This is a genomic window from Pseudomonas sp. AM14(2022) (genome assembly GCF_036346455.1).
GTDB classification, from domain to species: Bacteria; Pseudomonadota; Gammaproteobacteria; order Pseudomonadales; family Pseudomonadaceae; genus Aquipseudomonas; species Aquipseudomonas putida_A.
The window spans coordinates 683,981-780,464 of sequence record NZ_JAOTNY010000001.1; the positions used below are offsets into that span (position 1 = coordinate 683,981).

The window sequence follows — 96,484 nt, forward strand, 5'->3', positions numbered from 1 at the left end:
ACATTGTCCTTTTTGCTGGATACTGACATCGAAAAATGGCTCTGATCCATGCTGGGCAGGGTTTGGTGTCTAATTGAACCTCAACCGCCAACGTACCACAGCCGGTTAACTGTGCTCTTGGGCAGTTCTAATTGCCGGCAAACCTCCGCTTGAGAAAGGCCTGCCGCCTTGAGATCGCGCACCGCTTTGAGTCTTTCTGCGGCAGCGATTCTCTGGGGCGTAGTGAGCTTTTGGGGTTCGGCAGGTAGCTGCTCATCAAGAACACCGAGCTGCATGAGTTCTTTCATTGTGTCATTCAGAACTGAGCGCGCGGTCTTGCCTTCATCGGCTGCGGCCACCAGTGTGAGAAAGGAGAGTGGCATTAGGCCTAGCGCTTTAGCTAAGTCGGCACTGAGATCGACTGTAGCCGATGTCGTCGATGCTTCCAAGCGGCTTATGTGTGCTTGGTCGGTCTGATGCTGGAGGTCTGCTTGCGACAACCCATGTCGAACCCTCAGCCACTGTAGCGTTGCCGCATATGCCTTCCGCAAAGACATCCAGTGCACCTCTCCACAAAAGGAGACGGTATGCCCCGTTTGATGAGTTCCACACAAATGTATATAGTCATTGCGATGGGACTACAGGTGCGCCATCTTTGCGATCTGTACGTGCGCAGAGCCCTATTTTCTTTGTCGCCAACAGGATCATCAATTTATGACTAATTCCTCTGAGCACGAGCTGCTGCGGGAAGGGGAAATCTCCTCTGCTGGCACGTCGCTGTCTCCTGCAGAAGTGGAAGTATTGGTCGCGGGGCGCTTCGGTCGTAAGCCTTTTTGCACCGTCGAGGACTGGGTCATCTTCCACGTCGACGAGTCCCCAGAGTCGCTCGCGAAAGTACGAGCTACTGGTCTGGAACCGATGTTCATGTATGCCCATTGCGTCATCCATGACGGTCATGGCCGGTTTCCGCCAGGGGGCTGGGTGCGCTCGACCCTGTGTAAATCGTTCGACGGTGTTTGCCTGTTCGAGACGCGAAACACGGTGTACGTGCTCGTGGGAAAAGGGCGCGAGATGACTGCCTCGCTGAAGACAATATTTGGCTTATGTTAATCGCAGGCGCACTTCGCGGGCCTGCTCAACAAGAGATACACGATGTTCAGGATTAGCATGCAAGACCAGGCCGGCCCGGTGGGTATGTTCGGGGATGGTCTCGCTCACTTTCACGCCATGTCGCGATCCTTGGTTACCCATTGGTATCACGTGAGCCTCAAGCGCCGGCATGAGGGGCGATTCGTAGCTTATGAAGAGATGCTGAACGATGAGCCTCGCTTGGTGGAGCTGCTGGTCTCCCAAGACGAGAGCATGGTCATTCAAGATGTCCAGGTCGTTACCCCGGCATGGATGAACAAAGGGTCAGGCTGGAAGATGGAAAAGCTGAAATCGCTTTCCATGGGGTTCAACCAGGCAGAAGTGCCAATCTGTGTTCTGCAGGTCGAGAGTGGTGATGTGTACGTTAATACCCATCAGCGCGACCTCGATGTCGATGCCTTGGTTGGGGTCAGGGAGCTATATCGGCGCAGTGCTGCAACCACCGGCGTAGCCTCAGCGTCGGAGGCTCTGTAGCTATGGACGACATCAATACCGTCGCAGTCGATTTACATGAAAAGCGCTACTCGGACTTCGACCTTCTTCGCATCGCCAAAGCAGTGAATCAAGACTACGACGGGCTGGTCACGGCCTACCTGGTGAATGTCCATATTCATGCGTGCAGTGCTGTTGGTGTGGTGTTCGGTCACATTTGCCCTGGGCCGTACCAACGATTTGCAGATGGTCGGCTGATTCGGACATCCGACATTCAGTCCGTAACGAAGGAAGACAGGTTTTGGGTGATCAATACGGTCAACTCGAAGTACGTCATTGCGACGTTCAGGCGGGACGTCGGACGGCGTAGCTTGCGTGAGTTCATGCGCATAGCGGGAGACAGGTATCTGCCAACGCCGGATCGCCTCCAGTAGTCGTTGATCGTTTTGGGCTTGCCCCTCTTCAGGGACTGGTGTCGTGAACCAACCCCGGAAAAGCCGGGTTTATGCCTTGGCGGGGTTGCTTTCAACCCCTGATCAGTCTGGACACTATAGATCAGCAGCCCGACCTCTTTGGGCGACCCTAAACGGCTGTAAAGCCTCAGCCGCACCTATATCCAGTGACGGACATTTTAAAAGGGTAAGTCTTCATCACTGAGGGGCAAGTGCGCTATTGGCGGTTTTGGCGTCAAAGCTTTATGAATGCCCTCAAGCCGACCTAGCATCTCGTCGAAGGTAATTACCAAGACATCCTTGAGGCTGTTCCGGTACTGCTCGAAGGCTCGCTGCTCACCAATCTTTGATGGGGTACGGCCAATGATGACAATGGCCGCCACGGCATGTGCGTGGACACGGTCATCGAGATCCTCGCTCAGACCGAGAATGTTCTTCTGCAGAACGCTTCGCTGGCTAATGACCTGGGCCACGGATCCACCGAGTTCGTAAGATGGTACGTAGGTCTTGCGGTAGGCTTTTCCGAGTAGGTCGTGCTGAGGGTGTTTGATCTCGATCAGAGCAAGGTTTCCGGTGGCCTTCGCAGCCATCAGGAAGTCGGAATACTGGCCCCCTTGACCTCTGATGTCCTTACCGCCTACATAGGGCTGTTCTGCAATCATCTTGACGGGATAACCGAACGCCATGTCGAGTACGAAAGAGTGCTCACGCAAGAAGCGTTGCCACTTGTTCTCGGCGGCGTTGCTTTCCAGCATTTTCCGATACACCTCAATGAGTTCGCCGAGCGTTATGAGCTCGATCTCAGACTTCAGCTGATAAAGGGTTTTCGGTGAAGATTTCGCCAACGCGGAGACGCTTTGCTGGGCAAGCATGACTGCCTGCTTTTGATCTTTGGGTGATAGACGAGGTGTCACCGTCCCCAGCGCTACAAGATTTGCAAGCAGATCTGGCGGGAGCTTGCGTTCACGTGGAGGATAAAGCTCGGGGGCCGCTTTGTGCAGGAGCCCCGTGTAGCAAACAAGTTTTTTGTCGGCAGCGGTTTCTCGCTGATGCCGTTGAGTTAGCCGATCCAGGCTTCGCTCCATTTTCTCAAGCTGAGCAACACCTAAACAGAATTGATTGCCCTCGATTTTCGCATCAAAATTCCCTGGCCCACCATGCAGAAACAGTGTGTCGATCCCCTCCAGATCATTTAAAGCCTGGACGATATATCGGTACTCGTAGTGGAAGCCGAGACCGTAGCGCCAGTCTTTGGTGAGCCCTACAGGGAGAAGTCCTAGTAAATCCTCAAGCTCATCCTGATTGTTAGGATGTGGATATTCTTGGAAGACAGGGCGAGTAACCACTATCGACTGGATGTTGTTGTACTTGGGCTTACCGTACTCAGAGTGTTCCGAGCGGGCGTTGATAGGATAAATGGTCAAATACTCGGAGGTGACCATCAATAGGAGATGCCAGCCTGACCCATTGTCCGGCAGGGGTACATCGCTGTAGAAAACGAGTGTGGGGCGATAGTAGTCATTTTCGTCGTATTCGCCCGACTCCAGTGCTTCGAGTTCTCCCTCGCTCAACCCTCTCGCTTCACCATTGTCGAAACGAAGGAATGGGCCGCCATCCGCGCGCTGTTGCATGGCGTACTGTGAGGGGCGCATGGATGGCATGTGCTTTCGTCCTTGATCGAGATATGGTTTCTACTTGCCCACGCACTGGCGGGCCGAGTGCGAGTCTAGCGAGCCGCTAGTGTTTTGGAGAAGGGATTGATGAGAGCTTGTCTGGAGAGAGCGGTATAACACTGGGAAGGCTGCAAGTCGTTTATATTTTAACTGAACATGCCAGCGATAATCCTGGCGTCGAGCAAGGCGTGGTGAGGCAACTCTTCACCCTCGCTGGTTGGAGCAAGCGTCGTCGCATCGGTAGGAAAATTGCGAACGATTCTGGGCCATCGTCCGTCCTCATATACCAGGTCGCAAAAAAGCTCCCAATCGTACTGAGGGGCATCCGTGACGATCTCGACCTCATTTTTGAACAACGTCAGAAACTTGAGCAGAGACAACCTAGCTTCAGCTGTGGGTAGCGAGTAGCTCCCTCCCCACAGCTGCGGAAGGACGACTTGTACGACGAAATCGCTACAGTCTTCTTCTCGCCATGTGTCGAGCAATTCCACGTAGAATTCGCGCCCATCCTCAGCCACCAATGCGAGTGAGATCAGCTTCGCTTCTGCTGATAGCCGGGTAAACTCGCAATCAAGAAAGAGCCTCATGTTAGAACTCCGCAATGGCTAGGGCTCGCCTGGATATGGCGCAGGAAGGTCAGCTATGGGAAATGGCCCTCGAGCATCTTGGCTCAGACGGACTCCTCCAAGCGGTCATCGAAATGTGGAGCCGCGCCGCGCCTCCGCCCAGACCATTGGTTGAGCACCTGTCCATCAATCAGGTGAGTCAGGACGTCTTGAGCATACTGAAAATTGCCCAGCAGCGGGTAGGTGCCATCGTGCCAGGTCGAACGCCTGATGCAGGCACAGTCACGCTGTACGCACGTCACGCTAGCAACTTAGTTGATGGGCTCATTACACTGCTGCCAAAGGTGAAGCTTTCGCAAGCCTTACGAGGCTCTTGTCTTGAAATCGAACTGGGGATTTGACGTCCGCGCAGGCTCCTCGAACACCAGTCAGCAACAATTTTATTAAAACTTGCCCAGCGAAATGCGTCCCTGTGAGATGTTCTATGAACTCTGATTTAACTGAAGAAGAAATGCGTCGCGCCCTTTTTGGTACGCCTCAGCCAGAGGAGCAAGTTTCTACTCCGCTAGTGCAGGAGCCTGTGCCAGAGATCGTTTTAACAAAGCCAGCAGAGGCTCCAATAGCCAAGAAGAAAGCGGCGAAAGCCTTTACGCCAAGGCTCAAGGTTACGCTACGCGTCGGAAACGAATTCGAAGGGAAGATGCATGAGTTTATCCACGAGGCCGACACGTTGAGCTTGTTGCTTGCTGAGCAGGAGGCTGTAAAGGCTGCTAGGAAAAAGTACAAGTACGTGGAAGTGGAATCCGTTAAATCGATGTAGCAAACGCCTCAAGTTTAGGTCGGACAAGTGCAATGTATTTTCAGATCGTCCGCCGACAAGTCACCGTAGAACCCGAGGGGTAGAAGGTTAAAACTTTCTGAAGCGACTGTTCTTTGGTAGTTGAAAACCACCAAACCCGAACAGCCATGATTTTTTAATGATCAGTGGCTGTCTAAAAAATGGCACAGGAGGGCTTCTTGGGGCGCTAGTCGGCGGTATCTCGGCCCACTTCACCCCCACCAAGTGGTGGTTGACGCTACGCTTTTCGCCAAACCAATGCAGGAATTACCCGGATGTAAATTAGCTCGCTGACCAATTCAATCAGCGTTTGGGTGATTACTGCTGCCGCAGCTAGCCCTCTGATTTCTTCGGGTAGAGCAAGTGCCAAGGGCAGAACCACCAACGAGTTCCGTGTCGAGCTACTGAACGCTACTGATCTTGCAGTGATGGCCGGCAATTTGAATGCTCGCGCAACCAGCGCACCAACCAATGGTGCCAAGAGCATGAAACCAATGTAGACAGGAATGACGGGCAGCAGCTTGTCCATGTCTCTGACCACCGCTGAAATCTGAGAGCCGATCACTACGACTAATACAGCCGCCATAGCCGGTACAGGCATCCAAGCCCAAGCATTGTTCCAACCCTCAACGACGCGTGACCTTTTTGCACCGGCAGCTGTTGCTACCGCCAAGACCAAGGGCAAAGCGATCAGCACTACGAAGGCCTCAACAAATGGGCCGACAGATATAACCACTGCCGAGTCATTACCCAGCATGAAGGCCAGATACAGGGGCAGTAGAACAAGCTGTAGCAAGAGTAGTAATGGCGTTGCCGCCAGAGTCAGTTTGGAGTCGCCCTTACCGATATGGGTAAACACCACCACATAGTCGATACAAGGCGTCAGCAAGACCAACAGCGCACCCACCAGAATCGCGGGGTGATCCGTTAGGCCCATGGTCAACGCCCAAACCAACAGGGGGATGGCGACGAAGTTGGCTGTGAGCAGCGCCGTCATGAAACGCTTGTTTGCGAGCCCTTCACGGAGATCCAGGAATGGGATCTGTAGAAACATGGCGTACATCAGCACAGCGATGGCTGGTGTCACCAACGCACCTAACGCTTGAGAAGCATTAGGTGCGAGCAGACCTCCGATAGCAGCGACAATGACCGCGACGAAGTAGACGGGAATCTGGTTCTTCTCTAGCTGTTCTCTGTCCACGAAATGCCCTTAAACGCGTGAAATCAATTTTCGATTCAGCAGGGTAATATCTGTAGCCACTACAGGTTCAAGAAAATGCTTGGGGAATTCGCATGTCAGGAATCGGGGCGTTGTCTAAATCAACGGGTTGCCACATTGAAACGATTCGCTACTACGAGAAAATAGGCCTTTTACCTCCGGCCCTGCGGTCGACCGGCAGGCACCGAATCTACACAGAGAGGCATCGTTCAAGACTCGTCTTCATCCGTCAGAATCGTGAGTTGGGCTTTCCACTCGACGATATACGAGAACTCATCGCGCTCGCAGCAGATGCTGATCGTCCGTGTGCTGACGCACTGTCGGTGGTCAGGAAGCATTTGGCAGAAGTAGAGTTGAAAGTAGCCAAACTCCAGCAGATTCGAATTGAGCTGCTTTCCATGGCAGGTGCTTGTGAGTCAACCTGCCTGGGCTCAAACACCTCTGATTGCACTATTGTCGAGTCCTTGTTCGAACCCGCAGCAGGGACACGTTCCAGATGCTGCTCGTGATCAAGGAGTTACAGCTGTTCGACATCAAAACAAGCGGTCACATCAGAAACGGCATGGAACGTTGTCAAATCACCTTCAATTAACCCGTCGCTTGAGCGCTCGTGGGAGCTGCGCTGCGAAGCCCGAAAAGGATATTGATGCCGATTGCTCAGATGCGGTAGGCTCAGGTTAGGAGATGGCATTCCTCCTTAAACCGCCTTGTGCTGATGATGCCTACGTGAACCCTAGACAGGGTGCGTAGGTGTATCCGCTCCCTGTCCCAATCTAGGACAGGATTATGTTCCTACTATCCCAGTCGCCACTTCCTTGCTTTGCTTACCTGCTAACTGTTTGGCCTAGGTCTGACGAGGTGAGCCCGCCATGCTGAAATCACTTGTAGTTATCGCTGTTGGCGCCTCACTTGGTGCCTGGTTGCGCTGGCTCCTGGGCATGAAGCTAAACGCTCTGTTCCCTACGATTCCCCCAGGCACAGTGGTTGCAAACATGGTTGGGGGCTACATCATCGGCCTAGCTATCGCGTTTTTAGCCGCATCCCCCACCCTGAGTCCTGAGTGGCGTCTGCTGATCATCACGGGTTTCTGTGGCGGGCTTACGACCTTTTCTACGTTTTCGGCAGAAACAGTTGCCCTGATCCAGGAAGGCAGGCTGCTGTGGGCGCTCGGCTCAATTTCATTACACGTCGTTGGCTCGCTGACGATGACGGCTGCCGGGCTTCTGTCCTATCAAATGATCGGTATGCGCTGAGGAGATGAAAATGAAAGGTTTTTTGGTGATCTTCTTTACCCAACAGAACCGTCGTTATCAGGGAAAGATGCTCGGCGACTGGATCGTAGATTTGGCGAAAGAAATGGGACTACGTGGTGCGACCCTATCTACGGGTATCGAGGGTTTTGGGCATACCGGTCGGCTGCACTCCTCTCATTTTTTTGAACTGGCGGATCAGCCTACCGAGATTCGCATGGCTATCACCGAGGATGAATCTGAACGGTTGTTCCAGCGATTGGAGCTTGAGGAAATCTCGGTGTTTTACATAAAGACTCCAATTGAAATGGGCTTCGTCGGCAAAAAAACCACTTAACCCGGCATCCTTTTATCAGGCACGCCTCAGGATATCTGCCAGTGCTTACTGCCCCTGTAACATGATTTTACATTTTGAGCGGAGCTAGCTAAGATCGACGGATTGGAGATGGCATTCCTCCATTAACCAACCGCTGCGCCCGTAGCAGCTGATGATGCCTACAGAAACCTGATCAAACCAGGTCTGTAGGCGTTCGCGCTCAGAATCCCCTTTTTGGTCAGGCCCACTTACTTTTTTGTGGCTGGCCAAATGTCTAAATTTCGACGACCTGAACAACTCGACTTACTGCCCTATATAGCGAAATGGCTTGCGCTTGCAGGTCTTGTAGCCTTGTTGGCAGGTTCTGCTTCTGCGTTATTCCTCCTATCTTTGGATCATGCCACCCAGTGGCGAGAAGCCCATCCCTGGGTGATCTGGCTCCTGCCAGTGGCTGGCTTTGCTGTGGGACTTGCATATCACTTGATAGGCAAACCCGTTGATGCCGGAAACAACCTGATCATCGATGAAATCCATGATCCTAAGAAGATCGTGCCTTTGCGCATGGTGCCGATGGTGCTAATCGGAACCGTGGTTTCCCATCTCTTCGGTGCATCTGTGGGACGTGAGGGTACGGCTGTGCAAATGGGCGGTGCTCTTGCCGATCAACTGACGCGTATCTTCAGGCTACGCCGCGAAGATCGTCGGGTGATTCTCATGGCCGGTATCAGTGCTGGCTTTGCGTCCGTCTTCGGCACACCTCTCGCGGGAGCTTTGTTCGGACTTGAAGTATTGGCCATTGGACGTATGCGTTACGACGCGCTGTTCCCTTGTGTGGTTGCCGCAATCGTTGCTGACCAGGTGGGGCAAGCCTGGGGAGTGGTTCACACGCATTACGTCATTGGCGAAGTGGTTCCGGTGCAGCTGTGGAGCGTCATGGCTGTGGTGGCAGCTGGGATTGTCTTTGGTCTTACCGGCCTGCTATTCGCGACAGCGACCCACAAGCTCGGAGCCTTCGTTAAGCGGCTTATCACCTATTCACCATTAAGACCCTTCGCCGGCGGCCTGCTGATCGCAGTCGCGGTGTGGGCGCTCGGTAGTAACCATTACATCGACGTTGATAAGTACATCGGGCTAGGCATTCCGAGCATCGTCCAATCCTTTCAAATGCCAATGGCCCCTTGGGATTGGCTTGGAAAGATGGTGTTCACCGTTGTCTCCTTGGGCACTGGATTCAAAGGCGGTGAAGTGACACCGCTGTTTTACATCGGTGCCACCTTGGGGAATGCGCTGGCTCCCCTCTTGCACCTTCCCTTCGGCATGCTGGCTGGTATCGGCTTTGTCGCCGTCTTTGCCGGTGCAGCTAATACGCCACTGGCAACCATCGTTATGGCCATGGAGCTCTTCGGGCCCGAAATTGCTCCGCTTGCAGCCATTGCCTGTATCGCAAGTTACCTCGTATCCGGACACACCGGGATCTATCACGCCCAGCGCGTCGGCCACAGCAAGCATCACCGTCCTCTTCCGGAGGAAATCCGGCTCTCTGATATCAAGCAATTTCATGCTCAAAGTGAATCCGCCAGCGAGCGGAAAGTGACTCTTGTGGGGGAAGAGAAATGATTGAACATCACCAAGATCGCCTGACAGCTTTGCAGCTCTATTTTCCTGGTGCTAGTAGGGCTCGAGTGACTAATTTCTGGCATCACCTGAGTGCGCCCGCGCTTGCCCAGCATCTACTTAAAGTGGCCCAAAAAGCCAAGATTGAGCAGGTCATGCTCAAACCGATTTCTGCAGGCTATTTGCCGGGCCATCGCATTTCCCATCATCACCCGGAGCTTGGTGATATGCGTCATCCCCAGTGTCTGGAATTGCTGGATACAGAGGGCAAGCTGCGCACGTTCCTGCGCGACCACGCTGACGAGTTGCGCAAGGTACGAGCAGTTCTTCTCTTATGCGAATTACCGCTCAGTGAGGCCTTGTAATTCAGTTCGAAGAAACAGTTCGCAAATGAAGAGGCATGGGCGACCAGGCGTTGGTCGCTCTCGCCACATTAGAGGATGTTGCCATGAACGGCTTTCAACTGACGTTTTTCACTGAACAGAGTACCAACTACCAGCACCTTCCACTGGGGGAGTGGCTGGTCGACTTCGCCAAGCGACAAGGTGTTCTGGGAGCAACGCTGGTGAGCGGTACGGAGGGGCTAGATCATTTGGGGCATTTGCATACGGCGCATTTCCTCAGCGGTGCCGATCATCCCGTCACGGTGACTATATCCACTGATGAAATTGGGTGCGACAGGTTGCTGGAGGCATTGGCCAAGGAGTCGTTTTCACTGAGCTATATCAAATTGCCCATCGAATACGGTCGAGTGGGCCAGGCGAAAAACTAAAAAATCCCGTTTTGGGCAACCAACAAAAAAGGATGAGCGCCATGTATCGAGTTTATAACCTCCGTCCACAGCCAGCTCCTGCTAACTGGGCCCGTGACAATAGGCACCTCATCGTGGGTCTGGTTTTTTGGTCACTTTTTCTGGCGGGCATTGCGGGTAGCCAGCGCGTATCGAGCGATGGCTGGTACGTCGTATCCCAGCTTGAGGGCGCGTTGGTGACGATGCGTATGCCCAGTGAGAAATCCTGCAAGGCCGATGTGGCTCAGACCTGTGTACCTGGCTACGAGCTGAGAGCACAGCAACGTTGAACGTTACGAGCACGACGGTGGTGGGCAATCCAAAAATGAGCTTGCGAATTGGAGCTCACCGACGTCGGCTCATCAAAACCACTTTAGAGAAATGGGAGACCACATGAGCGCAGTGATGCCAAGCATCGTATTTGGGCTTGTGATGGGCAGGTTTTTTACAGGATCCGTCTATGAATTCGCCGCGCTTTTCGTCGTAAGCGTTGGAGTGTCGTTGCTGACCTTTTATCTGCTAATTCAAAGACGGGCCAGGCTACAAGCCCAGACTGCGTACTGCTGCTCTGTGATGGTTGCCTCCAACCAAATGCTGGAGCTTTTCCAGATGGCAAAGGGAGGGCAGTTCATGCCCTTGGTTGGGGAGATTCCTGAACTAATTATTGGAGGTTTCTTGGTTCCCGCAATTGCGGTGGCGACAGTCCAGCTGTTCAGGATACTCAGCGAGAGCTGACGTTCGACCCAGAGACCTCTCAACGTATTCGCATGGTTAATGACGTTCCCGAATCGTTCCTTGGAGAAGATCAATGAAAACGCAAATCCAGGCTATTCATGCTCGTGAAATTCTCGACTCACGCGGTAATCCAACCGTAGAAGTCGACGTCACATTGGAATCCGGAGCTCGGGGTCGGGCATCGGTTCCATCCGGTGCGTCTACAGGCGTTCACGAAGCAGTCGAGTTGCGTGACCAAGATATCCAGCGGTATGCCGGCAAAGGAGTGTTGAAGGCCGTAAGCAATGTGAATACCGAGATACTTGAGTCCCTGATAGGCCAGGATGCAACTGATCAGGAACAGGTAGATCATCTGATGATTAAGCTGGATGGAACCGCTGATAAATCCAGGCTCGGAGGAAACGCTATCTTGGGCGTCAGCCTGGCCGTTGCCAGGGCAGCCGCTTCTGCCATGAACCTGCCGTTGTTCCAGTACCTTGGCGGCGACCAGGCCGCAAGAATGCCCGTGCCGATGTTCAATATCCTCAATGGCGGAGTGCATGCCAATTGGCAAGGGCCTGACTTTCAGGAATTCATGATTGCACCTACAGGCGCAGGCTGCTTCAAGGAAGCCTTACGATGGGGAGCAGAGGTTTATCACGAACTGAAATCGGTACTCAAGGACGCGGGCTACTCCACTGCAGTTGGAGATGAGGGCGGCTTTGCGCCGGCACTCAAGAAAAACTCAGATGCTATCGAGCTGATCATTAAGGCGATTGAAAGGGCCGGCTACACACCTGGTTCTCAGATTGAGATCGCTATCGATCCAGCATCAAGCGGTTTCTTTGAAAACGGCCTTTACCATTTGCGCTCGGAAAATCGCAAGGTCGATGCCCAAGAGCTGATTAGCCTCTATTCCTCATGGGTCGACAAGTACCCGATTGCGGTACTGGAAGATGGACTCGCGGAAGATGATTGGTCGGGGTGGAAGCTATTGAATGCGGCGCTGGGTGACCGGATAGAGCTGGTGGGAGATGACCTGTTTGTCACCAACGTCGAACGGATTCAGCGAGGAATTACCGAAAAGGTTGCCAACGCTGTACTGATTAAACCCAATCAAATCGGAACTCTGACAGAGACCAAAGCCGCCATTGAAATGGCATACGGGGCAAATTGGGGAGCAATGGTTTCTCATCGAAGTGGGGAGACCGTGGACAGCTTCATCGCTGATCTGACAGTCGCCATGGGCACTGGCCATCTCAAGACAGGTGCTCCATGCCGGGGGGAGCGGGTCGAGAAATACAATCAGTTTCTGCGAATAGAAGAGCACCTGGGAAGCCGTGCCATTTATGCAGGACATGATGCATTTGTGCGGTGATACCCACCGATTTGAGGCCAAGCAGATTGAAACGAGAGAGACGTAATGACCCCGTCCGAGAGGCTAGTCGAATGGAACAAGAGATGGAGAATCCAGAGCGGAATTGTCATTTGTCGAAAGTGCGCCGCGCAGCAGCCCGAGACGTTGAGTAATCAACCTTTCGCCCATGGCTTTGGCTGTGCGGAGGTCAGCTCGCAATTTTCGCAACCTTGGGCTGACTTGGATGCGATTAGAAGGTTATCCGTCCTATAGCCGGTAAATCTGTTGGTTGGTTAGCGTAAAAAATCGAATCACGTGTATCCGTTGGCAAAAAAGTCAGCGGCCTTTGCCTTTCATAGTCGCTTGGAGATATGAGCATGAGCTACACGGACATTCCAGCTGGTAACGCGATTCCCGATGACTTCTTCACTGTTATCGAGATTCCTGCAAACCACTCGCCGATCAAGTACGAGGTGGACAAGCCAAGCGGACAGATCTTCGTTGACCGCTTCCTCAGCACGCCGATGTTCTACCCGGCCAACTACGGGTTCATTCCAAACACGCTGAGCGATGACGGCGATCCTCTTGACGTTTTGGTGATTTGTCCTTACCCGGTATCACCTGGCGTTGTCATTCGTAGTCGCCCGGTTGGTGTGATGTACATGACGGACGAAGCTGGAGCGGATGCCAAGGTCATCGCTGTGCCTCATGACAAACTCAGCTCTATGTACAACGACGTCAAGGAGTGCTCAGACCTCCCTGCATTACTGCTCGCGCAGATCCAACACTTCTTCGAAAACTACAAGGCATTGGAGCCGGGTAAGTGGGTGAAGATGGGCCGTTGGGGGAGCGCAGATGAAGCGCGGGAAGAGATTCGCAAGTCAGTAGCTGCGTATACCCCCACATAGGTCTTACGCCAGATTGAATACGTTAGCCGGGAGTAGGTACTGAGGGGCAAGTGACTTGTGATTGGCCTCTCAGTCGTTCGGAACATCAAATGTCCTGGGGAACACACGCATGGAAAAATGGATGGCTTATGCCTTCATCTCAATGTTTTTTGCCGGGTTCACGTCTGTGATCGCCAAGATGGGCCTCGCAGGTATCTCAGGCGAGCTTGGTCTGACAATCCGTACCTTGTTCGTGTGTGCTTTTGTACTCTTATTCGCGGCATGGGCCGTTCCGACGCAAGAAGTGGCCAACATCACGAGCCGGAATCTGTCTTGGCTTGGCTTGTCTGGAGTGACCACTGCCTTGTCGTGGATCTTTTACTACAAGGCTCTGAAGGTAGGGGATGTCGCCACGGTGGCACTGATAGATAAAGGTAGCGTGGTCGTTGCCATGCTGCTCGCCGGTCTGGTGCTTCGAGAGGTCATCACGTTGCGCATGATCGCCGGTGCAGGCCTGATCGTGGTCGGTCTGCTGGTCATTGCCAAGAAACCCTGACTAGATTCTCAGGCATTCAACGTTTTGAACCAATAGGCACGAAAATGGCATTCACTTCTTAGAGCATCTTTGGATGCTTGCGGTTCGCCAGACAGACCAGGACATAATTTCAGTAAGGATGGTTTTTGTGGGATGGATTTTTTTGTTGCTCGCCGGTGTTTGTGAGATTTTCTATGCAGCCGCGATGCCGCGAACTGACGCGTTTACTCGATTGTGGCCAAGCATCTTTTGTGCAGTGTTCATTTGCCTAAGCATGTATCTGTTGTCACTGGCCACGCGCACTATTCCTGTCGGTACGGCCTACGCGGTGTGGGTTGGGATCGGTGCGCTGGGTACAGCTGTCTATGGGATTACCATACTGGGCGAAGATCGCAGTGCAATGCGAATCTTCTGCTTCTTTCTCATTTTGGCCGGGATTGTCGGGCTGAAATTTCTCGCCGCAGAGAATCACTAAATTGAATCAGGGATGACCCTATGGCTTTGAAAATTCGTACGGCAGTGGCATCAGATGCAGAAGCCATCCAGCGCATTTATGCCCCCATAGTTTCGAACACGGCGATCTCATTCGAAGAGACCCCGCCAACCGTTGAGGAGATTGCTCAGCGGATAGCGACGACACTCCAGACATATCCCTACCTTGTGGCTGAAGAAAGTGGTGAGATCAAGGGATATGCATACGCAAGCCAGCATCGCGTACGTGCAGCCTACCGATGGGCTGTTGACGTGACGGTGTACATAGCTGAATCAGCTCGCCGCCAGGGTGTTGGCCGCGAACTCTACGAGACTCTACTTCCAATACTTGAGAAACAGCGGTTTCGCGCCGCTTACGCTGGAATCGCGCAGCCCAATGAAGGCAGCGTGAGACTGCATGAGTCGCTGGGATTCGTGCACATAGGCACATATCCGGAGGTAGGCTTCAAGCTTGGAAATTGGCACGACGTCGGCTACTGGCGACTCGGGCTCTGCCAAGCGACTCCTCCGTCGGAGCCGATTCTCTTCCCTGAGCTTGCAGTCACACCACAGTAGGTGTACTCGTTTTGCCTCGCGAGCGATCAGACTTCGCTTTTGAGATAGCTTTGCACTTGCTTGACTACATCTCGAGCGGTGCGGGTTACTCCGATCAATGTCGCAGAGGCGAGCCCCGTCCAATCGCCGTAACCCACCAGCCACAGATTGGGTGAAGCAACACTCCGGTTTTCGTTCACAGCCACTTTGCCATCCTGGCCTACAATGCCCAGGCTGTTCAGGTGGTCGAGCGCTGGAGAAAACCCAGTGCACCAGATGACGACATCCACCGCTGTTTCGTCTCCTGATGACCAGACAACGCCTGTTGAAGTGAAGTGCGTGAATGGCCGTACAGCGCTCAATACACCACGTTCACGAGCGTCCTTCACCGATGGCACCATTACGATGTCGCCCAGCCCCCCAGCGGGTTGTTCAGGCTCCACACCTTCCTGTTGCGCCTTCAATCGAGCAGTAGCTCGTTCGAACAGGGCACGCCCATCAACCTCATCAGGTAGAAACTTTGGAGCCTCTTGAGTCACCCAGGTTGCCTGAGCCACTTTAGAAACCTCGGCGTAAATCTGGGCTCCCGAGTTGCCACCACCCACGACAAGGACGGTTTTCCCCTCAAACTCATCCGGCCCAACGTAATGAGCGGAATGAAGCTGCTGCCCTACGAACAACTCCTGTCCGGGATAGCTCGGAGTAAATGGGCGGCTCCAGGTGCCTGTTGCACTGATAACCGCTTTGGCATCCCAGTTTCTATCCCCGGAGACAACCCGTAATCCTTCTTCGATTTTCTCGACACGGGTCACCCTGGTGGATCGGATGATGGGGAAGTCATATCGACGCTCGTACAGAGTCAGATAGTCGATAACATCATCACGGTGAGGTGTTTCTTCTGATACGGCAGGCATCGGCCAGCCTGCAATCGAGCTCCATGCCGATGGAGAGAAGAGTCGCAACGAATCCCAGCCATGCCGCCAGGCTCCTCCTGGTGCCGACTCCGCATCGAGCAGCACGTAAGACAAGCCTGACCGCTTCAAAAAATAGGCGACTGTCAGCGCGGATTGACCACCGCCAATGACCACAACATCAAGTTTCGAATTCTGACTCACCAGCATCCTCCAGGCTCAATCGCGGCACCTCACCGTCGTCGTATCAGACTCTGCGACCGTGCTCATCAATGACCACTTGGCCGTCCTCTTTGACGAAACTCCCACGCTGCTCTTGCGGTAACAAATCGAGCACAGCTTCTGACGGACGACACAAACGCGTCCCCAAAGGCGTCACGACGATGGGGCGATTGATCAGGATAGGGTGAGCCATCATGGCATCGATGAGCTGTTCGTTCGTCAGTGATGCATCGCCCAATCCTAGCTCTTCGTACGGAGTGCCTTTGATACGCAAAAGAGCCCGCACCCCGATACCCATATCCTCAATGAGTCTGACAAGTGTGGTGCGATCAGGCGGGTTCTTCAGGTACTCGATAACCGTCGGTTCTTCCCCGCTGTTACGGATCAACTCCAAGGTGTTGCGAGAGGTGCCGCATTCGGGGTTGTGATAGATCGTGATCTGGCTCATATCGCTTCCTCGTGCTGACGTTAGATGGAACGCTGGTTGACGCGCTTGGAAAGCTCTTCGGCGGACTCTTTACGCTCGGAGTACCGATCAACCAAATAATCCTGGCGATCCCGCAGCAGCAGGGTGAACTTCATCAGTTCTTCCATCACGTCCACGAGTCGGTCGTAGTACGAGGACGGCTTCATACGACCTGCCTCGTCGAACTCGGTAAATGCCTTGGCCACCGAAGATTGGTTTGGGATGGTGAACATCCGCATCCATCGGCCCAGTACGCGCAGCTGATTGACCACGTTGAAAGATTGCGAGCCACCGCAGACCTGCATCACTGCAAGGGTCTTCCCTTGCGTAGGTCGTACAGCACCTATCGCCAGCGGAACCCAGTCAATTTGGGCTTTGAATACTGCGCTCATGGAGCCGTGACGCTCAGGGGAGCACCACACCTGTCCCTCAGACCATTGCATCAACTCGCGCAGCTCAGCGACCTTTGGATGTGTATCGGGAGCGTCATCCGGAAGCGGCAGACCCGATGGGTCAAAGATCTTGGTTTCAGCACCAAACTCATTCAGCAGGCGTGCCGCCTCTTGCGTGACTAACCGGCTGAATGAGCGCTCTCGCGTTGATCCATACAGCAGAAGAATGCGAGGTTTATGGAGCGAAGGCGTACGAGGCGATAGTTGCTCCAGCGAAGGAATGTCGATCAGGTCGGCGTGTACGTTCGGCAATGTGTCTTGCATAAAAACTCCTACGGCGGCGCCAGGTTGGGCACCGCCTCGGTTGATCTTTAAAGCGAACCGATGCGATTCAGTTCAGCTTTCAACTGTTCAGCGCTGATGGTCTTCAGTGGCAGCGCAAGAAATGCGCTCACGCGCTCGTGAATTTTGGCGAGTGTGGTTTCAAACGCTGCGGTGATCTCGGCTTCCGACCCGCTAGCGTCAGACGGGTCGGCCAGACCCCAATGCGCCTTCAAAGCTGGCCCAAAGAAGATTGGGCATGCCTCACCCGCAGCCCGGTCACAGACAGTGATCACGATGTCGGGAGGCGAGCCTTCAAAAGCATCCGAAGCCTTGCTGCTCAAACCCGCCGTGGAGATACCCGCCGCCTCGAGCGTTTGCAATGCCCGTTGATTCACCCGGCCACTGGGAAAGCTTCCTGAGCTGACTGCTTCTACACCCTCGGGCGCCAAGTGGTTGAAAAGCGCCTCGGACAGAATGCTGCGGCAGCTGTTGTGGGTGCACATGAACAAGACTTTCATCAGACGATTCCTTGATTCAGAAACTGAGGCGCAGTGCCAGGGCGGACAATGTGGCGACGAGGATGGGTACGGTCAGCACGATCCCAGTCTTGAAGTAGTAACCCCAACTGATCGTTATATTTTTCCGGGCGAGCACGTGCAGCCACAACAGAGTTGCCAAGCTCCCAATTGGAGTGATCTTCGGGCCCAAATCGCAGCCGATGATGTTGGCGTAAACCATCGCTTGCTGGACTACACCATCGACTTCAGCGGCATGAATGGATAAGGCGCCTACCAGAACGGTGGGCATGTTGTTCATGATCGAAGACAGCAACGCTGTTAGCAGCCCTGTACCAAGGGACGCGCCCCAAACGCCATAACCAGCGAACACGTTCAGGATCTGCGCGATGTGATCGGTCAGGCCGGCGTTCTTCAGGCCATAAACAACCAGATACATACCCAAAGAAAAAATCACCACCTGCCATGGCGCCTCTTTGAGCACCTTGCTCGTGTTGATGGCGTGACCACGAGCCGCGATGACATAAAGAATGAATGCACAGACCGCTGCAATGGCGCTGATTGGCACCCCCAATGGCTCAATGACAAAGAAGCCAATCAGGAGTAGTGCCAGCACCCACCAGCCGGCTACAAAAGTGGCCCGGTCGTGGATTGCCTCGTCCGGATTGTCCAGTTGGTTGAGGTCATAGGTCTTTGGTAAATCTTTGCGGAAAAACCACAGCAGCATGGCTAATGTCGCCGCCACGCTGACGATGTTTACCGGCACCATGATCGAAGCATATTCGTTGAAGCCGATATCGAAATAGTCGGCAGAAACGATGTTGACCAGATTGGAAACCACCAGCGGTAAGCTCGCCGTATCGGCGATAAAACCGGCTGCCATAACGAATGCCAACGTAGCAGCAGGAGAAAAACGCAACGCCAGCAACATCGCGATCACAATGGGTGTGAGGATCAATGCTGCTCCGTCATTGGCGAACAGGGCCGACACCGCTGCGCCCAGCAGGACAATAAATGCGAACAGCTTGCGGGTGCTCCCGCCTCCCCATCGGGCCACATGCAGCGCAGCCCACTTGAAAAAACCAGCTTCATCAAGCAGCAAACTAATGATGATAACCGCAATGAACGTCCCGGTAGCATTCCAGACGATGCGCCAGACCTCGGGTATGTCTGCAAGAGTAACGACGCCTGCCAGCAACGCCACGATGGCACCCAACGTGGCACTCCAACCAACTCCGAGCCCCTTGGGCTGCCAGATAACGAGCACGATGGTGGCGATAAATATCAATACGGCAATCAGCATTTCGTTAATCCGGTTGGGCGTGAATCAGCTGCACACGGCCTGGTTGATCGGACGTTCGTTCATACCGCACAGGCGTTTAGTCTCGGTTTCCAGCCATTGCTGATTGGCGTCTACGACTTCTTTCAAAACCGCAGTTACCCACGCAGGCAAATCGGGATTCAGGCGGTAGTACACCCACTGACCCTGGCGACGATCCATCAGCAAGCCTGCTGAACGAAGCAGCGCCAAGTGACGAGAAATTTTGGGCTGATTCATCTCAAGAGCGGCTGTCAGCTCGCAGACACATAACTCGCCTTCACTCACGACGAGCAGCGAAATTTTTGCTCGGGTGTCATCCGACAGGCACTTGAATAAAGTGGTGGGGTTCATGGGTTCTGTCATAGATCCTCCAGGTGTTTGGTCTTGACCAAAACGAAGAGCTTGATGCGCTCGTGGATGTCGTGGAGCGTATGGCGAAATGCGCCAGGATCATCGCTGGTTACTGGGTCAGGAAAATCCCAGGCAATGACTTCACCTGCGCTGGGCATTGGTAGGCATTCGCTTGCGGATTTATCACAAAGAGTGATTACGTAATCAAATCGATCAGCTTGAAACTCGCTGATGGACTTGCTGCGCAGGCCCGTTGCATCGACTCCAACCGCCTCCAATGCTTGAGTCGTGCGCAGATCAACCTCAGACGGTTCAGATCCTGCGCTGAAGGCCTCGAAGCGCGGGTCGGTGTGCCGCAGCAAAGCCTCTGCAAGCAGGGAGCGGGCTGAGTTGGCAACGCACACGAAAAGCACTTTGATAGCAGGGCTCATGGTGGAACTCGATACATATGGAAAATCGAATATACGCTTTGGCGAATATTCGGTAAAGCGAATATGATGTCTGCTGTTTCGGCATGGCCCTAACGCTCCATGCGTGTCGGCATAAAGGAGATGAGAGGATGGAGGGCAATATGATGATCCAGGCAAAGGAAATAGCCGGAGGACAGTGGCAGCGCTTTCGCGATGCGCTGAAATCTGCTGATCTTCCAGCAGACGACATTGATCTTCCAGGCCGAACCTTTTTTGAGTTCACACTGGACAGTGAGACGGTCGCATGGGGAGGATTCGAAACCCATGGTACGGACGGGTTGTTGCGTTCTCTGGTCGTAGTGTCGACATACAGATCGAAGGGGGTCGGTATCGCGGTGCTTCAGGTCATTGAAGCGATAGCTGCCGAGCAGGGAATCGCTCGATTTCATTTGCTGACAACAACTGCTTCAGGATTTTTTGAGCAGCAGGGCTATGCAGTAAATCAACGAGGCTCAGCGCCACCTCTGATTTCTCAGACGGAGCAGTTCAGGGGGCTTTGCCCTGGCTCGGCTTGCTACATGTGCAAGGCATTATCTGCGAATGCACGAAAGTAGCTGATCACCTTGGTGATGGCTTTTAGCCTCGATGCCAGCTAGATTTGGAACTTTCTACGATCAAGGATGGATATGAAAAAGCTCATCGCAGTAATGGGGATCTGTGTCGCACTTGGCGGTTGCGCTACGTCCCACTACACCGCAGGGCGAGACTTTCCGTCGGCCAGTGTAGCGAGCATCACCAAAGGCAAAACGACGACTACTGAGTTGAAGTCCCTGTTTGGTGAGCCCTATGCCAAGAGTGCTGTCAGCGAGACTGACGAAAAGTGGATCTACACCTACACCAATGGCTCAGCCCATGCCCAAAGCTACGTGGTCACCATGAAGGTGACGACTACGGGCACCCAGAAAACTCTCGACGTCTTGATCCGAAATGACGTGGTCATCAACTACACGTTCAGCGAAGGCCCCGCTCCAGGCACTACCACTGCGACGAACTGAGACTGCCACCTGCAATAGGCCATCTAATGATCTCAGTCAGTTGGATGGAGCGCGCAAGTCAGAGGAGGTAATCGATAAACCAGGAGAAGCCTCATTTGCCGATGGATTCAGGTATGAGTCGATCACCTAGCGCGTTGAGACAGGTCACTCCCTTTCGCGAGTAACCTGCGATTCATCGCGGTTGACTATTTCTTCCTAGGCTTTCCCGCGTCATCACGCTTATCGCGGACTTGGCCATCTTGATTCCGAGAGCGAGGCTGGACGCCACCTCCCGGCTTCGGAACTGTTACGTTTGGATTCAAAGGTCGTCTATCGGTCATACTGTCTCCTTGGTTACCCACACGGTGAACGATGGCTCAACCATGAACATTTCTTGTGTCGCAGGCATCTCGAAAATCCACAGCGCCGTTGCTGAGCGTAGACCACGAGCACGGCGAGAGAAGAGGTTGTGTTCAAAATTGCTGCCGTCGAATGAGCGATGCTAAAACTCATCGCTTGGCGGGCAGTGGAGCGCTCTGACCACTACAAGAAAGCTTCAGGCCCTTATCACGAGCAAGCTGTTTAGCTTGGGATTTGAAGATGTTTAGCGGAGAAAAATCAGACATGGCAAAGGTTCCTAAATCAACGACGCTTAGGTGTCCGATTGCCTGTTCACCGGGCAGCGTCTGGTTAGGGACATGCCGATGTAAAACTGAAGGGTGTCACAGATGGGCTATTGCTTCGCGAAACAGGCGCCAGGCGACCATCACCGCCTAGCCTGATCATAGGTCAGAGGAAATAGCCCCGCAATACCCCGCTGACGGATAAAACCAAACCAGAGCTAAGGAAGAAATGACGCCACTGGATTGTCACTTTTAAACGCTGAGGGTGGCTGTTCTATAGAGAACAGGACATGCGAAAGGAGTGTATTTCAAAATATTTCAAGGAAGAAACGTCGTATCCCGCGATTTAGAAGGGCTGGGCATACATACAGGGGCGAAATGGATCCAACCACTGATTTGCGCACAAGTTATCCACAGGCTTGTTACCTTGCAATGTCATTTTGACCCCATTATCTTGTAGGTCATCTCTACAACAGCACTACATGTTGTGTTTTTGGCGAGAGGCTTAGGTTTCAGTGAACACAGCGGGTATGCGTGCGAAGTTTGGACGCCGAGCACACATACCCGCCAATCCCTGAGCCAATGCGGACACTGGTGGGACGCGCATTAGAGAAAAACCGACTTTGGATGTCAACCATTCAGCTCGGCTTTCCGCTCAAGGGTTGCTCCTGCCTACTCGATTTTTTCTAGATACAGGAGCACCTAATCGTGCCGAAAAATCCTAAACAAACATCGTCTCCTGTGGCCAGCCTGGCCTCCAAAATCCTGCGTAGTGATAGCTCCTCGGCCATCCAGAAGGAATTGGCAGGTTCGGCCATGGCTCAAGCTTCGACCGGCAAGCAAACCGGTGCCGATATGGAGACTAAAGCCAGTCATGTCCTCGATAGCAACAAGTACAACGCCACCACCAAGACCCTAGCGGCCTCGGTACTTGCCCAATCGAACAAAGAGCGGGGTGAGTAAAAATGGCTCAGTATTTCGTGAACCGCAATGCACAGACCAATGGTGACCACGAGGTGCATACCAGTACGTGCATCTATTTGCCGGCACTCCATAACCGCCTTGATCTTGGCTATCACACCACCTGTGTGACCGCTGTTCGCCAGGCTCGCAACACCTACCGGCAATCGAACGGATGCCGGACGTGCTCCTCGGTATGTCATACCCAGTAGTTTTTAAAGTCTCATCGGGCGCGGGCAGCTTTGCTGCTGCCCCTCGTTAAAGTTGATTGGATTCCCGGCATTAAGTCTATTGAAGGTCGCTTTTGATGATTCACGATCATGAATACAGCCTATTGGGCGGGGTTAATCGAGCTTTGATTGGCAGGTATCTGACACTACTAGCAAGCGCGATTTCCGGCATTGCGGTTTTTTTGCTGCTATCAGCTGAAGATTTGGCTAAAAAGTATAATCTGCCTGTAAATCTTCCACCGACAGCCCTGTCGCTAATTGGCGCAGGTATAGTCTTTGCCTTGCTATACGCTTTATTCAATAAGACGGTTTGGAAATGGCGTTGGGCAGTCAAATATCTAAAAGTCCCTGACCTGTCGGGAGAGTGGCACTGCACTGGAACGACACTGGACATCGGAGGAAATCCGATTCGCAGTTGGGAAGCAGATGTATATATCTGTCAAACCTGGGACAAGATCAGAGTGCGCTTGAAGACTCACCAATCGGGCTCAAACAGTATCACTGCGGCCTTGGTTCACGATGAGGCTGACGGATACCGCCTTCTTTATAACTATCAGAATGATCCTAATCCCGGCGAGCCTGAGCTTCGAGGACACGTTGGCAGTGCAAATCTATTATTTACCAAGTTATTAGATAGCGCACAGGGTGACTATTTTAACGGTTACGGTCGGCCCACCTATGGGCGAATAGAGCTGAGGAGAAAGAATGAGCACGTCAATTAATGATCGAATTAACCGTCTACGCTCTAGACGCTCAGGGCTAGATAGATCCTCTGTAATCGCAATGGATGCGAAGGATTTCATCGTAAACCGAAGCCTCACAAAAGAAGCGTGGGAACATAGGGTTAAAGACAAGCCGAATACAACTTTTGCTTTAGGAGCGATGCAGGAGGTAGATCCTACCTACACCCGCATCAGCATCGAAACCGCAGAACGGGTTAGCAACCAGTTGTCGAAGAGGACAAGCGGTAATCTCGAATTTGAGCTACAGGGATCAGTACCACTGAATGTCCATATTCGAGGGGTCAGTGATGTTGATCTTTTAGCAATAGAAGCTGACTTTCATACCTATGATGCGCGTGGGTACATGAGTACATCGGGTCAGTACCGCTCACCGACCTCACGCACTTCAGTTGGGGTGTTAACCGCTCGCAGGGGCGAAATTAGTAAAGCTCTTCGTGATGCGTTTCCCGCTGCGACGATTGACACTTCTGGCTCTAAGGCCATCAAATTGCAAGGAGGGTCATTAGCACGTCCAGTAGACGTCGTGCCCTCCCACTGGCATGACACCATCACTTACCAAGCCTCTGGTCAGAAACATGACCGCGCTGTCACTATCCTAGATTCGCATAAAAGTACCACGATTGAAAACTGGCCTTTCCTGCACATCAAAAAGGTACGAGAACGATGTGAAACCACGGGTGGTGGACTCCGCAAATCAATAAGGTTATGTAAAAACATAAAGGCAGAGCTCGAGGCAGAGGGAAAACCTGTAACAATCTCAAGCTTTGATATTGCCTCAATAATGTACCATGCCAACATGCATAGCCTCTCCGCTGGTGCCTACTACGAATTAGCGATATTGGCCGAGACCCAAAGATATCTGGATTACTTATGGAACAACAAGGAAGAAGCGAGGCGACTGATAGTGCCAGATGGATCTCGCTTTATATTTAACACGGAAGACAAGTTTAACGGCTTGCTGCATCTCTCCGTGGCCATGGACAGCCTCCTTCGGGAGGTCGCTAAAGAGCAAAGCTTCCTGCTGAGCTTATCCGAGAAGCCTATGCTGGATGCCAGCAGGGTAGCTGTGACCAACGCGGTGATTTTCTAAAGGCAGTCATTGGATAATTTTAGAAAACGCTTTAAACCTGCTTGAGGAGTTTTTAGCACCGCTTTTGACGGTGTTAGGCCTTTCTACGGAAGGTGCCAACACTCGCTGGAATACTACATGTCCCACTTTCGCCGTTCACAGATTTCAGTAGTGAAGGAGCTTCAATCTTACTATTGACTGAAGTTGAGACTCGCACCTTGAGTATGAATATAAACATATAGGTAGGGGGCAATTGGCTGCCGTATACCCTAACCAGGATTACTTGCTCGATGGAAGGCTGACAGGTGAGCGTTTTGACTCCTAGACGCGGGTGGTATGCACACAACTTGATGTCTTGATGATGTGGATTCTGATAAAGGGGAGCGATCAGAATAGATAGCTCGGCAGGAACAGAGGCGTATCTCAGCTTTCAGTGGCGCTGCGTAGCCCCCTTCAATGTGACAAAGATGCAGGCCTTTTTGGCGCCTTTGGGAAAACCCAGAAGCCGTCGAGGTACTTGCGGGTCATGTCGTTCATCGCCAGGTTGCGCCCCAGGTTGCCGATGATCAGACCGGCCACCACCATCGCAATCGGCGCCGAGACGTGCAGCTCGGTGGCCATCGCCGAACCGCCGATCACCAGCGCCAGGGTCAGCATCACCGTGATCTGATGCTGCTGGACGCTCTTGATCATCCGGTACACCCCATAACCGATCAGCCCGCCGAACAGCACACCGCCAATGGCTTCGTGCACGAACAGCATGGCCGTGGCGCTGAGGGTCGGCGTCTCACCCAGTTGGGCGATGCCCAGCAGCACGGTGAACACCACAACGGCAGTGCCGTCGTTGAACAGCGACTCGCCGACGATGGTGGTTTTCAGCGGCTTGGAGGCATTGGCGGTACGCAGTACGCCGAGCACTGCGATCGGGTCTGTAGGCGAAATCAGCGCGCCGAACAGCAGGCAGTAGAGGAAGCTCACGTGCCAGCCGAACAGGGCAAAGATGTAAAAAGCGAGGCTGCCGATCACGACGGTGGCAATCAGCACGCCGAAAGTGGCCAACAGGCCGATGGGCCAGCGGTAGCTGCGCAGGTCGTTGAGGTTGACGTGCAGGGCGCCAGCGAACAGCAGGAACGACAGCATCCAGTTCATCAGCAGATCGCCGAAGTCAATCTGGCCGATCAGTTGCTGCACGCGTTCTTCGAGGCCGGGATAGCCGAGCACGCTCAGGCCTTGCAGCAACAGGGAGAACATCAGCGCGGTGACCATCACGCCGATAGTCGGCGGCAGGCCGATGAAGCGGTAATTGACGAAGGTGAGAAGGGTGGTGAGGCAGATAAAAGCGGCGACAAGTTCTAGCATCCGGGCTCCATTGGATGGGGGTGGAAAGACAGCGCCCCGATTCTTCGGTGCAAAGGTTGGATGGGCTGTTTCGGGGTGGGGACACAATCATGCCCCCTCGGTTGGTCAGCCGCAGACATTGGTGTAGGGTCAACAAAAAAATCAAGGAGTGGGACGTGGCGGCGACAGTTCTGGTGTTAATGGCGGCGCTGTTGCATGCGACGTGGAATACCCTGATCAAGTTCAGTGCCGAACGGCTGCTGGTGGTGGCGTGCATGGACACGGTGGCGCTGCTGTTTGTGGCGCTGGTGTCACCCTTTATCAGCTTGCCGCCGCTGGACATCTGGCCGTGGATTCTGGCTTCCGCGGCGTTCGAGTTGCTGTATCGCTATCTGCTGATTCAAGCCTATCGGGTCGGCGACCTCGGGTTGGTCTATCCGCTGATGCGCGGCTTGTCGCCGCTGGTGGTGCTGGCGCTGACCCTGATCTTCGCCGGCGAAGTGCTCACTGCGCAGCAGATCTTCGGGATCATGCTGATTCCACTGGGCATGGCCTGCCTGCTTTGGCAGGGCGGCGGTGGCAAACATCTCCCTTGGTCGATGCTACCGGTGGTGGCGCTGATCGGCTTGTGCATCGGTTGCTACACCTACATCGATGGTCAGGCCTTGCGGCGCTGGTCGCATCCACTGGATTACCTGGTCTGGGTCACGCTGTTCAGCGCCTGGCCGTTTCCGTTGCTGGCGTGGGTGGCGAAACGCCCGGCGTTTATGGTGTTCTGGCGCGAGCAATGGAAGCTGGGCCTGGCGGTCGGGTTCTGCGTGTTGTTCAGCTACGCTCTGGTGCTGTGGGCGATGCAGTTGGGCTCGATTGCCGAAGCGGCGGCATTGCGTGAGATCAGCGTGATTCTGGTGGTGCTGTTCGGCATGCGGTACTTGAAAGAACCTTTCGGCAGGCCGCGGCTCTTAGCCTGTGGGCTGGTGCTGATCGGCATGCTGGTGATGAAGTTCTGACCGCCCGCCATTTCCAACACTCGAAAAAAGGACGGCGTTATGACGGTGGCTCTGTGGTGTGTATTGATCGCGATTTTCCTGCCGTATGTGTGCACGATCGTGGCCAAGGTCTCAGGCGGTTTCAGGCTCAGTGACAATCATGATCCTCGGGATTTTCTCGATAGCGTGGGCGGCGTCGCCCGACGGGCGCATGCGGCGCAGTTGAACAGCTTCGAGGTGATGCCGGCATTTGCTGCCGCAGTGATTGTTGCGCATCTGGTGGGCACGGCGCAGCTGGTGACGGTGAATGTGCTGGCGGTGCTGTTTATCACCAGTCGCCTGCTGTACATCATCTGCTACCTGGCGGATTGGGCGATCTTGCGGTCGCTGGTGTGGTTTGTCGGGATGGGGCTGATTGCTGCGTTCTTCTTTGTGTCGGTCTGAATCTCGGGTGTTGCTGCCGGCCTCTTCGCGAGCAAGCCCGCTCCCACAGGTATCAATGGCGAGCACAAATCCTGTGTACACCAAAGAACCCTGTGGGAGCGGGCTTGCTCGCGAAGGGCGATAGCTTAGGCGCCGAGGCGCTCAAGGTTTGTCCTTCACCGTATCGGCGACTTGAGGCACTTGCGGCAACGCCACACCTTTAGGCCAGAGCATCCAGATCTGTCCCTGCTGTTTCATGTCCCCGGCCAGTTGCCCGGCAGCATCGCCGGTGCCCCAGAACAGATCCGCACGCACCTCGCCGGCAATCGCGCCACCGGTGTCCTGCGCCGCGACCGGGCGAACCAAAGCGCTGCCGTCCGGGCGGGTGGTCGACAGCCACAGCAGGCTGCCCAACGGAATCACCTTGCGATCCACCGCTGCGCTGTAGCCGGCGGTCAGCGGCACATTGAGCGAGCCGCGTGGGCCTTCGTTGCTGTCCGGGTTGCGGGTGAAGAACACGTAGCTCGGGTTGCTGCCCAGCAGTTCCGGGATGCGCGACGGATTGGCCTTGGCCCAGTTGCTGATCGCGCTCATGGTCACGTCTTCTTTCTTCAGCTCGCCTTGCTCGACCAGCCAGCGCCCGATCGGCCGGTACGGATGGCCGTTCTGGTCGGCGTAGGCGATGCGCAGTTGTTTGCCGTCCGGTGTCTGAATCCGCCCGGAACCCTGAATCTGCAAAAACTGCAGGTTCATCGGATCGGTCAGGTACGCCACTACCGGCGCTTTGACGCCTTTGGATTCGATGGTCGCCGCGTCGTCGTAAGGCTTCAGTACCCGGCCTTCGAGACGGCCACGCAGGCGCTTGCCCTTCAGTTCCGGGTAAATGCTGTCCAGCGAGACGATGATCATGTCTTCCGGCACGCCGTACACCGGCACATTCGCCACGTCGGTGGGTGTCAGGCTGCCGGGGTAGACCGGTTCGTAGTAACCGGTGATCAGACCGTTGGGGTTGTCATGCTCGGCGCGCAGTCCGAACACGTCGAGGTTCTGCTTGAGGAACGCGCGAATCTCGTTGGCGCTTTGCGGCACGTTGGCGGCTGCCGCGCAGGTGCCGCCCCAGACCGGATCAGCCTTGAGTCGGGTGCAGGCGCTGCGCCATGAACCGAAACCGGCGACCAGATCGCTGTCGGACACCGCCGGCAAGGCTTCCCAAGTGGCGCTGGAATAAGTGGCCAAGGCATGGGTTTTCGGTTTGGCAGTGTCGCCACCGGTGCAGCCGGCAAGGATTGCCAGCAGTGGCAGGGTTGCGATCAGTGGGTGACGCCAGGCCTTGAAACGGCTGTTCATGGAGTGATTCCTGTGCCGGTTGCCCAAGTGCTCCATGCGCTCCGGCAACCCGTATTTTTAATAGGGCTATTGGTGTTTGTCGGCGACGCGAGGATACTGGCCGCCGAATTCCGTGACCTGAAGCCACCATGACTCTTAAAAGAATTTCTGTTGTATTGCTGGCCTGTCTGACCTTGTCCGCCTGTGGCGGCGTCGATCCGAATTCTCCGCTGGGGCAACGCAAGGCGATCTTCAAACAGATGCTCAAGACCGGCGAAGACCTGGGTGGCATGTTGCGCGGACGCATTCCGTTCGACGGGCCGAAATTCGCCGAAGGCGCGGTGAAGCTTGATGCGTTGTCGCATGAACCGTGGAAGCATTTCCCGCAGGTGCGTGAAGAAGATCACACCAGCGCCAAGGACGATGTCTGGCTGCGTCAGGCCCGCTTTCAGGAATTGGCCCGTAACCTTGAGGCGGCCACCGGTGAACTGGTGATCGCCAGCAAGGTTCAGCCGTACAAGGCCAGTAACCTCGGGCCAGCGGTGCAGAAAGTTGAGGATGCCTGCAGCGCTTGCCATAAAGAGTTTCGCGATCATTGATTTCTGTTGTTTGAGCTGACGCCTTCGCGAGCAAGCCCGCTCCCACACTGGATCTGTGTCGTTCACAAATCAAATGTGGGAGCGGGCTTGCTCGCGAAGAGGGCATCAAATTCCCCGCATTAACGGTTACTTGTCGATCTGGTCCAGCGCGTCCTGCAGTTCTTTGCGCGACTCGGCGAGCTTATCCTTGCGCTTGTTGATCTTCTCCGGATCGCCTTTCTTCATCGCCTTGTCGAGATCCGCCTGACGCTTGCTCACTTCGTGCTTGGCTTCCAGCACCTTGTTTTCGCGTTCTTTCTTCAGGCCAGCATCGGTGCAGTTCTTCGTCACTTCATCCAGAGCGGTTTGCAGACCGGCCTGCTGATCGGTGTTGCCCCGGGATTTCGCCTGCTCGAGCTGATTGATGATGCCCTGCTTCTTCGCGGCGCAACCGGTCAGGCCCGGTGCATCTTCGTCAGCCATCACAGGCGCGGCCAGAACGCCACAGAGAGTCAGCAAGGCAAGCGGTGCAAGAAATTTCATAAAAGCTCCATGTGCAAAGGCAGTCGGGTCGGGGGCACTGCGCTGTTTGAGCGTCTGACGGCCCTTGGGTTCCCGGCTGCCGGGGGATTGCGTGATCAGAAACCGTCGATTCCGGCGGCGCGTAATGTGTCACTCAGGGCCAGCACCTGCGGGTCGCGGAAGAATGCGCTCAATTGCGCCGCGCGGCCCGGGCCGATTCCGGCTTCTGCCTGCCATTGTTCGGTGTCGCGTTGTGCCAGCGCCTGCCACGAGTCGGCCAGTTGTGCCTGCCCCGTCGGCGGTAAACCCAATGCTTTGAGCCACTGGGTGAACGGCCGTTGGCGGGCGCTGTGAAAACTGTTGATCAGACGTGTGCTGCTGCGTTCGCCGAAGCCGGCAATGTTAGCAAGCTCTGGCTCGTCGAGGGTCAACCAATCCAGCAGGTTGTTCAGGCGGCCTGTTTCCAGAAGTTTCTCCCAGGTGCCGCGCCCGACATTCTGCAGCGCCAGCCCCTGCTTGCCACTGAGCCAGGTCAGGCGCGCGAGAAACTGGCTTTCGCAACCGGGTGTCGGTTGCCAGCAGCTCAAGGCGTGGAAGTCGCGCGTGTCGGGAATGTCGAGGGCGGCCCGTTCGGTGGTGCGCAACACCACACTGTCGAGTCGTGGAATCGTCAACCCGGCCAGGCTGATTGCCACTTGATCGCCGGGGCGGATATCCAGCGCCTGCCAGCGCTTGAGTGAACCGGCACTGACGCGTCTGATCTCGCGGTCATCGAGCATCACCGGCGACAACTCCAATACCGGGGTGATGCGTCCGCTGCGGCCGACTTTGAAATTCACTTTGCGCACCTCGGCCAGCGCTCGGGAAAACGGGTATTTCCAGGCGACGGCCCAGTAGGGCGCGCTCGCCTGCCAGCGCTCAGCCGGTGGGCGCTGGCTCTGGCGCAAGACAATGCCGTCGGTGGCGAAGGGCAGGGGCGATCGATACCAGTGCTCACGCCACTGCTGCGCCTCTTCAAGGTTGGCGATGGCCTGACTGAATGGCGCCGTCGTGGCGAAACCCAATGTCTCCAACGTCGACATTCTTTCGGGCAGACTCGCCGGCCCCTGCGGCCAGTCCCAGACGAACAAACCGATCCCGGACGCCTGTTCTGCGCTCAAGATTTTACGGCTCATCAGCCCGGCAACGGTGGCGCGGGCGTTGACGCTGCCGGCGCTGGCTTGCACATGCTGATTCAGGCGCCAATAGAGCTCGCCCTGCACCAGCAGGTCCAGCGGTTGGGTCAGTTGTTGCGGAATGGCAGCGATCTTTTGCGCCGACGCTGTCCAGTCCTGACCGCTGATCCCGTCGCCGCGACTGATCGCCTGCTGCAACAGGCCGCGACGGTAAATCAGCGTGACCGCCACACCATCGACCTTGGGTTGTACCCAGACATCCTGCCGATCCTTTAACCATGCTTGAACGGCGGCGGCTTGGTGAAGCTTGTCCAGACCGGTGTGGGCGATTGGATGCGCGACGGAGCCAGTCGCGCTGCGCGACGGTTCGGGCGCTGGGGGCTGCTGGAAGCACTGGCGCCATTCGATGAGCCGCAGGCGCGATTGATCGTAGAGCTCGTCGGCAATCAGCGAGCGGCCTTGGCGGTGGTAGGCGTCGTCCCATTGGTCGATCTGTTTTTGCAGGGCGGAGATTTCAACTTGCGCTTTGCCGAATGGCCAGTCGGGGCAGGCTGCATGGGCGATCAGAGGGGTGAAACTCAGCAAAAGAACTGAAAACAGGCGCAGCGTGACAAGCATTTTGAGCGTCCTTGCTCAGGGGGAATGCTTTAAGGCTAGGCGAGGATTCAGAGAGGCACCGGGTGGGTGTTTTGCATCGTGTTTCCGTGCCCATACAGGGGGCGCATGGGCCGGCCTCTTCGCGGGCAAGCCCGCTCCCACAGGGCTCTTTATTGATATTGGAAGGGTATTTCAGGCATGAAAAAGCCCCGCACGGCGTGAACCGTGCGGGGCTTTTTTTGCAGCCGGGGAGGGCTTACAGACCAGCAGCGGAACGCAGAGCGTCGGCGCGGTCGGTTTTTTCCCAGGTGAAGGTGGAGAAGGTGTCTTCGCCAACAGTCTTGGTCTGCGGAGCACGACCGAAGTGGCCGTAGGCTGCAGTTTCCTGGTACATCGGGTGCAGCAGATCCAGCATGGTGGTGATTGCGTATGGACGCAGGTCGAACACTTCACGCACCAGTTTGATGATCTTGTCATCGCTGATCTTGCCGGTACCGAAGGTGTTCAGCGAGATCGAAGTCGGCTGAGCGACACCGATGGCGTAGGACACCTGAATCTCGCAACGCTCGGCCAGGCCGGCAGCGACGATGTTCTTGGCAACATAACGGCCAGCGTAGGCAGCCGAACGGTCAACCTTCGATGGATCTTTACCGGAGAACGCGCCACCGCCGTGACGGGCCATGCCGCCGTAGCTGTCGACGATGATCTTGCGACCGGTCAGACCGCAGTCACCTACCGGGCCGCCAATGATGAACTGGCCGGTCGGGTTGATGTGGAACTGGGTGTCTTTGCTCAGCAGTTCTGCAGGCAGCACGTGCTTGACGATCAGCTCCATCACGCCTTCGCGCAGGTCTTTGTAGGACACTTCAGGGTTGTGCTGGGTCGACAGAACAACGGCGTCGATACCGACCACCTTGCCGCCTTCGTAACGGCAAGTCACTTGCGACTTGGCGTCCGGACGCAGCCACGGCAGCAGACCCGATTTGCGGGCTTCGGCCTGGCGCTGTACCAACTGGTGCGAGAAAGTGATCGGCGCTGGCATCAGCACGTCGGTTTCGTTGCTGGCGTAGCCGAACATCAGGCCCTGGTCGCCGGCGCCCTGATCTTCAGGCTTGGCACGGTCAACACCCTGGTTGATGTCAGGGGACTGCTTGCCGATGATGTTCATCACGCCGCAGGTCGCGCCGTCGAAGCCGACTTCGGAACTGGTGTAGCCGATGTCGCAGATCACGTCACGAACGATCTGCTCCAGGTCAACCCAGGCGCTGGTGGTCACTTCACCGGCAACGATGGCAACGCCGGTCTTGACCAGAGTTTCCACGGCCACACGTGCGTGTTTGTCCTGGGCAATAATGGCGTCCAGCACCGCATCGGAAATCTGGTCGGCGATTTTGTCCGGATGTCCTTCAGACACGGACTCGGAGGTGAAGAGGGAGTATTCGCTCATCTCGATGTTTTCCTGAATTTACCGATGGTGAGTGTCGCCAGCCGGTCGCTGAAAGTGGCGAACCTGGATCTGGAAACCATTACGTAAGCCTACATAGAGGCTTTCCCCGGGAACGAGTCCCGCAGCGGTGGCCCAACGGGCCAAATCGTCCTGTTCAAACCCCAACCACAGATCACCGCAGGCCTCCCTGGCCCAACTCTGGTTGTGGCTACATAACTCTGTCACGAGCAGGCTACCGCCCGGTTGCAGCAGGCCGGCCATGTGCTTGAGCGCTTCGGCCGGCGCGGCGAAATGGTGCAACACCATGTTCAGTACCACGCAATCGGCCTGAAGGCTGGTGCCATTCAATGCATCGGCCAATTGCAGGCTGACGTTAGCCAGCCGTTCACGTTCACATACCTGACGCGCCAGTTCGAGCATCGCCGGGCTGTTGTCCAGCGCGGTTACGGTGCCGAAGCGGCGGGCCAGTTCCGGCAGGAAAGCACCATCGCCGGGGCCGACTTCAATGGCCGTGGCAGCACCATTGAAGTTCAGTTTGTCGAGCAGGGCCAGCACACTGTCACGGTACTGCGGCAGGCCTGCGATCAAGTCTTGCTGGGCGCGGAATTTCTCCGCAACCCGGGTGAAGAAGTCCTGACTGGCGGCTTCGCGTTGTCCGTGGACCTGGGCGATGCGCGTCTGCACGTCGTCCGGCAGCGCCAGATTGTCGACTTCTTCTAACAATGCGGCGTGCAACTTGCCGCCCAGCAATTCGGTGTGGGGCAGGGCGCGGCGATAGAAAATCGCGTTACCTTCACGGCGTGTCGCCACCAGATCGGCCTGGGCCAGCACTTTTAGGTGGTGGCTCATGCCGGACTGACCGATGCCGAAAATCTGCGCCAGCTCCAGTACGCCGAACGAGTCGTTGGCCAGCGCGCGCAATACATTCAGGCGCAGTGGGTCGCCACCGGCCTTGCACAGGGCCGCCAGCTCGTCGCAGTCGTCATGGCGAATGGAAGGCACGCGTAAGTTCATGGGGCAGCAGTCTAGTGACGGTGGGAAATCGCCGCAAGGGCAATATCAAAAAGTTTTGATATTGCTCGATAGATGGCACTTCTCCCTGGCTGGTTAACTCTACAAACGAACAGCGGAAAGGTTTCACCAGACGAAACCGCCGTCCAGCACGGGAAAAACGCCCTCGGATGACTATCTGTCATTGCCCCGAGGCGCTCCGGTGAGGGAAAATGCCCTCCTTTTTTCCGTTTCAATCTATTCACACCCAGGAGATCAGCGATGCCTAGCCGTCGTGAGCGTGCCAACGCCATTCGTGCCCTCAGCATGGATGCCGTGCAAAAAGCCAACAGCGGCCATCCCGGTGCCCCTATGGGTATGGCAGATATCGCCGAAGTACTTTGGCGCGACTACCTCAAGCACAACCCGAGCAACCCGTCGTTCGCCGACCGTGACCGCTTCGTGCTGTCCAACGGCCACGGCTCGATGTTGATCTACTCGCTGCTGCACCTGACCGGTTACGACCTGTCGATCGACGACCTCAAGCAGTTCCGTCAACTGCACAGCCGCACCCCGGGTCACCCGGAATTCGGTTACACCCCGGGCGTCGAGACCACCACCGGCCCGCTGGGTCAGGGTCTGGCCAATGCCGTCGGTTTCGCCCTGGCGGAAAAAGTCCTGGGCGCGCAGTTCAACCGTCCTGGCCACAACATCGTTGATCACCACACCTACGTGTTCCTCGGTGATGGCTGCATGATGGAAGGCATTTCCCACGAAGTCGCTTCCCTGGCCGGTACGCTGGGCCTGGGCAAGCTGATCGCCTTCTACGATGACAACGGCATCTCCATCGACGGTGAAGTCGAAGGCTGGTTCACCGATGACACCCCGAAGCGTTTCGAATCCTACAATTGGCAGGTGATCCGCAACGTCGACGGTCACGATCCGGAAGAGATCAAGACCGCCATCGAAACCGCGCGCAAGAGCCCGCTGCCGACCCTGATCTGCTGCAAGACCACCATCGGTTTCGGTTCGCCGAACAAGCAGGGCAAGGAAGACTGCCACGGCGCCCCACTGGGTGACGCGGAAATCGCTCTGACCCGTCAGGCGCTGAACTGGAACCACGGCCCGTTCGAAATCCCTGCAGACATTTATGCCGAGTGGGATGCCAAGGAAAAAGGTCGCGCTGCCGAAGCCGAGTGGGATCAGCGTTTCGCTGCTTACTCCGCGGCGTTCCCGACCGAAGCCAACGAGCTGATCCGTCGTCTGAGCGGCGAACTGCCGGCTGACTTCGCGGAAAAAGCCTCGGCCTACATTGCTGAAGTGGCGGCCAAAGGCGAAACCATCGCCAGCCGTAAAGCCAGCCAGAACACCCTGAACGCGTTCGGCCCGCTGCTGCCGGAACTGCTCGGCGGTTCGGCTGACCTGGCCGGTTCCAACCTGACCCTGTGGAAAGGTTGCAAAGGCGTCAGCGCTGAAGACGCCAGCGGCAACTACATGTACTACGGCGTGCGCGAATTCGGCATGACCGCGATCATGAACGGCGTGTCCCTGCACGGTGGCCTGGTGCCTTACGGCGCGACCTTCCTGATGTTCATGGAATATGCGCGCAACGCGGTGCGCATGTCGGCGCTGATGAAGAAGCGTGTGATCCACGTCTACACCCACGACTCCATCGGTCTGGGCGAAGACGGCCCGACGCACCAGCCGATCGAGCAACTGACCAGCCTGCGGACCACGCCGAACCTCGACACCTGGCGTCCAGCCGATGCCGTTGAATCGGCAGTGGCCTGGAAAAATGCGCTGGAGCGTAAGGACGGCCCTTCGGCGCTGATCTTCTCGCGTCAGAACCTGCAGCACCAGGAACGCGATGCCGACCAGATCGCCGACATCAGCCGCGGTGGCTACGTGTTGAAGGACTGCGCAGGCGAGCCTGAGCTGATCCTGATTTCCACCGGTTCGGAAGTCGGTCTGGCCGTTCAGGCCTACGACAAGCTGACCGAGCAAGGCCGCAAGGTGCGCGTGGTTTCCATGCCTTGCACCAGCGTGTTCGATGCGCAGGACGCCGGCTACAAGCAATCGGTTCTGCCGCTGCAGGTCAGCGCACGTATTGCGATCGAAGCGGCTCACGCCGACTTCTGGTTCAAGTACGTGGGTCTGGAAGGTCGCGTGATCGGCATGACCACTTACGGCGAATCGGCTCCGGCTTCGGCACTGTTCGAAGAGTTCGGCTTCACCCTGGACAACATCCTGGGTCAGGCTGAAGAGCTGCTGGAAGACTGATCCAGAAGTTGCGTCGTCTGGACTGACGCCTTCGCGAGCAAGCCCGCTCCCACAGGGGGATTTGTTGTGTGACACAAACAGTGTGCACAACCCTGATCCAATGTGGGAGCGGGCTTGCTCGCGAAATCGTTGGTTCAGACACCACTGCAATAACGGAATCAAACGGTAATCGAGAACCCCATGCCTCAACCGCGTCCCTACAAAGTTGCACTCAACGGCTACGGCCGGATTGGTCGTTGCGTCTTGCGTGCGTTGTTCGAGCGTGGCGAGAAGGCCGGGTTTGAAATTGTCGCGATCAACGATCTGGCGGACATGGCCAGCATCGAATACCTGACACGCTTCGACTCCACCCACGGCCGCTTTCCCGGCGAAGTGCGAGTAGAAGGCGATTGTCTGCATATTAATGGCGACTGCGTGAAGGTCCTGCGCAGTGCCACCCCCGAAGGCATCGACTGGGCGGCGCTGGGCGTCGACCTGGTGCTGGAGTGCTCCGGCGCCTACCACACCCGCGAAGACGGCCAGCGTTTCCTCGACGCCGGCGCGCCACGCGTGCTGTTCTCGCAACCGATGGCCAGCGAGGCGGATGTCGACGCCACCATCGTCTTCGGCGTCAATCAGGATTGCCTGACTGGCGATGAACTGCTGGTGTCCAACGCCTCCTGTACCACCAACTGCGGCGTGCCGCTGTTGCGTCTGCTGGACAAGGCGATCGGCCTGGATTACGTGTCGATCACCACGATTCACTCGGCGATGAACGATCAGCCGGTGATCGACGCCTATCACCACGAAGACCTGCGCCGCACTCGTTCGGCGTTCCAGTCGGTGATCCCGGTGTCCACTGGTCTGGCACGTGGCATCGAGCGTCTGCTGCCGGAACTTGCCGGGCGAATTCAGGCCAAAGCCGTACGCGTGCCGACGGTCAACGTGTCCTGTCTCGACATCACGATGCAGACCGCCACCGCGACCGATGCCAACGAGATCAACCGGATCCTGCGCGAAGCCGCCACCAACGGCCCGCTCAAAGGTCTGCTGGCCTACACCGAGTTGCCGCACGCCAGCTGTGATTTCAACCATGACCCACATTCGGCCATCGTCGATGCCAGTCAGACCCGTGTTTCCGGCCCCAAACTGGTGAACATCCTGGCCTGGTTCGACAACGAATGGGGTTTTGCCAACCGAATGCTGGACGTTGCAGACCACTATCTGCAAACAGCGATTTCAAAAAAACCTGCTCTCTAAGAACAGTTACTCAGGAAGTGCGACCCATGACCGTGTTGAAGATGTCCGACCTCGATCTGCAAGGTAAGCGCGTATTGATTCGCGAAGACCTCAACGTCCCAGTCAAGGACGGTGTTGTCACCAGCGATGCGCGTATCCTGGCTTCGCTGCCGACCATCAAGCTGGCTCTGGAAAAAGGTGCGGCGGTGATGGTGTGCTCACACCTGGGCCGTCCGACCGAAGGCGAGTTCTCCGCCGAGAACAGCCTCAAGCCAGTCGCTGACTACCTGAGCAAGGCCCTGGGCCGCGACGTGCCGCTGGTGGCCGATTACCTGGGCGGCGTTGACGTCAAGGCCGGCGACATCGTGCTGTTCGAAAACGTGCGCTTCAACAAGGGCGAGAAAAAGAACGCTGACGAGCTGGCCCAGCAATACGCCGCCCTGTGCGACGTGTTCGTGATGGACGCCTTCGGCACCGCGCACCGCGCAGAGGGTTCGACCCACGGCGTGGCCAAGTTCGCCAAAGTCGCCACTGCCGGCCCGTTGCTGGCCGCTGAGCTGGACGCACTGGGCAAGGCGCTGGGCGCACCGGCCAAGCCAATGGCTGCGATCGTTGCCGGCTCCAAGGTGTCGACCAAACTCGACGTACTCAACAGCCTGAGCCAGATCTGCGATCAACTGATCGTCGGTGGCGGCATCGCCAACACTTTCCTCGCCGCTGCCGGTCACCCGGTCGGCAAGTCGCTGTACGAGCCGGACCTGCTGGACACCGCGCGTGCCATCGCCGCCAAGGTCAGTGTGCCGCTGCCGGTGGACGTGGTGGTTGCCAAGGAATTCGCTGAAAGCGCCGAAGCCACCGTCAAGCTGATTGCTGACGTTGCCGCTGACGACATGATTCTGGACATCGGCCCGCAAACCGCGGCCAACTTCGCCGAACTGCTGAAATCGTCGAAAACCATTCTGTGGAACGGCCCGGTCGGCGTGTTCGAGTTCGACCAGTTCGGCAACGGCACCAAAGTGCTGGCCCAGGCCATCGCTGACAGCGCCGCGTTCTCCATTGCCGGCGGTGGCGACACCCTGGCGGCCATCGATAAATATGGCGTGGCCGAGCAAATCTCCTACATTTCCACCGGTGGCGGCGCGTTCCTCGAATTCGTCGAAGGCAAGGTGCTTCCGGCCGTTGAAGTCCTGGAAAGCCGGGCCAAGGCCTGAGGCCGCCCGTTTGGCCAGGCAAAGGAGTGTTCAGATGGTCAAGTCGTTAGCGCTGTTGTTGCTGACCGGTACGCTGGCGGCCTGCGGGAGTAACCCGAAGGCCGAGGCCACGCCTGCACCGGATGCGGCACAGAAAGGCTGCTATCAGGCCGACTGGCAGGCCGAAACCAACCCGGTGCTGAACAAGCGCTCGGGGCCGGACGGTCTGGACAAATACGAGACGCAAACCCCGGCCAAGGAACATGGTTGTCCTTGACCGGTCTGACTCTTTAACTCAGGGCTGGCGGCGTTGGCTGCCAGTCGAGGAACACGGATGAAAGGCTTGATCGCCATTGCGGCGTTGGCATTGTTGGGCGGTTGCGCGCAGATGAACCTGTTTCAGTCGTCCGCGCCTGCGGACAGCTGGACCACCTGGACCTGCGACAGCCAGGCCAAAGTGCTGTGGCGCTACGCCGATGCCGGCCAGAAGGAAGTCGATGTACGGCTGGGCGGCGGTGACCAGGTCTATCGCCTGAAAGAAGAGCCGGGCGCCTCGGGCGTGCTGTACAGCGACGGCATGCTGGCGTTTCACGTCAAGGGTGACGAAGGCCTGGTGTACTGGGTCGCCACCAATGACCTGATTGGCCGCGGCTGCAAGGCCGAGTAAGACGATTGAATTGATTCACATAGATCCAAAATGTGGGAGCGGGCTTGCTCGCGAAGGCGGTGGATCAGCTTGCATCAATGTTGAATGTAAATCCGCATTCGCGAGCAAGTCGAATCGTCGCACCGCCGCTCCCACAGGGTTCTCTGTTGTTCACAAGATTTTGGTAACACCGAATCACCAGACCGGGCTTCGACCCCCGATCTGCAATCACTTGAATAGCCGCCGCCGCTCCGGCAGGCTGGCACGATTAATGACCCTCAACCGGGAGAGACACACACAATGGCACTTATCAGCATGCGCCAGATGCTGGACCACGCAGCCGAGTTCGGCTACGGCGTTCCAGCCTTCAACGTCAACAACCTTGAGCAGATGCGCGCCATCATGGAAGCCGCTGACAAGACTGACTCCCCGGTGATCGTCCAGGCTTCGGCCGGCGCTCGCAAATACGCCGGCGCGCCATTCCTGCGTCACCTGATCCTGGCCGCGATCGAAGAATTCCCGCACATCCCGGTGTGCATGCACCAGGACCACGGCACCAGCCCTGACGTCTGCCAGCGCTCCATCCAGCTGGGCTTCAGCTCGGTGATGATGGACGGCTCCCTGGGCGAAGACGGCAAGACTCCGACCGACTACGAATACAACGTCCGCGTTACCCAACAAACCGTCGCCATGGCTCACGCCTGCGGCGTTTCGGTTGAAGGCGAGCTGGGCTGCCTGGGTTCGCTGGAAACCGGCATGGCCGGTGAAGAAGACGGCATCGGCGCCGAAGGCGTTCTGGATCACAGCCAGATGCTGACCGACCCGGAAGAAGCCGCTGACTTCGTCAAGAAGACCCAGGTCGATGCCTTGGCCATCGCCATCGGCACCAGCCACGGCGCCTACAAGTTCACCAAGCCACCTACCGGTGACGTGCTGGCGATCGACCGCATCAAGGAAATCCACAAGCGCATCCCGAACACTCACCTGGTGATGCACGGTTCCTCGTCGGTTCCACAAGAGTGGCTGGCGATCATCAACCAGTACGGCGGCGACATCAAAGAAACCTACGGCGTACCGGTTGAAGAAATCGTCGAAGGCATCAAATACGGCGTACGCAAGGTCAACATCGACACCGACCTGCGCCTGGCATCCACTGGTGCAATGCGTCGCCTGATGGCCACCAACCCGAGCGAATTCGACCCACGTAAATTCTTCGGCGCAACCGTGACGGCGATGCGTGATGTATGTATCGCTCGTTATGAAGCGTTCGGTACTGCCGGTAATGCTTCGAAGATCAAGCCGATCTCGTTGGAAGCGATGTTCCAGCGTTATCTGAAGGGTGAGTTGAACGCCAAGGTGAACTAAGTCCGGGCGTTGAGCTGCTGTTATGAGAAACCCGCCGAGAGGCGGGTTTTTTGTGGTCGATGATTTTTTGCGTAATCCCTCTATCCAAAGGTTCGGGAAAATGGTGCTGCTGACTGCTCAATGGCAGTAATCACATGAGCTGCTTGCTCCCGATACTGGGAGTAGCGCTTAAGTACTGTTTCTACTGCGTTGAGCAAGTTCTGAATGCGCTCCCTCGGCCGCTCGATCTCACAGGTGTGTGCGAACTCCAGGAGTCCTTGCCGTGAGGCAAACATTGACTTGTTTCCGACCAGATCCAGCGCTAGAACATCTTCCGGGATATAGGCGGTGGTGTTGACGATGTCGTACGCCGGAGAGAGGTGCGCATCACGTTTTGTCGGGTCGGAATAGAGCAAGCCGAAGTTTTTCAAATGAGCGTCGCCATTCCCGACAATGCAACTTAGGGCGACGCTATCGAAGAGCTGATCAAGAGAGCTGCGCAGATTTTTTGCCGGGCAGAACAGACGAATCGCCTTGGCGATAGCTGCATAACTCTTGCTGTACTTCTGGCTTGCCGATAACCCCATCAATACCGCCATGTCTTCAAACCCGAGCGGGTTGAGCTGATCGTCGCGGTCAAAGCGACGCATGACAAACAGCTGGGCATTATCGGAAAGGTAAAACGGTGGAACGGGAATGCCAGCTTCTTTGGCAATGGACATGCAAATGAACTCGTTGATCGCCAGGCCGGGAAATTCGTCGCGGCCACTTTTGATGATCAGATCCGAGGTCTTCGATGTCACTCGTGGCTGGGCGGTTTCTTGTCGTTCAGGCACCAATACCTTGGGTTGAACGCCAGAAATCCCTGCTCGCAGGATGTAGCGGTCAAGCATGTCAGCGAAGATATCTTCGGTACCATCCCAAGTCAGAATTTCTTCAAGTTTTTCGCCTGGAAAATGGTGCTCCTCCAACAGGGCGTCTACTGTTTCAGATCGTACCTGAACCCGGCCAATGGGCGAGGTGCTGCCGGTCAGTGCCAGCAACAACATCGGGTCGACATTCACAGTCTTCGCCAAGCGATTGCGTAGTTGTTCCAGCACGTAGCCTTCTGGCAGGTTCATCTGAAAAACAGGGTGAAGCTCGAGCCGTCGGAATTCTTCATGCCTGACTGGCATCGACAAGCTGATGGCCATCTCGGGTAACGCATCTTCGTGATAACGGAAGGTGTAGTTCCCGGTATCGCTGAAAAGCCTGCCGCTAGCCCCTTCAGGTGTACTCACTTTGAGCGAGGTCATTTTCATTCAAACAAGTCCCCTAGCTCTTCAAGTGTCGGCATTGCTGCTGGAATGACAGCGAGTTCACAATCCAGAGCACCTAACACTCGCGCATAGGCGACGATCCCGACGGACAGGGTGCCTTTCTCTACGGCGATGACTTTGTGGCGCGTCAGGCTCGCAAGTTCGGCAAGCTGTGCTTGCGTCAGGCCGCGGCTCAGGCGTCTTTCGCGAATCTGGGTGCCTAGTCGGCTGATTAACAAGGTGTGATCCATGTTCTATTACCGCTACATTTGTCGTTGAATGTAGCGTATACGGGACATTTTATCCATGTGGGTTATTTGTCGCCCCCACCGGGTGGGGCACGGTTCCCTTTGGTTGCTATCTGAATAGCCAAGCGCTCATCCACCAATCGACGGCGACATTAAAGAAACCTACGGCGTACCGGTTGAAGAAATCGTCGAAGACATCAAGTACGGCGTGCGCAAGGTCAACATCGACACCGACCTGCGCCTGGCATCCACTGGCGCAATGCGTCGCCTGATGGCCACCAACCCGAGCGAATTCGACCCATGTAAATTCTTCGGTGTGACCGTGACGGCGATGCGTGATGTGTGTATCGCTCGTTATGAAGCGTTCGGTACTGCCGGTAATGCTTCGAAGATCAAGCCGATTTCGTTGGAAGCGATGTTCCAGCGTTATCTGAAGGGTGAGTTGAACGCCAAGGTGAACTAAGCCAGGGCGTTTGATCGCGTAAATGAAAAACCCGCCGAGTGGCGGGTTTTTTTGTGTGAGTTTGTCATTGTGAACAAATTAACGGCTGGCGGTTAAAAATGTCGTTAAAAAAGATTTTTAAATCTTCTCTCGATAAGCCCGATATGTGTGACATTTTCCCCGCACGTGATGTGGTCGAATGCATAGTTATTTTTGAGAGAAAAATAAATTTCGTTAACGACTGCATAAATTGTTTTGCTTATTTCGAAATCGTATAAAGAACTGTCATTTCTGACAGGTGATTTAAAATTTATTGCAGCCTATCGTCTCAATGCAATCAGAGAGGAAGTAACGATAAATATATTTATCCCTCCCTTTACTGATTTTGTTCCTTCTATGTAATGGAGAGATTGATATGTCAAGCATTGATGTCCGTGAGAAATTTAAAAAGCATGAGCTCAGTGGCGAGGTCAGCTGTATCTTGTATGGCAAGGATGGCGAAAGTGGCGAAGATAAAGCTGAGTATAAATCTACCCATCTTTATGGAGATTACTCTGACAACGTTTATGTGCATGCAAGTAGCCATACTGAACATCGTTCAGAAGATATTTGGTTTTTATTCTCCAAGGATCTTATTCCAGGTACATATCACTTTTATCCCAACCTCCCCAATGTAGTTGATTTTGTATGCGACGCGCGATATGCCCCTGCGTGGAGGCCTCAATCTGGATTATTCGTACTGGAAAAAAATAGCTCTGGAGTTGTTAAAGGAGAGTTTAGGTTTCATGAGGAGCCAGGGAATAAGGGGTTCGCAGTTTCGGATGGTAAGTTTTTTATAAATTTCCCTGCTTCTGTTTCGTAGGAAAGGGCGGGAAAGGAGAGCCAGGTGTCTAGTCCTGAAATAGGTTTAAACCGTTTCAAGACTAGACACCCCTTTGATCTCATCACGTAGTTGATCCCCTGTGGGAGCGGGCTTGCTCGCGAATACGGTGGGTCAGCAACATTAATGTTGAATGACGGTCCGCATTCGCGAGCAAGCCCGCTCCCACAGGATTTTGGGTAGGTCTTGAGGCCGCCGATATCACTTGTTGTGATCAATATCCAGCTTGGTAAACGTCACCTGCCCACCTTCACTGGTATACCCGGTGTTGTCCTGCACATACACCCCGGCCTTGAAGTACAGCGGCTTGTTGCGCCACGTCGCGCTGATTTGTGAATCCCACTGATAACCCGCTGCGCTCACGCCCAGTGCACCGCCGGGGCTGAGGTGGATCAGGTAGTTGAATTCGCGGTCGAGTTTGATGCCGGTGGCGAGGGTGATGACGCGGCTTTCGTCGTCATCGGGGTGCATGCGTACTTTGATGACGAGGTTGCCGGTTTCGGTCTTGGTCTTGTACTGGTATTCGAGTTTGACCATCGGCTTTTGGCTTTCATACGCGTGGATCTGGCCGATGACGATTTTGCCGGAGCTGGGCACCTTGTTCACCGCGAGGGTTGCGCGCAAGGTGTTGTCGGCGTCCGGGTAATACCAGTTGCGCAGGGTGCCGTTGCTGAAGGTTTCGCGCAGTTCGGTGCGCGGGTAGATGGCGTTTTCGGTTTTTGACCCGGTCACCGGTGACCAGAAAAACAGGGTGCCGGTGTCGGAATGGAAGTACTGATCCTTGAAGCCATTCACCAGTTTGGAGGTTTCGACGGTGTACGGCGGACTGCCGACGGGAACGCTGAGGTTCCAGGTTGCGAGATCGATCATGTCGGTTCTTCCACTCAATTCATCCTGAACGCGAGTGCCAGAAGCTCTAGCCCGCGCCTTTTCGGGCGGCAGTTATAAGCGTAGAGGAGTTTTTTGTTAACGCCCGTTTGGCAGATGATTGGCGTCAACATCCTGTCGAAATGCCATCTGTGCCGGTTTTCGGGGGCTGCAGGGGTGACCGTTAGTCGGTAAGTCGCCGCTTTGGCTAAATGATGGCGGCGTGACAGCTTCTGCTTTCACAGATCCGCGACTAGAGTGATGGCTCAGTAACTGTACGGTTTTCCCAAGAACCGGCCGATAGTCCGACAAGAGATGTCCCGACAAGAGAAGCAGCATGGAATGCGCGCAACCCCAGCCAGGTGAAGGCAGCTCTGTCCTTTTGATCGTTGATGATTACCCTGAAAACCTGATCAGCATGCGCGCGTTGCTGCAGCGTCAGGATTGGCACGTCATGACCGCCGCCTCCGGCTTCGAGGCGCTCAATTTGCTGCTTGAACACGACGTCGATCTGGTGCTGCTGGATGTGCAGATGCCAGGCATGGACGGTTTTGAAGTCGCGCGGCTGATGCGCGGCAGCCAGCGCACACGCCTCACACCGATCATTTTCCTTACCGCCAACGAACAGTCCCAGGACGCCGTGATCAAGGGCTACGCCAGTGGCGCGGTGGATTACCTGTTCAAGCCGTTCGATCCGCAGATCCTCAAACCGAAAGTCCAGGCGTTGCTCGAACACCAGCGCAACCGCCGCGCCTTGCAGCGCCTGAGTCATGATCTGGAGGTCGCGCGGGCCTTTAATGCCTCGGTGCTGGATAACGCGGCGGAAGGAATATTGGTGCTCGGCGAGGACGGCTTGATCCGCTTCGCCAACCCGGCGATTTCGCGGCTGCTGAATGCGCCGGTGAAAGAGCTGGAGGGCAAGGAATTTCTCGATTATCTGCAGAAACCGCACATCCCGTTGTGGGCTGATTCCGAGCTGTTGGCCGGCTATAAACGCGGTGAGACCTTGCGTCTGCACGATGCGTTGTTACGCACGGCGCCGGGGCAGCAGGTGCCGGTGGCGTTGTCATGCGCGCCGTTGCCGCCCGAGCAGCGGGCGATGGTGGTGACGGTGCTGGACATGTCAGTGGTGCGTCACCTGCATCAGCAGCTGGAATTTCAAGCGGTCACCGATCCGTTGACCGGTCTGCTCAATCGCCGGGGCTTTTATCAGACGGTGGAAAACCTGCTGCTGCGCGGTGAACGCAGCGACAGCAGTTGGGTGCTGCTGTATCTGGATCTCGATGGCTTTAAACGGGTCAACGATTCCCTTGGCCACGATGCCGGCGACCGGGTGCTGCGCTGGGTCTCCGAGCAGTTGAAGGCGTGCTTAAGGCCGTTCGATATTCTCGCGCGCATGGGCGGTGACGAGTTCACGGCGTTGCTCGATCTGGAGTTCCCCGAGCAGGCGGCGAAGATTGCCGAGAAGCTCATCGAACGGGTGTCGATCTGTCAGCAGATCGAAGGGCTGGACATCGCCCTCGGCGCGAGCATCGGCATCGCCACCTACCCGGACTGCGGCTCGAACCTCGACGGCCTGCTGCGCGCCTCCGACATTGCCATGTACGAAGCCAAGCGCGCCGGGCGTCAGCAGTATCGTTTTTACGATCACGAAATGAACGGCCGCGCCCGCTCTCGGCTGATGCTTGAAGAGAGCGTGCGCAACGCCATCGAGAACCGTGATTTCAATCTGGTGTATCAGCCGCAAGTGGCGATCGACAGCGGGCAGATCCGCGGTTTCGAGGCGCTGCTGCGCTGGCAGCATCCGAGCGTTGGCGATGTGCCGCCGGGGCTGTTCCTGCCGTTGCTGGAAGAGGCACGGCTGATCAGCCGGCTCGGCAGCTGGATCTATCATCGCGGCGCCGGCCAGCGCAAAGCTTGGGAAACCCTGTTTGCCGAAGACCTGGTGCTCGGTGTGAGTTTGAGCAACACCCAGTTCGGTCTGCCGAACCTGGTCACCGAATTGCGTCAGGTGCTTGAGCGGCACGCGCTGGAGCCACGGCAACTGGAGGTGGAAATCACCGAAGACGCGCTGATGCACAACCCCGACGAGACCCGCAAACAGCTGCGCCTGCTGCGCAATCTCGGGGTGCGGGTGGCGCTGGATGATTTTGGTTCGGGGCCGTGTTCGCTGGCGCATCTGCGTGATCTGGAGCTGGACACGCTCAAGCTTGATCGACACCTGATTGCGCGGCTGCCGGATTCGACGCGCGACGCGGCGCTGGTCAGCAACGTGATCAATCTGTGTAAACAGTACGGCTTGCTGGTGATCGCCGAAGGTGTGGAAACCATCGAACAGTATCAATGGCTGCAAGCGCATGGCTGCGAATACGTGCAGGGTTTCCTGGTGGCGCGTCCGCTGACCTCCGAAGACGCCGCCAGCTTCGCCGAGCCCTTCGACTGGAGCGCGCTGCCGGTTTGAATTCGTTACACTGGCGCTCTTTTCGAACCGTATTGCCGTGCCCATGACTGCGTTGAAATACCTCCAGGCCTATCCCGCGCAATTGCAGGATCAGGTGCGCCAACTGATCGCCGAACAGCGTCTGGGTGACTACCTGAGCCAACGCTATCCGGGGCGTCACGATGTGCAGAGCGACAAGGCGCTGTACAGCTACGCGCTGGACCTGAAGCAGGAATATCTACGCAACGCACCGGCCATCGACAAGGTGCTGTTCGACAACCGCCTCGACCTGACGCACCGTGCGCTGGGCCTGCACACCACGGTCTCAAGGGTGCAGGGCGGCAAGCTCAAGGCCAAGAAAGAGATTCGCATCGCCTCGTTGTTCAAGGAGGCGGCCCCCGAGTTCCTTAAGATGATCGTCGTGCACGAACTGGCGCACTTCAAGGAATCGGATCACAACAAGGCCTTCTACAAATTGTGCGAACACATGCTGCCGGGGTATCACCAGGTCGAGTTCGATCTGCGGGTATACCTGACGTGGCGGGATCTGCAATAGCCGCAACAAGGAGCGGGTAGATGGACGTCAGCAAGACCAAAAGCAGCTTTTACCGGCGCCTGTACGTGGCCTACCTGATCGACAGCGGCCTGGCCCCAAGCGTCCCGGCGCTGACCGAAGTGACCGGCATGCCCCGGCGCACGGCGCAGGACACGATCGCCGCGCTGGCGGATCTGGATATCATCTGTGAATTCGAGCAGGAAGAGGGCGCGCGCAATCATGCCGGGCGCTATCGGATTCGCGAGTGGGGGGCGATTGATCGCGGTTGGATCGAGCGTAATCTGCGGCAGATCAAGGCTGTGCTGGAGTATCCCTGAGTTTTGCAGTGTTTGAGCTGACGCCTTCGCGAGCAAGCCCGCTCCCACAGTAGACCGAGTTCCTCCAGATGGAATGCGATCAAAATGTGGGAGCGGGCTTGCTCGCGAAGGGGCCCTCAAGGACGACGCATGCCTATGTGCGGAATGTCATCCTCCAGATACTCCTCACCCGCCACCACAAACCCGTACCTGCCGTAATACCCCTGCAAATGCGCCTGCGCCGACAGATAGATCGGCACCTGCGGCCAATGCTTCCCGGCCTGTTTCAGCGCGTGTTCCATCATCACATGCCCCAGCCCTTTGCCGCGGCCCTGCGGCGCGATGATCACGCGGCCAATCACCACGTCACCGCTCTGGGACTCGGGATCAAGCAGGCGCAGATAGGCCATCAACTGATCATCTTCCCAACCCATGAGGTGATGGGTGTCGCCGCCCAGATCCTGGCCGTCGAGGTCCGGGTAGGCGCATTTCTGTTCGACCACGAACACTTCCGAGCGTAGTTTCAGCAGTGCGTACAACTCTTCTTTGCCCAGATCACTGTGATGCTTGCAGACCCACTCGATTGTCATCTTCCGACTCCTTGAACTCCGTCGCCCGATACTAAGCGCACAGGCCCTGGATGTCTGTATGGCGGAACAGTCTGTGACAAAGGTCAAAATGCCATCATTCCTTTCTCGCGATAGCGGCTGCTTTGTGTAATCTGCTGGAAAGCGCTGTGCACTGGCTTCAATGAGCTACTGTTAGGGCCTGGGTTTCGCCGGTAAGGGGCCTTGGGGTTTTGACTGAAAACACGCTGGGCAGCCCGCCCGCTAAGGATTTTCAAGCATGCCGCGACTGCATCGAGCCTTTGCTTTGATCGGATTGCTCTTGCTGGCCCAAGCCGCCTCAGCGGAGAAGTTGCGACTGGTGTTTGATATCTGGCCGCCCTTTACCGATGACACGCTGGTCAACGGTGGTCTGGCCACCGACATCGTCAGCACCGCGCTGGCGCGGGCCGGTTATGCCAGCGACTATGAACAGGTACCTTGGGCGCGGGCACTGCTGGGGGTGGGCGAAGGACGATACGACGTGCTGGTCAACGCCTGGTACAACGACGAACGGACCAAAATCGGCCAGTTCTCTGGCGAATACCTGCTCAACCGCATCCGCTTTCTCAAGCGCAAGGACACGCCGCTGGAGTACGGCAGCCTGGAACAACTGCACACCTACCCGGTGGCGGTGGTGCGCGGTTATGCCTACTCGCAGGCGTTCGATGCCGATACCGCGCTGGAGAAAGTCCCTGTGCATAACTTCGCCATGGCCGTGCGCATGCTGGCGGCGGATCGGGTCAAGCTGACCCTGGAAGATGAATACGTCGCGCGCTATTACCTGGCCCGCGAATCAGCCAAAGTGCGCAACGCCGTGGAGTTTCTGCCCAAGCCGCTGAGCGAGAACAGCCTGCATATTCTGGTGAGTCTGAAGAATCCGCAGCATGAGCAGATTGTGGCCGGGTTTGACAAGGCGATTGCGGCGATGAAGGCGGATGGAAGTTATGACAAGTTGCTGAGGCAGCATGGGATGTAGAAGCTGATCCGGAATTTGTTAAGTGGCTGATGGCCCTATCGCGAGCAGGCTCACTCCTACAGTTTGAAATGCGTTCCCTTGTAGGAGTGAGCCTGCTCGCGATGGCGTCTGATCAGCCGCCGCTGACCTCACTGGTGTCCTTGATCAGGTGCGCCGCCAACGTCCGCAGCGGCCCCAACTGCCGGCATATCAGCGCCAGTTGAGTCTGCACCAGTCGCTGACCTTCATCGATCTCGTCGGGCATCTGCTCCAGCTCATTGGCCAGCGCTTCTTCTTCGTCACTCTGAATCGCCACCGGTTGCTTGTTCGCCAGGCCCTGGGCGATGTCGTCGATGCTCGCGGCCAGTTTCACTCCGGCGCCGTCGATCAGCTGTTCACGCACGTCTGCCGGTAGCTGCGTTTCGCGATGCGCGCCCAACCCGGAGAGGTAGCTGAGCAGGGTGTGCGACAGCACCAGAAAACGGAAACCGACGTCCGCTTCCTTACGGAAATGCCCCGGCTCCATGAGCATGTTCGCCAGCGTTGTCGACAGCGCCGCATCGGCGTTATGTGCGTTGCGTCGGGCCAGGCGATAGGCGAGGTCGTCGCTCTTGCCGGCGGCGTATTGCTGCATGATCTGGCGCAGGTAGATGCTGTTGCAGGTCAGGGTGTTGGCCAGCACCTTGTTCAGGCGTCGGCCCTGCCAGTCCGGCAGGAACAGGAACACCGTCAGGCCGGCGATCAGGCTGCCGAGCAGGGTATCGAACAGGCGCGGCAGGAACAGCCCGTAGCCATCGCCGATCTGGTTGAAGCAGAACAGCACCATGATGGTGATGGCGGCGGTCGCCAGGGTGTAGCGCGTGGTGCGGTTGGTAAAGAACACCACCCCGGCGGCGATGGCGAAGCACGACTGCACCAGCGGGTTGGGGAACAGATCGAACAGCGCCCAGGCCACGGTCAGGCCGATGGCGGTGCCGAGAATCCGCTGCCCGAGTTTGCGCCGGGTCGCGCCGTAGTTCGGTTGGCAGACGAACAGGGTGGTAAGGATGATCCAGTAGCCCTGCGACGGGTGAATTAGGTGCACCATGCCGTAGCCGATACTCAGCGCCAGCGGCAGGCGCAGGGCGTGACGGAACAGCAAGGACGTCGGTGTCAGCTGGGTGCGCAGACGAATCCACACGTCCTTGAGGTTGCGTGGCGAGCGATCGAGCAGGCTGCTGTCGGTGGCGTCCGCCAGGGCGTCGGGGTTGCTGGCGTCGCTGAGCAAGCGGTCGAGGGTGCCGAGGTTGGCGGCCAGTGCGCGCAGCGAACGCAGGAGGCCGCGCCACGCCGGATTGCTCTGGATGCGCAGGTGTTCAAGGGAGGCATCGAGGTCAGTCAGTGCTTCGGCAAAACTGGCGTCGTAGACGAACGGCTGGCGCATCTGGATCGATTCGGCCAATGCGCGGCAGGCCTTGCCCTGCTGGCGCAACAAACGCTGGCAGCGGAACAGCACGTCGCTGTGGAAGAACGCATCGGCCAGCGCGTTGTACGGATAGTGCGAAGAGCTGGCGCGTTCGTGGATGTCCTGGGCGAGGAAATACAGCTTCAGATAACGGCTGACTTTCGAGCCCGGGCGGCCGTTGCCGACCCGGTGCAGAATGATTTCCTTGGCACTGTTCAGCGCCGCTACCACTCGACCGTTCTGCTGCGCCAGTTCCAGTCGCCGGCCTTCGACGTCCAGTTGGCGGATCGGCTCGAACAGCGAGGCTTTCAGCTTCAGATAGAAACCCAGTTCACGGAACAGCCGCGCCAGACTCTGCTGCACCGGCTGGTTGGAAAACATCGCTTGCCACAGCACCGACAGCAGGCCGTACCACGCGGCCCCCGCCACCAGCAGCATCGGCTCGTGCCAGAAATCGGTGACCGCGCCGCCGCGCTGATCCACGCCGATCATGGTGTAGACCGACAGAATCAACGTCGCCGAGGCGATCGCCCCGTAACGCTCGCCGAGCGCGCCGAGCATGGTCAGGCCGAAGCTGGCCAAGGCCAGGGCGATGGCGAACACGATGGGGTAGGGGAAGAGCAGCTCCACCGACAGCGCGGCGATACTGAAACACACCAGTGTCACTGCCAGTGCGTTGAGGCGGCCCTGCCAGCTGTCGTCGGTCTCGGCCAGGGCGCTGGCGATAATCCCCAGGAACAACGGGATCAACAGGCCCATTTCATCCTGATACCAACACAGCGCCATGCTGCCGGTCAGGGCGATGAACACCCGCACGCTGTAGCTGAATTTATCCAGCGCCCACAGGCGCCGCAAAGACTGACGAAACGAGGTCGAGGACATGAAGTGCGAAGGCCTTCCGAGGCGATGCCGCTAAATTGAGCCAGTAATGACGCCGACGCAATGGCGCCGATCACATCTGACAGCAAAAAGTGTTCCTTGATCGCCCGTTCCCCCCCCTGTAGGAGCTGCCGCAGGCTGCGATCTTTTGATTCTGTTTTTTAAGATCAAGATCAAAAGATCGCAGCCTGCGGCAGCTCCTACAGGGGAGTGTTGTTTCGATCAGACGTACTGCGCGGCGGCGTAGCCGGAAGCCCAGGCCCACTGGAAGTTGAACCCCCCCAGATGCCCGGTGACGTCGAGCACTTCGCCGACAAAATACAGGCCAGGGCTTTTCAGCGATTCCATGGTCTTGGACGACACTTCGCGAGTATCGACGCCACCCAGCGTGACCTCGGCGGTGCGGTAGCCTTCGGTGCCGGCCGGGACGACTTTCCAGCTGCCGAGCTTGTCGGCGATCTGCGCCATTTCGGCGTGGGTGTATTGCTTCATCGGTTTGGACACGAACCAGTTGTCCGCCAGCAGGTTGGCCATCTTCTTGGTGAAGATCTCGCCGAGCAGGGTTTTCAGTTCACTGTTCGGGCGTTCGGCCACTTGCTGTTGCAGCCATGCCGCGGTGTCGTGATCCGGCAGCAGGTTGATCTCCACGGTGTCGCCCGGCTCCCAGAACGACGAGATCTGCAGAATCGCCGGGCCGCTGAGGCCACGGTGAGTGAACAGAATGTTCTCGCGAAAGCTCTGGTCGTTGCAGCTGACCAGGCAATCCACCGAGGTCCCGGACAGCTCGGTACACAGTTCCTTGAGCTGGTCGGTGATGGTGAACGGCACCAGTCCGGCGCGGGTCGGCAGCAGTTCATGACCGAATTGCTTGGCGACCTGATAACCGAAGCCGGTGGCACCCAGCGTCGGGATCGACAACCCGCCGGTGGCGATCACCAGCGATTGGCACTGAACCTGGCCGAGGGTGGTGTCGAGCAGGTAACCGCTTTCGAGCTTCTCGATGGTCTGGATCGAGGTGTCGAGGTGCAGCTCGACACCGACCTGATCGCACTCTTCGAGCAGCATGCCGAGGATGTCGCTGGATTTGTTATCGCAGAACAGCTGACCGAGTTTCTTCTCGTGATACGGCACGCCGTGCTTGGCGACCATCCCGATGAAGTCCCACTGGGTGTAGCGTGCCAGAGCCGATTTGCAGAAATGCGGGTTACCCGAGAGGAAATTGGCGGGTTCGGTGTACATGTTGGTGAAATTGCAGCGGCCACCACCGGACATCAGGATTTTCTTGCCGGCCTTGTTCGCATGATCGAGCAGCAACACCTGACGCCCACGCCCGGCGGCGGTCAGTGCACACATCAACCCTGCGGCGCCAGCGCCAATGATCACGACTTCGGTAGAGCGCAAAACGGTGTCCTCTTGGTAGGTCGCTACAAAACAAACTGTGGGAGCGGGCTTGCTCGCGAAAGCGGTGTGTTAGTTGACACATAAGTCGCCTGATACACCGCATTCGCGAGCAAGCCCGCTCCCACAGGGGGATCTCCTTTGCTTGGAAGATCGCTTACAAAACCCGCACGCGCAGCGAACGGCCCTTGATCTTGCCGTTGTTCAAGCGCTGCAGTGCCTGCATGACCACGGTGCGTTCAACGGCCACATACGACTGGAAGTCGAAGATCGCGATCTTGCCGACCTGAGTGCCGGGGATGCCGGCGTCACCAGTCAGTGCGCCGAGGATGTCGCCCGGACGCACTTTGTCTTTACGCCCGCCGGCGATGCACAGGGTGCTCATCGGTGGCTGCAGCGGGGCGCCGCCCTGGGACTTGAGGTTATCGACCTGATCCCAGTTCAGCGGAGCTTTCTGCAACTGTTCGATGGCTTGCGCGCGATGCGCTTCGGACGGCGCAACGAGGCTGACCGCAATGCCTTTCTCGCCGGCACGACCGGTACGGCCGACGCGGTGAATGTGGATTTCCGAGTCGCGGGCCAGCTCGACGTTGATCACCATGTCCAGCGCATCGATGTCCAGACCACGGGCGGCGACGTCGGTGGCGACCAGTACCGACGTACTGCGGTTGGCGAACATCGCCAGTACCTGATCGCGGTCACGCTGTTCCAGATCGCCGTGCAGGCCGACGGCGGAAATGCCTTTGGAGGTCAGGTGGTCAACGGTTTCCTGCACTTGCTGCTTGGTGAAGCAGAACGCCACGCAGGAGGCCGGGCGGAAGTGGTGCAGGACTTTGGTCACTGCGCTCATGCGCTCTTCCGGGGAAATCTCGTAGAAGCGCTGCTCGATCTGCGTGTCGTCGTGGAACGCTTCGGCTTTCACCGTTTGCGGATCGCGCATGAATTTCGACGCCAGTTGCTTGATGCCCACCGGGTACGTGGCGGAGAACAGCAGGGTCTGACGGCGTGCCGGGGTCTTTTCGATGATGTCTTCGATGGCGTCGTAAAAGCCCATGTCGAGCATGCGGTCGGCTTCGTCGAGGATCAGCGTGTTCAGACCGTCGAGCACCAGCGAACCCTTGCGCAGGTGCTGCTGGATACGCCCCGGGGTGCCGACGATGATGTGCGCGCCGTGCTCCAGCGAAGCGATCTGCGGGCCGAACGATACGCCGCCGCACAAGGTCAGGACCTTGATGTTGTCTTCGGCACGGGCCAGACGGCGGACTTCCTTGGCGACCTGGTCGGCCAGCTCACGGGTCGGGCAGATCACCAGCGCCTGGCAACCGAAGTAACGCGGGTTGATCGGGTTGAGCAGGCCGATGCCGAACGCGGCGGTCTTGCCGCTGCCGGTCTTGGCCTGGGCGATCAGGTCCATCCCCTTTAGGATCACCGGCAAGCTCTGCGCCTGGATCGGCGTCATCTGGGCATAACCGAGGGATTCGAGGTTAGCCAGCATGGCGGCGGACAGCGGCAGAGTATTAAAAGCGGTGGCGATGGTGGTCACGGGACTGGCCTGCAAAACAAAATGTCGCGCAGTGTAGCAGCCCCGTGCCACTTTCCTCGAAAGTTCTGGACGAACAGTGCCTGAAACCTATGGGAAGGGATTCAACTGTGGCGAGGGAGCAAGCTCCCTCGCCACAAAAGCATTCACTGTTTGTTCAGTGTTCAATGTGCTCATCCGGATGTTCATCCGGGCGTTTGACCCGGCGACCGTCCTCTTTCGACAGTTGCGAGAAGATCGTCGCTGCCAGCATCGCCATGATTCCGACCGTGACAAACGTCAGCTGGAACGCGCCCAGTACGGTCTCGACGCCATCGTTGCCGATCTCCGCCGTGAAGCCACCAAGCAACGCACCGGCACAGGCCACGCCCAGACTCAACGACAATTGCGCCACCACCGACAGCAAGCTGTTGCCGCTGCTGGCGCTGGCGTCGTCGAGGTCGATCAGCGTTACGGTGTTCATCGCGGTGAATTGCAGCGAGTTGATCGCGCCAAGAACCGCCAGCAGGCACAGCAGCAGCCAGTATGGTGTCTGCTCGCTGACCAGGCCCATGCTCGCCAGCATGATCCCCAGCGCCAGAGTGTTGCCGGTGAGCACAATGCGATAGCCGAGGCGTTCGATCAGCGGCCGCGCCATCCACTTGGCAAACATCGCCGCAGCCGCTAGCGGCAGCATGCTCATCCCGGCTTGCGATGGCGAATAACCCAGCGCCACCTGCAGCAGCAACGGCACCAGAAACGGCAGGGCGCCGCTGCCCAGGCGGGCGAACAGGTTGCCGATGATCCCCACCGCGAAGGTTCGCGTCTTGAACAACGACGGGGCGAACAGCGGATTCTCGATACGCCCGGCGCGCAGCCAGTACGCCGCCAGACAGGCCAGACCGCCGAACAGCAGCAACATCACCCGCAGATGCGGCAAGTGCAATTCGCCCAGACCTTCCATGGCGATGGTGATCAGGATCATCGCCGCGCCAAACAGCAGGAAACCGAGGCTATCGAAGCGCGTGCGTTCAGTACCGCGCAGGTCGGGAATGAATTTCCACACCGCGTAGCAGCCGAGAACACCGACCGGCAGGTTGATCAGAAAGATCCAGTGCCACGTCAGGTATTGCACCATCCAGCCGCCCATGGTCGGGCCGATCAGCGGGCCGAGCAGGCCGGGAATGGTGATGAAGCCCATGATCCGCACCAGCTCCGAACGCGGATAGGCGCGCAGCACCACCAGCCGTCCGACCGGCAACATCAATGCACCGCCCAGACCCTGGATCACCCGCGCGCCGACCAACATGCTCAGGCTGCTCGATAACGCGCAGAGCAGCGAGCCGAAACTGAACAGCAGGATCGCGCCGAAGAAAATCTTCTTGGTGCCGAAGCGGTCGGCGATCCAGCCCGAAGCCGGAATCAGCAAGGCCACGGTGAGCATGTAGGCGATGACCACGCCTTGCATGCGCAAAGGGTCTTCGGCCAGATCCCGGGCCATGGCCGGCAGGGCGGTGTTGAGGATAGTCCCGTCGAGGGATTGCATGAAGAACGCAATGGCGACGACCCACGGCAACCAGCGGGCGGTGATGGCGTCGAGAGGCGGGCGAGTGGGCATGGAACCTCTTGTGGTTGGGCGTTGATGCGCAGGCTTTTGGTGGGAGCGGGCTTGCTCGCGAATGCATTGTGTCATTCAACATTTATTGTGGCTGACACACCGCTTTCGCGAGCAAGCCCGCTCCCACATGGGATCACCAGTGTTTTGGAGATCCTGGTATTACAGGGTCAAGGTCAGTCGGCTCACCAGCGCCCCCGGCAGCAGTGCCGACGACGTATTGCGCTGGCTATACGTGCTCGCCGACAGCAGCAACTCACGCTCGGCGGTCAATGCTTCCAGCTGCGAACCCAGCAGACTGTAAGCGCTGTCGTCGAAACGCATGGTGCTGACCGGCGCCTGAATCTCGCCGTTCTCGACCCAGAAAGTTGCGAAGCGAGTCATGCCGGTCAGGCGCGCCGCCGGTTGATCCGAGTAGTTCAGGTACCAGAGGTTGCTGATGTACAGCCCGGTGCCCAACTGCTTGAGGATCTCTGCCTGTGACAGATCACCGGCGGCCATGTTCAGTGCACTCGGCATTTCACCTCCGCCGGCGCCGTTGGCGGTCAGGCCGTATTCGGCGGCACTGCGCGAACCGACCAGTTGATCGCCAGCCTTGCCTTCGACGATCAGCCGCAGATCGCTGCGCGGATAACCCTCGCCGGAGAACGCCGGGCTCAACGAACCGCTGACTTGCTCATCCAGTGAGACCAGCGGACTGAACGTCTGATCGCCAACATACAGCTTCTGCAGCGGGCTGCTTTTGCTGGCAATCGACTGCGCGGAGAAACCGCCCCAGCTGAGCATGCCCATGATTTCTTCCAGCGCGGCCGGCGCCAGGTAGGCGCGGTATTGCCCCGGTGCGAGGGTGCGTAACGGTCGACCGAGGAACGCCAGTTGCTCGCGGGCCTGCTGGAAGCGGCGGGTGAAGCCTTCGCTGCTCCACTCGTGCCCGGCGTAGCTGGCTTTCACCGCTTCGCCATTGTCGTGGAACAGGCTGAAGTCGAAGTTGAAGCTGTTGGCCTGATGCCAGCCGAACGCCCCCGAGGAACTGGCGAAACCGCGGCTGATTGGGCCGGCAGCATAGAAGCCGACCAGATCCAGACCTTCAGCAGCGCTGCAGATTTCCTCGACCACCTGCTCGGTGTCCGGCAGCGGATGTTCCTGCACGTTGTTGCTCTGCCAGCCGTTGTGGTTGAGCAGCAGGTACGGATCCTGTGGCAGCAGCGGCAGGGTTTCGCGCAGTTGTTGCAGGCCTTCGGCGAGGCGTTGCAGATCGGCTTCCTGATCACCGGACAGGGTGATGTGCAGATCGGCGTGACGGCCGTCGTTGATCAGCTTCAGCCCGACGTCGGCTTGCTGCACCTGACCGGCCTGACGCACCTTGGCGTGATTGAAACGCACGAATGCCGAGGATTCGGCGGCGTAACTGAGGGTGAATTGTTCCGGCTCGCGTACGCTGTCGCGCAGCCAATTGACCATGACCTTGAAGGCGTCGGACTGACTCTTCGAAATGCTCATCAGGCGTCTCCCCCAAACACATCAACGTTGCTGAATACGCAGGCCGGTGAAGCGTGGCCGACGCGGATCACCTGGTTCGGCTCGCCCTTGCCGCAGTTTGGCGTGCCCAGCACCATTCGGGTGCCGGCATTGCCGACCGCGCGCAGACTCTTCCAGAAGTGCGCGGAAATGCCCCGGTAGTTCGGATTTTTCACCACACCCTTGAGTTCACCGTTCTCGATCAACTGACCCCACTCGCAACCGAACTGGAATTTGTTACGTGCATCGTCAATCGACCACGAACGGTTGGTGCTCATCAGAATGCCGTGCTCGATACCGCTGATCAGTTGCGTCAGCGACTGATCGCCCGGCTCGATGTTGAGGTTGGCCATGCGGTCGATCGGCGGCCGGTTCCAGCCGCAGGCGCGGCTGTTGGCAACGCCGTCGAGACCGGCGCGGAACTGCGACAGCGCGCCACCCAGTGGCCGCAACAGCAAGCCTTCGCGAATCAGGAATTGTTTGCTGGCCTTGGTCCCGTCGTCATCGTGGCCGTAGCTGGCCAGCTCTTCGGGAATGTCCGGGTCGAAGGTCACGTTGAGCAGCTTCGAGCCGTATTGCAGGCTGCCGAAGTCGCTGGTTTTGACGAAGCTGGTGCCGGCGTAATTGCGCTCGTCACCGAGGATGCGGTCGAGCTCCAGCGGGTGACCGATGGACTCGTGAATCTGCAGCATCATCTGGTCAGGCATCAGCAATAGATCGCGCGGGCCTTGCGGGGTGTTCGGCGCGAGCAGCAGTTGCAGGGCCTGATCGGCCACCTTCGGGCCGGCGCCGACCAGGCCGCAACGGCTGATCACGTCGGCGCCACCCTGTTGGCCGAAGTTCTCGCGGCCGAGGGAACGGGTCTGGCTGTCGTTGCCGTCGTAGGCGGTGACGTCGAGGCCTGGATAGACGAAGCGCTGGGCCTGGCGCAATTCGGCGCCGGCGCTGCTCAGGTAGATCTGCTCGACGTGGGTGATGCCGATGCTCGCTTCCCAGTTCACCAGGCGCTCATCCTTTGGCACCGAGGCGGATTCCGCGCCGAGCAGCTCAAAGCATTCGCTCAGGGACGGGAAGGGTTGCTCGAGATTGGGCGAAAAGTAATCAGCGCGGTCGCTCGATACAGGCTGTTCGCGCAGGTCGAGCAAGGCGTGCGGCTTCAGTCGCCGGGCCTGCTGTTCGGCGCGCTCAAGGGCGGCTTGCAGGCCTTGCTGCGACACGTCGTTGGTCGCCGCATAGGCTTCAACGCCGTTGACGCGCACGGTGAGCATCGCGCCTTCGTCGCGGCTCAGGCTTGGCGGCTCGGCGACGTTCTTGCGCACCGACAGGTACTGGCCGGACTCGCGTACATACCGCAGGGAAAAAAACTCGGCGCCCGTGCGCAAGGCAGCGAAGCGCTGCTTGAGCTGGGGGTGAAAATCGAACATTCGGGAACCTCCTTGTTATGGAGTTGCGGGGTGAAGCGATTCGGCGGGGAGGGGTGAAACGATTGCGCGAGGTCTAGAGTAGGCCTGCGTGGGGGTAGGATCAAGTGAAGAGGGGGTGTAGGAGGATTTACTGTGCAGCAGGGGGGAGGGGTATTGAATTGCAGGGCCTCATCGCGAGCAGGCTCACTCCTACAGTTAATCTCCAGTGTCCACATAATGTGTGGTCGCTGGAGATCCTTGTAGGAGTGAGCCTGCTCGCGATTAGCCGTGACGCGGTATTACGTCTTACTGAGCAACAGGCGTGATATCCCGCATCGGCTTGCCCTTCACCGGCGCACCGCCAGCCACGTAGTAGGCAGCATTGCTACGCGGCAGTGGCTTGCGGCCACGGATCTTGTCGGCGATTTTCTCGGCGATCATGATCGTCGGCGCGTTGAGGTTACCGGTGGTGATGATCGGCATGATCGAGGCATCGACCACACGCAGGCTCTGCATGCCGTGCACGCGACCTTCGCCATCCACAACCGCCATCTCGTCGGTGCCCATCTTGCACGAGCAGGACGGGTGGAACGCGGTTTCGGCGTGCTCGCGGATGAACTTGTCCAGCTGCTCATCGGTTTGCACGTCGATGCCCGGGCTGATTTCGCGGCCACGGAAGGCGTCCAGCGCAGGCTGTTGCATGATTTCGCGGGTCAGGCGGATGCCGTCACGGAATTCCTGCCAGTCCTGCTCGGTGGCCATGTAGTTGAACAGGATGCTCGGGTGCTGGCGCGGATCCTTGGACTTCAACTGGATGCGGCCACGGCTCGGCGAACGCATGGAACCCATGTGCGCCTGGAAGCCGTGCTCTTTCACACCGTTGCTGCCGTTGTAGTTAATCGCTACCGGCAGGAAGTGGTACTGGATGTTCGGCCACTCGAATTCCGGACGCGAACGGATGAAACCGCCGGCTTCGAACTGGTTGCTGGCGCCGATGCCGGTGCCGTTGAACAGCCACTCGGCACCGATGGCCGGCTGGTTGTACCAGAGCAGCGACGGGTACAGCGAGACCGGTTGGGTGCAGGCGTATTGCAGGTACAGCTCAAGGTGATCCTGCAGGTTTTCACCGACGCCCGGCAGGTCGTGGACCACCGGGATGTCGAGGCTTTCCAGCAGTTTTGCCGGGCCGACACCGGAGCGCTGCAGAATCTGCGGCGAAGCGATGGCGCCGGAGCACAGCAGGACTTCCTTGCGTGCCTTGGCTTCAACACGTTCTTCCGCCGAACCGACCAGGTAACGCACGCCGACCGCACGCTTGCCTTCGAACAGAATCTTGTCGGTCAGGGCGTGGGTGACGATGGTCAGGGTCGAGCGCTTTTTCGCGACGTCGAGGTAGCCACGGGCGGTGGAAGCACGACGGCCGTTCGGCGTCACGGTGCGATCCATCGGGCCGAAGCCTTCCTGCTGGTAGCCGTTCAAGTCTTCGGTGCGCGGGTAACCGGCCTGCACGCCGGCTTCAACCATGGCGTGGAACAGCGGGTTGTTGCCCGCCTTCGGCGTGGTCACGCTGACCGGGCCGTCGCCACCGTGGTAGTCGTTCGGGCCGATGTCGCGGGTTTCCGCTTTACGGAAGTACGGCAGGCAGTCGAGGTAGGTCCAGTCTTCCAGGCCTGGCAGCTTCGCCCAGCCGTCGTAGTCCATCGCGTTGCCACGGATGTAGCACATGCCGTTGATCAGCGAGGAGCCGCCGAGGCCTTTGCCGCGACCGCACTCCATCCGACGACCGTCCATGTGTGGCTCCGGATCGGTTTCATACGCCCAGTTGTAGCGACGACCTTGCAGCGGGAATGCCAATGCAGCCGGCATTTGCGTGCGGAAGTCGAAACGGTAGTCCGGGCCGCCTGCTTCGAGCAGCAGCACGGTGACGCCTTCGTCTTCAGTCAGACGGGTCGCCAGGGTGTTACCGGCCGAGCCGGCACCGATGATGATGTAATCGAATTCTTGGGACATTGAATGCACCCTCTTTAGATGTGGTCAGGCTGCCGAGTGGCCACTTTCTGTGGCGAGGGAGCTTGCTCCCGCTCGACTGCGAAGCAGTCGCAGAACCTGCGACCGAGCTCTGTCTGGATGAGCGCGGTGTCTGCAGTTGGGGCCGCTGCGCAGCCCAGCGGGAGCAAGCTCCCTCGCCACAAGGGCCCCAACTTCAGAGTTGCGTCAGATCAGAACACCGAGACGTAATCGCCCAGCTCGACCTGTACCGATTTGATGCGTGTGTAGTTGGTCAGCGAGCTGATGCCGTTTTCACGGCCCACGCCCGACTGCTTGTAACCGCCAACCGGCATCTTCGCGTCGGACTCGCCCCAGGCGTTGATCCAGCAGATACCGGCTTCCAGTTGATGAATCACGCGGTGCGCGCGGTTCAGGTCTTTGGTGACGATACCGGCGGCCAGGCCGAAGTCGGTGTCGTTGGCGCGGCGGATCACTTCTTCTTCGGTCTCGTAGGAAAGGATCGCCATCACCGGGCCAAAGATTTCTTCACGGACGATGGTCATCTCGTCGGTGCAGTCGGTGAACACGGTCGGTGCAACGAAGGCGCCTTTGGCGAATTCGCCGTCGGTCAGACGCTCGCCGCCGCACAGCACGCGGGCACCTTCTTCTTTACCCTTGGCGATGTAGCCCAGCACGCTTTCCATGTGGGCGAAGCTGACCAGCGGGCCGAAGTTGGTGTTTTCGTCTTCCGGGTTGCCGATGCGGATGCGCGCGACGCGCTCGACAATCTTGGCTTCGAACGCGGCTTTCAGGTGGCTCGGTACGAATACGCGAGTGCCGTTGGTGCAGACCTGACCGGAGCTGTAGAAGTTGGCCATCATCGCGGTGTCGGCGGCACGATCGAGGTCGGCGTCGTCGCAGATGATCAGCGGCGACTTGCCGCCCAGTTCCATGGTCACGTCTTTCAGCGACGAAGCCGAAGCGCTGGCCATGACTTTCTTGCCGGTGTCGGTGCCGCCGGTGAAGGAGACTTTCTCGATGCGCGGGTGCTCGGTCAGCCAGGTGCCGACTTCACGGCCGCTGCCGGTCAGTACGTTGAACACGCCGTTTGGCAGGCCGGCTTCGGTGTAGATCTCGGCCAGTTTCAGGGTGGTCAGCGAGGTGACTTCGCTTGGCTTGAAGATCATTGCGTTACCGGCGGCCAGGGCCGGTGCGGATTTCCACAGCGCGATCTGGATCGGGTAGTTCCACGCGCCGATACCGGCGACCACGCCCAGTGGCTCGCGACGGGTGTAGACGAAGGAAGTGTCGCGCAGCGGAATCTGCTCGCCTTCGATCGCCGGCACCAGGCCTGCGTAGTATTCCAGCACGTCGGCGCCGGTGACGATGTCGACGTATTTGGTTTCGGAGAAGGCTTTGCCGGTGTCCAGGGTTTCCAGAGCAGCCAGCTCATCGTTGCGCTCGCGCAGGATGTCGACGGCGCGACGCAGGATGCGCGAACGCTCCATGGCGGTCATCGCGGCCCAGATTTTCTGGCCCTTTTCAGCGCTGACCACAGCACGCTCGACGTCTTCCTTGGTCGCACGTTGCACTTGGGCGAGAACTTCACCGTTCGCCGGGTTGATGGCTTCGAAAGTGGCATCGCTGCCAGCGTCGGAGTACGCGCCATCGATGTAGAGTTTTTGCAGTTCGAAACGGGCCATAGTGTCCTCGCAAGTGCATTAGTGGTTGGCGTCGACCACCGCGCTGAAACTGCGGTGGCGGTTCAGGTACCGAGCGTTTTCTGTGTGCTCTGGCTCACCTGCTTGGCCAATTGGAAATCCATGTATTCGTACGCGATCTGTTGCGCCTGCGCCGTGTCGAAAGCGTCTCCCGACAGCGCGCCGCGCAACCACAAGCCGTCGATCAACGCTGCCAGTCCACGCGCGGCGCTGCGCGCATCTTCGAGCGGCAACACACGGCGGAACTCGCAGCACAGGTTGGAATACAGACGGTGATCGTTGATCCGCTGCAACCTGTGCAAAGACGGCTGGTGCATGCTGGTGGCCCAGAAGGCCAGCCAGGTTTTCATTGCCGGGCCATTGACCTGGCTGGCGTCGAAGTTGCCTTCGATGATCACCTGCAGATGCGCCCGTGGGCTGCTGTCTGCCAGCGCCTGTCGGCGCGCGGTGACGTTCTCGCTGAGGACATTCATCAGATACCGCATCGTGGCGGCAATCAGGCCGTTCTTGTCCTGAAAGTAGTGACTGATGATGCCATTCGAGACACCGGCCAAACGGGCGATCAGCGCAATGCTGGCGTCCCCCATACCGACCTGATCGACCGCCTGCAACGTGGCTTCGATCAGTTGTTGGCGGCGGATGGGTTGCATACCGACCTTGGGCATCTTGCACATCTCCTTAGGCCTTCCGACGGGCGATAAACGCCTATCGGATTGAGGGCCAGTCTATTTTGTTTTGATTGAACGTTCAATCAACAAAGAATAAGATCTGCGACAAATCGTCGCTGCCTACAGATTTTTTCTGCTTGTAAATGGCGATAAAACGACATCCGAAAATGCTTGAAACCTGCGTGGGGCATGGCGCGGTTCGCTGTTCGATGGACGTGTTGAATGGGCAAGACGCTCGGGGCCAGGTTTCGGATGAACGTCCGCACAGCTTTGGCCACGAAAGCGATTCGCAACGCCATTTCGGCAGGTTCGGGCTTTTTTCGGGGTGTCTTTATATCACCCGCCGGTCGGCTGCCAACTAACCGATTGGTCGGGTTCCGTGTTGCCTTGTGTTCTTCTCTCGCACTGCCTGGAGCATTTGTGCCATGAGTTCTGCCTCTCTTATAAAGACCCCGCCCGAGAAGGTGACGGTCAACGGTTGGGTGTTTTACACCTCTACCGCGTTGATTCTGTTGTTGACCGCCATTCTGATCATCGCCCCGCAAGAGGCCGGCAGATTGTTGGGTATCGCTCAGGCCTGGTTGTCGCGCAGCTTCGGCTGGTACTACATGGTGGTGATCGCCGCGTACCTGGTGTTTGTGGTGGGCCTGGCGTTTTCCTCCTACGGCAAACTCAAACTGGGCAGCAAGGACGACACCCCGGATTTCAGTTACGGCGCCTGGGCGGGGATGTTGTTCTCGTCGGGTATCGGTATTTCGCTGCTGTACTTCGGCGCGTCCGAGCCGCTGGACCATTACTTCAATCCGCCGGAAGGCGCTGCGGCCACCAACCTGGCCGCGCGTCAGGCGGTGCAACTGACTTTCCTGCACTGGGGCCTGCACGGCTGGGCGATCTATGCGCTGGTCGGTCTGGCCGTGGCGTACTTCGCTTACCGTCATAACCAGCCATTGGCCCTGCGCTCGGCGCTGTATCCGCTGGTCGGCGAACGTTGGGTCAAGGGCGCCGCCGGTCACGCGGTGGACGGCTTCGGCATGTTCGTGACCCTGCTGGGTCTGGTGACCAACCTGGGGATCGGCTCGCTGCAAGTGTCCTCGGGGCTGGAAAACCTGTTCGGCATGGAACACAGCAACACCAACCTGCTGATCGTGATCATCGTGATGAGCACCGTGGCGACCATCGCTGCCGTGTCCGGCGTGGAAAATGGCATTCGTCGTCTGTCCAACCTGAACATCGTGCTGTTCAGCGGTCTGCTGATTTTTGTCCTGCTGTTCGGCCCGACCCTGCACCTGCTTAACGGCTTTGTGCAGAACATCGGCGACTACCTCAACGGCGTGGTGCTGAAGACCTTCGATCTGTACGTCTATGAAGGTGACAGCGCCAAGTCCGACCGCTGGCTGGGCCTGTGGACCCTGTTCTACTGGGCGTGGTGGATTTCCTGGGCACCATTCGTAGGCATGTTCATCGCGCGTATTTCCCGTGGTCGTACCGTGCGTGAGCTGGTGGCCGGCGTGCTGCTGATTCCGCTGGGCTTCACCCTGGCGTGGCTGTCGATCTTCGGTAACTCGGCACTGGATCTGGTGATGAACCAGGGGGCGGTGGAACTCGGCAAGACGGCGCTGGAACAACCGTCGATGGCGATCTACCAGTTGCTGGAACACTACCCGGCGTCGAAAGTCGTCATCGGTGTGTCGATCTTTGTTGGTTTCGTGCTGTTCCTGACCCCGGCCGACTCGGGCGCGGTGATGATGGCGAATCTGTCCTGCAAGGGCGGCAACGTTGATGAAGATGCGCCGCACTGGCTGCGGATCTTCTGGTCGGTGGTGATCACGCTGGTGACCATCGGTCTGCTGTTCGCCGGTAACTTCGAAGCCATGCAAACCATGGTGGTGCTGGCCGGTCTGCCGTTCTCGGTGGTGCTGGTGTTCTTCATGTTCGGCTTGCACAAGGCGATGCGCCAGGACGTGCAGATCGAACAGGAGCAGGCGCAACTGGCTGAGCGCGGTCGTCGTGGTTTCAGCGAGCGTCTGACGCAGCTGGATCTGCAACCGAGCCAATCGGTCGTGCAGCGCTTCATGGACAAACATGTGACGCCGGCACTGGACGACGCTGCTGCACAACTGCGTGCACAGGGTCTGGAAGTGCAGACGCTGCTGGGCAAATCCAAGCGCTGCATGGGCGTGCGCGTCGAGATGGAAGAGGGCAACCCTTTCGTCTACGAAGTGAGCCTGGACGGCTACCTGGCGACCCCGACCGAATCGGCCCAGTCCGATGAAGCGCGCCAGCGTTACTACCGCGCCGAGGTGTATTTGCACAACGGCAGCCAGGACTACGACCTGATGGGCTTCACGCAGGATCAGATCACACGCGATGTGCTCGATCAGTTTGAAAGCCATCGGCAGCTCCTTGGCCGGGTGTATAGCTAAGTTGTAGGTGGTGCGGTGTTTCTGTCTGAAGCACCGTGCCGCATTCTTCGCGAGCAAGCCCGCTCCCACATTGGAATGCATTTCAAATGTGGGAGCGGGCTTGCTCGCGAAGGGGCCATCAGCTCCAACGCTGAACGCCCTGTATTCCGATAAACAAAAACGCCGCGATCCTCTCGCGGCGTTTTTGTGTCCGGGGTTCTTACCCCAGGTTCTTGCCCAGCAACGCGTGATACAGCTCGCTGTCGCCAAGAATCCCCACCACATGGTTGTTGTCGTGCAGCACCAGTTTGTTGCCGGTCTGGTAGCGAATCTGCAGCGCGTCGCGCATGCCGATGTTCGAGTCCACCAGTGTCGGCTTGCGCTCAAGGGCTTCCACTGCTTGCCCCGGTGCCCAGTTCTGCAGGTTCAGCACCGAACCGTTCTGCCGCGCACCCTTGATCGTGTTGCCTTCGGCCAGGTCCAGCCACGAATCGCCACCCGGGTCGAGGCACACCGAACCGTTGATGCGTTTGCAGTTGTCCAGCGTGCGCATCAGGCTGCGCCCGCACAGGACGTTGAGCGGGTTGGTGTGGGCTACGAAGGTGCGCACATAGTCGTCCGCCGGGTTCAGTACGATCTCTTCCGGCACGCTGTACTGGATGATCCGGCCGTCCTTCATGATCGCGATGCGGCTACCCAGTTTCAGTGCTTCGTCGAGATCGTGACTCACAAACACGATGGTCTTGCTCAGCTTGCGTTGCAGTTCCAGCAGTTCATCCTGCAGGCCCTGACGGATCAGCGGGTCGAGTGCCGAGAACGGTTCGTCCATCAGCAGAATGTCGGCGTCCATCGCCAGTGCCCGGGCCAGGCCGACACGCTGCTGCATGCCGCCGGAGAGTTCATCGGGCTTCTTGTTGCGCCATTGGGTCAGGCCGACCAGTTCGAGCTTGTCGTCGACCAGCTTGCGCCGTTCCTTTTCCGGTCGGCCCTGCATTTCCAGACCGAAACTGATGTTCTCGCGCACCGTCAGCCACGGCATCAGGGCGAACTTCTGGAACACCATGGCGATGCGTTTGGTGCGCATCATTTTCAGTTCGGCCGGGGTGCAGGAAGCGATGTCGATCTGCTTGCCTTCGTGCTCGACGAACAGCTTGCCGCGACTCACGGTGTTGAGGCCGTTGATGCAGCGCAGCAGGCTCGACTTGCCAGAGCCGGACAGGCCCATCAGTACGCAGATCTCGCCTTTGTTGATGTCCAGGCTGGCCTTTTCCACGCCGACGATCTGCCCGGTCTTTTTCAGGATCTCGCTGCGGGTCAAGCCTTGATCGAGAAGTTTCAGTGCTTCGCGCGGATCCTTGGTGAAGATCACGTCAACGTTATCGAAGCGAATTATGCTCATGCGTCACCCCCTACTTTGGCGTCGGGTTGTTTGCAGATACGGTCGAGCATGATCGCCAGCAGTACGATCGCCAGGCCCGCTTCGAAGCCCAGGGCGATATCAGCAGTGTTCAGTGCGTTGACCACCGGTTTGCCGAGTCCGTCGGCGCCTACCAGTGCCGCGATCACCACCATCGACAGCGACAGCATGATGCACTGGGTGATGCCGGCAGCGATGCTCGGCATGGCGTGAGGCAGTTCGATCCGTGAGAGCAATTGGCGACGCGAGCAGCCGAAGGCCTTGCCGGCGTCCATCAGTTCTTGCGGGACATCGCGGATGCCCAGGTAGGTCAGGCGGATCGGCGCAGCGATGGCGAACACCACCGTGGAGATCAGGCCCGGCACCACACCCAGCCCGAAGAGGGTCAGGGTAGGAATGAGGTAAACGAAGGTCGGTACGGTCTGCATCAGATCGAGTACCGGACGCATTAAAGTGTAGAACATCGGCTTGTGCGCAGCGACGATGCCCAGCGGTACGCCGATGACCACGCAGACCAGGGTCGCGAACATGACCTGGGCGAGGGTTTCCATGGTTTCCTGCCAGTACCCCAGGTTGAGGATCAGCAGGAACGAGGCAATCACAAAAACAGTCAGCCCCCATTTGCGCTGGATGAAATGCGCGAGCAGGGCGATGAGGCCGATCAAGACGAAGGGATTGAACCAGGTCAGCGCAAACGTCACGCCGTGGATCATCGTTTCCAGTGTCACGGCGATTGCGTCGAAGGTGCTGGCGCCGTGTTGCGTCAACCATTCAACGAAGCCCGCGATGTACTGGCCTAAAGGGATTTTCTGATCAATCAGCATGGTAGTGAACGTCCGCATGCAAGGAATAAACAGCCCGGGCGAGCGAACTCGCCCGGCGTAAGGCAATTACTGTGCGAGCTTGGCTTTCACGGCCTCCAGGCCAGGTTTACCGTCAATGGTGGTCACGCCAGCGAGCCAGGTATCGAGCACCTGAGGGTTCTTTTTCAGCCAGGCCTTGGCGGCCGCTTCAGGCTTCATCTTGTCGTCGAGGATGTTGCCCATCAGGGTACTTTCCATGTCGACGGTGAACTCCAGGTTCTTCAGCAACTGACCGACGTTGCTGCATTCGGTGGTGTAGCCCTTGCGGGTGTTGGTCGCCACGGTGGCAGCACCGAAATCGGGGCCGAAGAAGTCATCGCCGCCGGTCAGGTATTGAATCTTGAAGCGCTTGTTCATCGGGTGCGGCGCCCAGCCGAGGAAGACCACGGCGGTGTCGCGTTTCTGCGCGCGGTCGACCTGCGAGAGCATGCCCGCTTCGGACGATTCGACGACCTTGAAGCCGGCGGTTTTCAAACCGAAAGCGTCCTTGTCGATCATGCTCTGGATCAGGCGGTTGCCGTCGTTGCCAGGCTCGATGCCGTAGATCTTGCCATCGAGCTCTTTCTTGAATTTGGCGATGTCGGCGAAGTCATGCAGTCCCTTGTCGTACAGGGCTTGCGGTACGGCGAGGGTGTACTTGGCACCTTTGAGGTTGGTGCGCACCACTTCGACGGTGCCGGCATCGCGGTAGGCCTTGATGTCGTTTTCCATGGTCGGCATCCAGTTACCGAGGAACACGTCCATGTTCTTGCCGTCGGCCAGCGACTTGTAGGTCACGGGCACTGAGATCATGGTGGTCTTGGTCTTGTAGCCGAGGGCGTCGAGCACCACCGACGTGGTGGCGGTGGTGGCGGTGATGTCGGTCCAGCCGACATCGGAGAAGTTAACGGTACTGCACTGCGCCGGTTCTGCGGCTTGAGCCAGTAACGGCAGACTCAGCATGGCGGCCAACAACAACGACGGGGAACCTTTCATGGATGGACTCCTTGGTGTTTTTTTTGGCAGTGTTCCGACTGTGGACCACCGCACTTATAGGTTGCGGTTGGATGGCGTTCTGGAGACAGCTCTACCACGGCGCCTTGCAATCGAGTCATAACGATCATGTACCAGTGAAAATCTGACGCCTACAGGGTGGGTCGTATCCAGTACAGGGATGGTCGCATCCAGTGTCAGTGACGTCGTTTACAGCTTTTTTCCGCCCCGTTTGGCCATCTGAACCGCATAAAAACGGCGAAAACACGGGAGGAAACCGGCACGGCGTTGGTGGGCATGAGTGCGTCGGTGTCAGACGCCGAGCGACCTGACAAAAGCCTGATGATGCGGGCATTCCGGCGGATCGCAGCTTGAGCGTAGCAGCTCCGCCAGCGGGCGCTTAACGCCCGGGAACGGCATCCTCAGGAGCTCTGCAGCAATGGCTATCAGCGTTTTCGACCTGTTCAAAATCGGCATCGGCCCGTCCAGTTCCCACACCGTCGGCCCGATGCGCGCCGCCGCCCTGTTTGTCGAATCGCTGCGCGACCGGCACCTGCTCGAGCAGGTACGGCGTATAGAAGTGCAACTGTTCGGCTCACTGTCGGCTACCGGTATCGGCCACGGCAGCGACAATGCAGTGATCATGGGCTTGATGGGCGAGTGGCCGGACGCAATCGACCCGTCGCAGATCGGCCCGCGTATTCAGGCGCTGCGCGAAACTCACACGCTGTTATTGGATGGTCGTCTGTCGGTGCCGTTTGTCTGGGCTCGCGACATGCGCCTGATCGACGAAAACCTGCCGTTCCACCCCAACGCCATGACTCTGGTTGCCGAAGGCGATCACGGCGAGATTCATCGCGACACCTACTATTCGGTCGGTGGCGGTTTTGTCGTGGATCAGGCGCAGGCATCCAGCGGTGTGGTCGATCTGGATCGCACCGAATTGCCTTATGACTTTTCCAGCGCGGTGGAACTGCTGCAGCTGTGCCAAAAGAACAACCTGCGCGTCGCCGAACTGATGATGGCCAACGAAAAGGTCTGGCGCAGCGAAGAGGAAATCCGCGCCGGACTGATGAAGCTGTGGCGGGCGATGCAGGATTGCGTCGAGCAGGGCCTCAAGCACGAAGGCATCCTTCCCGGCGGTCTCAATGTGCGCCGGCGCGCGGCCAAGTTGCATCGCAGCCTGCAGGAGTTGAACAAGCCCAACGTGATCGGTTCGACGTTGAGCGCGATGGAATGGGTCAACCTGTTCGCCTTGGCGGTCAACGAAGAAAACGCCGCGGGCGGGCGTATGGTCACGGCGCCGACCAATGGCGCGGCGGGGATCATTCCGGCGGTGTTGCACTACTTTATGAAGTTCAGCGAAGCGGTCACCGACGCCAACGTCGTCGATTACTTCCTGGGCGCGGCGGCGGTGGGGATTCTGTGCAAGAAGAACGCCTCGATCTCCGGTGCCGAAGTTGGCTGCCAGGGCGAGGTCGGTTCGGCCTGCGCGATGGCGGCGGCGGGACTGGCGGAGATCCTCGGTGCCACTCCGGAGCAATTGTGCAACGCGGCGGAAATCGGCCTGGAACATAACCTCGGCCTGACCTGCGATCCGGTCGGCGGCCTGGTGCAGGTGCCGTGTATCGAGCGCAACGCAATTGCCGCTGTGAAGGCGATCAACGCGGCGCAGATGGCCCTGCGTGGTGATGGTCAGCACTTCATCTCGCTGGACCGGGTGATCCGCACCATGCGTGATACCGGCGCGGATATGCATGACAAATATAAAGAGACCTCGCGGGGTGGTTTGGCCGTTAGCGCGGTTGAGTGCTGAGACCGTGTCGCTCCCATCGCGAGCAGGCTCACTCCTACACTTGGAATGCGTTCCCCTGTAGGAGTGAGCCTGCTCGCGATAGCGCCAGACCAGTCAAAACTGCGCGCTAAGTGAACACAACAAAACAATCACGCCACCTTTTAGCGCGTCGCAATCAGATAAGAGCTTTTCCCACTCGCAGTGCGCCATTCGCATTCCCTGCCGTCCGTCACCCGTGCTTGCGGTGACACTCTGAAACAACTGCGCGCAAGCCCGTTCCCACAAGTGCTACCGATCTGCTCACGGGCAGCGGGGCAGGGCTCTCGGCGCCGCTGATGGCACTTCGAAACACCGTGTGTCCGACGTCTTGAATAGACACGTCGCGACGTCGTTTTCAGGAGTTATTGAACAGCCATTCAATTTTAGGCATGGCAATTGCTCTGTCATAACAAAGCCCGTCTCTCACGCGAGAACGCCGGCAATAACAAGAGCCTCCGCCTGAGGCCATCACCCGCTTTGTGTGAGGAGATACCGCGATGACGTCGTTCAACTCCGGGGCCCAACCCCAGAACCGTGCGCCTCAATCCATCGGCTTTCTGCTGCTGGACAATTTCACGCTGATTTCTCTGGCCTCCGCAGTCGAGCCCCTGCGCATGGCCAACCAATTGTCCGGTCGCGAGTTGTATCGCTGGAGCACCCTGACCGTCGATGGCGGCCAGGTGTGGGCCAGTGACGGTCTGCAAATCACCCCCGATGCCTCCATGCACAAAGCCCCGCCCCTGGACACCGTGATCGTCTGCGGCGGGATTGGCATTCAACGCACTGTGACCCGTGAACACGTGTCATGGCTGCAGAGCCAGGCGCGGCAGTCCAAGCGTCTGGGCGCGGTGTGCACCGGCAGCTGGGCTTTGGCTTGCGCCGGTCTGCTCGACGGTTTCGATTGCAGCGTGCACTGGGAATGTCTGGCGGCGATGCAGGAAGCCTTCCCGCGCGTGGCGATGAGCACCCGTCTGTTCACCCTCGACCGTAACCGTTTCACCAGCTCCGGCGGCACCGCGCCATTGGACATGATGCTGCACCTGATCAGTCGCGATCATGGTCGCGAACTGTCCGCCGCGATCTCGGAAATGTTCGTCTACGAGCGCATCCGCAACGAGCAGGATCACCAGCGCGTGCCGCTCAAGCACATGCTCGGCACCAACCAGCCGAAGCTGCAGGAAATCGTCGCGCTGATGGAAGCCAATCTGGAAGAGCCGATCGACCTCGACGAACTGGCGGTGTACGTCGCCGTGTCGCGTCGACAGCTGGAGCGGCTGTTCCAGAAATACCTGCACTGCTCGCCGTCGCGCTACTACTTGAAGCTGCGCCTGATCCGCGCGCGGCAACTGCTCAAGCAGACGCCGATGTCGATCATTGAAGTCGCGTCGGTGTGTGGTTTCGTCTCGACGCCGCACTTCTCCAAGTGCTACCGCGAATACTTCGGCATTCCGCCGCGTGACGAACGCGTAGGCTCCAACACCACGCAGCAGGTGGCGATGCTGCCGCTGCCGCAGGCGATCGTGATGTCGCCGCTATCGGGACCGATGTCGGCGTTGAGTCAGGCGCGTAATGAGTCGACGTTTGCCAGCGTAAGGCTGTAGACCGAGTCATCGTTCTTCGCGAGCAGGCTCGCTCCCACCTGGAATGCATTTCAAATGTGGGAGCGAGCCTGCTCGCGAATGGATTTATCAGGCGCTATGGCTTTGCTGGTAATCCGCCAACGCCGGCAACAACTGCTTGTCGATCGCCTGGCGCACCGCAGGCTGGATACTGGCGCCGCTGGTGTACATGTCCTTGACCATCTTGCGCAATTCAAACGCGCGAACATTGTCCAGACCACGCACCGCACACTCACAGGCCTGCTCGGCGGTCGAACCGCTCGGTACTTGAAAACCCAATGCCTTGAGCTGGCCCAACAAGTCTTCCTGATCGATCAAATCGGCATACATCATGGCGCGCTTCCTTCTTCGGCAACGGAGGTCGTGACTCGATTCTGGTGGGCATGTGGAGGCACGGCAAGGGCGATTTGTCGCAGTGGCCGCGACGGCTATGAACAGGTCGTTTTCGGCTAACTCAGTGCCAAGGGGAGTCGGCACACTGACCTCAGCTCGCTACAGACGGTTTGGTCACCCTCGACTGGCAGCTCCTCAACAGTACCCTCTGCCCCGATCCTGTCACGGCTTGTATCGGGGCTTTTTTTGCCTGTGAATCCGGGAGAGGGGTGTGGTTGGCGCTGACGCCTTCGCGAGCAGGCTCGCTCCCACATTTGAAATGCATTTCCAGTCTGGGAGCGAGCCTGCTCGCGAAGAACGATGACGCGGTTTACCGTTGCAACACCAGAATCCGCGACAACAACTCATCCCGATCGATGTAGCAACCCTGGAAATGCCGCGCCCCGGTGGCCGGGTCAAACGCATTGCGCGCATGCAGCGTGCGGCGATTATCGAAGCACCACAGTTCACCCGGATTGAGTCGCTGCATCAGGCGAAAACGTGGCTCACGGGTCATGGCGATGAAGCGCCGATAGGCCCGGTACAGCAGCGGCATTTGCTCCACCGATGTATCGAATGCGCCGCGCAGAAAGTTTGCCATGCGCACCTCCGCGACCCGGCCCAACGCGTCCAGCGCAATGATCGGCGCCAGGCAGCGATAGTCGCTGTGGCGATCCTTGTTGCGGAATTCCACGGGGATCTCGCACAGCGCCTGGAACAGCTCCGGTGCTTCCTGACGCAACGCGTCGGCAATCGCAAAACCATCGACGAAAATACTCTCGCCACCCTCGGCATCATTCACCAGGCAATGCAGAAATTGCAGCCCCGGTTGCAGCTCGCGAGTCGGCAAATCGGTATGCAATGGCAGGTTGAAAGCGGTGTAGGCGTTGCTGTCGGCATCTGCCTTGGACTGCACGTTGAACAGCACGCCGAAGTTGCTCTCGCGGATGAACGAAATGCGCTGCGCGATCAGCTTCAGCGAACCCGGCTCGGTGGGAACGCCGCGTACTTGCGTCAGGCCGATGTCGCGCACCGCGATCAACCATTGCAGCAGCGCGCCGTTGTCGTTCATCAGCGCTGAATATTCGAATACCGGTAGCTGCAAATCGCTGCGCCACAGGTAAGCCTTGGGTTTGGCCGCCAGACGTTCGGTGCGGGATTCGTCGTCATAGGCGTGAGCGCGCAGCCAGCCCGGATCGAAGCGACTGCGATGGCCGTCCTGCCAGTCGATCTGCAGACAGCCGTCGCTGTCGATGTGCGCGTTGGCGGGGACGGGATCCGGCGCAGCATCGACGATCTCGAATACCTGTTCGCGGGTGACGTTGTAGACGCACTGCTCGCACGGGCAGTTATCTCGCAACCAGACGTGATGGAACGGGCTGACGCGGCCGTCGGCCCAGGCAAGTGAAACGCGATCCGCCAGGTTCTGCACGCCGCTCAGCGCGCTGATCAACGGATAAGTACGGAAATCGGCAACAGCAGCAGTGTGCATGGCGGCTCCTTGCGTGGGAGGGATTAACGGGCGGGTGGCAGGGCGATGACCCGACCGATGTAAGCCGGGGCGGGCAGATCGACTTGCTCGGCGGCGATGGCTTGCAGGCGGCTCAAGGTGTCCGGGGTGAACGGCGCGGAACGTGGGCCGGCGAGATCGACGTGCAACAGCATCTGCTCGTTACCGGCCAGTTCCTTTTCGTCGCCGGCCAGGTGCAGGCTGTGATAGAGGTGCAGGCGTTTGCTGTCGTGACCGATGATCTGCGTGCGCACTTCGACCTCGGCGTCGAGCTTCACTTCGTGCAGATAATTCAGGTGCAGTTCCAGGGTGAACAGCGAATGGCCGCTGGCTTCGCGGTTGTTGCTGTCCATGCCGAGACGGTCCATCAGCGCGTCGGTGGCGTAGCTGAAAATCAGCAGGTAGAAGGCGTCGCGCAGGTGGCCGTTGTAGTCGACCCAGTCGGGGATGATGGTGGTTTGGTAGGTGGTGAGAGTGGGCATGGTGTCAGATCCAACATTAATAGTGACTGGGCTGCCGTCTTCGCGAGCAAGCCCGCTCCCACATTGGAATGCGGTCACCTGTGGGAGCGGGCTTGCTCGCGAAGGGGCCGGAACTGCTGAGCAAGGATTACTCGCTGAAACTCATCCCGTGCTTTTCCTTGGTGGTCTTCACCGCCTCCAGCACCGCCAGCAGGCAGTCATCACGATAGCGCTCCAGCGCTGAAATGCTGTGGCGGCCGAGCTGGTCGCTGGTGCCATCGACCACATCGTCGATCAGCTTGTCGGTCAGTTCCGGTGCCGGCAGATAAGTCCACGGCAACTGCAACGCCGGGCCGAACTGCGACATGAAGTGACGCATCCCCGCGTCACCGCCGGCCAGCGTATAGGTCAGGAACGTGCCCATGAACGACCAGCGCAGACCGGCGCCAAAACGGATCGCGTCGTCGATCTCGCCAGTAGTCGCCACGCCGTCGTTGACCAGATGCAACGCCTCACGCCAAAGCGCTTCGAGCAGACGGTCAGCGATGAATCCCGGCACTTCCTTGCGCACATGCAACGGACGCATGCCGAGGGATTCGTAGACTTTCATCGCCGCTTGCACGGCCTCGGGCGCGGTGTTCTTGCCGCCGACCACTTCCACCAGCGGCAGCAGGTAGACCGGGTTGAACGGGTGACCGACTACGCAGCGTTCAGGGTGGGTCGAGCTCTCGTAGAATTCGCTCGGCAACAGGCCGGAAGTGCTCGATCCGATCAAGGCATCAGGCTTGGCCGCTGCGCTGATTTTGCTGTGCAGATCGAGTTTCAGCTCGAGGCGTTCCGGGGCACTTTCCTGAATGAAATCGGCATCGCGCACGCATTCTTCGATGGTCGCGACAAAGCGCAAACGATCCTGCGAGGCGCCGGGTGCCAGACCGTTTTTCTCCAGCGCACCCCAGGCATTCGCCACGCGTTTGCGCAGCGCAGCTTCAGCGCCGGGCGCCGGGTCCCAGGCCACCACGTCGAGGCCATGGGCGAGGGCACGCGCGACCCAGCCGCTGCCGATAACACCGCTGCCGAGGGCGGCGAAGGTTTTGATGTCGGTGATAAAGCTCATGGTGATTTCCTGAGAGAGTTCGGTGGTCCTGTGGAAACTCTGTCTTGTGGCGAGGGGATTTAGCGAAACGTCGCACCGCCCCGATCGACTGCGAAGCAGTCGTAAAACCAGCACTCTCGGTCTATCTGATGCCCCGGGTTGTCAGGTCTTGGGGCGGCTTCGCCACCCATCAGGGATGAATCCCCTCACCACAGAATTCATTTCACAGAGGGAAATGGGTGGTTGGGTCAGCCGCGCTGGGTCAGCCCCATCTTTTTGCGACCCTCAGCCGGGGTCAGCACGCGGGCGCCGAGGCGGCTGAGGATCTCGTTGGCGCGTTCGACCAGTTGACCGTTGGTCGCCAGCACGCCCTTGTCCAGCCACAGGTTGTCTTCCAGACCAACCCGCACGTTGCCGCCGAGCAGCACCGCTTGCGCGGCCATCGGCATCTGCATGCGGCCGATGCCGAACCCGGCCCACACCGCATCGGCGGGCAGGTTGTCGACCATGGCTTTCATGGTGGTGGTGTCGGCCGGCGCACCCCACGGGATGCCCAGGCACAGCTGGAACAGCGGGTTGTCGAGCAAGCCTTCCTTGATCATCTGCTTGGCGAACCACAGGTGGCCGGTGTCGAAAATTTCCAGCTCGGCCTTCACCCCCAGCTCGGTGATGCGCTTGGCGCCGGCGCGCAGTTGCGCCGGGGTCGAGACGTAAATGGTGTCGCCATCGCCGAAGTTCAGCGTGCCGCAATCGAGGGTGCAGATTTCCGGCAGCAGTTCTTCAACGTGAGCCAGACGGGTCAGCGGGCCGACCAGATCGGTGTTCGGGCCGAACTCCATCGGGTGCTCGCCGGCACCGATTTCGAGGTCGCCGCCCATGCCGGCGGTGAGGTTGACGATGATGTCGACGTCGGCCTCGCGGATGCGCTCCATCACTTCGCGGTACAGCGCCACGTCACGGCTGAACTTGCCGGTCTGCGGGTCGCGCACATGGCAATGGACGACGGTGGCGCCGGCCTTGGCCGCTTCCACCGCAGCCGCTGCAATCTGTTTCGGGGTGACCGGCACGTGGGGGCTCTTGGCGGTCGTGTCGCCAGCACCGGTAAGTGCGCAGGTGATGATGACGTCATGGTTCATGGTGCGGTTTCCTTCAGGCGTGTTGAGTCTGTTCGCAGCCCTTTCTCGGGCTGCGAAGCGTCGGTCAGTCCCCTCTCCCTGGGGAGAGGGTTAGGGTGAGGGCTTTTCAAACGGGGGTTATTTACTGGTCAGTTGCAGATTTTCAGCGGCCGGTTTGCCGTCGAAGGTGGTCACACCTTCCAGCCAGCGCTGCTTGTCTTCGGGGTGATCCTTGAGCCATTGCTTGGCCGACTCGAAGGCGTCCTTGTGATCGAGCAGTGGCTGCATCATCCGGCTCTCGTCTTCGGCGGTGAACGTCAGGTTGCTCAGCAGCCGACCGATGTTCGGGCACTGTTCAGCGTATTTCGGCGCGGTGACCGTCCATACCGTGGCCATGCCTTCGTTCGGGCCGAGGGCGTCCTCGCTGCCGGTGAGATAAGTCATCTGCACGTTGACGTTCATCGGGTGCGGCGCCCAGCCGAAGAACACCACGGCTTCCTTGCGGCGCACGGCGCGATCGACGGCGGCGAGCATCCCGGCTTCGCTGGACTCGACCAGCTGGAATTTGCCGAGGCCGAACTGGTTCTTGGCGATCATCGCCTTGATCTGCGTGTTGGCGCCCGAACCCGGCTCGATGCCGTAGATCTTGCCGCCCAGCTCCTTCTCGAATTTGGCGATGTCGGCGAAGGTTTTCAGGCCCTTGTCCGCCAGATAGGTCGGCACCGCGAGGGTGGCGCGGGCGTCCTTCAGGCTTGGTGCCGGCAGGACTTTGACCTGGTTGGCATCGACGAACGGGGTGATGGTCTGGGTCATCAGCGGGTTCCAGTAACCGAGGAACAGGTCCAGACGCTGATCGCGGATCCCGGCGAAGATGATTTGCTGGGAGGCGCTGGTTTGTTTGGTGCTGTAGCCGAGGCCGTCGAGCAGGACCTGGGTCATGGCACTGGTGGCGATCACGTCGGTCCAGTTGACGACGCCCATGCGCACGTTCTGGCACGACGCAGGTTCGGCCGCCATGACGCTGGCGCTCAAGAAAGCGGTACCGCTGAGTGCAAGAACACAGCTGCTGATCAGTCGTTTCATGTCGGGTTCCTCGGCAGGTCGTTATTGTGAGTTCCGGCATCTGGCGTGCCGGTGATGCAAAGTTACGCAGCTGTAGGCCTTTGAAAGCGCACTGCGGCGACTGGCTCTTGCACTGTAGCGACCTGTGCGCTTGAACGCTGACGACAATCGGCGTATCAACGATCCACGCTACCCGCTAACCGAGTGCGCCCATGTCCCAGGATTTCTACTTTCTGCTGATGCCGGGGTTTTCCGCCATCGGCTTTATCTCCGCGATCGAACCGCTGCGGGTAGCCAACCGTTTTCGTGGCGAGCTGTACCGCTGGCACGTGCTCAGCGCCGATGGCGGGGCGGTGCTGGCGAGCAATGGCATGTCGGTCAACGCCGACGCGGCGCTGGAGCCGCTGAAGAAAGGTGCGACGTTGCTGGTGGTGGCCGGATTTGAACCGCTGAAGTTCGCCACGCCGACTCTTGAGCACTGGCTGCGCCGGTTGGACAACGAAGGCGTGACCCTTGGCGCTATCGACACCGGCAGCTTCGTCCTCGCGGAGGCCGGCCTGCTTGACGGCCATCGCCTGACCCTGCACTGGGAAGCCATCGATGCGTTCAAGGAATCTTATCCACAGCTCAGCGTCACCCAGGAACTGTTCGAGATTGACCGGCGGCGCATCACCTCGGCGGGCGGCACGGCGTCTATCGATCTGATGCTTGATCTGATCGCCCAGGCCCACGGCCCGCAACTGGCGATTCAGGTCAGCGAACAATTCGTGCTGGGGCGGATTCGTCCGCGCAAGGACCACCAGCGCATGGAAGTCGCCACGCGCTACGGCATCAACAACAAGAAGTTGGTGCAAGTGATTGGCGAGATGGAACAACACAGCGAACCACCGCTGACCACGCTGCAACTGGCGGAATCGATCAAGGTGACACGGCGGCAACTGGAGCGCCTGTTTCGGCTGCATCTGAACGACACACCGAGCAATTTTTATCTGCGCCTGCGATTGGAGAAAGCCCGGCAGCTGTTGCGTCAGACCGATATGAGCGTGCTCGAAGTCAGCATCGCCTGCGGCTTTGAATCACCGTCGTATTTCACCCGCAGCTATCGAGCGAGGTTCGCTCGCTGCCCCCGCGAAGACCGGCGTACCGCCCAAGCCTGAATGAATGTACACAAAACCAATGTGGGAGCGGGCTTGCTCGCGAATGCGGTGGATCAGTCAACTCATGTGTCGACTGACACTCCGCATTCGCGAGCAAGCCCGCTCCCACATTTTTGATCTTCAGTGTCTGAAGAAAAGGTTACTTCTTCACCAACGCCGAACACGCCGCCTTGTAAGCCTCATGCTGATACTTGTTCAGCGTCCCCGGCAGCTCAAAGTTGTGCTTCTTGGCCTGCGCATTGATCGTCTGCGGCGACAATAGCGTTACCTCGCACCCCTCCAGCAACTGAAACACACCTTCGATCTTGAACGTGGTCGGCCCACCGGCAAACTCACCCTTCTTGCTGCGCTTCTTGATCGCAATCCGGTCAATCGAATGCTCGCGCACAAACGAAGCGACCTGCGCCGCGAAGCGTTTGACGTTGGCTGCCTCGTCATCATCGTCGAGGGCGATTTTCTTGGTGTTGAGCGCCACATGGCTCAGCGTTGCCCCGTCAAGGGAGGCCACGGCGATGATCGCTTCGCTGCCTTTGATTTCGATGCCGCAGATGTTCATGGGAATTCCTTTGAATGAAGAGGGCAGCCTACAACTCAAGCTGATTGGCGGTGATGCCGAACGCCGCTGCGATTTTCTCGCGGGTTGCCTTGCGTGGCTTCGCTACTGTTTCCTGTTGAGCGAACGCCGGCTGGGAAATTCCCAGACGTTTCGCCACTTCTTCCTGAGTCAGGTTCAGGTGTTCGCGCCAGGCACGGATCGGTGTCGCCCCGTCAACCATGCGACTGACCACCTCATGCGGGATCAGATCGGGCTGCATTTTCTGCGCGACGTATTGAGCGTAGGGAATGACTACAAAGGCCGGGTTGCCCTCGGCATCGTTGATGATTTGGATGTCGACAGATTGAGTCATGGCACTGGAAATATAAGTCTTTTATAAGATTTTCGAATCTTTACTTATATTTTCCAGTCGGCCAATCAACAACGTTTGTCGGCATGTTGCCGAACTTCCCGAATCACTCCTGCCCAATCGACTCCAAAAACTCCGACCGCTCATCACTCATCCGTGCCACGCAGTCATTCTGCGCAATCTTGAACGCCTTGCTGCCTTCGGTGGCGGGGAATGCTTCCACCGCGCAATCGGCGTCGCGGGTTTTAAGCCATTGTTGCTGGGCGGTTTTCAATTTGGCGGTGATGTCGGCCAGTTGCGCGGCGTTTTTGCCGTAGGTGGTCTGCATGCGCTCGTTGAGGCTGGCGTAGTTGTCCTTGAGCAGGTCTTCGGCAGTGGTGCGGCTGTAGGTCGAGCATTCCAGGGTCTGGACGTCGTTTTCCACCGCGTCGCACGGGTTGTTGTCGGTGTCTTCGGCGGCGTGTACGCCGGTCGCCATCAGTGCCAAAGCCAGGAAGATCGATTTCATGGTTGTCGCCGCTCTAATCCAGTGGTGTATCCAAGATGCGCCAGATTCTGGCTCAAGCTGGCGGGCTTGAACAGGTAGCTGATCGGGGCGCCTGGCGACCCTTTGTCGCGGATTGACGCTTTCGGCAATTCCCCTGTCGTTTTTGCACCCGGTCGCCCCGGCACCGAGGCATATGCTGGCCCCAAAGCGCCGGCAGACGATTCGGCGCATGAATCGCCAATAAGGGGACGCCTGATGAGCCCAGCCGAATTACACGCCGACAGCATCGTTATCGACGGTCTGATCATTGCCAAATGGAACCGCGAGCTGTTCGAAGACATGCGCAAGGGCGGTCTGACGGCGGCCAACTGCACTGTGTCGGTGTGGGAAGGCTTTCAGGCGACCGTGAACAATATTGCCGCCAGCCAGAAGCTGATCCGCGAAAACAGCGACCTGGTGATGCCGGTGCGCACCACCGCCGACATCCGCCGCGCCAAGGAGCAGGGCAAGACCGGCATCCTTTTCGGCTTCCAGAACGCCCACGCGTTCGAAGACCAGATCGGCTATGTCGAGGTGTTCAAGCAGCTCGGCGTCGGCATCGTGCAGATGTGCTACAACACCCAGAACCTGGTCGGCACCGGTTGCTACGAGCGTGACGGCGGCCTGTCGGGCTTCGGTCGCGAAATCGTCGCCGAGATGAACCGCGTCGGCGTCATGTGCGACCTGTCCCACGTCGGCTCCAAGACGTCCGAAGAAGTCATCCTCGAATCGAAAAAACCGGTCTGCTATTCCCACTGCCTGCCGTCGGGTCTGAAAGAGCACCCACGCAACAAGTCCGATGCTGAACTGAAGTTCATTGCTGACCACGGCGGTTTTGTCGGCGTGACCATGTTTGCACCATTCCTCGCCAAGGGCATCGATTCGACCATCGACGATTACGCCGAAGCCATCGAATACACCATGAACATCGTCGGCGAAGACGCCATCGGCATCGGCACCGACTTCACCCAGGGGCACGGCCAGGACTTCTTCGAATACCTGACCCACGACAAGGGCTACGCCCGTCGTCTGACCAGCTTCGGCAAGATCATCAACCCGCTGGGCATCCGCACTGTCGGCGAGTTCCCGAACCTGACCGAAACCCTGCTCAAGCGCGGCCACTCCGAGCGTGTGGTGCGCAAGATCATGGGCGAGAACTGGGTGAACGTCCTCAAAGACGTCTGGGGCGAATGAATAACTCTGGAGCCTACTCCGCTCGCCGATAGCTGCGTCAGGTCCTCGCGCCAAACTCGCCGTACGTCCCGTACTGTCTCGCTTGTCGCTCCGGTCCTTCCTTGCTCTCGACGTGCTCGCTACGGCTCCAAAGTCATTCATACGGCTTGTTTATAAGAGCAAAGCAAAAGCTTCGCTCGGCACCAACCACGAATTTTTCTGGAGTTAAGTTTCCATGGCCAAGATCGCCCCGCAATTGCCAATCGAAGTCGACAGCGAGACTGGTGTCTGGACCTCCGACGCCCTGCCGATGCTGTACGTGCCGCGTCACTTTTTCGTCAATAACCACATGGGCATCGAGGAAGTGCTGGGCGCCGAGGCCTATGCCGAGATCCTCTACAAGGCCGGCTACAAGTCCGCCTGGCACTGGTGTGAAAAAGAAGCCGAATGCCACGGATTGGAAGGCGTCGCCGTGTTCGAGCACTACATGAAGCGTCTGTCGCAACGCGGCTGGGGCCTGTTCAAGATTCAGGACATCGATCTCGACAAAGGCACCGCCAGCGTCAAGCTCGAACACTCCGCGTTCGTCTACGTCTACGGCAAGGTCGGGCGCAAGGTTGACTACATGTTCACCGGCTGGTTTGCCGGCGCCATGGACCAGATCCTCGCCGCTCGCGGCAGCAAGATTCGTACGGTTGCCGAGCAAGTCTACGGTGGCTCCGAAGAAGGCCACGACGACGGCCTGTTCACCGTCAAGCCGTTGTAAGTCGAGGAACCCGCCATGGCTTTCGAAGCAATGTTCCAGCCGATCCAGATCGGCAAACTGACCATCCGTAACCGCGTGCTCAGCACCGCGCACGCCGAGGTCTACGCGACTGACGGTGGCATGACCACCGAGCGCTACGTCAAATACTACGAAGAGAAAGCCAAGGGTGGCATTGGCCTGGCGATCTGCGGCGGTTCGTCGGTGGTCGCCATCGACAGTCCGCAGCAATGGTGGAGTTCGGTCAACCTGTCCACCGACCGGATCATTCCGCACTTCCAGAACCTGGCCGACGCCATGCACAAGCATGGCGCCAAGATCATGATCCAGATTACCCACATGGGCCGACGCTCGCGTTGGGATGGTTTCCACTGGCCGACCCTGATGTCGCCGTCGGGTATTCGTGAACCCGTGCACCGTGCGACCTGCAAGACCATCGAGCCGGAAGAAATCTGGCGGGTGATCGGCAACTACGCCCAGGCGGCGCGCCGCGCCAAGGCCGGTGGTCTGGACGGCGTCGAGCTGTCGGCCGTGCACCAGCACATGATCGACCAGTTCTGGAGCCCGCGCGTCAACAAGCGTACCGACGAATGGGGTGGCAGCTTCGAAGGCCGGATGAAGTTCGGTCTGGAAGTGCTGAAAGCCGTGCGCGCTGAGGTCGGTGACGATTTCTGCGTGGGCATGCGTATCTGCGGTGACGAGTTCCACCCGGACGGTCTCTCCCACGAGGACATGAAGCAGATCGCCAAGTATTACGACGACACCGGCATGCTCGATTTCATCGGCGTCGTCGGCTCGGGTTGCGACACCCACAACACCCTGGCCAACGTGATTCCGAACATGAGTTACCCGCCGGAGCCGTTCCTGCACCTGGCCGCCGGGATCAAGGAAGTGGTCAAGGTGCCGGTGCTGCACGCGCAGAACATCAAGGACCCGAACCAGGCCACGCGCATCCTTGAAGGCGGTTACGTCGACATGGTCGGCATGACCCGCGCGCACATCGCCGACCCGCACCTGATCGCCAAGATCAAGATGGGCCAGATCGACCAGATTAAACAGTGCGTCGGCGCCAACTACTGCATCGACCGTCAGTATCAAGGTCTGGACGTGCTGTGCATCCAGAACGCCGCGACCTCTCGTGAATACATGGGCGTGCCGCACATCATCGAGAAGTCCACAGGCGTCAAACGCAAAGTGGTGATCGTTGGTGCCGGCCCGGCCGGGATGGAAGCAGCACGCGTCTCTGCCGAGCGTGGCCACGACGTGACCCTGTTCGAGAAGAAAGAATTTATCGGCGGGCAGATCACTACCGCGTCGAAAGCGCCGCAGCGCGACCAGATCGCCGGCATCACCCGCTGGTTCCAGCTGGAACTGGCGCGGCTGAAAGTCGACCTGCGTCTGGGCACTGCGGCCGATGCGGCAACCATTATGGATCTGCGTCCGGACGTGGTGGTGCTGGCGGTCGGTGGGCATCCATTCCTTGAGCAGAACGAACACTGGGGCGCTGCCGAAGGGCTGGTGGTCAGCAGCTGGGACGTGCTCGACGGCAAGGTCGCGCCGGGCAAGAACGTGCTGGTCTACGACACCATTTGCGAGTTTACCGGCATGTCGGTCGCCGACTTCCTCGCTGACAAGGGGAGCCAGGTCGAGATCGTCACCGACGACATCAAACCGGGCGTGGCCATCGGCGGCACATCGTTCCCGACTTACTACCGCAGCATGTACCCGAAAGAAGTGATCATGACCGGCGACATGATGCTGGAAAAGGTCTATCGCGAAGGCGACAAGCTGGTGGCGGTGCTGGAGAACGAATACACCGGCGCCAAAGAGGAGCGGGTGGTCGATCAGGTGGTGGTGGAAAACGGCGTGCGTCCGGATGAGGAAATCTACTACGCGCTCAAAGAGGGTTCGCGCAACAAGGGCCAGATCGACGTGGAAGCGTTGTTCGCGATCCAGCCGCAGCCATCGTTGAGCAGCACCGGTGACGGCTACTTGCTATTCCGCATCGGCGACTGCGTGGCGCAGCGTAATACCCATGCTGCGATCTATGACGCGTTGCGCCTTTGCAAAGACTTCTAAGACTTGCACCAAACCCTGTGGGAGCGAGCCTGCTCGCGAATGCAATCTGTCAGTTGACGATGATGTCGACTGACCCAGCGCTTTCGCGAGCAGGCTCGCTCCCACAGTAAAGCGGACCGTGTTTCTCCAGGCTGTACTGGTGGGAGCTTCACCATGTTGAACACCCTTCTTCCAATCCTGTTGTTCGCAGCCCTGGCCCTTGCGGTGCTCGGCGCGTTGCGGCGGGTGGCCATGTGGCGTCGGGGCCGGGCCTCGAAGGTCGATCTGATCGGCGGCCTGTTGGCCATGCCCAAGCGTTACATGGTCGACTTGCACCACGTGGTGGCGCGGGACAAATACATCGCCAACACCCACGTCGCCACGGCCGGTGGTGCGGTAGCGTCGATCGTGCTGGCGATTCTGGTGCACGGTTTCGGCCTGCATAACCGCATCCTCGGCTATGCGCTGCTGTTGATGACGGCGGTGATGTTCGTCGGTGCGCTCTTCGTTTATCGGCGCCGGCTCAATCCGCCGGCACGGTTGTCGAAAGGCCCGTGGATGCGCCTGCCGAAAAGCCTGCTGGCTTTCTCCGCCTCGTTCTTCCTGGTGACCCTGCCGGTGGCCGGAATTCTCCCGGAGAACTTCGGCGGCTGGCTGCTGGCGGCGATTCTCGGGCTCGGCGTTTTGTGGGGCGTGTCGGAGCTGTTCTTCGGCATGACTTGGGGCGGGCCGATGAAGCACGCCTTCGCCGGCGCCCTGCACCTGGCTTGGCACCGCCGCGCCGAGCGCTTTGGCGGCGGTCGTTCCACCGGTTTGAAACCGCTGGATCTGAATGATCCAAGCGCGCCGCTCGGCGTGGAAAAACCCAAGGATTTCACCTGGAACCAGTTGCTCGGTTTTGACGCCTGCGTGCAGTGCGGCAAGTGCGAAGCGGCGTGCCCGGCCTTCGCTGCCGGCCAGCCGCTGAACCCGAAAAAGCTGATTCAGGACATGGTCGTCGGCCTCGCTGGCGGCACTGACGCGAAGTTTGCCGGTAGCCCTTATCCGGGCAAGCCAATCGGTGAGCACAGCGGCAATCCGCATCAACCTATCGTCAATGGTCTGGTCGATGCCGAAACCCTGTGGTCGTGCACCACCTGCCGTGCCTGCGTCGAGGAATGCCCGATGATGATCGAGCACGTCGACGCCATCGTCGACATGCGCCGCCATCTGACGCTGGAAAAAGGCGCGACCCCGAACAAGGGTGCCGAGGTCCTGGAAAACCTGATCGCCACTGACAACCCCGGCGGTTTCGCTCCGGGCGGGCGGATGAACTGGGCGGCGGATCTGAACCTCACTCTGCTCAGCGAAAAGAAATCCACCGACGTGCTGTTCTGGGTCGGCGACGGTGCCTTCGACATGCGTAACCAGCGCACCTTGCGTGCGTTCGTCAAAGTGCTGAAAGCCGCGAAGGTCGACTTCGCCGTACTCGGCCTCGAAGAACGTGACAGCGGTGACGTGGCCCGGCGTTTAGGCGACGAAGCGACCTTCCAGCTGCTCGCCAAACGCAATGTCCAGACCCTGGCCAAATACAGCTTCAACCGCATCGTCACCTGCGATCCGCATAGCTTCCATGTGCTGAAAAACGAGTACGGCGCGTTCGACGGCAACTACCTGGTGCAGCACCACAGCACCTACATGGCGGAAATCATCCAGGCCGGTGCGCTGAACCTCGGTCAGCACAAAGGCAACAGCGTGACCTACCACGACCCGTGCTACCTCGGCCGCTACAACGGCGAGTACGAGGCGCCGCGTGAAGTGCTGCGCGCCCTCGGCATCGAGGTCAAAGAGATGCAACGTTCCGGCTTCCGTTCGCGCTGCTGCGGCGGCGGTGGCGGTGCGCCGATCACCGACATTCCGGGCAAGCAGCGGATTCCCGACATGCGCATGGATGACATCCGCGAGACCGGCGCCGAGCTGGTGGCAGTAGGTTGTCCACAGTGCACGGCGATGCTCGAAGGCGTGGTCGAACCGCGTCCGCTGATCAAGGACATCGCCGAACTGGTGGCCGACGCGCTGCTCGAAGACGCCGCGCCGAACAAGCCTGCCACCCCGGCCAAACGTGAACCTGCGGAGGCCCACTGATGAGCGACATTATCCGCCGCGACCCGCGCGCCGAATGGATTGCGCGTAACCGCCTGCATCCGCTGCACGCGGCCATGCAACCGGCGCAACACAGCTGGATGGGCCCCAATGGCGTCATCCGCAAGAACCTGCACGGCATCGGATTCATCGGCCCCAACGGCATCAAGCGTATCGATCACAGCGGCGCGCAACAGGGCGGGGCGGTCAAACGTTCGGCCACGGTTGAAGTGCAGTTGCCGCTGCATCAGGTGCCAGCCCCGGCGTTCTACATCAGCGTGGTGCCGGACATGGTCGGCGGCCGCCTGAGCAGCCACGACCGCGACTTGCTCGGCCTGGCTCATCAACTGGCCGGCAACGACGGCGCGGTGCTGGCGGTGGTGTTTGGCGAGCACAAAGAGAACGCCTTCGCCACGGCCGGCGTCGATCGCTTGCTGGTACTGGAGGGCGACCAATTCAGCGGTTATGCACCGGAGCAACGGGTGCAGGGCCTGCGGGCTGTGGATAACCAGTTCAATCCGCGCCACTGGCTGCTGCCGGACAGCCGCAGCGGTGGCGGCGAACTCGGTCGGCGTTTTGCCGCGGCACTGGGCGAACGGCCGGCAACGCGAGTCTGGCAGGTCAAGGATCAGGAATGCATCGGTCGCGCTGGCGCGGGCCTGCAAGACCTGGCGCGACCGGTCGCACGTTTGATTCTGGCCGCAGCCGAATGCGCGGAACCGGTCAGCGAAACCCGTCATGAGGCGCTGCCGGTGGAGTTATCCACAACGGTGGCGCGCAGCCTGTCGCGGATCGAGGATCTTGGTGCGGTCGCGGTGGACCCGGCGGCGATTCCGATGGCCGAGGCCGAATTCATTTTCTCCGGCGGCAACGGGGTCAAGGACTGGGCGCTGTTCCACCAGACCGCTGCGGCGCTCGGCGCCACCGAAGGCGCCTCGCGGGTCGCGGTGGACGATGGCTTCATGGCGCGTGATCGGCAGGTCGGCGCGTCCGGCACCTGGGTCACCGCACGGGTTTATGTGGCTGTGGGTATCTCCGGGGCGATCCAGCACCTGCAAGGCATCGGTGCCTGCGACAAGGTGGTGGCGATCAACCTCGACCCCGGTTGCGACATGATCAAACGCGCCGACCTGTCGGTGATTGGCGAGAGCGCGGAAATTCTTCAGGCGTTGATCGCGGCGGTAGCGGCTTACCGCAACGAAGCCAAGCGCGATGCGGCTTAAGGAACGGGTTATGAGCACAAAGATCATCAGTCTGGTTTCCATCGGTGCCCATCCGACCTCGGGCCGGCCACGCCGCGCCGAACAGGATGCCCGCGCCGTAGAACTGGGCCTGCAACTGGCTGGGGATAACCTGCAAGTGCTGCACGCCGGAGATGTCGCGGAACCGGCGCTGCGCGCCTATCTGGGCATGGGCCTGGAACAGCTGCATGTGCTGGAGCAACCCGCTGGCGCCGACGCCTTGCCGGCGCTGACCGCGTATCTGCGTGATGCCGGCGCCCAGGTAGTGCTGACCGGCAGTCAGGCGGAAACCGGCGAAGGCTCGGGCATGTTGCCGTTCTTGCTCGCCGAAGGGCTGGGCTGGCCGCTGGTGGTCGGGCTGGCGCAGATCGAGTCGATCAATGATGGTTCGGCGCTGGTGCTGCAAGCCTTGCCCCGTGGGCAGCGGCGGCGGTTGAAGGTGAAGCTGCCGTTTCTGGCGACTGTGGATAACGCCGCGCCCAAACCTCGACAGAGTGCCTACGGTCCGGCGCGACGCGGAGTTTTGCAGGCTGAAGACATCGAAGTGGTGGACGATGAGTTGCTCGCGATTGCCACCTTGCAACCGGCCAAGCCACGGCCGAAACGTTTGAAGGTGATCAAGGCCAAAAGCGGTGCCGACCGCATGAAAGCGGCGACGGCCAAGGCCAGCGGTGGTGGTGGGCAAGTGCTCAAGGGCGTTACAGCGCAGGCCGGGGCGGAAGCGATCCTCAAACTCCTGATCGAAGAAGGCGTCGTTCGCTAGCCACGATCTTCCAGACACTGAACACCCCCTGTGGGAGCGGGCTTGCTCGCGAAAGCGTCGTTTCAGCTGCATCAAAGTTGAATGACCCACCGCTTTCGCGAGCAAGCCCGCTCCCACATTGGTTAAGGGGCAGCAGATCTCAGTGTGTTTACCCACAATCCCTGTTGGCGGATCTGTGGATAACGTGTTCGCCCATCCCTGTACCCCACGCCAATCAAGCCCTCCAGGCTCCAGCTCAAAAAACAACCAGCCTAAGTCACGGTTTTTCCGGGCTTTTTCTCCTGAATAACTTCAAGAGTTGCCCCCAATCTCTGTTGGCGCTTCTGTGGACAAGATGTTCGCTGTCCGCTGCAAGCCATATAAAACGTGGCCTTTATAGGATTGATCAATAATTGATCGATTAAGCTTTTAAAGCTGATAATCCCCGTGTAAACCGCGATTTCACACAGCCCTCAGCGCTTTTCCACAGCCGCCGCGAAGTTACCCCCGAACTCTGTTGGTGCTTCTGTGGATAACGTGTTCGCCATCCTCTACAAGCCATGAAAACCGTGGCTTACAAAGACTTGATCAAAAAATAGCCAATGTGTCTGGCAAACCATCATTCTGGATAAGTCACGATTTTTCTTCACAAATCAGCGAGTTATTTTTCCAGTCATCCACAGTTACCCCCAATTGCTGTGGGCGGTTATGTGGATAACTTGTTTGCCAAACCCTGCAGGCCCCGTCGGGCATAGTCCAAACAGCAATTGATCAGATTTCATACAGTTCTAAACCGTTGCCTTGACTTCGATTCCTGCGCTGTCTTCACTGCAATGGCACAAGGACAGCCGTCACTTATCCACATCAGGTTCTGGGAGAACGCATGATGGATAGCCGCCCACACCGCCATCCCCCCTCGCCACGCAAGCGCACGTTACGTCGTGCGGCCAATCAACGCGCTCGTCTGTAGCGACCTCCTGCTTTAACCGCTGTGCTGTCGCCGGGCTCGACCCGGAGGCCAGGTGCCCGTTCGCCCATAGATTGCAGGCAACCGCAGAGTTGCCCCATCTGCCTGAGAAGAGGAACACCCTCATGACACGCATCGCAACGCCCATCAGCGAGATCAAGGAACACTACGACGTGATCGTCATCGGCTCCGGTTATGGCGGCGGCATTGCTGCGTCGCGCCTGTCCCGGGCCGGCAAGCAGGTGTGCCTGCTCGAACGCGGGCGGGAAATCCAGCCCGGTGAATACCCCAACACCATGATCGCCGCGACCGAAGAGTTGCAGGTGCATGACCCGGACGGCCACATCGGCTCGCGCACCGGGCTGTTCGATCTGCACGTCAACGCCCAGCAGAACGTGGTGGTCGGCTGCGGCCTCGGCGGTACATCGCTGATCAACGCCAATGTTTCCCTGGAGCCGGAACCCGGGGTGTTCGAGGATCCACGCTGGCCGCAGGCGGTACGCGAGCACCGCGACACGCTGCTCAAGGACGGTTACGCCCGTGCCCGGGAAATGCTCAAGCCTAATCCGTACCCGAACAGCGCACCGAACCTGCCCAAGCTCGACGCCAACAAAAAGTCTGCGGACTACCTCAAGCAAGGCGCGCATTTCTACAAGCCACCGATCAACGTGACCTTCGACAAACTGCCGAACAACCTCAACCACGTCGGCGTCGAGCAACTGCCGTGCAACCAGTGCGGCGACTGCGTCTCGGGCTGTAACAACAAGGCCAAGAACACCACATTGATGAACTATCTGCCGGATGCCTGGAACCATGGCGCGGAGATTTTCTGCCAGGCTGAGGTGCGGCATCTGGAGCGCGACGGCGATGGCTGGATCGTGCACTTCCAGTACCTCGACAGCGGGCGCGAGAAATTCGACGCGCCGACGCTGTTCGTGAAGGCCGATATCGTCGTGGTCTCCGCCGGCACCCTCGGCTCTACCGAGATCCTTCTGCGTTCGCGGGACAAGGGTCTGGTGATGTCCGGTCAGCTCGGCGAGAACATGAGCGGCAACGGTGACATTCTCGGCTTCGGCCACAACTGCGAGCAGATCATCAACGGCATCGGTTTCGGTGCGCATTCGGCCAAGGAACTGCAACCGGTCGGCCCGTGCATCACCTCGATCATCGACATGCGCACCGAAGGTGACTGGCGCAGCCGCATGGTCATCGAGGAAGGCTCGATCCCTGGCGCCCTCGGCCGGCCGATGGTACCGGCGATGGCCGGGTTTGCCGAGATGATCGGCAAGGCCACGGACGACAGTTTCAGCGGCAAGCTCGGCTACAAGGAGCGCGAGGCCGAGAGCTTCCTGCGCGGGCCGTATTATGGCGCGCTGCACAACATGCAGACCTACCTGATCATGAGCCACGACAGCGGCCAGGGCCGGATGATTCTCGACAACAAGGACCAGTTGCGCATCGACTGGCCGGGTGTCGGCGAGCAGGAAAACTTCAAACTCGGCAATGAGCGTCTGTACCAGAGCACCAAGGCGTTGGGCGGGGTGTGGGTGGAGAATCCGATCTGGACCAGGCTGCTCAAGCACAGCATCGTCTCGGTGCATCCGCTGGGCGGTTGCGTGATGGGCGAAGACGCGACGCAAGGCGTGGTCAATCACAAGGGCCAGGTGTTCAGCGGCGCGGCCGGCACCGATGTTTACGCCAGTCTGTACGTGACCGACGGCGCGGTGATCCCGACCTCGCTGGCGGTCAATCCGCTGCTGACCATCTCCGCCGTGAGCGAGCGCAACATGGGCCTGCTCGCCGCCGACCGTGGTTGGCAGATCGACTACACGCTGCCGTCGGCACCGCGCAAACAGGTGGCACCACCGACTCTCGGCGTGCAGTTCACCGAAACCATGAAAGGCTATTTCTCCCGCGCCTTCACCGCCGCGCAAAGCACCGATCTGAAAGTCTACGAAGCGGCGGCCAAACGCGGTGAGGCAGATAATTCGCCGATCGACTTTACCCTGACCATCACCGCTAACGACCTCAACCGGATGATCAAGGAACCGGAGCACGCCGCGACCATTGTCGGTACGGTCAATGCCCCGGCGCTGTCGCCGCAACCGCTGACCGCCAGCAACGGCGTGTTCAATCTGTTCGAACAATTCGAGCAGCAGGTCGACACACGGCACATGAAATACGACATGAAACTGACCGCCGAGGACGGCAACGACTATTTCTTCAGCGCCTTCAAAACCGTGCCGGAAGACAACGGCGTGCTGAACATCTGGCACGACACCAGCACCCTGTACGTGACGCTGTACCGCGGGCCGGACAAGTCGGGCGAGGTGATCGGCTCCGGGGTGATGCACATTCATCCGACCGATTTCGCCAAGCAGATGACCACCATGAAAGTGCTCAACGCGCGTAACGAGCGCGAGCGCATCGAAGGCCTGGCGCGTTTCGGCAAGTTCTTCGCCGGGATTCTCTGGGAGAGTTACGGCGGGGTCTTCGCTGGCGATATCTACTTCAACCCCGACGCGCCTCCACGCCTGAAACGGCCACTGGATGCACCGATCCCGGCGGTGCATTTCTTCCCCACCGAGGACGGCGTCGAGCTGCGCCTGACCCGTTATCAGGCCGGTAGCAAAGGCCCGGTGATGCTGGTGCATGGCCTGGGCGTCGGCTCGAATATCTTTTCCACCGACACCATCCAGACCAACCTGCTGGAGTACCTGTGCAAGCACGACTATGACGTGTGGCTGCTGGATTTCCGCGTGAGCATTCTGCTGCCGGCGAGCAAGAAGGAATGGAATGGCGACCAGATTGCCCAGTACGACTTCAAGGCTGCCATTGCGCAAATTCAGCAGGAGACGCAGGCCAAAGACGTGCAGTGCGTGGTGCATTGCTACGGCGCGACGACATTCTTCATGTCGTTGCTGGCAGGGCTGCAGGGTGTGCGTTCGGTGGTCTGCTCGCAGATTGCCGCTGACACTGTGGTTGCCACGGCTACCGGGTTGAAGGCCGGTTTGCACCTGCCGGGCATGCTCGATGCAATCGGTATCAAATCGATGACGGCTTACGCTGACAGCAAGGAAAACTGGTTCAACCGCCTCTACGACAAGGCCCTAAACGGTTACGCGCGGATCGAGGCGCAGGGTTATTGCACCAACCCGGTGTGCCACCGCATCACCTTCATGTACGCCTCGCTGTACCGCCACGACACGCTCAACGAAACCCTGCACGACAACCTGCACGAGCTGTTCGGCGAATCGAACATCGAGACCTTCGAGCACCTGGCGCTGATCGTGCGCAAAGGGCATCTGGTGGATTTCAAAGGCAACGATGTGTACATGCCGCACTTCCAGCGGCTGACGATGCCGATCTGCTTTATCAGCGGCGCGGAGAACCAGTGTTACCTGCCGGAAAGCACGCTCAAGACCTACCAGCGAGTCTGCGAAGCCCACGGGCCGGAGCGCTACAGCCGGCACGTAGTGCCGGGTTACGGTCACATCGACTGCATGTTCGGCAAGAACGCGGTGGTGGATGTGTATCCGATCATCCTTGAACACCTGGAGAAGACGGCCCTCGGCTGATGAGGTTTTCCTGTGGCGAGGGAGCTTGCTCCCGCTGGGCTGCGAAGCGGCCCCAAAACCTGAGAGTGCGGTTTTCCTGAACCACCGCATCTGCCGGGTTTACGACGGCTTCGCCGCCGAGCGGGAGCAAGCTCCCTCGCCACAAAAGCTCATCACACAGAGGGACTCTCCTAAGGTCTGCACAAGGAAATGGATGACATGGATACCTACATCCGCTGGTTTCAACGCTTCATCTGGATCGGCATTGCGATGAACATGGTGTTCGCGATCCCGGCGCTGTTCGCGCCGGGGTTGCTGACATCGGTGGTCGGTCTGCCGCCGCAACTCTCCGACCCGTGGCTGGAAAACGCCGGGATGCTGCTGGTGGGCATCAGCGTGTTTTACATGCCGTCGGGCTTCAACGCGCCGCGCTATGTGGTGCATTCCTGGCTGTGCGTGCTGACGCGGCTGATCGCCGTGGTGTTCTGGATTTACCTGATCAATACGAGCATTCAAGGCTCGGTGTTCGTGCCGATGCTGATGGGCGATCTGAGCTTTTTCCTGATCCTCGGCATTCTGCTGTACCTCGGCACCACGCCCGCGAACCGGCCATGGGCGCTGCTGTGCGATGGCTGGCGCGAGTGGCGCGCGGCCTGGGCGCGGCAATGGCAGAGCCATGCCTTCAAGGTCGGTACCTTGGTCGTACTGGCGCTGCTCGGTTTCATCGGTTACCAGACCTGGTACCAGATGCTGCGCGTGGTGCCGGAGCAGGAATACGCCTCCGACGAAGATCACTACAAATACGCCGCCATCGGCCTGGGCATCGAAGCGCGGATCCCGTATTACCTGTTCGCCGTGCTGCCGCAGATGTGCCCGGAAAAACTGCCCAAACCCGGCGGCTGGGAAGTCCTCGGCTTTCTCTATGAGAACGGCAAGGACCTGCCGATCGGCATGGCCAAGCGGCAGATCGGTTACCCGACCGTGGAACCGAACTGCGCGCTGTGTCACACCGGCTCCTACCGCGCCAATGCCAGCGACGTTGCGGTCAACGTACCCAGCGCGCCGGCCAACACCCTGCAACTGCAGGCCTTCCAGTGGTTCGCCTACGATTGCGCCAGCGACCCGAAATTCACCACCGACGCGGTGATGGCGGCGATCAACGGCAAATTCCAACTGGGCTTTTTCGAGAAACTCTACAACCGATATCTGATTATTCCGATGGCGAAGAGCGCTTTGCTCAAGCAGAAACAGGCCTACGCCTGGCAGAAGCTGCGTCCGCAACAGGGCCCGGGCCGCACCGACACCTTCAACCCGACGAAAATGGTGGTGTTCGGCTTCCCGGATGACTCGACCATCGGCACCGTCGATCTGCCGCAAGTGTGGAACCAGAAGCCGCGGGAATCGATGTACCTGCACTGGGACGGCAATAACAACAAGATCCACGAACGCAACTACGCCGCCGCGATGGCCGTGGGCGCGACCCCGGAATCGGTGCTGCCGCCGAGCTTCAACCGAGTGACCAACTGGCTGCTCGGGCACAAGGCGCCGGCGTGGCCGTGGGCGCTGGATCAGGCGAAAGTTGCGCAGGGCAAACCGATCTGGGAAGCCAATTGCGCCGCGTGCCACGACTTTGGCCGCGCCGATACCGGGCAGGTCACCACCAACATCGATCAACTGGGCACCGATCCGCATCGGCTGGACTCGTTCACCACCGGTCTGGTGACGGCGTTCCACACCTTCAAGAAACCGCCGTTCGACTTCGGTGCCTATCGCAAGACCCAGAGCTACAGCAACACGCCGACTGACGGCATCTGGCTGCGCGCGCCGTACCTGCACAACGGTTCGGTGCCGACCCTGTGGGATCTGCTGCAACCGCCGGAAAAACGTCCGGTGGTGTTCATCACCGGCTCCGACGTCTACGACCCGGTCAACGTTGGTTTCGTCACCACGGGCGCTCAGGCCAAAGCCTCGGCGGATTTCAAATACGACACCCGACTGGAGGGCAACCACAACAGCGGTCACCTGTACGGCACCACGCTGTCGGACGACGACAAACGTGCGTTGATCGAATTCATGAAAACCCTGTGAGCCCTTACGGATAGAGGATTACGCCATGTCACTGGTCAGTCATTGGGAACACGAGTACGACAAGGTCAAACTGCGCATTCACGGCTTGTTCACGCGCATGGAAATGGCCTGGATGAAGCTCATCAGCGAGCTGGAACCGCAGGAGTTTCAGGCGATCATCAAGCTGCTGCAGCGCGGTCACGATCAGGCGCAGTACGTTCTGAAAAACGGTGAGTTGCCGGGCGATGAACCGGCGGTGCCGTGGGAGTTGTCTCATGGCCTGTCGATTTTGCGCATCGGCAATGCCACGCCGTTGCCGCAATCGCCCGATCAACTGGCAACCCGGGTGCTGCAGGACGGCAGTCTGCTGGGGTGTCGCAAGTGGGAGTTGCTCGACCTGCTGTGGAGCGAGGCATTGCTCAAGTGGATTGAAAACCTGCGCCATCACGCGACCTTCGGCACTGACCCGGCGGTGGTGCAGATGGAGCGCGACGTGACCCTGGCGATTGCCGGCGACTGGGGCACCGGCCCCTTCGACAGTCATGCGCCGGCGGTTTCAGTCGCCAACCAGATGCAACTGGCGCAAGCGGATTTCACCATCCATCTGGGCGACGTCTACTACGCCGGCAGCCATTCGCAGGAAGACGTCGACATGGCCGGTTGGCCGATGGGCAGCCACGGCTCGTTCACCCTCAACTCCAACCACGAGATGTACAGCGGCGCCCACGGCTATTTCAAAGAACTGGCCAAGCGCTTTCCGGGGCAGCAGGGCACCAGTTATTTCGCCTTGATCAACGACGACTGGCTGGTGGTCGGGCTGGATTCGGCGTATGCCTCGGACGCGATGAACCTGTACATGGACGGCACGCTCAACGAGCCGCAGATCACCTGGATGAAAGCCCTGCCGAAACGCAAAAAGATCATGGTGCTCAGCCATCACCAGGGCTTCGATATTTCCGGGCATCACCAGACCGCGCTGTATCAACCGGTGTGCGATGCCCTGGGGCGCGAGCCGGATTATTGGTACTGGGGGCATCTGCACAACGGCATCGTTTACGCACAGCAGGGCGGTTTGCACGCGCGGTGCGCCGGGCACGGGGCGATTCCCTATGGCAATGCCAGCGAGCTGAACGGGCATTCGCGGGTGTTGTGGTCGGAGACGCAGGATGCCAATGATCCGGCGTATCCGCTGCGGGTGTTGAATGGCTACGCGAAAATCAGGCTGGTGGGGGAGGATATTTTTGAGGAGTTTATTGGGGAGGATGGATCGGTGAGGTGGTCATCCAAGTAATGAGGTGGCTGTCCTGACGCC

General features: G+C 58.6%; 91 protein-coding genes, 2 pseudogenes and 2 riboswitches. Of the genes and pseudogenes, 51 read left to right on the forward strand and 42 right to left on the reverse strand.

What is annotated here, in order from left to right; all coding sequences use genetic code 11:
• Window positions 1–80: 80 nt before the first annotated feature.
• Entirely contained in the window at window positions 81–536 is a 456-nt protein-coding gene (locus V3W27_RS03210; protein WP_150689266.1) for a helix-turn-helix domain-containing protein, read from the reverse strand.
• A gap of 157 nt (window positions 537–693) precedes the next feature.
• Between V3W27_RS03210 and V3W27_RS03215 the strand changes: the two genes are divergently transcribed.
• Genes V3W27_RS03215 through V3W27_RS03225 form a run of 3 tightly spaced genes read left to right on the forward strand, consistent with a single transcriptional unit; the run spans window position 694 to window position 1,994 of the window.
• Window positions 694–1,089 (forward strand): DUF6957 family protein, encoded by a 396-nt coding sequence (locus tag V3W27_RS03215; RefSeq protein WP_150689267.1) that lies wholly within the window; start codon window positions 694–696, stop codon window positions 1,087–1,089.
• Between the two features lie 42 nt (window positions 1,090–1,131).
• Window positions 1,132–1,602 (forward strand): hypothetical protein, encoded by a 471-nt coding sequence (locus tag V3W27_RS03220; RefSeq protein WP_007246713.1) that lies wholly within the window; start codon window positions 1,132–1,134, stop codon window positions 1,600–1,602.
• A gap of 2 nt (window positions 1,603–1,604) precedes the next feature.
• Window positions 1,605–1,994 (forward strand): hypothetical protein, encoded by a 390-nt coding sequence (locus tag V3W27_RS03225; RefSeq protein ID WP_054090284.1) that lies wholly within the window; start codon window positions 1,605–1,607, stop codon window positions 1,992–1,994.
• 197 nt (window positions 1,995–2,191) lie between these two features.
• On the opposite strand, the gene V3W27_RS03230 is transcribed toward V3W27_RS03225, so the two are convergent.
• Both V3W27_RS03230 and V3W27_RS03235 read right to left on the reverse strand, forming a co-directional pair.
• Window positions 2,192–3,673 (reverse strand): Shedu immune nuclease family protein, encoded by a 1,482-nt coding sequence (locus V3W27_RS03230; protein ID WP_330205898.1) that lies wholly within the window; start codon window positions 3,671–3,673, stop codon window positions 2,192–2,194.
• Window positions 3,674–3,831: 158 nt separating this feature from the next.
• Window positions 3,832–4,272 (reverse strand): hypothetical protein, encoded by a 441-nt coding sequence (locus V3W27_RS03235; protein WP_330205899.1) that lies wholly within the window; start codon window positions 4,270–4,272, stop codon window positions 3,832–3,834.
• Window positions 4,273–4,286: 14 nt separating this feature from the next.
• Here V3W27_RS03235 and V3W27_RS03240 point away from each other — a divergent pair, with 14 nt between their 5' ends.
• Window positions 4,287–4,652, forward strand: a complete 366-nt coding sequence (locus V3W27_RS03240) for a hypothetical protein (protein WP_330205900.1) — start codon at window positions 4,287–4,289, stop codon at window positions 4,650–4,652.
• Between the two features lie 83 nt (window positions 4,653–4,735).
• Window positions 4,736–5,071: a hypothetical protein gene (locus V3W27_RS03245; protein ID WP_330205901.1), complete on the forward strand. Its 336-nt coding sequence runs from the start codon at window positions 4,736–4,738 to the stop codon at window positions 5,069–5,071.
• 256 nt (window positions 5,072–5,327) lie between these two features.
• Here V3W27_RS03245 and V3W27_RS03250 read toward each other — a convergent pair whose 3' ends face one another.
• Complete coding sequence (locus tag V3W27_RS03250) at window positions 5,328–6,290, reverse strand: arsenic resistance protein (protein ID WP_221527539.1); 963 nt, start codon at window positions 6,288–6,290, stop codon at window positions 5,328–5,330.
• 92 nt (window positions 6,291–6,382) lie between these two features.
• On the opposite strand from V3W27_RS03250, the gene V3W27_RS03255 reads away from it, so the two are divergent.
• The 13 genes from V3W27_RS03255 (at window position 6,383) to V3W27_RS03315 (ending at window position 14,818) form a co-directional block, all read left to right on the forward strand.
• The gene (locus V3W27_RS03255; protein WP_330205902.1) at window positions 6,383–6,817 is read left to right on the forward strand and encodes a MerR family transcriptional regulator; all 435 of its coding nucleotides are present in this window, start codon (window positions 6,383–6,385) and stop codon (window positions 6,815–6,817) included.
• A 162-nt stretch (window positions 6,818–6,979) separates the two neighbouring features.
• Window positions 6,980–7,040, forward strand: a riboswitch (Fluoride riboswitch).
• Window positions 7,041–7,177: 137 nt separating this feature from the next.
• Window positions 7,178–7,561, forward strand: coding sequence for a fluoride efflux transporter CrcB (gene crcB, locus V3W27_RS03260; RefSeq protein ID WP_007247314.1), 384 nt, complete (start codon window positions 7,178–7,180; stop codon window positions 7,559–7,561).
• A 10-nt stretch (window positions 7,562–7,571) separates the two neighbouring features.
• Entirely contained in the window at window positions 7,572–7,895 is a 324-nt protein-coding gene (locus tag V3W27_RS03265; protein ID WP_007247313.1) for a DUF190 domain-containing protein, read from the forward strand.
• A gap of 95 nt (window positions 7,896–7,990) precedes the next feature.
• A riboswitch (Fluoride riboswitch) is annotated at window positions 7,991–8,063 on the forward strand.
• Between the two features lie 81 nt (window positions 8,064–8,144).
• Entirely contained in the window at window positions 8,145–9,491 is a 1,347-nt protein-coding gene (locus tag V3W27_RS03270) for a voltage-gated chloride channel family protein (protein WP_330205903.1), read from the forward strand.
• The gene (locus tag V3W27_RS03275; RefSeq protein WP_007247311.1) at window positions 9,488–9,853 is read left to right on the forward strand and encodes a hypothetical protein; all 366 of its coding nucleotides are present in this window, start codon (window positions 9,488–9,490) and stop codon (window positions 9,851–9,853) included. Before V3W27_RS03270 ends, V3W27_RS03275 begins: the two co-directional genes overlap by 4 nt.
• A gap of 83 nt (window positions 9,854–9,936) precedes the next feature.
• Complete coding sequence (locus tag V3W27_RS03280) at window positions 9,937–10,260, forward strand: DUF190 domain-containing protein (RefSeq protein ID WP_007247310.1); 324 nt, start codon at window positions 9,937–9,939, stop codon at window positions 10,258–10,260.
• Window positions 10,261–10,301: 41 nt separating this feature from the next.
• Window positions 10,302–10,568, forward strand: a complete 267-nt coding sequence (locus tag V3W27_RS03285; RefSeq protein ID WP_007247309.1) for a hypothetical protein — start codon at window positions 10,302–10,304, stop codon at window positions 10,566–10,568.
• 103 nt (window positions 10,569–10,671) lie between these two features.
• Complete coding sequence (locus V3W27_RS03290) at window positions 10,672–11,013, forward strand: hypothetical protein (protein ID WP_032639677.1); 342 nt, start codon at window positions 10,672–10,674, stop codon at window positions 11,011–11,013.
• A 73-nt stretch (window positions 11,014–11,086) separates the two neighbouring features.
• A complete protein-coding gene (eno, locus tag V3W27_RS03295; protein ID WP_007247307.1) occupies window positions 11,087–12,370 on the forward strand; it encodes a phosphopyruvate hydratase in 1,284 nt (427 codons plus the stop codon).
• Between the two features lie 356 nt (window positions 12,371–12,726).
• Window positions 12,727–13,257 carry an inorganic diphosphatase gene (ppa, locus tag V3W27_RS03300; protein ID WP_007247306.1) on the forward strand — a complete coding sequence of 177 codons (531 nt, stop codon included), beginning with the start codon at window positions 12,727–12,729 and terminating at the stop codon, window positions 13,255–13,257.
• 109 nt (window positions 13,258–13,366) lie between these two features.
• Entirely contained in the window at window positions 13,367–13,792 is a 426-nt protein-coding gene (locus V3W27_RS03305; RefSeq protein ID WP_122727953.1) for an EamA family transporter, read from the forward strand.
• A 127-nt stretch (window positions 13,793–13,919) separates the two neighbouring features.
• Window positions 13,920–14,246, forward strand: coding sequence for a DMT family transporter (locus V3W27_RS03310; RefSeq protein ID WP_204937129.1), 327 nt, complete (start codon window positions 13,920–13,922; stop codon window positions 14,244–14,246).
• Between the two features lie 20 nt (window positions 14,247–14,266).
• A complete protein-coding gene (locus V3W27_RS03315; RefSeq protein ID WP_177121871.1) occupies window positions 14,267–14,818 on the forward strand; it encodes an arsinothricin resistance N-acetyltransferase ArsN1 family B in 552 nt (183 codons plus the stop codon).
• Window positions 14,819–14,844: 26 nt separating this feature from the next.
• On the opposite strand, the gene V3W27_RS03320 is transcribed toward V3W27_RS03315, so the two are convergent.
• The 7 genes from V3W27_RS03320 to V3W27_RS03350 are packed head-to-tail and all read right to left on the reverse strand — an operon-like array spanning window position 14,845 to window position 19,730.
• Window positions 14,845–15,918: an ArsO family NAD(P)H-dependent flavin-containing monooxygenase gene (locus V3W27_RS03320; protein WP_330205904.1), complete on the reverse strand. Its 1,074-nt coding sequence runs from the start codon at window positions 15,916–15,918 to the stop codon at window positions 14,845–14,847.
• A gap of 37 nt (window positions 15,919–15,955) precedes the next feature.
• Window positions 15,956–16,378, reverse strand: coding sequence for an arsenate reductase (glutaredoxin) (arsC, locus tag V3W27_RS03325; protein ID WP_007247287.1), 423 nt, complete (start codon window positions 16,376–16,378; stop codon window positions 15,956–15,958).
• A 20-nt stretch (window positions 16,379–16,398) separates the two neighbouring features.
• Window positions 16,399–17,112: an arsenical resistance protein ArsH gene (gene arsH, locus V3W27_RS03330; protein WP_096143209.1), complete on the reverse strand. Its 714-nt coding sequence runs from the start codon at window positions 17,110–17,112 to the stop codon at window positions 16,399–16,401.
• Window positions 17,113–17,159: 47 nt separating this feature from the next.
• Entirely contained in the window at window positions 17,160–17,630 is a 471-nt protein-coding gene (locus tag V3W27_RS03335; RefSeq protein WP_003395039.1) for an arsenate reductase ArsC, read from the reverse strand.
• A 16-nt stretch (window positions 17,631–17,646) separates the two neighbouring features.
• Complete coding sequence (locus tag V3W27_RS03340) at window positions 17,647–18,930, reverse strand: arsenic transporter (protein ID WP_017844876.1); 1,284 nt, start codon at window positions 18,928–18,930, stop codon at window positions 17,647–17,649.
• A gap of 24 nt (window positions 18,931–18,954) precedes the next feature.
• The gene (locus V3W27_RS03345) at window positions 18,955–19,311 is read right to left on the reverse strand and encodes a metalloregulator ArsR/SmtB family transcription factor (RefSeq protein ID WP_078733314.1); all 357 of its coding nucleotides are present in this window, start codon (window positions 19,309–19,311) and stop codon (window positions 18,955–18,957) included.
• Window positions 19,308–19,730: an arsenate reductase ArsC gene (locus tag V3W27_RS03350; RefSeq protein WP_053177964.1), complete on the reverse strand. Its 423-nt coding sequence runs from the start codon at window positions 19,728–19,730 to the stop codon at window positions 19,308–19,310. Before V3W27_RS03350 ends, V3W27_RS03345 begins: the two co-directional genes overlap by 4 nt.
• A gap of 140 nt (window positions 19,731–19,870) precedes the next feature.
• On the opposite strand from V3W27_RS03350, the gene arsN2 reads away from it, so the two are divergent.
• From arsN2 to V3W27_RS03375, 5 genes are all read left to right on the forward strand, one after another.
• A complete protein-coding gene (gene arsN2, locus V3W27_RS03355) occupies window positions 19,871–20,323 on the forward strand; it encodes an arsenic resistance N-acetyltransferase ArsN2 (protein WP_253278522.1) in 453 nt (150 codons plus the stop codon).
• A gap of 72 nt (window positions 20,324–20,395) precedes the next feature.
• A complete protein-coding gene (locus tag V3W27_RS03360; RefSeq protein ID WP_038443869.1) occupies window positions 20,396–20,764 on the forward strand; it encodes a hypothetical protein in 369 nt (122 codons plus the stop codon).
• Window positions 20,765–22,074: 1,310 nt separating this feature from the next.
• Complete coding sequence (locus V3W27_RS03365; RefSeq protein WP_025857575.1) at window positions 22,075–22,329, forward strand: hypothetical protein; 255 nt, start codon at window positions 22,075–22,077, stop codon at window positions 22,327–22,329.
• A gap of 304 nt (window positions 22,330–22,633) precedes the next feature.
• The gene (locus tag V3W27_RS03370) at window positions 22,634–23,278 is read left to right on the forward strand and encodes a Cap15 family CBASS effector (protein ID WP_020309472.1); all 645 of its coding nucleotides are present in this window, start codon (window positions 22,634–22,636) and stop codon (window positions 23,276–23,278) included.
• Complete coding sequence (locus tag V3W27_RS03375) at window positions 23,262–24,389, forward strand: hypothetical protein (RefSeq protein WP_083375586.1); 1,128 nt, start codon at window positions 23,262–23,264, stop codon at window positions 24,387–24,389. Before V3W27_RS03370 ends, V3W27_RS03375 begins: the two co-directional genes overlap by 17 nt.
• A gap of 477 nt (window positions 24,390–24,866) precedes the next feature.
• Here V3W27_RS03375 and V3W27_RS03380 read toward each other — a convergent pair.
• Window positions 24,867–25,727, reverse strand: a pseudogene (locus V3W27_RS03380) (cation:proton antiporter); the annotation flags it as partial.
• A gap of 155 nt (window positions 25,728–25,882) precedes the next feature.
• Between V3W27_RS03380 and V3W27_RS03385 the strand changes: the two are divergent.
• Both V3W27_RS03385 and V3W27_RS03390 read left to right on the forward strand, forming a co-directional pair.
• Window positions 25,883–26,716, forward strand: a complete 834-nt coding sequence (locus V3W27_RS03385; protein ID WP_330205905.1) for an EamA family transporter — start codon at window positions 25,883–25,885, stop codon at window positions 26,714–26,716.
• A gap of 39 nt (window positions 26,717–26,755) precedes the next feature.
• Window positions 26,756–27,139, forward strand: coding sequence for an MAPEG family protein (locus tag V3W27_RS03390; protein ID WP_027610617.1), 384 nt, complete (start codon window positions 26,756–26,758; stop codon window positions 27,137–27,139).
• A 141-nt stretch (window positions 27,140–27,280) separates the two neighbouring features.
• Here the strand turns inward: V3W27_RS03390 and mltA are convergent, their stop codons facing one another.
• The gene (gene mltA / locus V3W27_RS03395; RefSeq protein ID WP_330205906.1) at window positions 27,281–28,465 is read right to left on the reverse strand and encodes a murein transglycosylase A; all 1,185 of its coding nucleotides are present in this window, start codon (window positions 28,463–28,465) and stop codon (window positions 27,281–27,283) included.
• A gap of 128 nt (window positions 28,466–28,593) precedes the next feature.
• Between mltA and V3W27_RS03400 the strand changes: the two genes are divergently transcribed.
• Window positions 28,594–29,043 (forward strand): c-type cytochrome, encoded by a 450-nt coding sequence (locus V3W27_RS03400; protein ID WP_027610619.1) that lies wholly within the window; start codon window positions 28,594–28,596, stop codon window positions 29,041–29,043.
• A 126-nt stretch (window positions 29,044–29,169) separates the two neighbouring features.
• On the opposite strand, the gene V3W27_RS03405 is transcribed toward V3W27_RS03400, so the two are convergent.
• From V3W27_RS03405 to V3W27_RS03420, 4 genes are all read right to left on the reverse strand, one after another.
• The gene (locus V3W27_RS03405; RefSeq protein ID WP_007961884.1) at window positions 29,170–29,565 is read right to left on the reverse strand and encodes a DUF1090 domain-containing protein; all 396 of its coding nucleotides are present in this window, start codon (window positions 29,563–29,565) and stop codon (window positions 29,170–29,172) included.
• A gap of 95 nt (window positions 29,566–29,660) precedes the next feature.
• On the reverse strand, window positions 29,661–31,337 hold the full coding sequence (gene ligB / locus V3W27_RS03410) for an NAD-dependent DNA ligase LigB (RefSeq protein WP_330205907.1): 1,677 nt from the start codon (window positions 31,335–31,337) through the stop codon (window positions 29,661–29,663).
• 235 nt (window positions 31,338–31,572) lie between these two features.
• Window positions 31,573–32,763, reverse strand: coding sequence for a methionine adenosyltransferase (gene metK, locus V3W27_RS03415; protein ID WP_027610621.1), 1,191 nt, complete (start codon window positions 32,761–32,763; stop codon window positions 31,573–31,575).
• 18 nt (window positions 32,764–32,781) lie between these two features.
• Window positions 32,782–33,777: an ArsR/SmtB family transcription factor gene (locus V3W27_RS03420; RefSeq protein WP_330205908.1), complete on the reverse strand. Its 996-nt coding sequence runs from the start codon at window positions 33,775–33,777 to the stop codon at window positions 32,782–32,784.
• 258 nt (window positions 33,778–34,035) lie between these two features.
• Here V3W27_RS03420 and tkt point away from each other — a divergent pair, with 258 nt between their 5' ends.
• From tkt to fba, 6 genes are all read left to right on the forward strand, one after another.
• Entirely contained in the window at window positions 34,036–36,033 is a 1,998-nt protein-coding gene (gene tkt, locus V3W27_RS03425) for a transketolase (protein ID WP_330205909.1), read from the forward strand.
• Between the two features lie 180 nt (window positions 36,034–36,213).
• A complete protein-coding gene (gene epd, locus V3W27_RS03430; protein ID WP_330205910.1) occupies window positions 36,214–37,272 on the forward strand; it encodes an erythrose-4-phosphate dehydrogenase in 1,059 nt (352 codons plus the stop codon).
• A gap of 26 nt (window positions 37,273–37,298) precedes the next feature.
• The gene (locus tag V3W27_RS03435; protein ID WP_330205911.1) at window positions 37,299–38,462 is read left to right on the forward strand and encodes a phosphoglycerate kinase; all 1,164 of its coding nucleotides are present in this window, start codon (window positions 37,299–37,301) and stop codon (window positions 38,460–38,462) included.
• A gap of 34 nt (window positions 38,463–38,496) precedes the next feature.
• The gene (locus V3W27_RS03440; RefSeq protein WP_007961876.1) at window positions 38,497–38,718 is read left to right on the forward strand and encodes a hypothetical protein; all 222 of its coding nucleotides are present in this window, start codon (window positions 38,497–38,499) and stop codon (window positions 38,716–38,718) included.
• Between the two features lie 57 nt (window positions 38,719–38,775).
• On the forward strand, window positions 38,776–39,108 hold the full coding sequence (locus V3W27_RS03445; RefSeq protein ID WP_047297097.1) for an MliC family protein: 333 nt from the start codon (window positions 38,776–38,778) through the stop codon (window positions 39,106–39,108).
• A gap of 279 nt (window positions 39,109–39,387) precedes the next feature.
• Complete coding sequence (gene fba / locus V3W27_RS03450) at window positions 39,388–40,452, forward strand: class II fructose-bisphosphate aldolase (protein WP_003229012.1); 1,065 nt, start codon at window positions 39,388–39,390, stop codon at window positions 40,450–40,452.
• Between the two features lie 80 nt (window positions 40,453–40,532).
• On the opposite strand, the gene V3W27_RS03455 is transcribed toward fba, so the two are convergent.
• Both V3W27_RS03455 and V3W27_RS03460 read right to left on the reverse strand, forming a co-directional pair.
• Complete coding sequence (locus V3W27_RS03455) at window positions 40,533–41,732, reverse strand: type II toxin-antitoxin system HipA family toxin (RefSeq protein WP_330205912.1); 1,200 nt, start codon at window positions 41,730–41,732, stop codon at window positions 40,533–40,535.
• Window positions 41,729–41,980, reverse strand: a complete 252-nt coding sequence (locus tag V3W27_RS03460) for a helix-turn-helix transcriptional regulator (protein ID WP_330205913.1) — start codon at window positions 41,978–41,980, stop codon at window positions 41,729–41,731. Before V3W27_RS03460 ends, V3W27_RS03455 begins: the two co-directional genes overlap by 4 nt.
• A 142-nt stretch (window positions 41,981–42,122) precedes the next feature.
• Here V3W27_RS03460 and V3W27_RS03465 point away from each other — a divergent pair.
• A pseudogene (locus V3W27_RS03465) lies at window positions 42,123–42,440 on the forward strand (class II fructose-bisphosphate aldolase); the annotation flags it as partial.
• 394 nt (window positions 42,441–42,834) lie between these two features.
• Entirely contained in the window at window positions 42,835–43,281 is a 447-nt protein-coding gene (locus V3W27_RS03470) for a hypothetical protein (protein ID WP_330205914.1), read from the forward strand.
• Between the two features lie 219 nt (window positions 43,282–43,500).
• Here V3W27_RS03470 and V3W27_RS03475 read toward each other — a convergent pair whose 3' ends face one another.
• The gene (locus V3W27_RS03475; protein ID WP_027610627.1) at window positions 43,501–44,169 is read right to left on the reverse strand and encodes a polysaccharide lyase family 7 protein; all 669 of its coding nucleotides are present in this window, start codon (window positions 44,167–44,169) and stop codon (window positions 43,501–43,503) included.
• Window positions 44,170–44,503: 334 nt separating this feature from the next.
• Between V3W27_RS03475 and V3W27_RS03480 the strand changes: the two genes are divergently transcribed.
• Genes V3W27_RS03480 through V3W27_RS03490 form a run of 3 tightly spaced genes read left to right on the forward strand, consistent with a single transcriptional unit; the run spans window position 44,504 to window position 47,479 of the window.
• Window positions 44,504–46,627 carry a putative bifunctional diguanylate cyclase/phosphodiesterase gene (locus V3W27_RS03480; RefSeq protein ID WP_330205915.1) on the forward strand — a complete coding sequence of 708 codons (2,124 nt, stop codon included), beginning with the start codon at window positions 44,504–44,506 and terminating at the stop codon, window positions 46,625–46,627.
• Between the two features lie 43 nt (window positions 46,628–46,670).
• Window positions 46,671–47,162: a M48 metallopeptidase family protein gene (locus V3W27_RS03485; RefSeq protein WP_003229006.1), complete on the forward strand. Its 492-nt coding sequence runs from the start codon at window positions 46,671–46,673 to the stop codon at window positions 47,160–47,162.
• A 20-nt stretch (window positions 47,163–47,182) separates the two neighbouring features.
• Complete coding sequence (locus tag V3W27_RS03490) at window positions 47,183–47,479, forward strand: winged helix-turn-helix domain-containing protein (RefSeq protein WP_027610630.1); 297 nt, start codon at window positions 47,183–47,185, stop codon at window positions 47,477–47,479.
• A gap of 116 nt (window positions 47,480–47,595) precedes the next feature.
• On the opposite strand, the gene V3W27_RS03495 is transcribed toward V3W27_RS03490, so the two are convergent.
• Window positions 47,596–48,048 (reverse strand): GNAT family N-acetyltransferase, encoded by a 453-nt coding sequence (locus V3W27_RS03495; RefSeq protein WP_330205916.1) that lies wholly within the window; start codon window positions 48,046–48,048, stop codon window positions 47,596–47,598.
• 256 nt (window positions 48,049–48,304) lie between these two features.
• Between V3W27_RS03495 and V3W27_RS03500 the strand changes: the two genes are divergently transcribed.
• Entirely contained in the window at window positions 48,305–49,042 is a 738-nt protein-coding gene (locus tag V3W27_RS03500) for a substrate-binding periplasmic protein (RefSeq protein ID WP_330205917.1), read from the forward strand.
• Window positions 49,043–49,154: 112 nt separating this feature from the next.
• Here V3W27_RS03500 and yccS read toward each other — a convergent pair whose 3' ends face one another.
• The 9 genes from yccS to betI form a co-directional block, all read right to left on the reverse strand.
• Window positions 49,155–51,347: a YccS family putative transporter gene (gene yccS / locus V3W27_RS03505; RefSeq protein WP_330205918.1), complete on the reverse strand. Its 2,193-nt coding sequence runs from the start codon at window positions 51,345–51,347 to the stop codon at window positions 49,155–49,157.
• Window positions 51,348–51,566: 219 nt separating this feature from the next.
• Window positions 51,567–52,745, reverse strand: coding sequence for an NAD(P)/FAD-dependent oxidoreductase (locus tag V3W27_RS03510; protein WP_330205919.1), 1,179 nt, complete (start codon window positions 52,743–52,745; stop codon window positions 51,567–51,569).
• Between the two features lie 154 nt (window positions 52,746–52,899).
• On the reverse strand, window positions 52,900–54,285 hold the full coding sequence (gene dbpA / locus V3W27_RS03515) for an ATP-dependent RNA helicase DbpA (protein ID WP_285373005.1): 1,386 nt from the start codon (window positions 54,283–54,285) through the stop codon (window positions 52,900–52,902).
• Between the two features lie 154 nt (window positions 54,286–54,439).
• Window positions 54,440–55,954, reverse strand: a complete 1,515-nt coding sequence (gene mdtD, locus V3W27_RS03520) for a multidrug transporter subunit MdtD (protein WP_330205920.1) — start codon at window positions 55,952–55,954, stop codon at window positions 54,440–54,442.
• Between the two features lie 84 nt (window positions 55,955–56,038).
• Window positions 56,039–57,376, reverse strand: a complete 1,338-nt coding sequence (locus V3W27_RS03525) for a TldD/PmbA family protein (protein WP_330205921.1) — start codon at window positions 57,374–57,376, stop codon at window positions 56,039–56,041.
• Window positions 57,376–58,818 (reverse strand): TldD/PmbA family protein, encoded by a 1,443-nt coding sequence (locus tag V3W27_RS03530; protein WP_330205922.1) that lies wholly within the window; start codon window positions 58,816–58,818, stop codon window positions 57,376–57,378. Before V3W27_RS03530 ends, V3W27_RS03525 begins: the two co-directional genes overlap by 1 nt.
• A gap of 285 nt (window positions 58,819–59,103) precedes the next feature.
• Window positions 59,104–60,807 (reverse strand): choline dehydrogenase, encoded by a 1,704-nt coding sequence (gene betA / locus V3W27_RS03535; protein WP_027610638.1) that lies wholly within the window; start codon window positions 60,805–60,807, stop codon window positions 59,104–59,106.
• A 209-nt stretch (window positions 60,808–61,016) separates the two neighbouring features.
• On the reverse strand, window positions 61,017–62,489 hold the full coding sequence (betB, locus tag V3W27_RS03540; protein ID WP_027610639.1) for a betaine-aldehyde dehydrogenase: 1,473 nt from the start codon (window positions 62,487–62,489) through the stop codon (window positions 61,017–61,019).
• A 62-nt stretch (window positions 62,490–62,551) separates the two neighbouring features.
• Window positions 62,552–63,172: a transcriptional regulator BetI gene (betI, locus tag V3W27_RS03545; protein WP_041063389.1), complete on the reverse strand. Its 621-nt coding sequence runs from the start codon at window positions 63,170–63,172 to the stop codon at window positions 62,552–62,554.
• 428 nt (window positions 63,173–63,600) lie between these two features.
• On the opposite strand from betI, the gene betT reads away from it, so the two are divergent.
• Entirely contained in the window at window positions 63,601–65,598 is a 1,998-nt protein-coding gene (betT, locus tag V3W27_RS03550) for a choline BCCT transporter BetT (protein ID WP_097089039.1), read from the forward strand.
• A 199-nt stretch (window positions 65,599–65,797) separates the two neighbouring features.
• Here the strand turns inward: betT and choV are convergent, their stop codons facing one another.
• The 3 genes from choV to V3W27_RS03565 all read right to left on the reverse strand — a co-directional run bounded on the left by choV (window position 65,798) and on the right by V3W27_RS03565 (window position 68,832).
• Entirely contained in the window at window positions 65,798–66,976 is a 1,179-nt protein-coding gene (choV, locus tag V3W27_RS03555) for a choline ABC transporter ATP-binding protein (protein WP_007962646.1), read from the reverse strand.
• A complete protein-coding gene (gene choW / locus V3W27_RS03560; RefSeq protein ID WP_007962645.1) occupies window positions 66,973–67,818 on the reverse strand; it encodes a choline ABC transporter permease subunit in 846 nt (281 codons plus the stop codon). Before choW ends, choV begins: the two co-directional genes overlap by 4 nt.
• 66 nt (window positions 67,819–67,884) lie before the next feature.
• Window positions 67,885–68,832 carry a choline ABC transporter substrate-binding protein gene (locus V3W27_RS03565; RefSeq protein WP_027610641.1) on the reverse strand — a complete coding sequence of 316 codons (948 nt, stop codon included), beginning with the start codon at window positions 68,830–68,832 and terminating at the stop codon, window positions 67,885–67,887.
• Between the two features lie 436 nt (window positions 68,833–69,268).
• Between V3W27_RS03565 and V3W27_RS03570 the strand changes: the two genes are divergently transcribed.
• The gene (locus tag V3W27_RS03570; RefSeq protein ID WP_115985992.1) at window positions 69,269–70,645 is read left to right on the forward strand and encodes an L-serine ammonia-lyase; all 1,377 of its coding nucleotides are present in this window, start codon (window positions 69,269–69,271) and stop codon (window positions 70,643–70,645) included.
• 515 nt (window positions 70,646–71,160) lie between these two features.
• Complete coding sequence (locus tag V3W27_RS03575; protein ID WP_007949927.1) at window positions 71,161–72,264, forward strand: GlxA family transcriptional regulator; 1,104 nt, start codon at window positions 71,161–71,163, stop codon at window positions 72,262–72,264.
• An 87-nt stretch (window positions 72,265–72,351) separates the two neighbouring features.
• On the opposite strand, the gene V3W27_RS03580 is transcribed toward V3W27_RS03575, so the two are convergent.
• From V3W27_RS03580 to V3W27_RS03605, 6 genes are all read right to left on the reverse strand, one after another.
• A complete protein-coding gene (locus V3W27_RS03580; protein ID WP_007962640.1) occupies window positions 72,352–72,615 on the reverse strand; it encodes a hypothetical protein in 264 nt (87 codons plus the stop codon).
• 370 nt (window positions 72,616–72,985) lie between these two features.
• Window positions 72,986–74,146: a gamma-butyrobetaine dioxygenase gene (locus V3W27_RS03585; RefSeq protein ID WP_330205923.1), complete on the reverse strand. Its 1,161-nt coding sequence runs from the start codon at window positions 74,144–74,146 to the stop codon at window positions 72,986–72,988.
• A gap of 23 nt (window positions 74,147–74,169) precedes the next feature.
• Window positions 74,170–74,646, reverse strand: coding sequence for a thioesterase family protein (locus V3W27_RS03590; RefSeq protein ID WP_330205924.1), 477 nt, complete (start codon window positions 74,644–74,646; stop codon window positions 74,170–74,172).
• Window positions 74,647–74,773: 127 nt separating this feature from the next.
• Window positions 74,774–75,739 (reverse strand): L-carnitine dehydrogenase, encoded by a 966-nt coding sequence (locus tag V3W27_RS03595; RefSeq protein ID WP_096795714.1) that lies wholly within the window; start codon window positions 75,737–75,739, stop codon window positions 74,774–74,776.
• Between the two features lie 227 nt (window positions 75,740–75,966).
• A complete protein-coding gene (locus V3W27_RS03600; RefSeq protein ID WP_027610645.1) occupies window positions 75,967–76,854 on the reverse strand; it encodes a 3-keto-5-aminohexanoate cleavage protein in 888 nt (295 codons plus the stop codon).
• A 117-nt stretch (window positions 76,855–76,971) separates the two neighbouring features.
• Window positions 76,972–77,916, reverse strand: a complete 945-nt coding sequence (locus V3W27_RS03605; protein WP_330205925.1) for a choline ABC transporter substrate-binding protein — start codon at window positions 77,914–77,916, stop codon at window positions 76,972–76,974.
• A 191-nt stretch (window positions 77,917–78,107) separates the two neighbouring features.
• Between V3W27_RS03605 and V3W27_RS03610 the strand changes: the two genes are divergently transcribed.
• Window positions 78,108–79,052 (forward strand): GlxA family transcriptional regulator, encoded by a 945-nt coding sequence (locus V3W27_RS03610; RefSeq protein WP_027610647.1) that lies wholly within the window; start codon window positions 78,108–78,110, stop codon window positions 79,050–79,052.
• A gap of 139 nt (window positions 79,053–79,191) precedes the next feature.
• Here V3W27_RS03610 and V3W27_RS03615 read toward each other — a convergent pair whose 3' ends face one another.
• From V3W27_RS03615 to V3W27_RS03625, 3 genes are all read right to left on the reverse strand, one after another.
• The gene (locus tag V3W27_RS03615; protein ID WP_027610648.1) at window positions 79,192–79,608 is read right to left on the reverse strand and encodes a DUF3010 family protein; all 417 of its coding nucleotides are present in this window, start codon (window positions 79,606–79,608) and stop codon (window positions 79,192–79,194) included.
• A gap of 28 nt (window positions 79,609–79,636) precedes the next feature.
• A complete protein-coding gene (locus V3W27_RS03620) occupies window positions 79,637–79,960 on the reverse strand; it encodes a helix-turn-helix domain-containing protein (RefSeq protein WP_115986000.1) in 324 nt (107 codons plus the stop codon).
• Window positions 79,961–80,063: 103 nt separating this feature from the next.
• Window positions 80,064–80,465 (reverse strand): lysozyme inhibitor LprI family protein, encoded by a 402-nt coding sequence (locus V3W27_RS03625; RefSeq protein ID WP_086793643.1) that lies wholly within the window; start codon window positions 80,463–80,465, stop codon window positions 80,064–80,066.
• A 234-nt stretch (window positions 80,466–80,699) separates the two neighbouring features.
• Between V3W27_RS03625 and V3W27_RS03630 the strand changes: the two genes are divergently transcribed.
• The 9 genes from V3W27_RS03630 (at window position 80,700) to V3W27_RS03670 (ending at window position 96,463) form a co-directional block, all read left to right on the forward strand.
• A complete protein-coding gene (locus V3W27_RS03630; protein ID WP_007962626.1) occupies window positions 80,700–81,677 on the forward strand; it encodes a dipeptidase in 978 nt (325 codons plus the stop codon).
• A 214-nt stretch (window positions 81,678–81,891) separates the two neighbouring features.
• Window positions 81,892–82,422: a DUF5943 domain-containing protein gene (locus tag V3W27_RS03635; RefSeq protein WP_003228980.1), complete on the forward strand. Its 531-nt coding sequence runs from the start codon at window positions 81,892–81,894 to the stop codon at window positions 82,420–82,422.
• 15 nt (window positions 82,423–82,437) lie between these two features.
• The gene (gene dgcA / locus V3W27_RS03640; RefSeq protein WP_047596497.1) at window positions 82,438–84,498 is read left to right on the forward strand and encodes a dimethylglycine demethylation protein DgcA; all 2,061 of its coding nucleotides are present in this window, start codon (window positions 82,438–82,440) and stop codon (window positions 84,496–84,498) included.
• A gap of 153 nt (window positions 84,499–84,651) precedes the next feature.
• Window positions 84,652–86,601 carry a dimethylglycine demethylation protein DgcB gene (dgcB, locus tag V3W27_RS03645; RefSeq protein ID WP_330205926.1) on the forward strand — a complete coding sequence of 650 codons (1,950 nt, stop codon included), beginning with the start codon at window positions 84,652–84,654 and terminating at the stop codon, window positions 86,599–86,601.
• Window positions 86,601–87,821: an electron transfer flavoprotein subunit alpha gene (etfA, locus tag V3W27_RS03650; protein WP_330205927.1), complete on the forward strand. Its 1,221-nt coding sequence runs from the start codon at window positions 86,601–86,603 to the stop codon at window positions 87,819–87,821. The genes dgcB and etfA overlap by 1 nt, the downstream gene beginning before the upstream one ends.
• A 10-nt stretch (window positions 87,822–87,831) precedes the next feature.
• Window positions 87,832–88,602: an electron transfer flavoprotein subunit beta gene (gene etfB, locus V3W27_RS03655; protein ID WP_330205928.1), complete on the forward strand. Its 771-nt coding sequence runs from the start codon at window positions 87,832–87,834 to the stop codon at window positions 88,600–88,602.
• Window positions 88,603–89,673: 1,071 nt separating this feature from the next.
• Complete coding sequence (locus V3W27_RS03660; RefSeq protein ID WP_330205929.1) at window positions 89,674–93,126, forward strand: GMC family oxidoreductase N-terminal domain-containing protein; 3,453 nt, start codon at window positions 89,674–89,676, stop codon at window positions 93,124–93,126.
• A 198-nt stretch (window positions 93,127–93,324) separates the two neighbouring features.
• Window positions 93,325–95,193, forward strand: coding sequence for a hypothetical protein (locus V3W27_RS03665; RefSeq protein WP_330205930.1), 1,869 nt, complete (start codon window positions 93,325–93,327; stop codon window positions 95,191–95,193).
• A 25-nt stretch (window positions 95,194–95,218) separates the two neighbouring features.
• Window positions 95,219–96,463 (forward strand): metallophosphoesterase family protein, encoded by a 1,245-nt coding sequence (locus V3W27_RS03670; RefSeq protein ID WP_027610657.1) that lies wholly within the window; start codon window positions 95,219–95,221, stop codon window positions 96,461–96,463.
• Window positions 96,464–96,484 lie beyond the last annotated feature (21 nt).

Coding starts and splice junctions, on each gene's coding strand:
- V3W27_RS03610 (WP_027610647.1), top strand. CDS start 78,108: ATGTCCCAGGATTTCTACTTTCTGCTGATGCCGGGGTTTTCCGCCATC.
- V3W27_RS03335 (WP_003395039.1), bottom strand. CDS start 17,630: ATGAAAGTCTTGTTCATGTGCACCCACAACAGCTGCCGCAGCATTCTG.
- V3W27_RS03285 (WP_007247309.1), top strand. CDS start 10,302: ATGTATCGAGTTTATAACCTCCGTCCACAGCCAGCTCCTGCTAACTGG.
- etfA (WP_330205927.1), top strand. CDS start 86,601: ATGAGCGACATTATCCGCCGCGACCCGCGCGCCGAATGGATTGCGCGT.
- arsH (WP_096143209.1), bottom strand. CDS start 17,112: ATGCAAGACACATTGCCGAACGTACACGCCGACCTGATCGACATTCCT.
- V3W27_RS03440 (WP_007961876.1), top strand. CDS start 38,497: ATGGTCAAGTCGTTAGCGCTGTTGTTGCTGACCGGTACGCTGGCGGCC.
- V3W27_RS03435 (WP_330205911.1), top strand. CDS start 37,299: ATGACCGTGTTGAAGATGTCCGACCTCGATCTGCAAGGTAAGCGCGTA.
- V3W27_RS03470 (WP_330205914.1), top strand. CDS start 42,835: ATGTCAAGCATTGATGTCCGTGAGAAATTTAAAAAGCATGAGCTCAGT.
- dgcA (WP_047596497.1), top strand. CDS start 82,438: ATGGCTTTCGAAGCAATGTTCCAGCCGATCCAGATCGGCAAACTGACC.
- V3W27_RS03605 (WP_330205925.1), bottom strand. CDS start 77,916: ATGAAACGACTGATCAGCAGCTGTGTTCTTGCACTCAGCGGTACCGCT.
- V3W27_RS03495 (WP_330205916.1), bottom strand. CDS start 48,048: ATGACAATCGAGTGGGTCTGCAAGCATCACAGTGATCTGGGCAAAGAA.
- V3W27_RS03360 (WP_038443869.1), top strand. CDS start 20,396: ATGAAAAAGCTCATCGCAGTAATGGGGATCTGTGTCGCACTTGGCGGT.
- V3W27_RS03340 (WP_017844876.1), bottom strand. CDS start 18,930: ATGCTGATTGCCGTATTGATATTTATCGCCACCATCGTGCTCGTTATC.
- crcB (WP_007247314.1), top strand. CDS start 7,178: ATGCTGAAATCACTTGTAGTTATCGCTGTTGGCGCCTCACTTGGTGCC.
- ppa (WP_007247306.1), top strand. CDS start 12,727: ATGAGCTACACGGACATTCCAGCTGGTAACGCGATTCCCGATGACTTC.
- V3W27_RS03420 (WP_330205908.1), bottom strand. CDS start 33,777: ATGAACTTACGCGTGCCTTCCATTCGCCATGACGACTGCGACGAGCTG.
- V3W27_RS03570 (WP_115985992.1), top strand. CDS start 69,269: ATGGCTATCAGCGTTTTCGACCTGTTCAAAATCGGCATCGGCCCGTCC.
- V3W27_RS03230 (WP_330205898.1), bottom strand. CDS start 3,673: ATGCCATCCATGCGCCCCTCACAGTACGCCATGCAACAGCGCGCGGAT.
- V3W27_RS03475 (WP_027610627.1), bottom strand. CDS start 44,169: ATGATCGATCTCGCAACCTGGAACCTCAGCGTTCCCGTCGGCAGTCCG.
- V3W27_RS03525 (WP_330205921.1), bottom strand. CDS start 57,376: ATGAGCATTTCGAAGAGTCAGTCCGACGCCTTCAAGGTCATGGTCAAT.
- V3W27_RS03455 (WP_330205912.1), bottom strand. CDS start 41,732: ATGAAAATGACCTCGCTCAAAGTGAGTACACCTGAAGGGGCTAGCGGC.
- V3W27_RS03585 (WP_330205923.1), bottom strand. CDS start 74,146: ATGCACACTGCTGCTGTTGCCGATTTCCGTACTTATCCGTTGATCAGC.
- V3W27_RS03635 (WP_003228980.1), top strand. CDS start 81,892: ATGGCCAAGATCGCCCCGCAATTGCCAATCGAAGTCGACAGCGAGACT.
- V3W27_RS03615 (WP_027610648.1), bottom strand. CDS start 79,608: ATGAACATCTGCGGCATCGAAATCAAAGGCAGCGAAGCGATCATCGCC.
- V3W27_RS03490 (WP_027610630.1), top strand. CDS start 47,183: ATGGACGTCAGCAAGACCAAAAGCAGCTTTTACCGGCGCCTGTACGTG.
- V3W27_RS03665 (WP_330205930.1), top strand. CDS start 93,325: ATGGATACCTACATCCGCTGGTTTCAACGCTTCATCTGGATCGGCATT.
- V3W27_RS03280 (WP_007247310.1), top strand. CDS start 9,937: ATGAACGGCTTTCAACTGACGTTTTTCACTGAACAGAGTACCAACTAC.
- epd (WP_330205910.1), top strand. CDS start 36,214: ATGCCTCAACCGCGTCCCTACAAAGTTGCACTCAACGGCTACGGCCGG.
- V3W27_RS03320 (WP_330205904.1), bottom strand. CDS start 15,918: ATGCTGGTGAGTCAGAATTCGAAACTTGATGTTGTGGTCATTGGCGGT.
- V3W27_RS03580 (WP_007962640.1), bottom strand. CDS start 72,615: ATGATGTATGCCGATTTGATCGATCAGGAAGACTTGTTGGGCCAGCTC.
- V3W27_RS03375 (WP_083375586.1), top strand. CDS start 23,262: ATGAGCACGTCAATTAATGATCGAATTAACCGTCTACGCTCTAGACGC.
- V3W27_RS03290 (WP_032639677.1), top strand. CDS start 10,672: ATGAGCGCAGTGATGCCAAGCATCGTATTTGGGCTTGTGATGGGCAGG.
- V3W27_RS03590 (WP_330205924.1), bottom strand. CDS start 74,646: ATGCCCACTCTCACCACCTACCAAACCACCATCATCCCCGACTGGGTC.
- V3W27_RS03620 (WP_115986000.1), bottom strand. CDS start 79,960: ATGACTCAATCTGTCGACATCCAAATCATCAACGATGCCGAGGGCAAC.
- V3W27_RS03460 (WP_330205913.1), bottom strand. CDS start 41,980: ATGGATCACACCTTGTTAATCAGCCGACTAGGCACCCAGATTCGCGAA.
- V3W27_RS03220 (WP_007246713.1), top strand. CDS start 1,132: ATGTTCAGGATTAGCATGCAAGACCAGGCCGGCCCGGTGGGTATGTTC.
- V3W27_RS03315 (WP_177121871.1), top strand. CDS start 14,267: ATGGCTTTGAAAATTCGTACGGCAGTGGCATCAGATGCAGAAGCCATC.
- V3W27_RS03660 (WP_330205929.1), top strand. CDS start 89,674: ATGACACGCATCGCAACGCCCATCAGCGAGATCAAGGAACACTACGAC.
- V3W27_RS03445 (WP_047297097.1), top strand. CDS start 38,776: ATGAAAGGCTTGATCGCCATTGCGGCGTTGGCATTGTTGGGCGGTTGC.
- V3W27_RS03270 (WP_330205903.1), top strand. CDS start 8,145: ATGTCTAAATTTCGACGACCTGAACAACTCGACTTACTGCCCTATATA.
- V3W27_RS03350 (WP_053177964.1), bottom strand. CDS start 19,730: ATGAGCCCTGCTATCAAAGTGCTTTTCGTGTGCGTTGCCAACTCAGCC.
- V3W27_RS03595 (WP_096795714.1), bottom strand. CDS start 75,739: ATGAGCTTTATCACCGACATCAAAACCTTCGCCGCCCTCGGCAGCGGT.
- mltA (WP_330205906.1), bottom strand. CDS start 28,465: ATGAACAGCCGTTTCAAGGCCTGGCGTCACCCACTGATCGCAACCCTG.
- V3W27_RS03255 (WP_330205902.1), top strand. CDS start 6,383: ATGTCAGGAATCGGGGCGTTGTCTAAATCAACGGGTTGCCACATTGAA.
- V3W27_RS03390 (WP_027610617.1), top strand. CDS start 26,756: ATGACGGTGGCTCTGTGGTGTGTATTGATCGCGATTTTCCTGCCGTAT.
- betB (WP_027610639.1), bottom strand. CDS start 62,489: ATGGCCCGTTTCGAACTGCAAAAACTCTACATCGATGGCGCGTACTCC.
- V3W27_RS03215 (WP_150689267.1), top strand. CDS start 694: ATGACTAATTCCTCTGAGCACGAGCTGCTGCGGGAAGGGGAAATCTCC.
- tkt (WP_330205909.1), top strand. CDS start 34,036: ATGCCTAGCCGTCGTGAGCGTGCCAACGCCATTCGTGCCCTCAGCATG.
- mdtD (WP_330205920.1), bottom strand. CDS start 55,954: ATGACACAATGCATTCGCGAGCAAGCCCGCTCCCACCAAAAGCCTGCG.
- V3W27_RS03500 (WP_330205917.1), top strand. CDS start 48,305: ATGCCGCGACTGCATCGAGCCTTTGCTTTGATCGGATTGCTCTTGCTG.
- choW (WP_007962645.1), bottom strand. CDS start 67,818: ATGCTGATTGATCAGAAAATCCCTTTAGGCCAGTACATCGCGGGCTTC.
- yccS (WP_330205918.1), bottom strand. CDS start 51,347: ATGTCCTCGACCTCGTTTCGTCAGTCTTTGCGGCGCCTGTGGGCGCTG.
- metK (WP_027610621.1), bottom strand. CDS start 32,763: ATGAGCGAATACTCCCTCTTCACCTCCGAGTCCGTGTCTGAAGGACAT.
- V3W27_RS03240 (WP_330205900.1), top strand. CDS start 4,287: ATGGCTAGGGCTCGCCTGGATATGGCGCAGGAAGGTCAGCTATGGGAA.
- V3W27_RS03625 (WP_086793643.1), bottom strand. CDS start 80,465: ATGAAATCGATCTTCCTGGCTTTGGCACTGATGGCGACCGGCGTACAC.
- V3W27_RS03575 (WP_007949927.1), top strand. CDS start 71,161: ATGACGTCGTTCAACTCCGGGGCCCAACCCCAGAACCGTGCGCCTCAA.
- V3W27_RS03225 (WP_054090284.1), top strand. CDS start 1,605: ATGGACGACATCAATACCGTCGCAGTCGATTTACATGAAAAGCGCTAC.
- V3W27_RS03405 (WP_007961884.1), bottom strand. CDS start 29,565: ATGAAATTTCTTGCACCGCTTGCCTTGCTGACTCTCTGTGGCGTTCTG.
- ligB (WP_330205907.1), bottom strand. CDS start 31,337: ATGCTTGTCACGCTGCGCCTGTTTTCAGTTCTTTTGCTGAGTTTCACC.
- fba (WP_003229012.1), top strand. CDS start 39,388: ATGGCACTTATCAGCATGCGCCAGATGCTGGACCACGCAGCCGAGTTC.
- V3W27_RS03630 (WP_007962626.1), top strand. CDS start 80,700: ATGAGCCCAGCCGAATTACACGCCGACAGCATCGTTATCGACGGTCTG.
- V3W27_RS03235 (WP_330205899.1), bottom strand. CDS start 4,272: ATGAGGCTCTTTCTTGATTGCGAGTTTACCCGGCTATCAGCAGAAGCG.
- V3W27_RS03345 (WP_078733314.1), bottom strand. CDS start 19,311: ATGACAGAACCCATGAACCCCACCACTTTATTCAAGTGCCTGTCGGAT.
- V3W27_RS03485 (WP_003229006.1), top strand. CDS start 46,671: ATGACTGCGTTGAAATACCTCCAGGCCTATCCCGCGCAATTGCAGGAT.
- betI (WP_041063389.1), bottom strand. CDS start 63,172: ATGCCCAAGGTCGGTATGCAACCCATCCGCCGCCAACAACTGATCGAA.
- V3W27_RS03565 (WP_027610641.1), bottom strand. CDS start 68,832: ATGAAAGGTTCCCCGTCGTTGTTGTTGGCCGCCATGCTGAGTCTGCCG.
- V3W27_RS03480 (WP_330205915.1), top strand. CDS start 44,504: ATGGAATGCGCGCAACCCCAGCCAGGTGAAGGCAGCTCTGTCCTTTTG.
- eno (WP_007247307.1), top strand. CDS start 11,087: ATGAAAACGCAAATCCAGGCTATTCATGCTCGTGAAATTCTCGACTCA.
- V3W27_RS03210 (WP_150689266.1), bottom strand. CDS start 536: ATGTCTTTGCGGAAGGCATATGCGGCAACGCTACAGTGGCTGAGGGTT.
- V3W27_RS03265 (WP_007247313.1), top strand. CDS start 7,572: ATGAAAGGTTTTTTGGTGATCTTCTTTACCCAACAGAACCGTCGTTAT.
- V3W27_RS03305 (WP_122727953.1), top strand. CDS start 13,367: ATGGAAAAATGGATGGCTTATGCCTTCATCTCAATGTTTTTTGCCGGG.
- betT (WP_097089039.1), top strand. CDS start 63,601: ATGAGTTCTGCCTCTCTTATAAAGACCCCGCCCGAGAAGGTGACGGTC.
- etfB (WP_330205928.1), top strand. CDS start 87,832: ATGAGCACAAAGATCATCAGTCTGGTTTCCATCGGTGCCCATCCGACC.
- arsC (WP_007247287.1), bottom strand. CDS start 16,378: ATGAGCCAGATCACGATCTATCACAACCCCGAATGCGGCACCTCTCGC.
- V3W27_RS03670 (WP_027610657.1), top strand. CDS start 95,219: ATGTCACTGGTCAGTCATTGGGAACACGAGTACGACAAGGTCAAACTG.
- arsN2 (WP_253278522.1), top strand. CDS start 19,871: ATGATGATCCAGGCAAAGGAAATAGCCGGAGGACAGTGGCAGCGCTTT.
- V3W27_RS03530 (WP_330205922.1), bottom strand. CDS start 58,818: ATGTTCGATTTTCACCCCCAGCTCAAGCAGCGCTTCGCTGCCTTGCGC.
- betA (WP_027610638.1), bottom strand. CDS start 60,807: ATGTCCCAAGAATTCGATTACATCATCATCGGTGCCGGCTCGGCCGGT.
- V3W27_RS03400 (WP_027610619.1), top strand. CDS start 28,594: ATGACTCTTAAAAGAATTTCTGTTGTATTGCTGGCCTGTCTGACCTTG.
- V3W27_RS03245 (WP_330205901.1), top strand. CDS start 4,736: ATGAACTCTGATTTAACTGAAGAAGAAATGCGTCGCGCCCTTTTTGGT.
- V3W27_RS03275 (WP_007247311.1), top strand. CDS start 9,488: ATGATTGAACATCACCAAGATCGCCTGACAGCTTTGCAGCTCTATTTT.
- V3W27_RS03600 (WP_027610645.1), bottom strand. CDS start 76,854: ATGAACCATGACGTCATCATCACCTGCGCACTTACCGGTGCTGGCGAC.
- choV (WP_007962646.1), bottom strand. CDS start 66,976: ATGAGCATAATTCGCTTCGATAACGTTGACGTGATCTTCACCAAGGAT.
- dgcB (WP_330205926.1), top strand. CDS start 84,652: ATGTTGAACACCCTTCTTCCAATCCTGTTGTTCGCAGCCCTGGCCCTT.
- V3W27_RS03370 (WP_020309472.1), top strand. CDS start 22,634: ATGATTCACGATCATGAATACAGCCTATTGGGCGGGGTTAATCGAGCT.